General features: G+C 61.2%; 116 protein-coding genes, 2 tRNA genes and 1 pseudogene (1 of these 119 only partly in view). 62 read left to right on the plus strand and 57 right to left on the minus strand.

What is annotated here, in order from left to right; genetic code table 11:
- The 6 genes from bglX to ACZ51H_RS09165 form a co-directional block, all read right to left on the minus strand.
- Positions 1 to 988, minus strand: partial view of a beta-glucosidase BglX gene (gene bglX, locus ACZ51H_RS09140; RefSeq protein WP_464801640.1) — the 5' portion only. Its footprint begins 1,277 nt before the window's first position; only the first 988 of its 2,265 coding nucleotides appear in the window; its start codon is at positions 986 to 988; its stop codon lies beyond the left edge, outside the window.
- A 70-nt stretch (positions 989 to 1,058) separates the two neighbouring features.
- Complete coding sequence (locus ACZ51H_RS09145; protein ID WP_464771299.1) at positions 1,059 to 1,379, minus strand: DMT family transporter; 321 nt, start codon at positions 1,377 to 1,379, stop codon at positions 1,059 to 1,061.
- An 83-nt stretch (positions 1,380 to 1,462) separates the two neighbouring features.
- A tRNA-Tyr gene (locus ACZ51H_RS09150) sits at positions 1,463 to 1,546 on the minus strand.
- Between the two features lie 150 nt (positions 1,547 to 1,696).
- Entirely contained in the window at positions 1,697 to 1,966 is a 270-nt protein-coding gene (locus ACZ51H_RS09155; protein ID WP_464801641.1) for a hypothetical protein, read from the minus strand.
- Positions 1,967 to 1,981: 15 nt separating this feature from the next.
- Complete coding sequence (locus tag ACZ51H_RS09160; protein ID WP_464801642.1) at positions 1,982 to 2,290, minus strand: zinc ribbon domain-containing protein; 309 nt, start codon at positions 2,288 to 2,290, stop codon at positions 1,982 to 1,984.
- A gap of 27 nt (positions 2,291 to 2,317) precedes the next feature.
- Positions 2,318 to 3,316 (minus strand): hypothetical protein, encoded by a 999-nt coding sequence (locus tag ACZ51H_RS09165; RefSeq protein WP_464801643.1) that lies wholly within the window; start codon positions 3,314 to 3,316, stop codon positions 2,318 to 2,320.
- 190 nt (positions 3,317 to 3,506) lie between these two features.
- Here ACZ51H_RS09165 and ACZ51H_RS09170 point away from each other — a divergent pair, with 190 nt between their 5' ends.
- Positions 3,507 to 4,085, plus strand: coding sequence for a recombinase family protein (locus ACZ51H_RS09170; protein WP_464801644.1), 579 nt, complete (start codon positions 3,507 to 3,509; stop codon positions 4,083 to 4,085).
- A 357-nt stretch (positions 4,086 to 4,442) separates the two neighbouring features.
- On the opposite strand, the gene ACZ51H_RS09175 is transcribed toward ACZ51H_RS09170, so the two are convergent.
- Both ACZ51H_RS09175 and ACZ51H_RS09180 read right to left on the minus strand, forming a co-directional pair.
- On the minus strand, positions 4,443 to 5,906 hold the full coding sequence (locus tag ACZ51H_RS09175) for a GmrSD restriction endonuclease domain-containing protein (RefSeq protein WP_464801645.1): 1,464 nt from the start codon (positions 5,904 to 5,906) through the stop codon (positions 4,443 to 4,445).
- A gap of 586 nt (positions 5,907 to 6,492) precedes the next feature.
- Complete coding sequence (locus ACZ51H_RS09180) at positions 6,493 to 6,828, minus strand: hypothetical protein (RefSeq protein ID WP_464801646.1); 336 nt, start codon at positions 6,826 to 6,828, stop codon at positions 6,493 to 6,495.
- Positions 6,829 to 7,226: 398 nt separating this feature from the next.
- On the opposite strand from ACZ51H_RS09180, the gene ACZ51H_RS09185 reads away from it, so the two are divergent.
- On the plus strand, positions 7,227 to 8,060 hold the full coding sequence (locus ACZ51H_RS09185) for an SHOCT domain-containing protein (protein WP_464801647.1): 834 nt from the start codon (positions 7,227 to 7,229) through the stop codon (positions 8,058 to 8,060).
- 122 nt (positions 8,061 to 8,182) lie between these two features.
- On the opposite strand, the gene ACZ51H_RS09190 is transcribed toward ACZ51H_RS09185, so the two are convergent.
- Together ACZ51H_RS09190 and ACZ51H_RS09195 are read right to left on the minus strand one after the other, a co-directional pair.
- Entirely contained in the window at positions 8,183 to 9,922 is a 1,740-nt protein-coding gene (locus ACZ51H_RS09190; protein ID WP_464801648.1) for a hypothetical protein, read from the minus strand.
- Positions 9,923 to 10,322: 400 nt separating this feature from the next.
- Positions 10,323 to 10,571: a hypothetical protein gene (locus ACZ51H_RS09195; protein WP_464801649.1), complete on the minus strand. Its 249-nt coding sequence runs from the start codon at positions 10,569 to 10,571 to the stop codon at positions 10,323 to 10,325.
- A gap of 482 nt (positions 10,572 to 11,053) precedes the next feature.
- Here ACZ51H_RS09195 and ACZ51H_RS09200 point away from each other — a divergent pair, with 482 nt between their 5' ends.
- The gene (locus ACZ51H_RS09200; protein ID WP_464801650.1) at positions 11,054 to 12,193 is read left to right on the plus strand and encodes a tyrosine-type recombinase/integrase; all 1,140 of its coding nucleotides are present in this window, start codon (positions 11,054 to 11,056) and stop codon (positions 12,191 to 12,193) included.
- 70 nt (positions 12,194 to 12,263) lie between these two features.
- Here ACZ51H_RS09200 and ACZ51H_RS09205 read toward each other — a convergent pair.
- A tRNA-Tyr gene (locus tag ACZ51H_RS09205) sits at positions 12,264 to 12,350 on the minus strand.
- A 107-nt stretch (positions 12,351 to 12,457) separates the two neighbouring features.
- Between ACZ51H_RS09205 and rlmB the strand changes: the two genes are divergently transcribed.
- Positions 12,458 to 13,198: a 23S rRNA (guanosine(2251)-2'-O)-methyltransferase RlmB gene (rlmB, locus tag ACZ51H_RS09210; protein WP_464801651.1), complete on the plus strand. Its 741-nt coding sequence runs from the start codon at positions 12,458 to 12,460 to the stop codon at positions 13,196 to 13,198.
- 51 nt (positions 13,199 to 13,249) lie between these two features.
- Complete coding sequence (locus tag ACZ51H_RS09215; RefSeq protein WP_464801652.1) at positions 13,250 to 13,984, plus strand: hypothetical protein; 735 nt, start codon at positions 13,250 to 13,252, stop codon at positions 13,982 to 13,984.
- Positions 13,985 to 14,005: 21 nt separating this feature from the next.
- Here the strand turns inward: ACZ51H_RS09215 and ACZ51H_RS09220 are convergent, their stop codons facing one another.
- Positions 14,006 to 14,323: a 2Fe-2S iron-sulfur cluster-binding protein gene (locus ACZ51H_RS09220; protein ID WP_449474120.1), complete on the minus strand. Its 318-nt coding sequence runs from the start codon at positions 14,321 to 14,323 to the stop codon at positions 14,006 to 14,008.
- Between the two features lie 78 nt (positions 14,324 to 14,401).
- Between ACZ51H_RS09220 and ACZ51H_RS09225 the strand changes: the two genes are divergently transcribed.
- The 3 genes from ACZ51H_RS09225 (at position 14,402) to ACZ51H_RS09235 (ending at position 15,761) form a co-directional block, all read left to right on the plus strand.
- On the plus strand, positions 14,402 to 15,019 hold the full coding sequence (locus tag ACZ51H_RS09225; RefSeq protein WP_464801653.1) for a DNA-3-methyladenine glycosylase family protein: 618 nt from the start codon (positions 14,402 to 14,404) through the stop codon (positions 15,017 to 15,019).
- 4 nt (positions 15,020 to 15,023) lie between these two features.
- On the plus strand, positions 15,024 to 15,254 hold the full coding sequence (locus ACZ51H_RS09230) for a DUF2188 domain-containing protein (RefSeq protein ID WP_460986765.1): 231 nt from the start codon (positions 15,024 to 15,026) through the stop codon (positions 15,252 to 15,254).
- Positions 15,255 to 15,323: 69 nt separating this feature from the next.
- Positions 15,324 to 15,761: a response regulator gene (locus tag ACZ51H_RS09235; protein WP_464801654.1), complete on the plus strand. Its 438-nt coding sequence runs from the start codon at positions 15,324 to 15,326 to the stop codon at positions 15,759 to 15,761.
- Here the strand turns inward: ACZ51H_RS09235 and ACZ51H_RS09240 are convergent.
- Positions 15,706 to 17,229, minus strand: a complete 1,524-nt coding sequence (locus ACZ51H_RS09240) for a PAS domain-containing protein (protein WP_464801655.1) — start codon at positions 17,227 to 17,229, stop codon at positions 15,706 to 15,708. The two genes, ACZ51H_RS09235 and ACZ51H_RS09240, sit on opposite strands and share 56 nt — an antisense overlap.
- Complete coding sequence (murA, locus tag ACZ51H_RS09245) at positions 17,222 to 18,505, minus strand: UDP-N-acetylglucosamine 1-carboxyvinyltransferase (protein WP_464801656.1); 1,284 nt, start codon at positions 18,503 to 18,505, stop codon at positions 17,222 to 17,224. Before murA ends, ACZ51H_RS09240 begins: the two co-directional genes overlap by 8 nt.
- Positions 18,506 to 18,717: 212 nt before the next feature.
- Between murA and ACZ51H_RS09250 the strand changes: the two genes are divergently transcribed.
- On the plus strand, positions 18,718 to 19,452 hold the full coding sequence (locus ACZ51H_RS09250; protein WP_449474130.1) for a Crp/Fnr family transcriptional regulator: 735 nt from the start codon (positions 18,718 to 18,720) through the stop codon (positions 19,450 to 19,452).
- Between the two features lie 15 nt (positions 19,453 to 19,467).
- On the opposite strand, the gene ACZ51H_RS09255 is transcribed toward ACZ51H_RS09250, so the two are convergent.
- Positions 19,468 to 20,034 carry an HNH endonuclease gene (locus ACZ51H_RS09255; RefSeq protein ID WP_449474132.1) on the minus strand — a complete coding sequence of 189 codons (567 nt, stop codon included), beginning with the start codon at positions 20,032 to 20,034 and terminating at the stop codon, positions 19,468 to 19,470.
- A 96-nt stretch (positions 20,035 to 20,130) separates the two neighbouring features.
- On the opposite strand from ACZ51H_RS09255, the gene gluQRS reads away from it, so the two are divergent.
- From gluQRS to ACZ51H_RS09270, 3 genes are read left to right on the plus strand one after another with little or no spacing between them, the layout of a single operon-like run.
- On the plus strand, positions 20,131 to 21,039 hold the full coding sequence (gluQRS, locus tag ACZ51H_RS09260; protein WP_464801657.1) for a tRNA glutamyl-Q(34) synthetase GluQRS: 909 nt from the start codon (positions 20,131 to 20,133) through the stop codon (positions 21,037 to 21,039).
- A 9-nt stretch (positions 21,040 to 21,048) separates the two neighbouring features.
- Positions 21,049 to 21,282: a twin transmembrane helix small protein gene (locus ACZ51H_RS09265; RefSeq protein WP_464801658.1), complete on the plus strand. Its 234-nt coding sequence runs from the start codon at positions 21,049 to 21,051 to the stop codon at positions 21,280 to 21,282.
- 7 nt (positions 21,283 to 21,289) lie between these two features.
- On the plus strand, positions 21,290 to 21,859 hold the full coding sequence (locus ACZ51H_RS09270) for a cob(I)yrinic acid a,c-diamide adenosyltransferase (RefSeq protein ID WP_464801659.1): 570 nt from the start codon (positions 21,290 to 21,292) through the stop codon (positions 21,857 to 21,859).
- A 26-nt stretch (positions 21,860 to 21,885) separates the two neighbouring features.
- Here ACZ51H_RS09270 and ACZ51H_RS09275 read toward each other — a convergent pair whose 3' ends face one another.
- Positions 21,886 to 22,938: a DUF1176 domain-containing protein gene (locus ACZ51H_RS09275; RefSeq protein WP_464801660.1), complete on the minus strand. Its 1,053-nt coding sequence runs from the start codon at positions 22,936 to 22,938 to the stop codon at positions 21,886 to 21,888.
- A gap of 138 nt (positions 22,939 to 23,076) precedes the next feature.
- Positions 23,077 to 24,894, minus strand: coding sequence for a translational GTPase TypA (gene typA, locus ACZ51H_RS09280; protein ID WP_449474141.1), 1,818 nt, complete (start codon positions 24,892 to 24,894; stop codon positions 23,077 to 23,079).
- Between the two features lie 191 nt (positions 24,895 to 25,085).
- On the opposite strand from typA, the gene ACZ51H_RS09285 reads away from it, so the two are divergent.
- From ACZ51H_RS09285 to ACZ51H_RS09295, 3 genes are read left to right on the plus strand one after another with little or no spacing between them, the layout of a single operon-like run.
- Complete coding sequence (locus ACZ51H_RS09285) at positions 25,086 to 26,300, plus strand: toxic anion resistance protein (protein WP_464801661.1); 1,215 nt, start codon at positions 25,086 to 25,088, stop codon at positions 26,298 to 26,300.
- A gap of 4 nt (positions 26,301 to 26,304) precedes the next feature.
- Positions 26,305 to 27,015, plus strand: coding sequence for a hypothetical protein (locus tag ACZ51H_RS09290; protein ID WP_464801662.1), 711 nt, complete (start codon positions 26,305 to 26,307; stop codon positions 27,013 to 27,015).
- An 18-nt stretch (positions 27,016 to 27,033) separates the two neighbouring features.
- The gene (locus ACZ51H_RS09295; protein ID WP_449474146.1) at positions 27,034 to 27,189 is read left to right on the plus strand and encodes a hypothetical protein; all 156 of its coding nucleotides are present in this window, start codon (positions 27,034 to 27,036) and stop codon (positions 27,187 to 27,189) included.
- A gap of 3 nt (positions 27,190 to 27,192) precedes the next feature.
- On the opposite strand, the gene ACZ51H_RS09300 is transcribed toward ACZ51H_RS09295, so the two are convergent.
- From ACZ51H_RS09300 to prfB, 3 genes are all read right to left on the minus strand, one after another.
- Positions 27,193 to 27,504: a PilZ domain-containing protein gene (locus ACZ51H_RS09300; RefSeq protein WP_449474147.1), complete on the minus strand. Its 312-nt coding sequence runs from the start codon at positions 27,502 to 27,504 to the stop codon at positions 27,193 to 27,195.
- Positions 27,505 to 27,604: 100 nt separating this feature from the next.
- On the minus strand, positions 27,605 to 28,339 hold the full coding sequence (locus ACZ51H_RS09305; protein WP_464771311.1) for a class I SAM-dependent methyltransferase: 735 nt from the start codon (positions 28,337 to 28,339) through the stop codon (positions 27,605 to 27,607).
- Positions 28,339 to 29,466: a peptide chain release factor 2 gene (prfB, locus tag ACZ51H_RS09310; RefSeq protein WP_196224571.1), complete on the minus strand. Its 1,128-nt coding sequence runs from the start codon at positions 29,464 to 29,466 to the stop codon at positions 28,339 to 28,341. Before prfB ends, ACZ51H_RS09305 begins: the two co-directional genes overlap by 1 nt.
- A gap of 215 nt (positions 29,467 to 29,681) precedes the next feature.
- On the opposite strand from prfB, the gene ACZ51H_RS09315 reads away from it, so the two are divergent.
- Positions 29,682 to 30,191: a hypothetical protein gene (locus ACZ51H_RS09315; protein WP_460986782.1), complete on the plus strand. Its 510-nt coding sequence runs from the start codon at positions 29,682 to 29,684 to the stop codon at positions 30,189 to 30,191.
- 21 nt (positions 30,192 to 30,212) lie between these two features.
- Here ACZ51H_RS09315 and ACZ51H_RS09320 read toward each other — a convergent pair whose 3' ends face one another.
- Positions 30,213 to 32,750 carry a penicillin-binding protein 1A gene (locus ACZ51H_RS09320; RefSeq protein WP_464801663.1) on the minus strand — a complete coding sequence of 846 codons (2,538 nt, stop codon included), beginning with the start codon at positions 32,748 to 32,750 and terminating at the stop codon, positions 30,213 to 30,215.
- Between the two features lie 66 nt (positions 32,751 to 32,816).
- Positions 32,817 to 33,653 (minus strand): annotated as a pseudogene (locus ACZ51H_RS09325) (N-acetylmuramoyl-L-alanine amidase family protein); the annotation flags it as partial.
- A 575-nt stretch (positions 33,654 to 34,228) separates the two neighbouring features.
- Between ACZ51H_RS09325 and ACZ51H_RS09330 the strand changes: the two are divergent.
- From ACZ51H_RS09330 to yihA, 8 genes are all read left to right on the plus strand, one after another.
- Positions 34,229 to 36,844 carry an Rne/Rng family ribonuclease gene (locus tag ACZ51H_RS09330; protein ID WP_464801664.1) on the plus strand — a complete coding sequence of 872 codons (2,616 nt, stop codon included), beginning with the start codon at positions 34,229 to 34,231 and terminating at the stop codon, positions 36,842 to 36,844.
- A 144-nt stretch (positions 36,845 to 36,988) separates the two neighbouring features.
- Entirely contained in the window at positions 36,989 to 38,338 is a 1,350-nt protein-coding gene (locus tag ACZ51H_RS09335; protein ID WP_464802877.1) for a M48 family metalloprotease, read from the plus strand.
- A complete protein-coding gene (locus ACZ51H_RS09340; RefSeq protein ID WP_464801665.1) occupies positions 38,335 to 39,105 on the plus strand; it encodes a DsbA family protein in 771 nt (256 codons plus the stop codon). Before ACZ51H_RS09335 ends, ACZ51H_RS09340 begins: the two co-directional genes overlap by 4 nt.
- A 288-nt stretch (positions 39,106 to 39,393) precedes the next feature.
- A complete protein-coding gene (gene rpmH, locus ACZ51H_RS09345) occupies positions 39,394 to 39,528 on the plus strand; it encodes a 50S ribosomal protein L34 (RefSeq protein WP_013848777.1) in 135 nt (44 codons plus the stop codon).
- Positions 39,529 to 39,560: 32 nt separating this feature from the next.
- Positions 39,561 to 39,941, plus strand: coding sequence for a ribonuclease P protein component (gene rnpA, locus ACZ51H_RS09350; protein ID WP_464802878.1), 381 nt, complete (start codon positions 39,561 to 39,563; stop codon positions 39,939 to 39,941).
- A 2-nt stretch (positions 39,942 to 39,943) separates the two neighbouring features.
- Positions 39,944 to 40,156: a membrane protein insertion efficiency factor YidD gene (gene yidD / locus ACZ51H_RS09355; RefSeq protein ID WP_066526720.1), complete on the plus strand. Its 213-nt coding sequence runs from the start codon at positions 39,944 to 39,946 to the stop codon at positions 40,154 to 40,156.
- Positions 40,157 to 40,192: 36 nt separating this feature from the next.
- Positions 40,193 to 41,893 (plus strand): membrane protein insertase YidC, encoded by a 1,701-nt coding sequence (yidC, locus tag ACZ51H_RS09360; protein ID WP_449474161.1) that lies wholly within the window; start codon positions 40,193 to 40,195, stop codon positions 41,891 to 41,893.
- Between the two features lie 13 nt (positions 41,894 to 41,906).
- Positions 41,907 to 42,554: a ribosome biogenesis GTP-binding protein YihA/YsxC gene (yihA, locus tag ACZ51H_RS09365; RefSeq protein WP_464801666.1), complete on the plus strand. Its 648-nt coding sequence runs from the start codon at positions 41,907 to 41,909 to the stop codon at positions 42,552 to 42,554.
- A gap of 89 nt (positions 42,555 to 42,643) precedes the next feature.
- Here the strand turns inward: yihA and ACZ51H_RS09370 are convergent, their stop codons facing one another.
- Positions 42,644 to 43,201 (minus strand): 2'-5' RNA ligase family protein, encoded by a 558-nt coding sequence (locus ACZ51H_RS09370; RefSeq protein ID WP_464801667.1) that lies wholly within the window; start codon positions 43,199 to 43,201, stop codon positions 42,644 to 42,646.
- A 115-nt stretch (positions 43,202 to 43,316) separates the two neighbouring features.
- Here ACZ51H_RS09370 and ACZ51H_RS09375 point away from each other — a divergent pair, with 115 nt between their 5' ends.
- The 4 genes from ACZ51H_RS09375 (at position 43,317) to ACZ51H_RS09390 (ending at position 46,482) form a co-directional block, all read left to right on the plus strand.
- A complete protein-coding gene (locus ACZ51H_RS09375; protein WP_464801668.1) occupies positions 43,317 to 43,751 on the plus strand; it encodes a pyridoxamine 5'-phosphate oxidase family protein in 435 nt (144 codons plus the stop codon).
- The gene (locus tag ACZ51H_RS09380) at positions 43,729 to 44,187 is read left to right on the plus strand and encodes a DoxX family protein (RefSeq protein WP_464801669.1); all 459 of its coding nucleotides are present in this window, start codon (positions 43,729 to 43,731) and stop codon (positions 44,185 to 44,187) included. The genes ACZ51H_RS09375 and ACZ51H_RS09380 overlap by 23 nt, the downstream gene beginning before the upstream one ends.
- 64 nt (positions 44,188 to 44,251) lie before the next feature.
- Entirely contained in the window at positions 44,252 to 46,300 is a 2,049-nt protein-coding gene (locus ACZ51H_RS09385; RefSeq protein WP_464801670.1) for a carbon starvation CstA family protein, read from the plus strand.
- Between the two features lie 26 nt (positions 46,301 to 46,326).
- Positions 46,327 to 46,482 (plus strand): YbdD/YjiX family protein, encoded by a 156-nt coding sequence (locus ACZ51H_RS09390; protein WP_464801671.1) that lies wholly within the window; start codon positions 46,327 to 46,329, stop codon positions 46,480 to 46,482.
- 9 nt (positions 46,483 to 46,491) lie between these two features.
- On the opposite strand, the gene ACZ51H_RS09395 is transcribed toward ACZ51H_RS09390, so the two are convergent.
- Entirely contained in the window at positions 46,492 to 47,409 is a 918-nt protein-coding gene (locus ACZ51H_RS09395) for an XdhC family protein (RefSeq protein WP_464801672.1), read from the minus strand.
- 51 nt (positions 47,410 to 47,460) lie between these two features.
- Positions 47,461 to 48,132, minus strand: coding sequence for a S24 family peptidase (locus ACZ51H_RS09400; RefSeq protein WP_196224583.1), 672 nt, complete (start codon positions 48,130 to 48,132; stop codon positions 47,461 to 47,463).
- 115 nt (positions 48,133 to 48,247) lie between these two features.
- Here ACZ51H_RS09400 and ACZ51H_RS09405 point away from each other — a divergent pair, with 115 nt between their 5' ends.
- A complete protein-coding gene (locus tag ACZ51H_RS09405; RefSeq protein WP_097092364.1) occupies positions 48,248 to 48,433 on the plus strand; it encodes a hypothetical protein in 186 nt (61 codons plus the stop codon).
- Complete coding sequence (locus ACZ51H_RS09410; RefSeq protein WP_464801673.1) at positions 48,430 to 48,801, plus strand: hypothetical protein; 372 nt, start codon at positions 48,430 to 48,432, stop codon at positions 48,799 to 48,801. Before ACZ51H_RS09405 ends, ACZ51H_RS09410 begins: the two co-directional genes overlap by 4 nt.
- 10 nt (positions 48,802 to 48,811) lie before the next feature.
- Here the strand turns inward: ACZ51H_RS09410 and ACZ51H_RS09415 are convergent, their stop codons facing one another.
- Together ACZ51H_RS09415 and ACZ51H_RS09420 are read right to left on the minus strand one after the other, a co-directional pair.
- Positions 48,812 to 49,669 (minus strand): hypothetical protein, encoded by an 858-nt coding sequence (locus ACZ51H_RS09415; protein ID WP_464801674.1) that lies wholly within the window; start codon positions 49,667 to 49,669, stop codon positions 48,812 to 48,814.
- Between the two features lie 8 nt (positions 49,670 to 49,677).
- On the minus strand, positions 49,678 to 50,907 hold the full coding sequence (locus tag ACZ51H_RS09420; protein WP_464801675.1) for a TIGR04063 family PEP-CTERM/XrtA system glycosyltransferase: 1,230 nt from the start codon (positions 50,905 to 50,907) through the stop codon (positions 49,678 to 49,680).
- A 200-nt stretch (positions 50,908 to 51,107) separates the two neighbouring features.
- On the opposite strand from ACZ51H_RS09420, the gene ACZ51H_RS09425 reads away from it, so the two are divergent.
- The 5 genes from ACZ51H_RS09425 (at position 51,108) to ACZ51H_RS09445 (ending at position 55,943) form a co-directional block, all read left to right on the plus strand.
- Positions 51,108 to 52,475 carry a putative O-glycosylation ligase, exosortase A system-associated gene (locus tag ACZ51H_RS09425; RefSeq protein ID WP_464801676.1) on the plus strand — a complete coding sequence of 456 codons (1,368 nt, stop codon included), beginning with the start codon at positions 51,108 to 51,110 and terminating at the stop codon, positions 52,473 to 52,475.
- Positions 52,475 to 53,194: a hypothetical protein gene (locus tag ACZ51H_RS09430; RefSeq protein ID WP_464801677.1), complete on the plus strand. Its 720-nt coding sequence runs from the start codon at positions 52,475 to 52,477 to the stop codon at positions 53,192 to 53,194. Before ACZ51H_RS09425 ends, ACZ51H_RS09430 begins: the two co-directional genes overlap by 1 nt.
- 68 nt (positions 53,195 to 53,262) lie before the next feature.
- Positions 53,263 to 54,267: a DNA topoisomerase IB gene (locus ACZ51H_RS09435; RefSeq protein WP_464771325.1), complete on the plus strand. Its 1,005-nt coding sequence runs from the start codon at positions 53,263 to 53,265 to the stop codon at positions 54,265 to 54,267.
- A gap of 25 nt (positions 54,268 to 54,292) precedes the next feature.
- The gene (locus ACZ51H_RS09440; protein ID WP_464801678.1) at positions 54,293 to 55,456 is read left to right on the plus strand and encodes a mechanosensitive ion channel family protein; all 1,164 of its coding nucleotides are present in this window, start codon (positions 54,293 to 54,295) and stop codon (positions 55,454 to 55,456) included.
- A gap of 88 nt (positions 55,457 to 55,544) precedes the next feature.
- Complete coding sequence (locus ACZ51H_RS09445) at positions 55,545 to 55,943, plus strand: hypothetical protein (RefSeq protein WP_464801679.1); 399 nt, start codon at positions 55,545 to 55,547, stop codon at positions 55,941 to 55,943.
- On the opposite strand, the gene dgcA is transcribed toward ACZ51H_RS09445, so the two are convergent.
- On the minus strand, positions 55,937 to 56,914 hold the full coding sequence (gene dgcA, locus ACZ51H_RS09450; RefSeq protein ID WP_464801680.1) for an N-acetyl-D-Glu racemase DgcA: 978 nt from the start codon (positions 56,912 to 56,914) through the stop codon (positions 55,937 to 55,939). The genes ACZ51H_RS09445 and dgcA overlap by 7 nt on opposite strands.
- A 103-nt stretch (positions 56,915 to 57,017) precedes the next feature.
- Between dgcA and ACZ51H_RS09455 the strand changes: the two genes are divergently transcribed.
- Positions 57,018 to 58,304, plus strand: coding sequence for a class I SAM-dependent methyltransferase (locus tag ACZ51H_RS09455; RefSeq protein ID WP_464801681.1), 1,287 nt, complete (start codon positions 57,018 to 57,020; stop codon positions 58,302 to 58,304).
- 56 nt (positions 58,305 to 58,360) lie between these two features.
- The gene (locus ACZ51H_RS09460; protein ID WP_464801682.1) at positions 58,361 to 60,148 is read left to right on the plus strand and encodes an ABC transporter transmembrane domain-containing protein; all 1,788 of its coding nucleotides are present in this window, start codon (positions 58,361 to 58,363) and stop codon (positions 60,146 to 60,148) included.
- A gap of 24 nt (positions 60,149 to 60,172) precedes the next feature.
- Here the strand turns inward: ACZ51H_RS09460 and ACZ51H_RS09465 are convergent, their stop codons facing one another.
- The 5 genes from ACZ51H_RS09465 to ACZ51H_RS09485 all read right to left on the minus strand — a co-directional run bounded on the left by ACZ51H_RS09465 (position 60,173) and on the right by ACZ51H_RS09485 (position 63,208).
- Positions 60,173 to 60,490 carry a PilZ domain-containing protein gene (locus tag ACZ51H_RS09465; protein WP_464771331.1) on the minus strand — a complete coding sequence of 106 codons (318 nt, stop codon included), beginning with the start codon at positions 60,488 to 60,490 and terminating at the stop codon, positions 60,173 to 60,175.
- Between the two features lie 186 nt (positions 60,491 to 60,676).
- Positions 60,677 to 61,099 carry an ExbD/TolR family protein gene (locus ACZ51H_RS09470; protein WP_196224597.1) on the minus strand — a complete coding sequence of 141 codons (423 nt, stop codon included), beginning with the start codon at positions 61,097 to 61,099 and terminating at the stop codon, positions 60,677 to 60,679.
- A gap of 20 nt (positions 61,100 to 61,119) precedes the next feature.
- The gene (locus ACZ51H_RS09475) at positions 61,120 to 61,608 is read right to left on the minus strand and encodes an ExbD/TolR family protein (protein WP_449474193.1); all 489 of its coding nucleotides are present in this window, start codon (positions 61,606 to 61,608) and stop codon (positions 61,120 to 61,122) included.
- A 113-nt stretch (positions 61,609 to 61,721) separates the two neighbouring features.
- Positions 61,722 to 62,480 (minus strand): MotA/TolQ/ExbB proton channel family protein, encoded by a 759-nt coding sequence (locus ACZ51H_RS09480; RefSeq protein WP_449474194.1) that lies wholly within the window; start codon positions 62,478 to 62,480, stop codon positions 61,722 to 61,724.
- Between the two features lie 71 nt (positions 62,481 to 62,551).
- Positions 62,552 to 63,208, minus strand: coding sequence for an energy transducer TonB (locus tag ACZ51H_RS09485; protein WP_460986806.1), 657 nt, complete (start codon positions 63,206 to 63,208; stop codon positions 62,552 to 62,554).
- A gap of 267 nt (positions 63,209 to 63,475) precedes the next feature.
- On the opposite strand from ACZ51H_RS09485, the gene ACZ51H_RS09490 reads away from it, so the two are divergent.
- A complete protein-coding gene (locus tag ACZ51H_RS09490; RefSeq protein WP_464801683.1) occupies positions 63,476 to 64,315 on the plus strand; it encodes a hypothetical protein in 840 nt (279 codons plus the stop codon).
- A gap of 96 nt (positions 64,316 to 64,411) precedes the next feature.
- Entirely contained in the window at positions 64,412 to 65,716 is a 1,305-nt protein-coding gene (locus tag ACZ51H_RS09495; protein ID WP_464801684.1) for a homoserine dehydrogenase, read from the plus strand.
- Positions 65,717 to 65,728: 12 nt separating this feature from the next.
- Here the strand turns inward: ACZ51H_RS09495 and ACZ51H_RS09500 are convergent, their stop codons facing one another.
- Positions 65,729 to 66,040: a hypothetical protein gene (locus ACZ51H_RS09500; RefSeq protein ID WP_464801685.1), complete on the minus strand. Its 312-nt coding sequence runs from the start codon at positions 66,038 to 66,040 to the stop codon at positions 65,729 to 65,731.
- A 154-nt stretch (positions 66,041 to 66,194) separates the two neighbouring features.
- On the opposite strand from ACZ51H_RS09500, the gene glpX reads away from it, so the two are divergent.
- The gene (gene glpX / locus ACZ51H_RS09505; RefSeq protein ID WP_460986810.1) at positions 66,195 to 67,178 is read left to right on the plus strand and encodes a class II fructose-bisphosphatase; all 984 of its coding nucleotides are present in this window, start codon (positions 66,195 to 66,197) and stop codon (positions 67,176 to 67,178) included.
- Positions 67,179 to 67,249: 71 nt separating this feature from the next.
- Here glpX and ACZ51H_RS09510 read toward each other — a convergent pair whose 3' ends face one another.
- From ACZ51H_RS09510 to ACZ51H_RS09530, 5 genes are all read right to left on the minus strand, one after another.
- Positions 67,250 to 67,627 carry a MerC domain-containing protein gene (locus ACZ51H_RS09510; protein ID WP_460986811.1) on the minus strand — a complete coding sequence of 126 codons (378 nt, stop codon included), beginning with the start codon at positions 67,625 to 67,627 and terminating at the stop codon, positions 67,250 to 67,252.
- A gap of 99 nt (positions 67,628 to 67,726) precedes the next feature.
- Positions 67,727 to 69,508: a sensor domain-containing diguanylate cyclase gene (locus ACZ51H_RS09515; protein WP_464801686.1), complete on the minus strand. Its 1,782-nt coding sequence runs from the start codon at positions 69,506 to 69,508 to the stop codon at positions 67,727 to 67,729.
- Between the two features lie 117 nt (positions 69,509 to 69,625).
- Complete coding sequence (gene clpS, locus ACZ51H_RS09520; protein WP_464801687.1) at positions 69,626 to 69,994, minus strand: ATP-dependent Clp protease adapter ClpS; 369 nt, start codon at positions 69,992 to 69,994, stop codon at positions 69,626 to 69,628.
- A 145-nt stretch (positions 69,995 to 70,139) separates the two neighbouring features.
- A complete protein-coding gene (locus tag ACZ51H_RS09525) occupies positions 70,140 to 70,982 on the minus strand; it encodes a phasin family protein (protein WP_464801688.1) in 843 nt (280 codons plus the stop codon).
- 140 nt (positions 70,983 to 71,122) lie between these two features.
- Positions 71,123 to 72,865 (minus strand): PHA/PHB synthase family protein, encoded by a 1,743-nt coding sequence (locus ACZ51H_RS09530; RefSeq protein WP_464802879.1) that lies wholly within the window; start codon positions 72,863 to 72,865, stop codon positions 71,123 to 71,125.
- Positions 72,866 to 73,006: 141 nt separating this feature from the next.
- Between ACZ51H_RS09530 and ACZ51H_RS09535 the strand changes: the two genes are divergently transcribed.
- The 3 genes from ACZ51H_RS09535 to ACZ51H_RS09545 are packed head-to-tail and all read left to right on the plus strand — an operon-like array spanning position 73,007 to position 75,265.
- Entirely contained in the window at positions 73,007 to 74,215 is a 1,209-nt protein-coding gene (locus tag ACZ51H_RS09535) for an LL-diaminopimelate aminotransferase (protein WP_449474211.1), read from the plus strand.
- 25 nt (positions 74,216 to 74,240) lie between these two features.
- A complete protein-coding gene (locus ACZ51H_RS09540) occupies positions 74,241 to 74,732 on the plus strand; it encodes a DUF2721 domain-containing protein (protein WP_449474213.1) in 492 nt (163 codons plus the stop codon).
- The gene (locus ACZ51H_RS09545) at positions 74,729 to 75,265 is read left to right on the plus strand and encodes a (2Fe-2S)-binding protein (RefSeq protein WP_460986814.1); all 537 of its coding nucleotides are present in this window, start codon (positions 74,729 to 74,731) and stop codon (positions 75,263 to 75,265) included. Before ACZ51H_RS09540 ends, ACZ51H_RS09545 begins: the two co-directional genes overlap by 4 nt.
- Positions 75,266 to 75,277: 12 nt before the next feature.
- Here ACZ51H_RS09545 and ACZ51H_RS09550 read toward each other — a convergent pair whose 3' ends face one another.
- The 3 genes from ACZ51H_RS09550 to ACZ51H_RS09560 form a co-directional block, all read right to left on the minus strand.
- Positions 75,278 to 76,087: a DODA-type extradiol aromatic ring-opening family dioxygenase gene (locus ACZ51H_RS09550; RefSeq protein ID WP_464801689.1), complete on the minus strand. Its 810-nt coding sequence runs from the start codon at positions 76,085 to 76,087 to the stop codon at positions 75,278 to 75,280.
- Positions 76,088 to 76,155: 68 nt separating this feature from the next.
- A complete protein-coding gene (locus ACZ51H_RS09555; RefSeq protein ID WP_464801690.1) occupies positions 76,156 to 78,726 on the minus strand; it encodes an HWE histidine kinase domain-containing protein in 2,571 nt (856 codons plus the stop codon).
- Complete coding sequence (locus tag ACZ51H_RS09560; protein ID WP_464801691.1) at positions 78,719 to 79,204, minus strand: biliverdin-producing heme oxygenase; 486 nt, start codon at positions 79,202 to 79,204, stop codon at positions 78,719 to 78,721. The genes ACZ51H_RS09555 and ACZ51H_RS09560 overlap by 8 nt, the downstream gene beginning before the upstream one ends.
- Positions 79,205 to 79,530: 326 nt before the next feature.
- Here ACZ51H_RS09560 and ACZ51H_RS09565 point away from each other — a divergent pair, with 326 nt between their 5' ends.
- From ACZ51H_RS09565 to ACZ51H_RS09575, 3 genes are all read left to right on the plus strand, one after another.
- Positions 79,531 to 80,364: an RcnB family protein gene (locus ACZ51H_RS09565; RefSeq protein WP_464801692.1), complete on the plus strand. Its 834-nt coding sequence runs from the start codon at positions 79,531 to 79,533 to the stop codon at positions 80,362 to 80,364.
- Between the two features lie 98 nt (positions 80,365 to 80,462).
- The gene (locus tag ACZ51H_RS09570) at positions 80,463 to 81,140 is read left to right on the plus strand and encodes a 2OG-Fe(II) oxygenase (protein WP_464801693.1); all 678 of its coding nucleotides are present in this window, start codon (positions 80,463 to 80,465) and stop codon (positions 81,138 to 81,140) included.
- Between the two features lie 185 nt (positions 81,141 to 81,325).
- A complete protein-coding gene (locus ACZ51H_RS09575; protein ID WP_464801694.1) occupies positions 81,326 to 81,799 on the plus strand; it encodes an RcnB family protein in 474 nt (157 codons plus the stop codon).
- A 241-nt stretch (positions 81,800 to 82,040) separates the two neighbouring features.
- Here the strand turns inward: ACZ51H_RS09575 and ACZ51H_RS09580 are convergent, their stop codons facing one another.
- Complete coding sequence (locus ACZ51H_RS09580; RefSeq protein WP_460986820.1) at positions 82,041 to 83,618, minus strand: lysine--tRNA ligase; 1,578 nt, start codon at positions 83,616 to 83,618, stop codon at positions 82,041 to 82,043.
- A 176-nt stretch (positions 83,619 to 83,794) separates the two neighbouring features.
- Here ACZ51H_RS09580 and ACZ51H_RS09585 point away from each other — a divergent pair, with 176 nt between their 5' ends.
- Complete coding sequence (locus tag ACZ51H_RS09585; RefSeq protein WP_464801695.1) at positions 83,795 to 86,545, plus strand: ATP-dependent DNA helicase; 2,751 nt, start codon at positions 83,795 to 83,797, stop codon at positions 86,543 to 86,545.
- The gene (locus ACZ51H_RS09590; protein WP_464801696.1) at positions 86,542 to 87,084 is read left to right on the plus strand and encodes a SixA phosphatase family protein; all 543 of its coding nucleotides are present in this window, start codon (positions 86,542 to 86,544) and stop codon (positions 87,082 to 87,084) included. Before ACZ51H_RS09585 ends, ACZ51H_RS09590 begins: the two co-directional genes overlap by 4 nt.
- A gap of 202 nt (positions 87,085 to 87,286) precedes the next feature.
- On the opposite strand, the gene ACZ51H_RS09595 is transcribed toward ACZ51H_RS09590, so the two are convergent.
- The 5 genes from ACZ51H_RS09595 to rpmF all read right to left on the minus strand — a co-directional run bounded on the left by ACZ51H_RS09595 (position 87,287) and on the right by rpmF (position 90,388).
- Complete coding sequence (locus ACZ51H_RS09595) at positions 87,287 to 87,649, minus strand: MerR family transcriptional regulator (protein WP_449474232.1); 363 nt, start codon at positions 87,647 to 87,649, stop codon at positions 87,287 to 87,289.
- Between the two features lie 81 nt (positions 87,650 to 87,730).
- Positions 87,731 to 88,027 (minus strand): integration host factor subunit alpha, encoded by a 297-nt coding sequence (gene ihfA, locus ACZ51H_RS09600; protein WP_449474233.1) that lies wholly within the window; start codon positions 88,025 to 88,027, stop codon positions 87,731 to 87,733.
- Between the two features lie 125 nt (positions 88,028 to 88,152).
- Positions 88,153 to 89,121, minus strand: coding sequence for a beta-ketoacyl-ACP synthase III (locus ACZ51H_RS09605; RefSeq protein WP_449474235.1), 969 nt, complete (start codon positions 89,119 to 89,121; stop codon positions 88,153 to 88,155).
- Complete coding sequence (gene plsX, locus ACZ51H_RS09610; RefSeq protein WP_449474679.1) at positions 89,118 to 90,143, minus strand: phosphate acyltransferase PlsX; 1,026 nt, start codon at positions 90,141 to 90,143, stop codon at positions 89,118 to 89,120. The genes ACZ51H_RS09605 and plsX overlap by 4 nt, the downstream gene beginning before the upstream one ends.
- 65 nt (positions 90,144 to 90,208) lie before the next feature.
- The gene (rpmF, locus tag ACZ51H_RS09615; RefSeq protein WP_081570365.1) at positions 90,209 to 90,388 is read right to left on the minus strand and encodes a 50S ribosomal protein L32; all 180 of its coding nucleotides are present in this window, start codon (positions 90,386 to 90,388) and stop codon (positions 90,209 to 90,211) included.
- A gap of 210 nt (positions 90,389 to 90,598) precedes the next feature.
- On the opposite strand from rpmF, the gene ACZ51H_RS09620 reads away from it, so the two are divergent.
- Positions 90,599 to 91,027: an MAPEG family protein gene (locus ACZ51H_RS09620; protein WP_464801697.1), complete on the plus strand. Its 429-nt coding sequence runs from the start codon at positions 90,599 to 90,601 to the stop codon at positions 91,025 to 91,027.
- A gap of 3 nt (positions 91,028 to 91,030) precedes the next feature.
- On the opposite strand, the gene ACZ51H_RS09625 is transcribed toward ACZ51H_RS09620, so the two are convergent.
- Genes ACZ51H_RS09625 through ACZ51H_RS09640 form a run of 4 tightly spaced genes read right to left on the minus strand, consistent with a single transcriptional unit; the run spans position 91,031 to position 92,945 of the window.
- A complete protein-coding gene (locus ACZ51H_RS09625) occupies positions 91,031 to 91,687 on the minus strand; it encodes an MBL fold metallo-hydrolase (RefSeq protein ID WP_464771350.1) in 657 nt (218 codons plus the stop codon).
- Between the two features lie 38 nt (positions 91,688 to 91,725).
- Entirely contained in the window at positions 91,726 to 92,151 is a 426-nt protein-coding gene (locus ACZ51H_RS09630) for an RrF2 family transcriptional regulator (RefSeq protein WP_196224625.1), read from the minus strand.
- A gap of 51 nt (positions 92,152 to 92,202) precedes the next feature.
- The gene (locus ACZ51H_RS09635; protein ID WP_196224626.1) at positions 92,203 to 92,559 is read right to left on the minus strand and encodes an ArsC family reductase; all 357 of its coding nucleotides are present in this window, start codon (positions 92,557 to 92,559) and stop codon (positions 92,203 to 92,205) included.
- A gap of 5 nt (positions 92,560 to 92,564) precedes the next feature.
- Positions 92,565 to 92,945 carry a RidA family protein gene (locus ACZ51H_RS09640; protein ID WP_464801698.1) on the minus strand — a complete coding sequence of 127 codons (381 nt, stop codon included), beginning with the start codon at positions 92,943 to 92,945 and terminating at the stop codon, positions 92,565 to 92,567.
- A 137-nt stretch (positions 92,946 to 93,082) separates the two neighbouring features.
- On the opposite strand from ACZ51H_RS09640, the gene ACZ51H_RS09645 reads away from it, so the two are divergent.
- Positions 93,083 to 93,400, plus strand: coding sequence for a hypothetical protein (locus ACZ51H_RS09645; RefSeq protein ID WP_464801699.1), 318 nt, complete (start codon positions 93,083 to 93,085; stop codon positions 93,398 to 93,400).
- Between the two features lie 311 nt (positions 93,401 to 93,711).
- Complete coding sequence (locus tag ACZ51H_RS09650; protein ID WP_464801700.1) at positions 93,712 to 94,152, plus strand: thermonuclease family protein; 441 nt, start codon at positions 93,712 to 93,714, stop codon at positions 94,150 to 94,152.
- Here the strand turns inward: ACZ51H_RS09650 and ACZ51H_RS09655 are convergent.
- The 3 genes from ACZ51H_RS09655 to ACZ51H_RS09665 form a co-directional block, all read right to left on the minus strand.
- Positions 94,149 to 94,724, minus strand: a complete 576-nt coding sequence (locus tag ACZ51H_RS09655) for a glycine zipper 2TM domain-containing protein (RefSeq protein ID WP_464771353.1) — start codon at positions 94,722 to 94,724, stop codon at positions 94,149 to 94,151. The genes ACZ51H_RS09650 and ACZ51H_RS09655 overlap by 4 nt on opposite strands.
- 257 nt (positions 94,725 to 94,981) lie before the next feature.
- Complete coding sequence (locus tag ACZ51H_RS09660; RefSeq protein WP_464771354.1) at positions 94,982 to 96,055, minus strand: hypothetical protein; 1,074 nt, start codon at positions 96,053 to 96,055, stop codon at positions 94,982 to 94,984.
- Positions 96,056 to 96,074: 19 nt separating this feature from the next.
- Entirely contained in the window at positions 96,075 to 97,130 is a 1,056-nt protein-coding gene (locus ACZ51H_RS09665; RefSeq protein WP_449474249.1) for a ribonucleotide-diphosphate reductase subunit beta, read from the minus strand.
- Between the two features lie 89 nt (positions 97,131 to 97,219).
- On the opposite strand from ACZ51H_RS09665, the gene ACZ51H_RS09670 reads away from it, so the two are divergent.
- Positions 97,220 to 97,474, plus strand: coding sequence for a DUF2171 domain-containing protein (locus ACZ51H_RS09670; RefSeq protein WP_449474680.1), 255 nt, complete (start codon positions 97,220 to 97,222; stop codon positions 97,472 to 97,474).
- Positions 97,475 to 97,541: 67 nt separating this feature from the next.
- Here ACZ51H_RS09670 and ACZ51H_RS09675 read toward each other — a convergent pair whose 3' ends face one another.
- Positions 97,542 to 99,473, minus strand: coding sequence for a ribonucleoside-diphosphate reductase subunit alpha (locus ACZ51H_RS09675; RefSeq protein WP_464801701.1), 1,932 nt, complete (start codon positions 99,471 to 99,473; stop codon positions 97,542 to 97,544).
- A 549-nt stretch (positions 99,474 to 100,022) separates the two neighbouring features.
- On the opposite strand from ACZ51H_RS09675, the gene ACZ51H_RS09680 reads away from it, so the two are divergent.
- From ACZ51H_RS09680 to ACZ51H_RS09695, 4 genes are all read left to right on the plus strand, one after another.
- Positions 100,023 to 100,667: a glutathione S-transferase family protein gene (locus ACZ51H_RS09680; protein WP_464801702.1), complete on the plus strand. Its 645-nt coding sequence runs from the start codon at positions 100,023 to 100,025 to the stop codon at positions 100,665 to 100,667.
- A 100-nt stretch (positions 100,668 to 100,767) separates the two neighbouring features.
- Positions 100,768 to 102,288: a fumarate hydratase gene (locus tag ACZ51H_RS09685; protein ID WP_464801703.1), complete on the plus strand. Its 1,521-nt coding sequence runs from the start codon at positions 100,768 to 100,770 to the stop codon at positions 102,286 to 102,288.
- A 124-nt stretch (positions 102,289 to 102,412) separates the two neighbouring features.
- Positions 102,413 to 102,769, plus strand: a complete 357-nt coding sequence (locus tag ACZ51H_RS09690) for an endonuclease domain-containing protein (RefSeq protein ID WP_464801704.1) — start codon at positions 102,413 to 102,415, stop codon at positions 102,767 to 102,769.
- Entirely contained in the window at positions 102,766 to 103,683 is a 918-nt protein-coding gene (locus ACZ51H_RS09695) for a DMT family transporter (RefSeq protein WP_464801705.1), read from the plus strand. The genes ACZ51H_RS09690 and ACZ51H_RS09695 overlap by 4 nt, the downstream gene beginning before the upstream one ends.
- Before the next feature lie 204 nt (positions 103,684 to 103,887).
- Here the strand turns inward: ACZ51H_RS09695 and ACZ51H_RS09700 are convergent, their stop codons facing one another.
- Positions 103,888 to 104,397, minus strand: coding sequence for an outer membrane protein (locus tag ACZ51H_RS09700; RefSeq protein ID WP_464793779.1), 510 nt, complete (start codon positions 104,395 to 104,397; stop codon positions 103,888 to 103,890).
- A 414-nt stretch (positions 104,398 to 104,811) separates the two neighbouring features.
- Between ACZ51H_RS09700 and ACZ51H_RS09705 the strand changes: the two genes are divergently transcribed.
- The 6 genes from ACZ51H_RS09705 to ACZ51H_RS09730 all read left to right on the plus strand — a co-directional run bounded on the left by ACZ51H_RS09705 (position 104,812) and on the right by ACZ51H_RS09730 (position 109,498).
- A complete protein-coding gene (locus ACZ51H_RS09705) occupies positions 104,812 to 105,540 on the plus strand; it encodes a cytochrome b/b6 domain-containing protein (RefSeq protein ID WP_464801706.1) in 729 nt (242 codons plus the stop codon).
- Positions 105,537 to 106,289: a molybdopterin-binding protein gene (locus tag ACZ51H_RS09710; protein WP_460986836.1), complete on the plus strand. Its 753-nt coding sequence runs from the start codon at positions 105,537 to 105,539 to the stop codon at positions 106,287 to 106,289. The genes ACZ51H_RS09705 and ACZ51H_RS09710 overlap by 4 nt, the downstream gene beginning before the upstream one ends.
- Before the next feature lie 32 nt (positions 106,290 to 106,321).
- Complete coding sequence (locus tag ACZ51H_RS09715) at positions 106,322 to 107,563, plus strand: class I SAM-dependent methyltransferase (protein ID WP_464801707.1); 1,242 nt, start codon at positions 106,322 to 106,324, stop codon at positions 107,561 to 107,563.
- Between the two features lie 119 nt (positions 107,564 to 107,682).
- Positions 107,683 to 107,982: a hypothetical protein gene (locus ACZ51H_RS09720; RefSeq protein ID WP_464771363.1), complete on the plus strand. Its 300-nt coding sequence runs from the start codon at positions 107,683 to 107,685 to the stop codon at positions 107,980 to 107,982.
- Between the two features lie 235 nt (positions 107,983 to 108,217).
- Positions 108,218 to 108,640 (plus strand): DUF350 domain-containing protein, encoded by a 423-nt coding sequence (locus ACZ51H_RS09725; RefSeq protein WP_449474264.1) that lies wholly within the window; start codon positions 108,218 to 108,220, stop codon positions 108,638 to 108,640.
- Between the two features lie 3 nt (positions 108,641 to 108,643).
- Entirely contained in the window at positions 108,644 to 109,498 is an 855-nt protein-coding gene (locus tag ACZ51H_RS09730) for a S1 family peptidase (protein WP_460986839.1), read from the plus strand.
- Positions 109,499 to 109,507: the final 9 nt, after the last annotated feature.

Genomic DNA, 109,507 nt, shown 5'->3' on the forward strand with positions numbered 1-109,507 from the left:
GGCCGCTCTGCATCGACATGTCGACACCGGCCAGCACGGCAAGGCGGGTGGCGTCCCGCTCATCCTCCGCAAAGCCATGGGCGATCAGCTCCTCGTCCGCCGTATAATCGGAGAAGACGAAACCCCGGAACTTCATCTCGCCGCGCAGCAGGTCGGTCAGCAGTTCGCGGTCGGCTGTGGCGGGGACGCCGTTGATCTCGCTGAATGCCGCCATGGTGGTGAGCGCGCCTGCCGCAAAGGCAGAGCCGAAGGGCGGCAGGTGCGTTTCTCGCAATGTTTCGTCGGAAATATCGACGCTGCCATATTCAAGGCCCGCCGCGACCGCGCCATAGGCGGCGAAATGCTTCGGGCAGGCGAGAAGCGAGTCCTCCCGCCGCAGATCGCGCCCCTGGAACCCCCTGACGCGGGCGGCGGCGAACAGCCTGCCGAGATAGACATCCTCCCCCGCCCCTTCGACCACCCGACCCCAGCGCTGGTCGCGCGCGACATCGACCATGGGCGCGAAGGTCAGATGCAGCCCGGCCGCGCTTGCCTCCTGCGCCATGGCGCGGGCCGTGCGTTCGGCGAGCGTGGGATCGAAGCTCGCGGCCTCCGCCAATGGCACGGGGAAGATGGTCTTCAGCCCATGGATCACGTCGCCCGCCAGCAGCAAAGGGATGCCAAGGCGGCTTTCCTTGACGGCAATCTCCTGCGCGCGGCGGGCGCCTGCCACGCCGATGCCGTTGAACAGGCAGCCTACCCGGCCCTTGCGCACCTCTTCCGCCAGCCGCTTTTCATCCTGGATGCCGACTTGCGGATTGGGCGGATTATAGGGCCGGAAGCTGTCGGTGAGGCAGGTCATCTGCCCCGCCTTTTCCTCCACGGTCATGCGGGCGATCAGCGCATCTACGCGTTCCACTTCGGACGCGGCGAACGCCCGGCGCGCAAAGGGGAAAGCGAAGGAGCCGGACATGGCGGCAGCCAGAAAGGCGCGACGGTCGATGGTCATTGGGCGACAGCGTAACGGATGAACCCTGCCGGGCCAACGCCCTGCTCCGCCATATGTTGCGGCGGCGCGGTCAGGCGGGCGCGAACAGCTTCGTGCCGACGACGCCGATGACGATCAGCGCCATGAAACCGGCCTGCACGGGGGCAATGCGGTCGCCGAACAGGATCATGCCGCCGATGATGACGCCAACAGCGCCAAGGCCGGTCCAGATCGCATAGGCGGTCCCGGCGGGAATGCCCTTCATCGCGAGCGCCAGCAGGCCCATATTGAGGAAGCTCAAGGCGATAGGCACGGATGAAGCCTGCCAGCTGCCGACAGTCGCCGCCCATTTCAGGCTGAGCGCCCAGCAAATTTCAGTGAATATAGCAATGCCAAGCACAAGCCACGCCATGACGAGCGGTCCTTTTTCAGGCGGGCTCGGATGGAAAGGCGCGCGGGCCGGAAACCCGAAAGAGGCGGCGCGCCCGCAAAAGGTGGTGGACAGGGCTGGATTCGAACCAGCGTACGGGAAACCCGGGCAGATTTACAGTCTCGCACATAACTTTTCCGGTTGATGCCGGATGATGCTCTATATTACTATTTATCAGGTGCTTACGGCAATTTATCCAAGTGCGCCTTGCCGTAAGATGCCTGCTTTTTCCGGCTGTTTCCTTGCACGATTACACAGGATTTACACACGCTGGCGCTAGCCAGACGTGTGTAATGTGCCTACATTTCGGGAACCCCTGCAACGGTACAGTCAGACTTTTCCGTTGCCTTCCAAGTCGCGTAATTCGGCTGATCTTCCGCCTGCAAGTACGCCGCCGCTACCATTCCAGCCTGGACACATTTGTCCATTGGTGAACCGGACTGGCTTGCGATATGATATTGGTTCACCGCATCAGTGGCGACCTTATCTTCAATTTTCTGCATCTGTGCATCCGCAAGTTGGTCGCAACCGCTGAGGATCATCAAAACTGAAATAGCTGCTAACCGCATTTAAGCCCCCCTGTATCAATTAAACGACTCCGGCATATTATCCGTTGGCCGCTGCTGTCGATTGTTCAACTCGGCTCCGCAATAACGGCACACAGAAGCTTCTTGCTTTATCATCTCGGCGCATCTTGGGCATTTTTTCTGCCCCTGTGCTAATGCCTCGCGCTCTTGATGTTTTACATCGGGCTTTATGATTAAGACATGCACAATGGCGACTATGAAAATAAGCGTTCCATAAAGCCACCAAGGAAAGAAGTCCCTTCCTTTGCTTTTCGCGATCATGCCAACGAGGACGCCAAGGATCGCTGCAAAAAATAAAAATTCCATAATACCCCCCTGAAACGACGAAGATGCTTACTTATTGTCGCCAAACTCTATCGCAACAATCGAAGCCGTAGCCTTGCCCTCAACCCACTCATTCGGAACTTTCTTAGCAGCGTAAAACTTATCCGACTCCTGCTGCCAGATGTAATTGGGACGAAGGGGTTTATTATCGTCACTAAAGCCACTCTCAGTTACCCAAACAGGATTATATTCTTCTTCTGCAATAGCAGTACCATTTTTGTCCTGAAACACCACGCGGACGGTGACTCTGTAGAGAGTTCGGTTTCCTTTATTCTTAACTTTGAATTCAACACCGGGAACGCGGCCGTCAAGAAGGCTGTCGTAATACTTCGCACGAAGGTCATATATGTTCAGATGTTGGGCAATGTATGCGGCTTCATCGGCTGACTTGGCTTCCGCTTTGGCATCGTTTCCTTCAGAGGAGAAAGGAGAGCCTAGCGACGTTGTTTCGTCTTTTGCTTCGTTTGCTTCTGCATTCTGGACAATAAACGTCTGATATATCTCGTACGCAGGTGCGAGTAAGAGTAGTGCGACGGACGCACCCGCTATGGCCCGATCTTTTCCGTCGGTCATCGAAAGCAACGGCTCTGATTTTTCTTTTCGGTGCTGCACTCCTGCATAAACCATCGCAATTGCAGAGGCACCCAAGACGAGCCAGCCCCATTGAAGCTGGACAGAATTCATTGCGGCCTCCGCTATACCCGCGAAGGGGTTGTCCTTAAGTTCAGTCAACTTGCTTCGCATGGAAGATATGTTCCATTGGAGCATAGAGATCTTGTAGATCAGCATCGCTGCGATAGCGAGGCCAGGAAAAATCACCTTGTCGAGATCAGACCTTAAAGCCAGCACAATTCCTATAATGGCGAGGGCTAGAATAGAGAGCGCAAACCAGTTGGTCCCGCCACCAAATAGATTAACTGTGCCTACTATTGGAAACGTTGCAATGGGCAAAAATAGCCCAACTGCGACAGATGCACTCCCGACTAGTGCGATATTACGGTTTGTCATTCCCCTGTTATCCCCAAAGTGGTGAACTCGCTATGGTTCGCATAGGGCGGAATGCATGACAAGGCGAAGTCGGCTGTATTATATTCGTCCGTTTCCGATACATTAATCCAGACTGTATCGAAAAATAGAGTCCACATATCTAAAATACACTTCTAATATCGTTACACCGATTCGATACAGGAAGTGACGAATGAGCCGCACCTTTGCCTATTGCCGGGTTTCTACCGATGACCAGACAACCGAAAATCAGGCTAGGGAAATTGAAGCGGCAGGCTTTGCCGTCGATCCGAAGCGCATCATGTCCGAAACTGTTTCCGGCTCTGTCGCCGCTATGGAGCGCAAGGGCTTTGCCAAGCTAATGGATCGCCTTGAAGCGGGCGACATATTGATAGTGACCAAGCTGGACCGTCTAGGCAGAAATGCCATGGACCTTCGCTCTACGGTTGAACGGCTGGCGGCAGGAGGCGTTCGGGTTCATTGTCTTGCCCTTGGTGGCGTGGACCTCACCAGCGCGGCGGGCAAGATGACCATGGGCGTTATCGCCGCCGTTGCCGAATTTGAACGCGACCTATTGATAGAGCGGACCCAAGCGGGGTTGCAGCGGGCTAAGGCACAGGGGAAAGCCCTTGGACGCCCACAAGCCCTTACCGACGCCCAACAGCGCGACGTTATAGAGAAGCGCCGGGTAGGCATTTCCCTTGGTGCGCTGGCAAAAGAATATGCCGTCAGCCGCGCCGCGATCCAGCGGGTAGAGAAGCGGACTGTGTAAACCGGGAAGAACCAGGGGTGGAAAGAGCCCCGTCGTACAAAAGCCGAAGTCATAGACTTTAGTACAATGCCAGCTATGAACTGGATTCCGTCACGGCTTCCCCGCCATCGAATGCTCACTCCATTTTTGGATAGCTGCATGTCCGCTAACAACCAATTTCGGTCGATAGCCGGCAATTCTGATGGTCCTCAGAGACGTCGTTAAAACGGCGCATAGGCAAGCGCACAGTTGCCCTCCTAAACCGTTAATTTCTCCGCAAAGGCAACAAGTCGGGCCATCCTGGCCTTTATGAAGCTGTCATAATCGTCGTTAAACTCCCCCGCTGCGCAGAAGGCGGACGCGAGAGTCTCCTCGACGTTATGCTCTGCCCCCCCCCAAATCTTGCAGATACACAGAGGGCCGCTTCCTACCAATATTTCTATTCTCTGCAGCACTGAGAAAGCAGAAGTTTGCAAGCATGTTAATTGAGGGCTCGTCATACCCATTTTCACGTAAAAATGCTCGCGGGTAAGTATGATGAAATTCAGATCGATTATAGCTTTGCAATACTCGATCAAGATCAATTTCCTTGCCTGACAGCAGGCTTTTTGGCGAGTTATTAGATAGTAGCAACACAAAGGTCTTTGTCGCAGCAGCACCCACTCGAAAAGAACTTCGGAAGAATACTTCGTCAACTTTCACGTCAATTTCACCGAAGGTGTTCGGCTGGCTATTTTTCAGCAGCTCTGCCTGTTGAATATCGTGGATAGTTGTCTTGCGTGTTTGGCTGGAATATCGGGCAGAAAAGCAAGTTCTCCAGAACCACCGTTTCAAACGATTATAAGTCGCTGCGTTATATACAACATCTTTACCTTCGGGTTCGGCGAAGAAGACTGCTAGCGGGACAAGCATCGCCGGGTAGGGTAGCAGTTTTAGGTGGACAACCTTCAACTGGGTCCTGAGAAAGTCGATCGCGCCACGGATGCCCTGTTCGACTCGAGGAAATTGTGCACGGACGTCTGATCCATTCAAGTTCAGTAGCGTCTCAGGGCCTGGCTCACCTGCCAGAATTCCTGCAACGCAACTTAAGATTAGATCGGAGTCGTCACCAACCCCTGCAAAGCCGAAGTCTGACAAATCATCCCGAAGGTCACGAAATTTGTCCAATAGATCAAAATCTTCGCTCCAAGTCCATGCCGACAGAAGTTGCAGTGTATCGAGAGCAACGCCCAGATGATTAATTCTTTCAAAAACAATTGCAACTATCGATCGGTCTTCACTTTTCAGTACCTGAACAGGTATGGTAATCTCTTTGAACTTCTCTTGGAGTTTATCGATAGTCGCAATTCTTGTCTTATCTAAATGCTCAGTATTGGCGCGGTAGCCAACGGAATCAAACAGGACGCGCATGGGGAAATACCGATGACGTTCGGCCTCCTCGACTTTTTCCAGTGCGACAAAGACGCTGTCTTGAGGATTGTTGCCCGCATCTAGGTCGAAGTAGATGTCCATCCAGTCAGGATTGCTTTCAGGCTGCAATTCAGTCTGAAACACCGTAAAGATGGATGTCAGGCGTTGTTGTCCGTCCAACACATAGTCGATTGGATACTCTGCCTCGGGATCAGGCAACGTAAATGTTCCCAAGCTACGTTCAGCAGCTAGTTGCTGCTTAGTACGCCAAAAGAGAAGAGAGCCAAAGGGATATCCCTTATAAATACTGTCTAAAAGATGCGCTACTCTGTCCATCTCCCAGACAAAGCCACGTTGAAAAGCGGGTATCCTAATCTCTCCGCTGGTAACAGAATCTAGTATCTTACGGATAGAGTAAGACTGATAATCCATTAAAAACCTCTTGAGATTGGGATTTGCTTTTCACGGCGACGCCAGCGTAGTCGACGCAACCCTAATATGTAAGTATCAGGATATCTACACTTTTCCTGTCCGTTTCAGTTTGGTCGGCTGGGTCGGCGTGGGGCGATCCCAGATGTCGACTATTGACATACTCTGAGCACAGAGGCGCCGTTCCGCTAACGGCCTTTCCAGACCAACGCATCACTACATCATATGATGCCCGGCGGAAGGAATGCGCAGAATAGGAAGGCAGCTAACCAAGTCGCAATATAAATTACCCTTGCCTTCATATCGATCGTAACGGATGGAAGCTTGCCACGATCGATCATTGGAAGCGGGACCATTATCGCTCCAAAACAACCGCTTAGGATGGGCAGAAGGCCAGTAGACCTGCCCTGTCGATTTAAAATGCCTCTAGAAGCTCCTGAGAGGCCCGTCAGGCGTCAATCGAGGGCTCAAAGGTTACCCTACCTCTCGGCAATCTACATACCTCTACGGGCCTTAAAATCGACGATTAGCAAATATTTGATGACCATCCAGAAATGAAGCTAGAACTATTAAAAAGTATTTCTCTTATTTAGTGCATCATTTCTTCTAAATATGGAAACAAAGGCATTGGCTTTGGATTAGGTAATTCAACAACATTAGCATCATAAACACCGATGGTTACCCATTCAACGCGCCAGTCAACTAGAGCGGCGCCGCTTTCAAATCTGACAATGCCCGCGCCATCGCGCACAACGTCAAAGCGGCAGCGGAGGGCATCGTCATAATGCCCGATGAGCAAGGTTCCATCGGACAGGCCCACAAGGAAACGGTCATCATCCTCATAGGGCACCGATAGGACGGTCTCTATGTCGCCGCTGATCCGAACCCGAACACTGTTCGGAATTGGTTCGATCCGAACGCCCATGAGAATCACCTTTCCTAGTTAAGAACAAAGAGAGAACATTCTCATAGGAAAGGATTCGGGCGATGGTCAATATCGATGCTTCATTTCTCATGGGCGTGGCGGCAATCCTCACCAGCCTCGCCGCACTGGTAAAGGCATTTCGCCTCCGGAACAGATAGAAGAACAAATAGGGGATTTACGCCAACAGCTTGGTTTGTCATGACGAACACGCAGCTTTGCCAATTCGGAGCTGTGGGGCGTCGTAACCCCAAGAAGAGTCAGCCGGTCGAGTTTTCTCGGCCGGGTGGCATGCGCGTATGTCCAACCCGCGAGGGTAAAGGTGCATGCGCCTGTCGGACTCCTTCAGGTTACGAACACCCGGCTTCCGCCGGGCAGTGCCTCCATGATGAACAGGGGGCATGATGAAAGTTCGACATTCACTTTACGCCGCCATAGCGCTGCTGACCTTGGCGTCGGTAGCACAGGCGCAAGCTGCCCCCTGTGGGGAAAAGCCGAAATGTGACCCGGTCGAAGGAGTCTGGGCGCAACGCCTTCAAGATGCGTGGGGAAGCCCAGCGACTACGGCGGATCAGCGACTAAAGATGAGGCAATTCATAGAGGCAAATACCACAAGTGGCACTGTGAATTGGGAGAAATCAGCTTCTGATTATTTCTCATGGCGCAGCGGAGTCAAATATGATCCGGTGAAGGCTTTAAATCCAAAGGCCGCACAAGAGACTGAAGAAAATAAATACCGAAATATGCGAATTGTCTCTGAACAGAACATTAAAAGAAATTTGGTCGATCCTTCATCTGCGACATTCGAATGGCCTTACGGTTTCATCTTCGGCACTTGGAAACCTGATTTCTTCTCTAAGAAAATCTCCGGTCAGTTAACGTGCGGTTATGTCAACTCAAGAAATCGCATGGGTGGCTTCGCCGGTAAAAGCTTCTTCGTTGTCGTTATAGATGGCGGGAATGTCGTCTACTCCGATATTGATGATGGACAAGGCCTGGTCAACTTGCTGTGTCAGAAGACAGCTAATTCGTCTCTTCCACCCGCTCAAAAGGGCATGAGAGACGAAGATTTCGCTGTTGGGTCACCCGCCCTGCCCAATTCAAGTGCCGAAAAAGCGGAACAAGCTACTTCTCCATCGGAACGCCTAAAGCGATTAGAAGGGATGTTTTCGGCTGGGATCATCAGCAAACAGGAATATGAAGATCGGCGGAAGGCGATCATTTCTTCCTTATGACGAATGGGCGGCGCGAAGGCCACCTCATTTCACCGTCAGCACCGGCCTTACCCCAACATGCTTAAAGAACATGTCGGATAGTATTTGTTCTGCCTTCGCTTGATGGCGTCGGTAATGCTTCTTCATTTTTGAACAAATTCATTCCTGCCACACTCTATGCCCTCCTCCATCAACCGCTTCTTCATCGCAGGCCGTTGCAGGTGTCGGCTTAGAGCGGATGCATCAAGGCCCAGTGCATTCCGGACTGATTTCTTTGTTACAGAAGTTATGCCGGTCGATAGCTGCCGAAGAATTTCGTCAACCAACTCCGCCGCCTGCTTCGTCAGCCTCAGCCCTTTGGGAATTGGCTCCCATGGAACGATTGAACAGCCGGGGAAGGCTTCTTCCAGAATTACCTCATTCATCGCCATGGCTGGCGCGATAATAAAAACCTCACCGTCGCCACACTTGCCATCAGGACCGGGGTTGCGGATGTTTGAACGCATGACGGCCTGTAGTAGGTGGTCCTGGATTTCAGAGCGCCTTACAGCGCCAATGCCATCCTCTGGGGCGGTGCCAGCCGACAACCCCGTATAGGCCCTGTAGAGGGCTCTGTACGCGCTTCCCGGGTACAGCAGGGGGCCGATGACCATCACGCGCTTTATGCGCCGGTAATCATTGGTGGCTTTGTGGATGCCCCAATGAATAAATTGGACCCGACGCTTTCCACCTGTAACCTTATCTCTAATTAGTTTTTCGAGAATATAGCCCCGCCGCGCATCATCCTTCGGAATGATGACCAGCCATTCTTCATCGTCTTCGTTGATCTTGGCGGCAGCAGCCTCAACAATCTCTAATCGGCTGGCGGGATTAACCAACTCTGTTTTACCGGAAGCCCTCTTCCACCAGTTGATCGTCAGATTACAATAATCATGCTGGTAGGCAGGCAGGCGACGCCAATCTGTCCGATGCGCTTCATACAGCCGGTAGCTTTCTTTCAGCCGTCCTGATCCATCTAGAATAAAGATTGGACCAAGATCGGCGGGCAACTCCCGGCTATATCCCATCAAGGTCTTGCCGCGTGTCCGATCCTCACCAATTTCTAATTCCCGTCCTCTAAGGCAGGCAAGATTAGCCAGAATGCCGATGCGCGTGTCATTGACCCCGAACATCGCCTCCGCCGCCTTCTTGTTAGGGAAGATCAAGCCAGCCGGGATCATGAGTTTATCACCGACGCAAGCTGTTGCCGATGAAGGGATATGGCTTTCCAAGGCCTCTGCTAATTTCTCATGATGTAGCCGCAGCTGACTGTACAGGCCGCTAATATCATCAAGGCGGATGCTGATGGCTTCCACCAAGGCCATGCCTTCATCCCACACCCGGAGATATCGAGGCGCACCCTTATAATGGAATTGTTCTGCTTTTTCAAAGCTGTCTCCAGCGTGATGCCGGATCATTTCATGGGTAGTTAGAAGCACCATGGCTTCATCCGCCCTGTCAAAGCCAAGCCCTTTTCCGTTCAAGAGCCAATCGGATGTTTGAATGGCGTAATGAGCCTCATCAAGACCGGAGATTGTTATAAACGTTTCAATTTCTGCTTTTGTAGCAAAGCAAAGGAGAACCCCTACATCCCGCTTAATCGAGCGGGATAACCACCGCTGGACAACTTCCGCAAGGAGAGTGGTTTTCCCACTACCAGGATCAATTGATGATAGATAAAACTTTCTATCAACCTTCATTAAAAGAGCTTTGTTTAGATCCCTCTTTAAGCCGTTTAGAACATTATCCCTGTCATTAACAATGACTTTCCCGGGACAAGAGAAAGATATAGAAGGTGAATGATATTCTTCTTTAGTTAGATCAATTAAATTTTCTGTTCTCATAATAAAAAATAAGCTTTTCTGAATATAAAAGTGAAATTAACATTTTTCTATATAATCCTTATAGGTAATTGTTAACTTGATTGCTGAGGGTGGACTGAATAATTCCGGGGAGACCCTTCGTCAATCCCCGAGAAAAAATTTCATTTTTCCATTCCATTTCAAAGATTTATCTCAAAACTATTCCCGGAACTAAAACGAAGTTTATTTAAGTTTATTCAAATATTTATTTATTCATCAAGAAGTGATGCCGGAAAATACTATGTAAACTAACGATCTACTCCTTTCTTTGTATAAAGCCCCTGATGTGAGCGGGGATAGGAATGGATGCGGGGATTTGTTGGGGAATGATCCCGGCCTTGGCGCCAAAACTTCTTGCCGAGACGGGGATACACCGCCTCCATCAAAATATCCCCAGACTATCGAAGTCATCGACTGGCGGAAGCTGAGTTGGCAGTGGAGGGCGTTGGCTACGCCTTGCATAATAATGCACCGCTTTCTTCACCCGCGCCGCTTTGAAGATTTCGGGCCAATCTTCCTTCATCTGATCGCGATATGGGGGCTTTAGCCAATCTATGCCTTGCGATTCATATCCCTGAATTAGCCTGCGAACATCCTCTAACGAGTTCCCATATCTGTCCAGATAGGCCATGCCCTATTCTCCACCTTCCGGAGCTACGCCTACTTTGCTGCGTACATAGCTCCGTAGGTCGGCAACATAATAAAAGCATTGCCCGCCAAGCTTGTGGCCCCGGGGGCCATGTCCGGCGCGCTTCCATTCCGCCATGGTCTTGCTGGTAACACCAAGATAGCGTCCAGCGTCGGTTCTGTTCAATCTGCCCTCCGCTCCAGCGGCGGCGGCTTCGTAAGATATTCTCGGCACCATACTGCTCCTTTTCGAAATATGGAGCGCGCCGCTACTCAGAATCGGCATCTTGGGTCAATAGATATCTGCGGCGTTTGAACCAAAATACGGAAAAATGCGACGAATTGTTGTAGATGTAATTGTTGTTTAATTGATATATATAAGATTGTAGGCTGTTTGTTATTCTACATATACATCATATACTCTACAGTAACCTTTGCTTGACTCCATGGCGCTAGGATTGCACTTCCGGCACAAAGGAGTGAATCATGAGCAACAAAGTGCCGCTGAACCGCAAGTCCATCCGCGTCCTTCGCCAAGGCGAGAAGATCACAGAAAAAGGGATCACCGCCGAGAAGCTAAGCGACGGGGCTGAGGGCGATGTGCGCTACTCGATCAACATCATGGTGGACCGCAGGCGTGTCCATAAGGTCGTCGGCAAAGCCAGTGAGGGCGTCACCCTAACTCAAGCGCAGGAGGCTATCGAGTTACTGCGCACGAGGGCTAGGGAAGACCGGCTGGACCTGCCTAAGGGCAGGAAGATCGCCATGCCGTTCAAGGAAGCTGCTGACAGCTACATCAAACGCCTTGTAGAAGGCGGCGGCAAAGACATCGCGAACAAACGCCGCCATATGGAGCAGCGGCTTATTCCGCATTTCAAAGCGCATCGCTGCGACAGCATCGGCAGCCATGAAGTATCATCATATGCCCACGGTCGCGTTCTGGAAGGCGCTAAGCAAGCGACGGTGAACCGGGAGCTTTCAACCCTGTCACACTTCTTCAACCGCGCCGCTGAATGGGGATGGATCAAAATGGATGATCGCCCTCGCATCGTTAAGGGCAATGAACCAAGGAAGCCGATTGCCGTCCTCACCAAGGCACAATCCATGAAACTTATGAATGCGGCTAAAGCCGATATCGATGAGCGACTCTACTTGTTCGTCGCTTTCGGTTTGAACGCAGCAATGCGACACAGCGAAATTGTTTCCACGCGCTACGATCAAATCGACTTTCAGAATAATCGCATATTCATCCCCCAAGCCAAGGGCGGGGCGCGTGAACAGCCTATCACAGCATCTCTAGCCGCCCTTTTAAGCGAACGTCGAAAGATCGAAGCAGATAAAAATGGATGGATTTTTCCATCTATCAACAAATCCAAATATCCGAATCGGAAAAACATGGATGCTGGATTTAAGCGGGCGGTTGTCGCGGCGGGCCTCTCCCCGTCGAAGGTGACGCCGCACGTCATGCGTCACACTGCAATTACCAGACTGGTGCAAGCAAATGTCGATCTTCCAACGATTCAGAAAATCAGCGCGCATAAAACGCTATCTATGGTGCTGCGCTACACCCACCTTCACGCCAATCATATCGACCGGGCACTAAGCGCCATCGATACGGGCCAATAGCGATTACACAGGATTTACACAGACACAAAGTGGCGGAGTTTCCTCTAAACGCCTAAGCCTTTGAAAAGGCTGGTGGACAGGGCTGGATTCGAACCAGCGTACGGGAAACCCGGGCAGATTTACAGTCTGCTGCCTTTAACCACTCGGCCACCTGTCCAGTGCCCTTACGCGGCAAGCAAAAACTGCCTTTTACCGCGCTGGAGGCGCGCTCAATGGCGAATGGAGGCTTGCCTGTCAATGGTGGTATGTGAAAAGAGCGCTTCCATGAAAAAAGGACATCGCAGCGCAAAGCCCAAGGGCAACTTCCCCCGCTTCTACGGGCGACATGCCGTCATCGCGGCTCTCGCCAATCCGAACCGGGTGGTCCGGAAAATATGGGGCACGCGCGACGCGCTCAATGCGCTGGACCTGCCGCCAGTGCTGCCCATCGTCTATGCCGATGTGGCGGACCTTGGCCGCATGGTGCCGTCCGATGCTCCCCATCAGGGCATCGTCGCGGAGGTTGAGCCGCTGGATGACGTATGGCTTGGCGACGCGCTGGAAGCGGGTCAGGACGACAAGCGGCCCGTTCTCGTACTCGACCAAGTGACCGATCCGCATAATGTGGGCGCGATCCTTCGATCGGCGGCGGCGTTCGATGCGCTGTGCATCGTGACGCAGGACAGGCACGCGCCGCCTGAATCGGGCGTGCTCGCCCGCTCCGCATCCGGCGCGCTGGAAATCGTGCCATGGGTGCGCGTGGTGAACCTCGCCCGCGCATTAGATGAGATTGCCGAGGCGGGCTATTGGCGCATCGGACTGGATGGCGAAGCGAACACGGTGCTGAGCGAAGCGATCGGCGAATCGCGTGTCGCGCTGGTACTGGGCGCCGAAGGTGAAGGGCTGCGCCACAACAGCATGGCCCATTGCGATATTTTGGCTAAACTGCCGATCAGCCCGCGCATGGAGAGCCTGAACGTCTCCAACGCGGCTGCGATCGCCCTGTACGCCGCCGCGAGCCGGTAACGGGGCACAAGGCGCGCCGCCTTCCATCGGCGCAGGGGAACGGGGGACGATATGGCTGTTATTCTTCGCGCCGCCAGCGCATTGGCCTGCTGCCTGATGCTGGGCGCTTGCCTGGTGACTCCGGGCAAGTTCGAATCCACCCTAGACATCCGCGCCGATCGGCAGTTCAGCTTCACCTATAGGGGCGAGATAATCTCGTCCGACATGAAGGGGCTCGGCGCTCCCGGCAATGACCCTGTGGGCGATGGTTCGCCAGAGAAGAAGGACAGCGCTCTTCACAAGACCGCGATGCAGAAGGGCCATGAAGAAGGATTTGGCGGTGGCAGCGCTGCCGGTGACGAGGCGCAAATGCAGGCAATGGCTGCCGCGCTTTCCAAGGAGAAGGGCTTTCGCTCCGCTCGTTATATGGGCAACCACCGGTTCGAGATCGACTATGCGATCAGCGGACGGCTGACCCACAGTTTCCTCTTCCCCTTCAACAGCGACGCGGAAATCGTCCTGCCGTTCGTCGCGATCGAGCTGCGCGGCGACGATCGGGTGCGGGTGAAGGCGCCCGGCTATTCCAACGGGTTCGACAAGAGCCGTGAGCCGATGGGGCAAAGCGGTTCTGGAGAGGACGCGTCAAAGGCGCTCGACGGCCACTTCACGCTGACTACCAACGCGGAAATCGTCAGTCAGAATCAGGAGGAGGGCGCGCAAAGCACCGCGGAGGGCAAGCGGATCGTCTGGCGGATCACCCCGCTGACGAGCGAGGCGCCCATGGCGACGCTGCGCGTCAGCCGGTAACGGGCGCCCCGATCGGGAGGATCAGTCTTCCGGCGCGATGGTGACGCGCAGGCCGTCCAGATCGTCGTTCATCACCAGCTGGCACGACAGGCGGCTGCTCTCATTGCGATGATCGGAGCTGTCAAGCAGGTCGTTTTCGTCTTCGCTCAGCGCAGGCAGCTTTTCGGCGAAGGCGGGATCGACATAGACATGGCAGGTAGCGCAGGAGCAGCAACCGCCGCACAGCGCCAGAAGCTCGTCAAAGCCGTTGTCACGGATGACTTCCATCACGGACAGGCCGCTGTCGCCCTCGACAGCCTGCTCTTCACCCGCACGGTTGACCACTATCAGTTTAGGCATGTACCTCGATCCCAAAATTTTCCACCGCCGCTCATAGGCGGGGGCGCCGATAAATCAAGAGCCGGAAACAAGCAGAGCATGGTCACCACCCCGGAACAGCTGCGCGAAAGCCTGGATGCGATCGCCGTCCTCGAACCCGGCTTTGCCGCCGCATTGGCGCGGGTCGGCTATCCCCTGCCGCGCGTGCGGGAGCCTGGATACGAGACACTGCTGCGCACCATCGTCGGTCAGCAAGTGAGCGTCGCCTCGGCCGCCGCCGTCTGGCGCAAGCTGGAGGCGGAGCTGGGCGAAGGATGCGCGCCCGGCCAGTTGCTCTCCCGCGATTTCGATGCGTTGCGCGCCTGCGGCCTGTCCCGTCAGAAGCAGGGTTATGCGCGTAGCCTCGCCGAACTGGTCACCAGCGGGCAGGTCGACCTTCACGCCCTGCCCCAGGATGACGAGGAGGCGATCACCCTTCTCACGCAGATCAAGGGCATTGGCCGATGGTCAGCCGAAATCTATCTGCTGTTCGCCGAAGGGCGGCCCGACGTCTGGCCTGCGGGCGACCTCGCCGTACAGATCGAGGTGGGCCGCATCCTTGGGCTTCCCGAACGGCCCAGCGAGCGCGAGACGCGAGCGCTTGCCGAACGGTGGCGGCCCCATAGGGGCGCTGCCGCGATCATGGCCTGGCATCATTATAATACGGAGGTACTCTAAACCCATGTCCCTGCCCCATGCACGCTACATCGTCCTGGAACATGAGGGCGTCTGGAAGATCAATCTCGACAACCGCTATTATGGCCCCTTCGCCACCCGCGAAGCTGCTGTCGAGAACGCGACCGAGACGGCGCGCAAGGCCGGGGATGGTGGCTACCCCGCGAGCGTCCTGCTGATGCAGGGAACCAAGTTCGATACGCTCTGGACCAACCAGGAAGACGCTGCGTCTTCCTGACTTTTTTCGATCGTTGCGGAACCAGATGGCGGACTGGACATTATCGGCTCCAGTTTCGCGGGCAGAGGCATGAATAAGAAGGTTCTAATCGTCGAAGACGAAATTTTCGTCGCACTGGAGATCGAGCAGATCGTGGAGGACGCGGGTTTCGCGGTCAGCGCCATTGCCGCCGACCGTGAAAGCGCCCTTATGGCCGCTAATGACTGCGATATCGCTTTGGTGGATCTGAACCTGCGCGACGGGCCTACCGGGCCGGGCATCGGCATGGAGCTTGCCGCCCGATATGGCGTCCGGGTAATCTATGTGACCGCCAATCCCGCGCAGATCGGTGTCGCGGCCGAAGCCGCGCTAGGCGTCATAACCAAGCCCTTCCGCCCGCACAGCATCGCCGAGACGCTTCGCCTCGCAGCGTGTGAACAAAGGGACTTGGAGACAGCCGATATTTACGGCTTCACGCCATTTCAGTCAAAGCCCGGCTCATGGAACGGGATGGAATCCACAGGCTGATCACCAGTCCTTCAGGCCGCCAGTCACGTTGCATTCGTCCGCCCAATTGCCGCTCGGCACTTAGCGCCATGAGGCGGCTGCCGAAGCCTTCATGGCTCGACGGCTTTACTGGTGGCCCGCCTTCTTCCTGCCATTCGATGCAGATGTCCGCGTCCTCGTACCGGACATCGATATGGACACGCCCCGAAGGCACGGAAAGTGCACCATATTTGGCTGCATTGGTCGCCAGCTCATGGAAAAGCAGCGCGAGCGGCGTGGCCGAGCGGTCATCGATCGCGGGATCTTCGCCGGAAAACACGATGCGGCTTTCCCCTGCATCGGTATAGGGCGCGAAGATTTGCTCCAATATGCCGCGCAGGCGACCTTGCCGCAGATATTCGTCACCCTCAGCGCTGTGCGGACGAATGAAGTCATGCGCGCGGCCAAGCGCCATGATCCGGTCGCGCAGATCATCTGCCACCGGGCGGATCGCCGGGTCTTCACGCGCCGATAGCCCAATCAGACCCGTGATCACCGAAAAGATATTCTTGATCCGGTGCGACAGTTCGTGCGCGATGATCTCGCGCTCTTCCATCATGAGCTTCTGCTCGTGAATTTCCGTGCAGGTGCCGATCCACCGGGTGATGCGGCCTTCATCGTCGCGGATGGGCAGAGCGCGGCCCAGCGTCCAGCGATATTCGCCGCTGTGATGGAGCAACCGATATTCTATCTCATAAGGGTCACCGGTTTTCAGCGAATGGCGCCAGCACTGCCACGCGCGTTCGCGGTCGTCCGGGTGAAAGTTGCCGTTCCAGCCGTCGCCATCCGTCGAATGTTCGGCCGCGCCGGTATATTCGTACCAGCGCGCGTTATAATAATCATGATAGCCGTCGGGCAGCGTGGACCAGACCATTTGCGGCATGGTGTCGGCCAATGTGCGGAACAGCCGGTCGCTTTCCGCCACCGCCTCGGCATCCTTGACCTGCTGGGCAATGATATCCTGGTCGCGACGGCGGCCCTCCAATTCCATCATCACCTGGCGCGCGAGCAGGGAAAGGCCCTGACGTTGAAGCGATGTAAGGTCGTCGCGCGGCTTGTCATCGATGATGCAAAGCGCGCCCAGCGGCACACCTTCGCCATTGAGCAACGGCGCCCCGGCATAGAAACGGATATGCGGCGGGCCGGTCACCAGGGCATTTGTGGCAAAGCGTGGATCGGCGCTGGCGTCCCGCACGACGAAGATCGCCCCATCCTGCATGGCATGCGCGCAAAAGGAGAGATCGCGCGGCGTTTCTTCCGCATCCAGCCCGGTGCGCGCCAAAAAGCGCTGGCGTTCGTCCTCGACAATGCTGACCAGAGCGATCGGCGCTTCGCAAAGCGCGGAGGCGAATTCGGTTATCTGGTCCAGCGTGCGAAAACCGCCGGCATCCAGATCATAGCGTGCCAGTACGGCCGCGCGATCCGTCTCCAGCCCCCTGCCGTCAGCCATCGCTGACCCGTTCGATATCCGCGCCCACGGCCGACAGTTTTTCCTCCAGCCGCTCATAGCCCCGGTCGAGATGGTAGACGCGGTTGACCTGCGTCTCCCCTTCGGCGGCAAGCCCGGCCAGGATAAGGCTCATCGAGGCGCGCAGGTCGGTCGCCATCACGGGCGCGCCCACCAGACGGTCGACGCCCCGCACGACTGCGGTGCGGCCATTGACCCCGATGTCCGCCCCCATGCGCGCCAATTCGGGCACGTGCATGTAGCGGTTTTCGAAGATGGTTTCGGTCAGCACGGATGCGCCATCGGCCTTCGTCAGCATGGCCATGAACTGCGCCTGCATGTCCGTCGGGAATGCCGGGAAAGGCGCGGTGGACAATGTCAGCGGTTTCAGCTTGCCATCCGCCGTTACCCTGATCCCGTCCTTCAGCTCATCCACCTGCACACTCGCTTCGCGAAGGGCCGCAAGGATTGCATGCATGTCATCGGCGCAGGCACCCGCCAGTTCGAGCGAGCCGCCGGTGATCGCCGCCGCGCATGCGTAGCTGCCTGCCTCGATCCGGTCGGGCATGACGCTGTAGGTTGCGCCATGCAGACGGTCCCGGCCGTGGATGATCAGCTTGTCGGTGCCAACGCCCTCGATATCCGCGCCCATCGCGATGAGCAATTTGCACAGATCGACAATCTCCGGCTCACGCGCGGCATTTTCCAGAATGCAGGTGCCCTTTGCGAGAACGGCGGCCATCAGGGCATTTTCCGTCGCGCCCACGGACACGACGGGGAATGTGTAGATGCCGCCGGGCAGCCCGCCATCGGGAGCAGAGGCGCGCACATAGCCCGCGTTGATCTCAATCACCGCGCCAAACGCCTCCAGCGCCTTCAGGTGCAGGTCGATCGGCCGGTTGCCGATGGCGCAGCCGCCGGGCAGCGAAACCCGCGCTTCCCCTGCGCGCGCGAGCAAGGGGCCGAGCACCAGGATCGACGCCCGCATCTTGCGCACGATGTCGTAAGGCGCTTCGGTCGATGTGACCCGGCCCGCGCGCAGCGTCATGACACGGCCGAAATCCTCCGGCCGCGCGCCTTCGATCATGGTCGATACGCCTAGCTGGTTCAGCAGGTGACCAAAGCTGTCGACGTCGGCCAGGCGCGGCAGGTTACGCAACGTGACCGGCTCATCCGTGAGCAGCGCGCAAGGCAGCAGGGTCAGCGCGGCGTTCTTGGCGCCGGAGATGGGAAGGCGGCCGCTGAGCTTTTTGCCGCCGCGTATTTGAATGCGGTCCATCGACTGGGTTCTTAACGCTAAATGCGTCTGGCGCAAGGCGCGAGCGATCATTGCGGTTAACGCTACCGTGCTTCCCGGGATACGCTCGCGAAACATTTACACTTTCGGGTCGCTGAAATTGATCGAGTTTAGTGCGCGGCCCGCAAATGCAGCCAAAAGGCGAAAGGGGCGTTTTGCCACCGTAACGACAAACTTGATTAAAGGTGCTGTGGGTGGCGACAGGTTGTTTCGCGGACAGGCTCGCAAAGCACGTGCCCTTGTCCGACGAGGAGAGGAACGCGCTGACCAGACTGGAGGAAAATCCGCGCAAGGTAAAGCGCGGGGCCATGATCCAGCGCGTCAATGATACCGTGACGGAATTGTTCGTGCTGCGCGAGGGGCGGGTGATGAGCTTCGTCATCCTGCCCGATGGCAGCCGCCAGATTCTGCGCGTCTATTTCCCTGGCGATTTCATCGGTTCCGCCAGCACGATCTACAACAAGGCGCCCGAATCGCTCGTCGCGCTGTCCGACGCCATTGTCTGCCCGTTCGACAAGCACGCCTTGCGCCGGTTGCTGGAGGAATATCCCAGGGTCGCGGCGCTGCTATTCCTGCTGTCCAGTTCGGAAAAGGTCGCCCTCACCGATCGGCTCGCCTCGCTGGGCCGCACATCGGCCAAGGCGCGCGTGGCATCCTTCCTGCTCGACATTTTCGACCGGCTGCGCGTCACGGATGACGGCGTTACTGACAGTTTCGACCTGAAGCTGACGCAGGAGGAGATCGGCGACGCGATCGGGCTGACGTCCGTCCATGTGAACCGCATGGTGCGGCAGATGGAGCAGGAAGGACTAATCAGCCGGGCGAACGGCCGCATCACCCTGCTGAACATGGCGAGGCTGGAAGAAATTGGCCATTACACCAATCGGCACAAGGATATGGATCTGGACTGGATTCCCGCCCTTAGCTGACGGGCTGGGCGAGCGTCAGGCCAGCAGTTCGACATCCCAGTACAGCCAGTCGCGCCAGCTTTCATGCAGATAGTTGGGCGGAAAGGCGCGGCCATGTTCCTGTAACTGCCAGCTTGTGGGCCGGATCGGCGTGACGTGCAGCCGCATGCCCGCTTCCTTCGGCGTGCGCCCGCCCTTCCGCAGATTGCAGGGGGAGCATGCCGTGGCCACATTCTCCCATGTCGTCCGCCCACCCGCGCGGCGGGGGACGACATGATCGAAGGTCAGATCACTGGGCGATCCGCAATATTGGCAGGTGAAACGGTCACGCAGGAACAGGTTGAACCGAGTGAAGGCCGGATGTTCCGACGGCTTCACATATTGTTTGAGCGCGATGACCGACGGGATCTTCATCTGCAAGCTGGGGCTGTGCACTTCCCGCTCATAGCTGGCGACGATGTCCACCCGTTCCAAAAAAACCGCCTTGATAGCGGTTTGCCAGGGCCAAAGGCTGAGCGGATAATAGCTTAACGGCGTATAGTCCGCGTTCAGGACCAGCGCCGGACAGTTTTCCGGATGTCGTATCAGGTCGGGATGGTACATAAGAACCCTCGAAACCCCATTTGTCAGGTTTCTGATTGATCAGGAACGTGACGGCAACATGACAGCATTAACCACCCCGACCCGTCAAGGGCCTGTATGATCCAATCCCTGCCGCCACAGCATGTGGTAACCCGCTTCGCCCCGAGCCCTACCGGCAGGCTGCATATCGGCCATGGCTGGTCGGCATTGCTGGCCATGGATTTTGCCCGCGCCAATGGGGGCTCGTTTCACCTTCGCATCGAGGATATCGACGGCACCCGCAGCCGTCCTGAGCATGTCGCGGGCATAGTGGAGGACCTCAACTGGTTGGGGGTGGCCTGGGATGGCGAGATCGTCTTTCAGTCCGACCGGCTCGATCATTATGAAGCCGCGCTGGAAAGATTGCGGCAGATGGGCCTTCTCTACCCCTGTTTTTGCACCCGCGCCGACATAGCGGCCAGCACGAGCGCGCCGCACGGGCCAGAGGGACCGGTTTATCCGGGCACCTGTCGCGCATTGCCTCCGTTCGAGCAGGAGCGGCGGATCGGGGCGGGCGAACCCCATGCATGGCGATTGGATATGGCGAAGGCGGTTGCGGCCGCAGGGGAACTGCACTGGAAGTCTGTCCCCCTCCCCACCTCCGCGCTGCCCCTTCGGGAACAAATGATAGAAGCGAAGCCCCAGACCGCAGGCGATGTAGTCCTCGCGCGCAAGGATGCACCAGCAAGCTATCACCTTTCCTGCACCGTCGATGATGCCGCGATGGGCGTGACCCATGTGCTGCGCGGGGAAGACCTGTTTGCCGCCACGCATGTGCATCGGCTGCTTCAGGCGTTGCTCGACCTGCCATCGCCCATCTATTGTCACCATCCCCTGCTCGTCGGCGCGGATGGCAAGCGCCTTGCCAAGCGTGATGGCTCGATCGCCCTTGCGGACCTGCGCGCGCAAGGCGTCGATCCCGCCACCCTCGCCGCCGATCTGCGCGCGGCGCGCTTTCCGGTTGGCATTTCCCTGGCAAAGTCATAGATTCAGCCCATGAATACCGTTCTTGTCATCGCCCTCATCCTTGCCATGGCCGCGACGCTCTTTGCGTTGATCCGGGGCATCATCGCCTTTCTTCAGACGACGAAGGAGCAACTGAACGCGCCGGACGACACGCCCAGCCCTTCCAGCCTCAAGCAGAACAAGATGATGATGAACCGTATCCTGTTTCAGGCGGCGGCCGTCATCATCGTTGCGATCCTGCTGCTGATGAAGGGCAACGGCTGATCCGCCGATGGTGAAGCTGAACAAGATCTACACCCGCACTGGCGATGCGGGCACGACCGGCCTTGTGGACGGATCGCGCCTGCCCAAACATGCCCCGCGCATGCAGGCAGTAGGCGATGTCGATGAAGCGAACAGCGCGATCGGCCTTGCCATCCTTGCCATTGGCGAACGGCCTGAAGCGGGCTGGCTGACGACGGTCCAGAATGATCTGTTCGATCTGGGCGCTGACCTGGCGACGCCCGTGCCGGATGGACAGGACGAACCCTGGGCGCTGCGGATCATCGCCACGCAGGTCAAACGGCTGGAAGACCAGATCGACGCCATGAACGCCGATTTGCAACCGCTGGACAGCTTCATCCTGCCCGGCGGATCGCCCGCCGCAGCCGCCGTCCATCTCGCCCGCGCCATCACGCGCCGGGCCGAACGCAGCGCTACGGCAGCGGCTACGGAAGTTGCGCTCAATCCTCAGGCGCTCGCCTATCTCAATCGGCTGTCCGACCTGCTCTTCGTCCTTGCCCGTCGCCTGAATGGCAATGGGGCGGACGACATCAAATGGGTTCCCGGCGCCTCGCGTTAAGGCGGCGGGTCAAAGGCGCCGCAGTCCTATTGCACGACCTTAGCCGACCAGGTGGTGATCCAGTGCCACGCGCCACGGCATTCGCCCATGGCGCTGGCGGATACCAGCCGGAACCTGACGCCGTCCCAGACATAGCTTTCGCTGCTGCCGCAATCGCCCAGCCCCCGGCCCTTGGCATAGCTTTCCAGCGACGCGCTTTCGGGCGTCCAGGATGCGTTGACCAGCATGGGCTTGGCCGCATTCTCGCTCCACCCGGGTTGATAGTCGAAGGACGCGTAGCGGAAGCTGCGCCGTCCCGGAATGCCGGTCGCAATCACGGGAACCGCCGAAAAATTATAAGCGCCCGCGCCGCAAGGAACCAGCACCAGCGTCTCGGTTCGGGAAAGGCGGTAAAGCTCCGGCGGGGATGCATCGCGCATCTCGTCGGCACAAGCGGTGAACTTGCCGAGCGCCGCCAGTTCCTCACGCCACAGCGTCACCGGCGTAGCACCCGCCGGGATAAGCGCCCGGCGTATCGTAACCATCGGCGGCGCGGCACGCACGGCGCTGGCGGCCAGCGGACCTGTGGCGACCAGCGCCGCCATCGTGCCCGCGCGCCCCTGCCTTGCATCCATATAGCGCATGGCGGCGGCAGCACCGGCCAGTGAGGGACGCGCGATCAGCGTGCCAGCCGACCGCAGTTCCAGCTTTGACCCCCGCGCCATGGCGATGGCAAGCGCCGACGCCTGCGGTCCTTGCAGCCGGGCTTCCCCATCCCTGCTGACCGTCGTCGCGATTTTCCGGCCATCGACCAGGAAACTGACGTCTTCCTGTCCCTTTGCGTCGCGGCTTATCGAGATTTCCGGCTCGGACGCGCCACCGGCATCCCGCTGAATGCTCAGCATGACCGGCTTGTCCGGCCAGTCGGCGCCTTCCGGCAACAGGGACACGGCTTCGCACCGGCTGCGATTGTCGCAACCGATGGTCCAGTCCTTGTAAGTTTCCAAAGTGCCGGGCCGAGGCGTCTGAGCCGAAAGCGGCGCCGATGCGATGAACGCGGACAGCATAGCTGCCAGCGCGATTAAGCGTGTGTCCCCCATGGGTTAAGTATAACTTAATTCATAGGCTGACGGTAGTAGCTTCCTTCGCGCCGCCCGATCCGCCTCTGGCCAACCGCCAGTGTCAGGCCCAACCCAATAATGAAAAAGGCCGGTGCCCTTCGACACCGGCCTCTTCGATCAAGCCGCCTTGGCGCGCGACATGCGCTTGCGCTCGTTCGGATCGAGGTAGCGCTTGCGCAGGCGGATATTCTTGGGCGTCACTTCGACCATTTCATCATCGTCGATGTAGGCGATCGCCTGTTCCAGCGTCATCTTCTTGGGCGGGGTCAGGCGGACGGCGTCATCCTTGCCGCTGGCGCGGAAGTTGGTGAGCGCCTTCGACTTCATCGGATTGACTTCAAGGTCTTCGGGCTTGGCATTCTCACCGATCACCATGCCTTCGTAGAGCGCTTCGCCCACGCCCACGAACAGGATGCCGCGTTCTTCCAGCGGACCCAGCGCATAGGCATTGGCTTCGCCCGCACCGTTCGAGATGAGGACGCCATTCTTGCGGCCTTCGATCTTGCCCTTGTGGGGGCCATATTTCTCGAACAGGCGGTTCATGATGCCGGTGCCGCGCGTGTCGGACAGGAATTCGCCATGATAGCCGATCAGGCCGCGCGAGGGTGCGGAGAAGGTGATGCGGGTCTTGCCGCCGCCCGAGGGGCGCATGTCGGTCATCTCGGCCTTGCGGATGTTCATCTTGTCCACGACCGTACCGGAAAATTCATCGTCCACGTCGATGACGACGGTTTCATAAGGCTCGGTCTTGTTGCCATTTTCGTCTTCGCCGAACAGCACGCGCGGACGCGAGATGCCGAGTTCAAAGCCTTCGCGGCGCATGGTTTCGATGAGGACGCCCAGCTGCAATTCGCCACGGCCAGCGACTTCGAAGCTGTCCTTGTCGTCCGATTCCGTCACCTTGATTGCGACGTTCGATTCCGCTTCGCGGGCCAGACGGTCGCGGATCATGCGGCTCGTCACCTTGCTGCCTTCACGGCCCGCCATCGGCGAATCGTTGACGGCAAAGCGCATCGACAGGGTCGGCGGATCGATCGGCTGCGCCTGGATCGGCTCGCTGACCGAGGTATCGCAGATGGTGTTGGCTACGGTCGCGACAGTGAGGCCCGCGAGGCTGATGATGTCACCCGCCTTGGCTTCGTCGACCGGTACGCGGTCGAGGCCCTGGAACGACATGATCTTCGACGCGCGACCGGTTTCGATGACCTTGCCGTCCATGTCGAGCGCGTGGATCGCCTGGTTCACCTTGACCGTGCCGGACTGGACGCGGCCAGTAAGGATACGGCCGAGGAAGTTGTCGCGGTCGAGCAGCGTCACGAGGAAGCTGAACGGTGCGTCCTGCTCCAGCGACGGCGGCGGCACATGGTCGACGATCTTCTGGAACAACGGCTCCAGAGTGCCTTCCCGGCGCTGCGGGTCTTCGCTGGCATAACCGTTGCGGCCCGAAGCGTAGAGGACGGGAAAGTCGAGCTGTTCGTCATTGGCTTCGAGCGTCACGAACAGGTCGAACACTTCGTCCAGCACTTCCTGGATGCGCTCATCGGGACGATCAACCTTGTTGACGACGACGATGGGACGCAGGCCCAGCGCCAGCGCCTTGCCGGTCACGAACTTGGTCTGCGGCATCGCGCCTTCCGACGAATCGACCAGCAGGATGACGCCGTCGACCATGGAGAGGATGCGCTCCACCTCGCCGCCGAAGTCGGCGTGGCCGGGGGTGTCGACGATGTTGATGCGGGTGCCGTTCCATTCGACCGAGGTCGGCTTCGCCAGAATGGTGATGCCGCGTTCTTTTTCGAGGTCGTTCGAATCCATCGCGCGCTCTTCGACGCGCTGATTGTCGCGGAAGGTGCCGGACTGGCGGAATAGCTGGTCGACGAGTGTCGTCTTGCCATGGTCAACGTGCGCGATGATCGCGATATTACGCAGGGACATGCATGTGCCTTTGGGATTTTGGTTTTCCCGGCCGGCACCACGCCTGACCAGATGTATCGCGCGCGCCCCTACAGGAAATGACGCGTTGCGGCAAGGGCGAGGGCCGCATTTGCATCGGCCGGAACGCAAGACCATATTCCACATTGAAGCACCACTGTTATAGTTACATATAACAGCTTGAAGGAGACGTTATGGCCAGCACCGCGCCCACCACGGCGACCGCCGACACGCTCAACCTGACGGCGCCCGATCCGGTGCCGCCCGTGGCGCCTGAAAAGGCGGCGGGCCTCGTTCCGATCGATGAGGACAAGCGGTCCAAGCTGGACGAGAAGGTCGATGCCTTTATCGACGACCTTGTCGCGCAGGACGCCAATTCCCCTGAATTCGGACAGCGGGTGGACCAGCTGACCAATATGGGCCGCAAGGAAATCGCCGAGGCGGCGGGCCATTCCAACCGCTTCCTCGACCGCCCCGTGCGCGCAATGGACAGCGACAATAAGGTGGGCGCGGACCTTGCCCAGTTGCGCCGCACGGTCGAGGATCTCGACCCCGGCAAGCGCGGCAGCCTGCTCGCGCCCAAGAAGCTGTTCGGCATCATCCCCTTCGGCAACAAGCTGCGCGACTATTTCGACGGCTATAAGAGCGCGCAGGGCCACATCAATTCGATCCTCGGCTCCCTGGCGAGCGGCAAGGACGTGCTGATCAAGGACAATGCCGCCATCGATGTCGAGCGGCAGAATATGTGGGCAACCATGGGCCGTCTGGAGCAGATGATCCACATCTCCAAGACGCTCGACGCGCGGCTGGAGGCGAAAGCGCTGGAACTCGACGCCGCTGATCCGGCCAAGGCCAAGGCGATCCGGGAAAGCGCGCTTTTCTACATCCGCCAGCGCACGCAGGATCTGCTGACGCAGATGGCCGTTACCGTGCAGGGCTATCTCGCGCTCGACCTCGTCAAGAAGAACAATGTCGAACTGGTGAAGGGCGTCGATCGCGCCAGCACCACCACCGTCGCCGCGCTGCGCACCGCCGTCACCGTGGCGCAGGCGCTGGCGGGCCAGAAGCTGGTGCTGGAACAGATCACCGCGCTTAATACGACCACCGCGAACATGATCGATTCGACCGGCGAGATGCTGAAGAACCAGACCGCGCAGATTCATGAGCAGGCGGCATCCAGCACGATCCCGATCGCAACGCTGCAACGCGCTTTCCAGAATATCTACGACACGATGGATAATATCGACACGTTCAAGGCCAAGGCGCTGGAGAATATGAAGACGACCGTAAACACGCTGACGAACGAGGTGGAAAAGTCGAAAGGCTATATCGCGCGCGCAGAAGGTCAGGCGCAGGCCGCGCAACAGGCGCGCGCCGACAATCCGCTGCTGAGCGCGATCGAGGCATAGAGAAGTGAGCAGGTCCGACCGGGTCCTTGCCGACGCGGAGGCAGTGCTTCACCGTCACGGCGAACGCGGGCGCAGCCTTTCGGCACGGGCGCGGCAGAGGCGCGGCGCTGCCCTGATGCGGAAAGCGAAATGGGCCTTCTGGTCAGTGCTTGCCATCCTCATCGGCAGCATGGTCGCGGGCTTCTTCATCCCGCTTGGCACGACCGGCGTCATGATCGCGCTTGGCGTCATGGTCGCGGCGCTGCTGCTGATCGCCCTCCTTCCCTCCGAACCGCGCGTCCGGACGCAGGCGCTTGCAGCCGCCCCCATTTCCGCCCTGCCGCTCCAGACCGAAATCTGGCTCAACAATCAGCGCAAGGCCCTCCCCGCCCCCGCCGTCGCTCTGGCGGACAGCATCGGCGTCAAGCTGGAAACGCTCGCCCCCCAGCTTGAGCGCCTCACCGATCAGGAACCCGCCGCGCAGGAAATCCGCAAGCTGCTGTCCGACCATCTGCCCGAACTGGTCACGGGCTATGAATCCATTCCCGTCCCCCTGCGCCGTCAGGAACGCAACGGCCGCATTCCGGAGCAGCAACTGGTCGAGGGTTTGAACGTCATCGACACCGAACTCGCGCGGATCAGCGAGACGCTCGCCAGCGGCGACATCGACAAGCTGGCGGTGCAGAACCGCTTCCTGGAGCTCAAATATCAGGAAGCAAAGGAACTCGGCCACTAGGCCAGCGGTCCTTCTGTCATGATCCACCTGACGCTGATCATCGTCGATTTTCTGACTGGCCTGCTCGCCGCCGGTGCGTGGGCGCTCGCCTCCGCGGGGGGCGTCATCGCCGCGCTGCTGGGCGGCGGATTGGTCAGCGCATCCCTGTTCCGAAGATGGCGCAAGCGGGGCTAAGCGTCAGCTGCCCCGAATAAGGGTGTCGATCGCCTCATCGGCCAGGAGCTGGCTGAACTGAATGCCGAAGCGCTTGCCCCGCGCCCACATGACCCGGCCGCTTGTTTCCACGCCGATCGCCTTTATCGCCACATAACTTCCCGTAGCAGGCGGCGTTTCGCAGTGCGCCAACGCTCCCGATGTGGACAGGTCGAGGAAATGACCGCGCATCTCCGCATTGCCGACGCATAGAGTGACAGGGCCGAACATCTTGTGTCGTGCAGTGTGCCGCCGCTGTTCGGCATTACCCGTCAGGAATTTGCTTTGGTCAATCATACCGAGCTTCCCCCCCGGCCACTCAATCACAAAAAGGTCAAGGCCATCCACAGAATCATGGTTAACTCGCCATTAGCTACCTTTTCCCCTAGGGAAACCGCTAATTTGTATCAGCTGTGCTTTTGATCGCACAGGGCACGATGCTTTGGGGCGACGGCCGGGCCACGATTCTGCGAAAGCGGGCAAAATAGCCTCCCGCCGTGGGCTTGGGCACCAGTTCCTCCAGCCGAAAACCAACCGATGCGAGTTCACAGATCAGCAGGCGCGGCGGCGTGCCATGCTGTCCGGTCGGGCGATCCGCATCGACGACGATCAGCTCGCCATCCTTCTTGAGCGCGGGGCTGAGGTTCCACAGGAAGGCATAGGGCTCCGCAATCTCATGATACATATGGACCATGAGGATGCGGTCGAAGCTGTTTTCGGGCAGCTTGGGGTCTTCCGGCGCGCCGAGTTTTACGCTGACATTGCGCCAATCCTCGCGCGTGATGCGGCGGGACAGCGCCTCGATCACTTCGGGCATGATATCTTCGGCCAGCACGCGACCCTTGGCACCCACCCGGTTGGCCAGCCGAACGGTATAATAGCCCTCGCCCGCCCCAATGTCTGCCACGGTCATGCCCGGCCGGATGCCCGCGCGGTCCATGATATCGTCGGCTTCGTTGACGCGGTCGCGCGCTTCTTCGCTGGACCAGCGGGTCGAGACGATGGGCGCGACCGGCCGGTCGGCTCGCGGAAAATCACGCGCGGCGGCGGGCCGGTCATCCTGCTTGGCGGATGACAACAGGCCGCAGCCCGCCAGCAGGAACAATGATCCCGCCAGCGCCGCCCGCATCATCAGTCGACATCCTCCACATCGACCTTCTCGCCCGTCACCTTCTGCGACAGGGCAGCCGCCATGAACGGGTCGAGCGCGCCGTCCAGCACGTCGTCGGGAGAGGTTGAGGTAACGCCGGTGCGCAGGTCCTTCACCAGCTGATAGGGCTGAAGCACATAGGAGCGGATCTGGTGGCCCCAGCCGATCTCGGTCTTCGCCTGATATTCGCCCGAAGCCGCCGCCTCGCGCTTCTGCAATTCGGCCTCGTACAACCGGGCCTTCAGCATGTTCATGGCCGTCGCGCGGTTCTTGTGCTGCGACCGGTCATTCTGCGATGCGACGATGATGCCCGAGGGAATGTGGGTGATGCGGACGGCGGAGTCGGTGGTGTTGACGTGCTGCCCGCCCGCGCCAGACGCGCGATAGGTATCGATCTTGAGGTCGCCTTCATTGACCTCAATCTCGATATTGTCGTCGATCACCGGATAGACCCACACAGACGAGAAACTGGTGTGCCGCCGCGCCGAGCTATCATAGGGGCTTATGCGCACCAGCCGGTGCACGCCGCTTTCGGTCTTGGCATAGCCATAGGCGTTCTCGCCCTTGAACAGGAACGTCGCGGACTTGATGCCCGCCTGATCACCCGCCTGATAGTCGACCAGTTCCACCTTATAGCCACGCCGTTCCGCCCAGCGGCGGTACATGCGGGACAGCATTTCCGCCCAGTCCTGGCTTTCCGTGCCACCCGCGCCCGCATGGATTTCAAGGTAAGTGTCGCTGGCATCGGCCTCACCGGCGAGCAGCGCCTTGATCTTGTCCTCGTCCGCGCGGTCGGCCAGCGCCTTCAGGGACGCGACGCCCTCATTGACCATGTCCTCATCGCCCTCGGCCTCGGCCATTTCGATGAGTTCGGCGGTGTCGGTCTTTTCGCTGTCGATCGCCCGGGTCGCGCCGATCGCGGCTTCCAGCCGCGTGCGTTCGCGCATGACTTCCTGCGCCATCTTCTGATTGTCCCACAACGTCGGGTCCTCGACGCGAGCGTTCAACTCGTCGAGACGGCGCAGCGCGCGATCCCAGTCGAGGAAGCGGCGCAGCAGGTCCAGCGCGGCGTCGATACGGTCGATATATTGCTGCGCTTCGGCGCGCATGGGAACTCTCCAGACAATTCGGGGCGCTCCCCGGCATCGGGCAGGAAACGCACTAAACGCCTGCCCCTATCCGAGGGCAGCGGATTTGGGAAGGTTCAATCCTCCAAGCCATGTCCGCGCAGTCTCCCAACAGGCCAGGCAAACCTTGTCCCTCCAGAGGCTATGCCATACACCTCGACCACGCCCAAAAGAGGCGCAAGGAGAGGAACGACATCTTGGCTGAACGACAATCTACCCATCCCGCACCGGCGCAGGCGGTGCTCGTGATACTCGCGCTCGTACCGATCATCGGGATTTTCTACGCCATCGGATCCGCCTTGGGCGTGGCGAGCTTCCTTTTCTTCGGTTTCATATTCGTGCTTTATTGGGCTGGCATCAAAGGCATGAATCCTGCGGAGTTCGCACCCGCGCTGTGCGGTTCTCTTGGCGGATTGGGCCTGGCATTTCTGCTGCACAGCCTGCCAACTGTTCTGGGCATGGCCGGAATGGCCATCGGATTGGTTGGCGTGGTCGTCGCGATCTACCTACTCATTCGCGGCCAGGCCAGCCTGATCGTCAACAATGCCTTCATGCTGCTGCTGACGCTCGGCAACCCCATGATATTTGAAAAGGACGCGGATTTCTCCGCTGCGGCAGTCGCCATCGTGACAGCGGCAGCCTATGTCGGGGGGCTCGCATTTCTGATGAAACGCTTCTCCGGCGGGTTGCGCGCAAAGGCGCAATAACGGGCCAGCAAAGGCGGGAGGTTAGTAAATCCCGCCTTGATCCTGCAGGAAGTCGCTGTCGGTCCGCTGCCGCGTCTGCGACCCCGCCTCGCGCCGGGCGGCGGCCTGTTCCTGAGCGGCCACCTCTTCCTTGCGGATCGATCGGCGCGGCTCGGTTTCTGGCTTGAACGCTTCCCAGATCACGGCGGGCTTGGGCTCGTCGGTGGGCCATACGCCATAGACGCGCTTGCCCGACCGGCGGTCGATCGTGACCATGCGGATACCGGCGGGGGCGACGAAGGGCGTCTTGGGCATCGTTTCCAGCACCGGAGACATGGCCGCCTTCCAGATCGGCGCGGCAATGCGGCCACCCTGCGCCCAGCCGCCCAGGCTGCGCGGCTGGTCATAGCCCATATAGACGCCCGCGACGATGTCGGGCGACCCGCCGACGAACCACACATTGGTCGGCCCGTTGGTCGTACCCGTCTTGCCGAACAGTGGCCGTTTCAGGTCGGCAAGGACCGTCGCGGTGCCGCGCTGGATCACGCCTTCGGCGATATGCACCACCTGATAGGCGGTCATCGGGTTCATCACCTGCCGCCCTTCAAAGCCGAAGCGTGGCATGGGTTTTCCATCCCAGTTCGCCATGTTGCAGCCGTCGCAGGCGCGCCAGCGCAGCGGCCAGATCACCTTGCCGCGCCGGTCCTGCACATAGTCCATCACCTTGGGCGAAAGCTGGCGGCCCTGATTGGCGAGCATCGCATAGGCGTTCACCATCCGCTCGACCGTGGTTTCGCCCGCGCCCAGAGCGAAGGAGAGATAGGGCTGATAATCGCCGATCCCCATCGCCTTGATCGTGCGGACGACACGATCCATGCCGGTCTGGCTGGCGGCGCGCACCGTCATCAGGTTGCGCGACTGCTCCACGCCCCAGCGCATCGTCTGCGGCCCGGCGCTGCCGCCGGAAAAGTTGCGGAAGCATTTCTGGCCAAGGCCCGCGCCCTGATAAACGCATAGCGGCCCATCGACGATGATGGAGGCTGGCGTCATCCCACCGTCGAGCGCGGCGGCATAGACGAACGGCTTGATGGTCGAACCGGGCTGACGCATCGCCTGCGTCGCGCGATTATAGGAGGACAAGCGACTGTCGAAGCCGCCCTGCATCGCCAGGACGCGCCCGGAATGGACCTGTTCGGCCATCATCCCGCCGGACACTTCGGGCACGTTGCGCAGCGCCCAGCTCGATCCGTTGCGGGCTACCGCGATCAGGTCTCCCGCCTTCATGCCGTTGAATGCGGGGCCGCCCACGCGCCGATAAGGCATCTGCGCGGCGCTGGCGGGCAGCGTTCCGGTCGATCCGTCGGAAAAGCCTAGTTCGGCGCCCGAAGAATTGCGGTCGATAACCGCCGCTATGCGCCAGTCGGCATAATCGATCCCGATATAGCTTGCCGCCAGTTCGCGCTTCCATCCACGGGCCATGTCGATCTTGCCCAACGGGCCGGACCAGCCCTTGCCCGCGTCGAAACGGATCAGGCCGTTGCGCAATGCCGTCGCGACGCCTTCCTGCAACTTGGGATCATAGGGACTACGCACCCAGAGGCCGCCTGCATAGACGCTGTTAGGGCCGTCCTCCGCCTTTTCACCAAACCGTTCGATAAGCCGCCGGCGGACCTCTTCCATATAATAGCCGCCCGCGCGCGCGTCGAAGCTAGAGCCATGCGGTGGGACCGTGCCGAGCGGTTGTGCCTGCGCTTCGTTCAATTGCGCCTGACTGATCCAGCCATTCTTGTACATTTCGCCCAGCGCCCAGTTGCGCCGGTCGAGCGCGCGCTCGTGGCCGGTCGGGCTTTCGGGGCGGTAATTTGCCGGCCCCTTGGGCAGGATGGCGAGATACGCCATCTCGTGCAGCTTCAGGTCGCCCACATCCTTATCGAAATAGGCGCGCGCCGCCGCCTGCACGCCATAGGCGTTCCGGCCGAGGAATATCTGATTGAAATAGAGTTCGAGGATCTGCTGCTTGGTCAGTACGCCTTCCATGCGATAGGCGAGGATCATTTCCTTCACCTTGCGCGTGGGGGAATATTCATCGCCAATCAGCAGGTTCTTGGCGACCTGCTGGGTGATGGTCGACCCACCCTTGGCGCGCTGGCCGGATCCGATCTTCGTCACATAGTCGAACACGGCGCCGAAGAAGCCGGGAATATCAACGCCATGATGTTCGAAGAAAGTCTTGTCCTCCGCCGCCAGATAAGCGCGGATCAGCAGAGGGGGATAGTCGCTATATTGCAGCTGGACGCGGCGCTCGCGCGCATAGCTGTGCACCGGCTGGCCATCGATGTCGCGCACGATCGTGGGCAGCGGCGGCTCATATTCCAGCAGCGTTCCGGCGTCGGGCAGGCCGCGCGCGAAGATGATCCAGAACAGCAGATAGGCGAGGAAAAGTCCGCCGAGCGCGATCGCCGCCCAGCGGAACCAGCGCCGCTGCCAAAGCGGGGAAAGCCTTTCCCGGAACGCGCGTCCACCCCCGCGCAAACGGTCGGCAAAGGACAAGTTGGCGGTGTGGGGACGGGCCTCTTCCATGACGAGAGGAGGCTCTAAGGTCAAAATGCGGCCAGCGCCAGTGCGGATCGTCGGGCCGCGCCCCGGTCAGCCGCCGCCAAGGGGCAGCTTGCGGGCGAAATATATCTCGACGGCCTTGGCAACGCCCTTCGCGATGCGGCTGCGCCCTTCGGGTGAGGCCAGGAAGGCGGCATCCTCGGCATTGCTGAGATAGCCGGTCTCGAACAGGACCGATGGCGTGTCCGGCGCCTTCAAAACCATGAGTGAAGCATAGCGGTGGAACGTAGTGCGGAAGGTCAGGAACGGCGCCCCCTCCCGCTGAAGAAGGCGGGCGAAATTCGCTGATTCCTTCATTGTTTCGCGCTGAGTAAGGTCGATCAGGATAGACGACACCTGGTCAGTCTGCCCGCCCAGATTGACGCCGTTCAGAACGTCCGCCCTGTTCTCCCGCGCCGCCAGCCGCGCCGCTTCCCGATCCGATGCCACTTCCGACAGGGTATAGACCGTCGCGCCGCGCGCCTCATGATTGTCCGCCGAATCGGCATGAACGGAAATGAAGAGGTCCGCGTTCATCTTCCGCGCGATGCCATAGCGTTCCTGCAGGACCAGAAAGCGGTCGTCATCCCTTGTCAGCGCGACGCGAAGTCTGCCCGACTTCACCAGCTGATCCCGGATCGCCTGCGCGATCGCGAGCGTCAGATCCTTTTCGCGCTCGCCGGTTTCGGCGTTGATCGCGCCGGGATCATGACCGCCATGCCCCGCATCGATGACGATCAGCGGGCGTGACGCGTCGGCTGATCCTTCCACCCGTGGCAGCGAGAGGCCCCGCGCCACCGGCGGGATCGGTACGGTGATGCTGTGCAGCCGCTTGGCCGGACGCGGCGCCATGGAAGCTGGCTTATCGAAGCTGATGCGCTCCGTCCCCTGAGGACCGGCCAGAAAAGCAGTTGCCAGGGCAAGGGCGTGCAGCATGGCGCGCTTGTGCCCCGCACCGCCCCATGCCGTCCAGCCCCATTTCTGCGGCGGCCATTCGACCCTGCGTTTACCTTTGCTTCACCATGTTGGGCGATTAAACGCAGGAATGGCAGCATTCGTCCTGGAACAAACAATTTTGCGGGGGACGTTGCTAGGCTGGCCTTAGGCTGCTACCCATTCACATTCCTGAAAGAAACGCCCACATTAGGCCCGTTTCTTCATCAGGAACTTTCACGGCAGCATCGGCGAGCGCCAAGGCGCTTGAGACCCGATGCGACGAACAGGTTGACGCTGCATGAGGCATGATTTCCATTCCACGCTGAGCCCGATAGCGGGCGATGCGGCGTGGATGGAGCGGACCGGCGATTTGCCCGGCCCTGCCGATGCAGCAGAAGCGCAGTTTTTCCTGTCAAACCGGACGATAGCAACACCCGCGCCGCTGGCGGCGCGACTGCATTCGTCCCTTCACTATCGCGTGGCAGCCCGGCCCAGTGCCGCTGGCCGCCTTCGCCGGAGAATAATAAATGACAATGCGTATGCTGATCGATGCGCGCCACCGGGAAGAGACCCGGGTCGCGGTCGTCAAAGGTAACCGGATCGAGGAGTTTGATTTCGAATCGGCGGAGCACAAGCAGCTCAAAGGTAATATCTACCTCGCCAAGGTTACCCGTGTAGAACCCTCGCTTCAGGCGGCGTTCGTCGATTATGGCGGCAACCGCCACGGCTTCCTGGCGTTCAGCGAAATCCATCCCGACTATTACCAGATCCCCCGCGAAGACCGCGAGGCGTTGCTGCGTGAGGAACGCGAGCATGCCGAGGAAGAGGCCGCTTTGCGCGCCGATTTCGAGGATGACGATGATCATCATGGCGACGATGGGCTGGAATTGGTCGAAGCCACGCATCATGAAGAGGATGAGGGCGAGGCCGCCGAGAGCAGCGAAGGCCCCGCAAAGGGCGGCCGCCGCAAGCGCGGTGGCGACGAAGCCGCTGACGAACTGCGCCGCAAGCGCATGGCTCTGCGTCGTCGCTACAAGATTCAGGACGTCATCAAGCGCCGTCAGGTGCTGCTGGTGCAGGTCGTAAAGGAAGAGCGCGGCAACAAGGGCGCGGCTCTGACCACCTATCTGTCGCTGGCCGGTCGCTATTGCGTGCTGATGCCGAACACGTCGCATGGTGGCGGGATTTCGCGCAAGATCAGCAACGCCGCCGACCGCAAGCGGCTGAAGACGATCGTCGCGGAGATGAACCTGCCCTCCACCATGGGCTGCATCGTCCGCACCGCCGGGCTTCAGCGCACGAAGCCGGAGATCAAGCGCGACTTCGACTATCTCGCTCGCCTGTGGGACGAGATTCGCGAAAAGACGCTGAAGTCGGAAGCGCCCGCGCTGATCCACAATGACAGCGACCTCATCAAGCGCGCGATCCGCGATATCTACAACAAGGATATCGAAGAGGTCATCGTCGAGGGCGAATATGGCTATAAGGCCGCCAAGGACTTCATGAAGCTGCTGATGCCCAGCCATGCGCGCCGGGTGCAGCAATATGCCGACGCGGTTTCGCTGTTCCAGCGCGCGGGCGTCGAGGATCAGCTGGCCGCGATGTATAATCCGGTCGTGCAGCTGAAATCGGGCGGCTATCTTGTCATCAACCCGACCGAGGCGCTGGTGTCGATCGACATCAACTCGGGCCGTTCGACCCGCGAGCATGGCATCGAGCAGACCGCCGTCGCCACGAACCTGGAGGCAGCGCGCGAAATCGCTCGCCAGTTGCGCCTGCGCGACATGGCAGGTCTGGTCGTCATCGACTTTATCGACATGGAGATGAACTCCAACATCCGTAAGGTCGAGAAGGCGATGAAGGAGGCGCTGAAGGACGACCGCGCTCGTATTCAGGTCGGCCGCATCTCCGGCTTCGGCCTGATGGAAATGAGCCGCCAGCGCCTGCGCACCGGCGTGCTGGAGGCATCGACCCGTCAGTGCCCGCATTGCGAAGGCACCGGCCTTGTTCGCACGGCATCGTCGGCGGGCCTTAGCGCGCTGCGCATGCTGGAAGAGGAAGCGGCGCGTGGTCGCGGCAACCTCGTCACCCTGCGCGCGAGCCAGGAAGCGGCCTTCTATGTCCTCAACAACAAGCGCCGCGAACTGGACGAGATCGAGCAGCGCTATGGCGTGACGATCGCCATCCTGCCGGATGGCGAGGTCGAAGGCGCGCGCATGTCGGTCGAAGCCAGCGGCCCGCGTCCGGAACGGGTGGTGAGCTATGCTCCGATCGTCGAGGAAGAGGATGACCTCGATATCGTCGAGGAGCTGGAAGAAGAGGAAATCGAGGAAGTCGAGGCCGCTGAGCGCGAAGAGCGCGGCGACCGGGGCGAGGACCGCGAAGGTGGCCGCCGCCGCCGTCGTCGCCGCCGTCGCCGTGGCGGCCAGCGTGATGAGCATCACGCCGAAGGTGAAGCGGAAGCTGCCGCTGGTGCCGACGACGAAACTGGCGAAGAAGCCGAATCGGCTGACGAAGAAACGGAAGGACAGCCTGTCGAGGCCCATGGCGAAGGCGAAGAGGCCAGTCGCCGTCGTGGCCGTCGCGGTCGCCGTGGCGGACGCCGTCGTCGCGAGGGCGAAGCGGTTGCTGATGACGCTGTCGGCGAAGCCGTAGAAGCTTCCGAGCCCGCCGCTGTCGAGCCTGTCGCCGAGACGGTAGCAGAAGCAGCGCCCGAAGCGCCTGTGGAGGAAGAGGCGCCAAAGACGCGTCGTCGCCCCCGTGCTCGCAAGGCAAAGGAAGCCGTAGAAGCGCCCGTGGAGACCCCCGAGGCTCCGGTCGAAGCGGCAGCCGAGGAAGCACCCGCCAAGCCCAAGCGCACTCGGCGCAAGAAGGCAGAAGCTGCTCCCGAAGCCCCTGCCGAACCGGTCGTAAGCGTGGAACCGGAAGCCGAGGCACCCGCCAAGCCCAAGCGCACTCGGCGCAAGAAGGTTGAGGCCATTGCCCAGGACGCGGCGGAGGCTCCCGCGATCGCAGGAGCCGTGGCACCGGAAGCTGGCGCAACAGCGGGTGAGAGCGCGGTCTCGACGGCTGATGGCGAAGAGACGAACGACGACGAGAGCGCACCGCGCCGTGGATGGTGGCAGCGCACCTTCGGTCAGTAAGGACGTCCGCCCGATGAGCAACGCCGCCGCCTTGCCGGTTTTCCGGAAAGGTGGCGGCGTTCTCGCTTCAGGCGGAGTTCATGGCGATGCTGGCAGGCGCGCGGACATGCTGCGTTCTTCCCTGCTCCATGGTGATCGGCCATGATGCGCCGCTGGCTGCGCGCCGCCGCGATTGCTGCTGCGTCGCTGGCATTCATCGTCCAGCCCGCGCTGGCGCAACAGATTCTGCGCGACGCCGAAACCGAAGCTTTCATGGCGGACATGTCGGGGCCGCTCGTCAGCGCGGCGGGGATGGAACCGCGCAATGTCCAGGTGCTGGTTCTCAACGATCCGGAAATCAACGCCTTCGTCGCGGGCGGACAATATGTCTGGGTTCATAGCGGTCTGATCGCCGCAGCCGACAATGTGAGCCAGCTGCAAGGGGTCGTCGCGCACGAGCTCGGCCATATCGAGGGCGGCCATATCATCCGGTCATCGGAAGGCATGAAGGCCGCGACCGGCATCACCCTGCTCAGCCTGGTCCTGGGCGCCGCTGCGATTGCGGCAGGCGGCGCGGAAGCGGGCATGGGCATTTTGGGCATGGGACAGCAGGCGGCGATGGGCAAATATCTCGCCTTTTCGCGCGCGCAGGAAAGCTCGGCCGACCTTGCCGGTGCGCGCTATTTGAGCAAGGCGGGCTTATCGGGCAAGGGCAGCCTGGAATTCTTCAAGAAGTTACAGAACCAGGAATATCGTCTCGCGATCCCGCAGGAGGATAGCTACGGCCGCACGCATCCGCTGTCCGGCGAACGCATCAATGTTCTGCGGGAAGTGTATACGGTCGATCCCGCTTGGGACAAACCGATCGATCCGAAGCTGGAAGCCCGGTTCGAACGCATCAAGGCCAAGCTGGTCGGCTTCGTTTCCGAACCCACGCAAACGCTGATCAAATATCCCGAGAGCGATCAGTCTCTCCCCGCGCATTATGCGCGCGCCTACGCCTGGCATAAAAGCGCCTATCCCGACAAGGCAATCGCCGAGGTCAACGCCCTTCTGACAGCGCAGCCGCATGACCCTTATTTCCTGGAACTCAAGGGTCAGGTGATGCTGGAAAGCGGCAAGCCCGCCGACGCCATCCCGCCGCTGCGCGAAGCCGTGAAACTGACGCAGCAGCCTTTGATCGCCACCATGCTGGGCCATGCGCTGATCGCGACGGAGGATGACAAGAACTTCGCCGAAGCCGAACAGGTGCTGCGTAATGCTGTGGCGCGCGACCGGGAAAATCCGTTCGCCTGGTATCAGCTTGGGGTCGTCTATGAACGGCGGGGTGACACGCCCCGCGCGGCGCTGGCAACGGCAGAACGCTATGCCCTGATGGGCGACGACCAGATGGCGCTGCGCAGCGCGGACGCGGCCATGCAGGGATTGAAGCCCGGCACGGTTGACTATCTGCGAGCGCAAGATATCGCCATGGTCTCCCGCGCAGCCGTCGAGCAGAAGCGAAAGAAGAAATGACCGAAACCTCTCGACCCGGCATTCGCGCCGCCCTTTCCAACAGGACCATCCAGATGACGATTGGCGCCCTCGCCTTCATCGCCGCCACGGCCGCTGGCGCGGCTCTAGGCATGCAGAGTAGCGGCAGCGTCGCCGCCGGAGACAAGGCTGCGATCGAGAAGATCGTGCGCGACTATATTCTGGAGCATCCCGAGATCATTCCCGAGGCGGTCGAACGGCTGCAGGCGAAACGCGTGTCGGACAGCATCGGCGAAAGCCGCAAGGCGATCGAAACACCCTATGCGGGCGCGTGGGAAGGCGCGGCCAACGGGGATGTCACGGTGGTCGAATTCTTCGATTACGCATGCGGCTATTGCCGCGCGTCCCTGCCCGACCTCGCCAAGCTGGTGGGCGAGGACAAGGGGGTGAAGGTCGTCTATCGTGAATTGCCGATCCTGTCCGACGAGAGCGCCGATGCGGCCAAGGTGTCGCTGCTGGCGGCGGAAAAGGGCCAGTATATGCCTTTCCATCGGGCGCTGTATGCGAGCGGGAAGGTCACGCGAGACACCATATTGGGCGCCGCCGCCAAGGTCGGCATAGACGGAAAGGCTGCGGAGGCGGCCATGGCCAACAGCAAATATGATGGTGAAATCCAGGCGAACATCGCGCTGGCGCAAAAGCTGCGCGCCACGGGCACGCCGACCTTTGTGGTGGGTGATCAGGTGTTGAATGGTGCGGTGGGGTATGACGCGCTCAAGCAGGCGGTCGCGGCGGTACGGGCGAAGTAAGGGCCACCACTCCCTCTCCCCTTCAGGGGTCGGCCAGAGGCACGTGACTCTGGCCGAGGTGTCGAGCGTAGCGAAGGCGGGAGAGGGGAACGCACAGCACATCCGTTGCTCCCCTCTCCCTAGCCCTCTCCCCTGAAGGGGAGAGGGAACATGTTGAGCATATCCCCCCTCCTCCGCCATTGACTCGTCCCCCGCTTTTGCCTATCGGACGCCCCCTGACATGCGGTCGCCCATTGGCGGCCCTTTTTTGTCACGCCCGATTTTGACGTTTTGCTTGAGGAATGAACGATGAAGCGCACCTATCAGCCGAGCAATCTGGTTCGGAAGCGCCGTCACGGTTTCCGCGCTCGCATGGCGACCCCCGGCGGCCGCAATGTGATCCGCGCCCGCCGTTCGCGGGGCCGCAAGAGCCTGAGCGCCTGAACGACGCGCCGCCGGATCGCGCGCCAGCCATGATGAGGCGGCGCGCTGATTTTCTGGCGGCGAATCGTGGGCGGCGCGCGCCGATGCCGGGCTTTGTCCTGCTGGTGCGCGAACGTGGCGATGGCGATCCGGCGATGCGTATCGGCATCACGGTTACGAAAAAGATTGGCGGCGCTGTCATCCGCAACCGGATGAAGCGCCGTTTTCGCGTCTTGGCGCGGGATTTGTTGCCTATCCAAGGAGTCGCGGGCGCGGACCATGTGCTGATCGGCCGTTCCGAAGGTATCGAGCGCGACTTTGCGTTGCTCCGGTCGGAACTGGAAAAGGCTCTGGGCAAGGTGATGAGCCGCCCTGCTGGCACCCATCGAGGGCCTCCGCGAAAGAAACCTTCCCGCGAACAGGGCGCTCAGTAGCAATGATCGCTCGTCTGCTTATCCTGATTGCGCGCTTCTGGCAGCTTGGCCCTTCGCGCATATTGCCCCCCAGCTGCCGTTATGCACCGTCCTGTTCGCAATATGCCATAGAAGCCATCCGCAAATATGGTGCGGTGAAGGGTAGCTGGCTCGCCACGAAGCGGCTAATGCGATGCCATCCTTGGGGCGGTTCGGGCTACGACCCGGTCCCCTGATACGAATTTTCACAAGACACGGCGGAGCCGACAAGCGTGGACGACAAGAAGAATATTGTTCTGGCGGTGCTACTGACCGCAGCGATCCTGTTCGGCTGGCCCTATATTGCCAAGCATTTCTTCCCTGCCGCGAACCCGCCCGCGACGAAGATCGAAGGCGGCAAGACCACGCCGGTGGCGCAGGGATCAAGCCCGGTAGCCAGCAGTCCGTCGGCGACTCGCGATCGCGCCCTGGTCTTGAAGGAAAGCCCGCGCGTCGCGATCCGTACGCCCAAGCTGACCGGCTCCATCAACCTGAAGGGCGCGCGCATCGACGATATCGTGCTGCCCACCTATGGCGAAACGATCGCGAAAAATTCGCCCGCGATCCGGCTCTACAGCCCTTCGGGCACGAGCGACGCCTTTTTCGCTGGCTTCGGCTGGCAAGGCGAAGGGTTGAAGGCGCCTGACGCGAACACCGTCTGGTCGGCCGACGCGAAGGAACTGACCCCGACCAACCCCGTGACCCTGCGGTGGGACAATGGTGCGGGCCAGGCCTTCGAAATCCGCCTGTCGGTGGATGATAATTACATGATCACCGCGCAGCAGAAGGTCGTGAACAGCGGCACTGGCGTGGTCGGGGTGAAGCCTTATGGTTACATCAACCGCACCGGCATCCCCAAGGACCCGGACACCTGGACCATCCATGTCGGCCCGATGGGCGTGTTCAACGGCGCTGCCAACTATGATGTGAACTACAAAGACCTGAACAAGGGTCCTTCCAGCCAGAGCTTCCAGTCCACAGGCGGCTGGCTGGGCTTCACCGACAAATATTGGCTGTCGGCACTGGTCCCCGACCAGAAGGCAGCATTTGAGGGTCAGTTCCGTAAGGGTGCCGGCACGCAATATCAGGCCGACTACAGCCTGGCTCCGACCATGCTGGCGCCGGGCAAGGCCGTCACCCAGACGGTGCGCCTGTTCGTGGGCGCGAAGGAAGTGAAGACGCTCGAAGCCTATCAGGATGCGGGCATTCCGCTGTTCGACCGGGCTATCGACTGGGGCTGGTTCTACTGGTTCGAGAAGCCGATCTTCGCGCTGCTGCACTGGCTGTTCGAACATATCGGCAATTTCGGCGTCGCGATCATCTGCCTGACCTTCGTGGTCCGCGCGCTGATGTTCCCCGTGGCCCAGCGCCAGTTCGCCAGCATGGCGGCGATGCGGGCGGTCCAGCCCAAGATGAAGGCGCTGCAGGAGAAATATAAGGACGACAAGCCCAAGCTGCAGCAGGAGATGATGGAGCTGTACAAGCGCGAGAAGGTCAATCCGCTCGCAGGCTGTCTGCCCATCTTCATCCAGATCCCAATCTTCTTCGCGCTGTACAAGGTGTTGCAGCTGACGATCGAAATGCGTCATCAGCCCTTCGTGCTGTGGATCAAGGATCTGTCCGCGCCCGATCCGCTGCATATTCTCAACCTGTTCGGCCTGCTGCCCTTCACCCCGCCGTCCTTCTTGGCGATCGGCGTGCTGGCGCTGCTGCTGGGCATTTCGATGTGGCTGCAGTTCAAGCTGAATCCGGCTCAGATGGACCCGATGCAGCAGCAGATCTTCTCAATCATGCCGTGGATGATGATGTTCATCATGGCGCCGTTTGCTGCGGGCCTGCTGGTCTACTGGATCACCAACAATTGCCTGTCGATGCTGCAGCAGTGGTGGCTCTACAAGCGCCACCCCGTGCTGAACGCGGCTCCGGCGAAATAAGGCGGATATCCAAGTGAACGAGCAGGAACAGGCAGAGTTGATCGAGGAAGCGCGCAAGGTGTTCGCCGGGCCGATCACCTTTCTCAAGTCAGCGCCGGATTTGAAGTTCCTGCCCGACATGTCGGTCAATGAAGTGGCGTTCGCGGGCCGATCGAACGTCGGCAAATCGTCCCTGCTGAACGCACTGACGGGCCGCAACGGGCTTGCCCGCACGTCGAACACGCCGGGACGGACGCAGGAACTGAACTTTTTCGATGTCGGTGACCCGTTGCGCTTTCGCCTCGTCGATATGCCTGGCTATGGCTATGCGCGCGCGCCCAAGGATATGGTGCGCCAGTGGCGTTTCCTGGTGAACGACTATCTGCGCGGGCGGGCGAAGCTGAAGCGCGCACTCGTCCTGATCGACAGTCGGCATGGCATCAAGGATGTCGATAATGAGATTTTCGACATGCTGGACGCGGCGGCCGTCAGTTATCGCATCGTCCTGACCAAAGCGGACAAGGTAAAGGCCAGCCATCTCGCCGAAGTGATACAGGCGACCGGCGATGCCGTCCGGAAACGGCCCGCTGCCCATCCCGAGATTATTCCGACCTCAAGCGAAAAGGGCATGGGCATAGCGGAACTTCGGGCGGCCGTTCTGGCGAGCGTGAGTGAAGGGTGACAAGTCTTTGTTAAAACGGGGCAGTTGACCCTGCCCTCCCTCCGCTGAAGCTTTAAGCTATCCCATTCACCAAACAGCCAAGGCCGGGATCAGAACAGTTCATATTGCCCGTCTCCTTTAAGCGTCCAGGTGCCAAGAATATCGTGCCGGGTGCGGCCCACATGGCTGCAAACCAGGACAAACTGGTCGAGCGACCACAGGAAGCCGTCGATACTTTGCTGCGCCGGAGGGCCATCCCTGTAGAATAGCGTCTGGTGCGGGCTGAAGGTCCAGCCGGGGCGCAAGGCCACGCCTGCCCCCCGCATCGCGTCGATGATCGACTTCTGTAATTGATTGAGCAGCGGCAGGGATCGCGAAGGGCGTAGGGCAGCCGAGCGATTGCTGAAGCTAAGTCGGTCGAGCCTCATGTCAAAAGGTTCGGCTTCGACCGTAGTCCCTGCCCGCAGCAATGCCTTGATCACCGCATAGGGATATTCGATATAATCGGCCGTCACGGCCAGCGTGACATGCTGATGCTCCGGCCGGATGCGGCGCTCCCCGCCGCCCAGTGTCTCTGCCAAATGATCGGTCTGGCGCGCGATGATGGTGGACGGCTTCAGCGCGAAAAAGAGACGATATTTGGTGTCGGCGCGCATGTCATGGCGCATGGCTGATCCTTTCGAGTCGATATGTTCACTATATGTTCCTATTGCGTTGATAGCGAGTCCTGGGAGCCGATCCGCCATTCGGACGTTGGGCATGGTCTTAACCAAGGAGTGTCCGATGGCTCAGCTCACGCTGCCGCTGCTGGCGAAGAAGATGAAGGATATCGACTTCGCCATGCTTTCCACTCGCGCTGAAGGTGGCCAGATCGCCGCACGGCCGATGAGCAACAATCGCGACGTCGATTATGATGGCGACAGCTATTATTTCACCACCGACGACACCGTCATGGTCCACGATATCGAGCGGGACCCGAAGGTTGGCTTGGCCTTTCAGGGTTCGGCCGGGTTGTTGAAGCAGCGACCGCTATTCGTGGCGATAGAAGGACGCGCCGATCTTGTCCGTGACAAGGCGGCGTTCAAGGCGCATTGGAACAGCGACCTTGACCGCTGGTTCGACGAAGGCATCGACACGCCGGGGCTCGTGATGATCAAGGTCAGCGCGGAACGGGCGCATTATTGGGATGGAGAAGATGAAGGGGAGGTCCAGCTCTGATCTTGACGGATGGGCGGGCAAGCGAGATCGCGTCAGGACGGCGTCACGCTGGATATTGTCCTTATTTTATCTGATCGCGGGCGTGGCCCATCTGACCCGGCCCGGCGGCTTCATAGCCATCACGCCATATTGGGTGCCCCACCCCGCTGACATCATCGCGCTGACGGGTGTGGCGGAAATAGCGGGCGCTGCGGGATTGCATATCCCTAGACTGCGTAAGGCCGCCGGGATCGGCCTCGCCCTTTATGCGCTGTGCGTATGGCCAGCCAATCTGAATCATGCGCTCAACGATATTCCATTGAGCGGCGTGCATTTGAGCTGGTGGTATCACGGCCCGCGCCTGCTGTTGCAGCCGGTGATCATATGGTGGGCTTTATGGGCCAGCATGGCGATCGAATGGCCGTTCGGGCGGAAGCATGACGTCCCATATCAATGATTGTCTTTGAAATGGGCGGCCCTACTGTGGCGGCCGCCTTCCACGAACAAAGATAGAGAGAGCGATGACCCGGCACATCCCCTGGATCCTGACGGCCATAGTCGGGGCGATCGCTCTGTCAGTGGTTGCGATATCCCGGGGCGAGGCGGTCAATGCGCTCTGGATCGTCGTGGCGGCGGTCAGCAGCTTCCTGGTCGCCTATCGCTATTACGCGCTCTACATTGCGCAGCATGTGATGCGGCTCGATCCTGCACGGCCCACGCCCGCGCTAAGGCGAGCGGACGGGCTTGATTATGTCGCGACCGACCGGGTGGTCCTGTTCGGCCATCATTTCGCGGCGATCGCGGGTGCTGGGCCTCTGGTGGGGCCAGTCCTTGCCGCGCAGATGGGGTATCTGCCCGGCACCATCTGGATCATCGCTGGCGTGGTGCTGGCGGGCGCGGTGCAGGATTTCATGGTCCTGTTCATTTCCATGCGCCGCGATGGCAAGTCGCTCGGCGAGCTTATCCGCATGGAAATGGGGCAGGCCGCTGGGACGATCGCCCTGTTCGGCGCCTTCATGATCATGGTGATCATCCTGGCCGTGCTGGCGCTGATCGTGGTGAAGGCGCTGGCGGAAAGCCCATGGGGCATGTTCACCGTTGCCGCCACGGTGCCGCTCGCCCTGCTGATGGGCGCCTATACGCGCTGGATAAGGCCGGGGCGGATTGGCGAGGTGTCGCTGATCGGCCTCATCGGCCTGCTGGCGGCGATCATATATGGGCAGTCCATCGCGCAATCGCCGCTATGGGGGCCGGTCTTCACCTTCACGCCGATGCAATTGTGCTGGATCCTGATCGGCTATGGCGCGGTCGCATCGGTGCTGCCGGTCTGGCTGCTGCTGGCGCCGCGCGACTATCTGTCGACCTTTCTCAAGATCGGCGCGATCGCCGCGCTTGCCATCGGCATCGTCATCATGGCGCCGCCGCTCAAAATGCATGCCGTGACGCAGTTCGTGAACGGCAATGGCCCGGTCTGGTCGGGCGGGCTCTTCCCCTTCCTGTTCATTACCATCGCTTGTGGCGCGGTGTCGGGATTTCACGCCCTGATCGCCAGCGGCACGACACCCAAGCTGATCGCGAGCGAGAGTGACGCGCCGCTGATCGGCTATGGCGCAATGCTGATGGAGGCATTCGTCGCGATCATGGCGCTGGTGGGTGCGTCGATCCTCGATCCCGGCATTTATTTCACGATGAACAGCCCGGCGGCGGTGATTGGCACCGACGCGAGCAGCGCGGCCGCCGCCGTCACGGCAATGGGCTTCCCTATTACCCCTGACCTTATCGCGCAGACCGCCCGAGATGTGGGCGAACATACGATCATTTCGCGCACAGGCGGCGCGCCAACGCTGGCCGTAGCCATGGCGGAAATCTTTTCCCATGTGATCGGCGGGCCTGCGATGAAGGCCTTCTGGTATCATTTCGCCATATTGTTCGAGGCGCTGTTCATCCTGACGGCGGTTGACGCGGGCACGCGCGCGGGCCGTTTCATGCTGCAGGACCTGATCGGGCTGGCCGTGCCGCGCTTCAAGGATTCAGCGGGTATCGTGCCGGGGCTGGTGGCCACCGCGCTGACGGTTTCGGCCTGGGGCTTCTTCCTTTATCAGGGCGTCACGGACCCGCTGGGCGGCGTGAACACGCTATGGCCAGTGTTTGGCATCTCCAACCAGATGCTGGCGGCGATCGCGCTGATGCTGGCGACGGCGGTATTGTTCCGGATGAAGCGGAACCGCTATGCTTGGGTGACGATGATCCCGACCGCCTGGCTGCTGGTCTGCACATTGTCGGCCGGACTGCTGAAGCTGTTTTCAGCCGACGCAAAAGTCGGCTTCCTGGCGCATGCGGCGAAATTTTCGGCAGCGGCGAATGAGGGCAAGTTGCTCAGCCCCGCCAAGTCGATGGCGGAAATGCAGCAGATCATCTTCAACGACCGGGTGGACGCCGGACTGGTCGCCATTTTCCTGATGGTGGTGCTTTCGCTGCTGTTCTTCACCGTCCGCACCTGCCTTGCCGCACGGCGGGCCGATGCGCCGACGGTGCGCGAAATCCCCGCTTCTCTGGTGCCAGCGGAATGATCGGCTTGTTCGACAGGATGCGCCGGATGGCGATGATGATGGTCGGCGTCCCCGATTATGAGGGCTATGCCCAGCATATGCACATGCATCATCCCGGCGAGCCGATCATGACGCCTACCGAGTTTTTCCGCGATCGGCAGGAGGCGCGCTATGGCGGGAAGAATGGCGGCAAATGCTGTTGAGGGCAGCGGTCAACTGCGCGCGTTGAAGCCTGCGATCATGCCCGCTGCGATGGACAGGGCGATCTCAGCCGCGCCCACCGCGCCGATGTCGAGCCCCGCCGGGCCATCGATTTGCTTAAGTTGCTCCGCAGAAAAGCCCCTTGCCGATAGGCGCTCCAACCGCGCGGCATGGCTCTTTCGCGATCCCAGCGCCGCCACATAGCCGGTCGGCGCGCGCAGGGCAGTGGCGAGAGCGGGATCGTCGATCTTGATATCATGGCTGAGCGTCACGACCGCCGTCGCTTCACCGGGGCGGCGCGCCGCGATCGCCTCGTCGGGCCAGCGATCGTCCAGCTCGACGCCGGGAAAACGCTCCTCTGTCAGGAAGCGGCCGCGCGGATCGATCACCACGGGTCTGACGCCCATGGCCTGGGCAAGCGCGCATAAGGACTGGGCGATCTGCACCGCGCCTACGATCAGTAGTTGGCGCGGTGGATCGTAGCGGTTCTGGAACTGCCCCTCGATCACTGCCTCGCGAGTGATGCCTGTGCCAAAGTCGGTGGAAAGGATGAGGGACCGCCCCTCATCGCGGGCATCAGCAATCCGGTCAAACAGCGCAGGCGCGAAGCTCCCCTCCTCCACCGGTTGGACCAGCACGCTGATCTCGCCTCCGCAGGGAAGGCCCACGGACCAGGCGTCATCATCGGCAACGCCATAGCGTTCGAGATGCGCCGGGCGGCCCGCAATGACCTCCTCCGCCCGTTGCAGGACGTCGGCCTCAACACAGCCCCCCGAAATGCTGCCTTCGAAGCGGCCGTCGCGATGGACGATCATATGGCTGCCGCGCGGCCGGGGGGCCGATCCCCATGTCGATACGACCGTTGCCAACGCCATGGGCGCGCCACGCCACTCGATCGCCTTGCGTATCACCGCGTCATTGTCGTTCAATCCCGGCCTCCTTGCCCATCGCACATAAGAGACCGCCAACGTCTCGCCAAGCTAGACGAGCCGCCGCCCGGTCCATACGACCCGGCCAACGATCGCCACCAGCGATGGGTCGATGTCCACCCAGTCGGGATAATGAACATTGTCGCTGCGCACACTGAACAGCCCTCTGCGTGGCCCCATCGCGATACGCTTCACCATCAGCACGCCGTCCAGTCGCAGCACATATACCCCATCGCGAAGCCGCATCGCGTCATCATCATGGTCGACCATGATCTCGTCACCATCATTGAGCGTCGGCGCCATCGATTCGCCATCCACCCGGATGATGGATACTCTTTGAGGCTTCACGCCCAGATGGCGCAACCAGTTCGCGTCGAAAGCCATGACGCCCGCCGCCCGCTCATCCTCGTCAAGCGAACCGGGTCCGGCCGACGCGCCAAGCGACAGGCGCGGCACAGGCACCACTGCGGGCAGAGGCCGCGATTTCCTTTCCACCGGGGCTTGGCGCCCCGGCCCACCCAGCAGGTCTTCGGCAACGCCAAAATAGCGCGCCAGCACACGCCGGTCTTCCTCATCCAGCTTGCGAGGCGTGCCGCGCTTGATGAACTGCTGAACATAGGCCGGGTTACGCTTCAGCAGACGAGACAGGTCGGCATAATTCTCCCCCCTCTCGGCAATCAGCCGTTCCAGCACCACGCGCGGATCTTCTCCATTACCGACCATGATTCATCCATAATGATAGGATTTTTCCTAGACAAGTAGGAAATAGGGGGAGAAATAGGAAAACGCTTAGAGATTCGCAGGGGGCGAATCGCATCGAAGAGGGAGATTGAACCGCATGCTGATTCGCGCCGTAGAAAAGTTCCTGCGGGATAACGGCATTCCGGCGACACGCTTTGGCCGTGAAAGCGTTCGCGATCCCCGTCTGGTGTTCGACCTGCGTCAAGGTCGCGAACCGGGGGAACGGATCAAGAGACGTATAGAACATTTCATGAACACATATCGCAGGAGCGCGGGTCAATGACAAGTCTGGATCATCTCCGCCAAGGCCGGAAACTGGTCGAAAATGAAGGAAGGCGCCTGAGCGGACAGGACCCCCTGCCTCGGTTGCTCGCCCAATTGATCGAGCGTGCACGCGAACCCGCGAGCATCGAACGCGCCATCAGCCGTCCCTGGGCCAGCGCATTGTTCCAAGGGAGGCGGCACGTCATCACCCTGCGGATAAAGGGACAGGACGCCAAAGATCGGCGAGCCCGGTTTGCCGAGGGGCTGGAGGAAGCCGAATGGACGCTGCCCAGACATTTCGTCGCCGACATCATAATTGATGGCGGCAGATCGGAGGCGGATGACGAATGGGTCGAACTGTCGGCGCTCACCATCGAAGATTGGTGAGCGGGAGAACTCAGCGCGTCCGATCCGCCATGGCCCTCAATGTGCCAAGCGCCGCGCGCAGCGCCTGATCGACGTCATCCTCTACCCGATCCCGCACCGGGACTCGCTGTTCGGTTGGCATGTCAGCGATGACACCGTCGGCGGCAGCAGTCCTGGCGCCACGGACACGATCAGTGAGGCCTTTCTCGAACCGCGCGGTGAGTTCAGCCAGCGAAGGCAGGCTGGGAGTAGACGGGATGTCGTTGGACAGATCAGCGGAGGCGGAATCGGAGGCAATGACGCTCACCGCTTCAAACGCGGCCTCTGCCGCTGCATCAATGTCTAAGGTTTCTTCCGGCGTCGGCGCACCGGGCAGGATTAGGGCCGCCGCTTCGGGTTGAGCCGATTCGAACTGTTCACCGCGCGAGGGGCCAATGCGGGGGAAAATCTCCAAGCCGCCAAAGTCGCGGCTCGCAAAGATGGGAGCACGCGCCGGGGCGTCGGGATGCGCGTCGGCGCGGCGCATCAGCGGACGCGATATTCTGGAGGCTCCCGAGGTCCGGCCGCGAGACAGCCAGTTCAGCTTCGGCAATGCAAAACCCATTTCACTCACTCCTGTAACGCTGCAAGAGCGTCGATCCTTTTTCATCGGCATGGGCGCCGCGTTGAAACTTACGAAGCCCATCGCCATCAGCGCGCCGAAGCCTGCAACAAGCAGGCGCGCTTTCAACCCCAATGGCGGCGCGGCGGCGGGCAAGGCTTCGCTTAGCCCGCTCGACGCGACGATTGTCTCGACCAGTCCCACGGGCATCGCCAACAGGATCAGCGCGACCGCCAGCCCTGCCAGCACGGCCGGGGTCATCGCCCTATGAAGTCGAACCGCTGCCATGTTTCCGTTCAGGCGGCGGCGCGAACGCGCGCGATCCGCTGCGCCAGCAACCGCTCATAGACAGGCCCATAACGCAGAATATTTGACGACCAGTTACGCTCCCGCTCGACAAAGGCGCGGGCCGTTGCCCGCCGATCGTCCCAGAAACCACGATCAGCGAACATCTCTGCCAAAGCGGCCGCAATCGCCGCCGGATCGCCGGGCGCGAACAGCGTGCCGGTCACCCCATGCTCAATCAACTCGCGATGACCGCCGACATTAGAGGCAGCCACCAGCCGCCCCTGCGCCATCGCCTCCAGCGGTTTGAGCGGGGTCACAAGGTCGGTGAGCCGCATCGCCTTGCGCGGATAAGCGAGGACATCGACTTGCGCATAATAATCCTCGACCTCATCATGAGGGACGCGCCCTACGAAAACGATATGGTCGGCGAAGGGCGAGGCCGTCGCCTGGTCGCGCAGTGCCTGTTCGCGCGGACCGCCGCCTACCAGCAGCAGCTTGACCTTGGGCCGCGCGCGCACCAGCCGGGGCATCGCGGCGATGAGGTCATCCAGACCTTCATAATCGTAGAAGCTGCCGATGAAGCCGACCACATCGGCGCCCTCAAGCCCCAGCCTTGCGGTAAGCGCCGGATCGCGCGGCACCGGTGTTCCGAATTGCTCCATATCCACGCCGTTGGGCGAAACGATGATCTTGGCCGGATCGATCCCGCGCGCAACCAGATCGTCACGCAGCCCTTCGCAGATGACCGCGACGGCATCGGCCGCGCGCACCGCATGGGTTTCCAGTTGCCGGGTCAGCCAATAGCGCGGGCTGCCTTCGGTGCCGGTGCCGTTTCCGACCGCTGCATCCTCCCAGAAGGCGCGGATTTCGTAGATCATCGGAATGTCGTGCCGCTTGGCCGCGCGTTGAGCCGCCATGGCGTTCAGCACGGGCGAGTGGGCATGGATTACGTCCGGCCGCCACCGAGCGATCAGCGAATCGATCGCGTCCGCATGCGCCGCGATGTCTCGCCATTCGCGCAGCAACGGATTGCCGGTTGCCGGTGTGCCCGGCGTGCGATGAAAATGAAGGCCGTCCACGACCTCTTCTGCTGGGCCTTTGGCGCCGTGACGCAATCCGGTGATTCCCCGCACATCCCAGCCCTGCGCCATTTGCGCTCGCAGGATCGCACGCGTGCGGAAGGTGTAGCCGCTATGCATCGGCAGGCTGTGATCGAGCACATGGAGTATCCGAGTCATGACGCTTCTTGTGCCGGAAAAGGTTTAACGGCCCGTCAACTCTGCCGCGCTAGGGAAAGGCCGTGGCCATGGAAGAACCCTTCGCGCGATGATTGACGCCCTTTCCCTGCTGATCAGCCATGGCGTGATCATGCTGGCGGCGTGGCGGCTGTTGTCGCGCCCCGACCTTGATGACGAATCACAGGTGGAGCAATCGCGCGATGCGTGATCTCTTCTTCCTCGCCTTCCTTGGCGCCTTCTTCCTGCTGGGGCTGCGGCGTCCATTCCTGCTAGTCGCCGTCTACGCCTATATCGACATCGTCTCGCCGCAGCGGCTGTCCTATTTCCTGCTGAACCGCATCCCGATTTCCGCCATCGCCTTTGCTCTGGCGGTGGGCGCATGGCTGCTGGTGGACAAGAAGACGGACTGCCGCTTTTCCATGCGGCAATTGCTGCTGCTGATCTTGCTGGCCTGGTGCGGCTATACGACCGCGACGGCCGACTTCCCGCTTAACGCGCATACCAAGTGGGAATGGGTGTGGAAGGCGATGATCTTCGCGATCTTCCTGCCGCTCACCCTGCGCACCCGGCTGCGGCTGGAGGCGCTGGCGCTGTTCATGGTTCTGTGCGCGAGTACGATCATCATCAATGGCGGGATGAAGACGGCGCTGTCGGGCGGGGGCTATGGCGTCCTCAACCTGATGGTCGATAATAATAGCGGCCTGTACGAAGGCAGCATCATCAGCTGCGTCGCCATCTCGCTGATCCCGCTCATCCTTTGGCTGGCGAAACACGGCACCATCTTTCCGCCGGACTGGCGGGTGCGAACCTTCGCCTATGCGCTGTGCTTCGCCTGCCTGTTGATGCCGATCGGCACCGAAGCCCGCACGGGCCTCGTCTGCATTGTCATCCTTGCTGGCATGATGCTGATGCGGTCGAAGCGGCGGTTCGTCTATGGCCCATTGCTGGCTGTGGCCGCGCTTGCCGCCATCCCCTTCTTGCCCGCCAGCTTCACCCAGCGCATGTCCACCATAGAGAATCATCAGGGCGACGAAAGCGCTTCCACCCGCCTCGCCGTTTGGAAATGGACGCTGGACTATGTGAGAGAGCATCCCGGCGGCGGCGGCTTCGACAATTACCTTCAGAACAGCTTCACCTATTTCATGCAGGAACGAGTGACCGACAGCGGCGGGTCGCGCATGGAGCGGCGGCTCGTTACTGACAAGGGCCGCGCCTACCACAGCGCTTATTTCGAGATGCTGGGCGAGCAGGGCTATTTCGGCTTCGCGCTGTGGCTGCTGATCCACTTCATCTGCTTCATCCGCACCGAATCGATCCGCCGACGTTATCGGGGCCGCGATGGTCCGGGCGAGGCATGGGTCGCGCCCTTCGCGCTGGCGCTTCAGCAGGGCCATGTCATCTACATGATCGGTTCGCTGTTCGTCGGCATCGCTTACCAACCCTTCATCTTCATGATGCTATCGCTGCAAATCGGCCTCGACACCTATCTCACGCGCAAGCAGCGGGAAGGTACGCGAGCCCCGGCCATTCCGTTCCGGCCCTCAAAGCCGATCACAGGGGGAGTATGATGAGCGGAGAACTCCGCATTCTGGGCATCGCCCATGGCTTGTTGCTCGGACTGGTGCTGGCGTCGCCCATGATCGGCAGGGAATTCCTGCCATGGGGCGTGGAAGCGCTGTTCATTATCGCGGCTTTCCAACTGCGCCTTGCGGACCGGCGATGGGAAACCCGCGCGGGCCTGCGCGGCTGGGTCAGCCATATTCGCATGGCGCCCGAACGCCTCGTTCCCTGGGCTGCCACGGCAGTGGTGGCGGTCATCGCCGGGCCAGAGCAGGCGGCACTTGCCGGATCGATCTTGGCAGCGGTGCTGATGGCGGAGCTGCTGCTTTATCCTGCCGGAGCCTATCTGCTTGGCCGTCTGCCCCGTGCCGGGATCGCGCTCCTCATCCTTCTGCTGCTCATCGGCTGCGGCCTTGCGGGGCAGGGTCAGCCCGCCCGGCTCGCCATGGCTTTCGCGCTAGGTGTAAGCGGCTGCATATTCTGGATGCGCGGGCCGGATGGCGAAGCACGGTCCACCATCATCGCCGCAGCCACAGCCCTGGGCTTCTTCGCGATCGCTCTGCTGCTGCCCGATATGGCGATGATCGCCATGCCCGCCGCGATATTGGCAGCGACCCTGACCCTCGCACATCTATCGGTCATCCGCCGCCATCCTGAGCATTGGCGCTTGCGCAGCAGCGGAGCGCTTCGTTGGCGCTTGACCGGCTCACAGCCCGGCCGATCCTGACCCCACGCGTCGAGGCCGGGGAACGCAAGCGCGGTAAGGCGGGTTAATGGCTCTTGAGAAGGAGCCAAATGCCGCAACGCCTCGTCCACGCCAATGACAGCCTGCCGGGAATAGCGCGCCGCCCATTGAAACGGGGATGGGCCTATTTCCTTGCCGATGGCACGCGGATCACCGACCGGGACGAGATCGACAGGCTTAACGCCATCGGCATGCCGCCCGCCTATCGGGATTGCTGGTTCTGCCCGCTACCGCATGGCCATATACAGGCGACCGGCTATGACGACAGGGGCCGCAAGCAATATCGCTATCATCCGGAGTTCCGCGCCGCGCGAGAGGCGGAGAAATACGGCGGCTGCGCCTTGTTCGGCCGCGCGCTGCCCCGCCTGCGCGCGCGCATAGAGGCTGACCTGTCAATCCGCGGCCTGCGCAAGGAAAGGACCCTGGCCGCAGTCGTGCGCCTGCTCGACCTTGCCAAGGTGCGCGTGGGCAACGAACAATATGCCACAGCGAACAAGAGCTTCGGCGCCACGACGCTGCGCCGCCGCCATGTCGACCTTAGCGGGCAGAAGCTGCGGTTGCGCTATCGTGCCAAGTCGGGGCGCGAACATGACCTGACGATCAGCGACCGGCGGCTGCTCCGCTTTGTGCGCGCGATGCAGGACCTGCCGGGGCAGCATCTGTTCCAATATCTGGACGAGGAAGGGATCGCCCGGCCGATCACTTCCGGAGACGTGAACGCCTATATAGCGGAAGCCATGCGGCATGACTTCACCGCCAAGCATTTCCGCACATGGGGCGCATCGGCCGTCGCCTTCGAGGCTTTAGCCTCCGGCCCTGTATCGCTCGCGCAGATGGTCGCGCCAGTGGCCGAAGCCCTCGGCAACACCCCCGCCATCAGCCGTAAAAGCTATATTCATCCAGCGCTGATCGAATTGTGCAAGTCGGGACAGGATGAATGGCGGGCAGGGCTTCGCTTGCCGCGCAGTACGCGCTATCTCACCCGCTACGAACGCGGACTGATCGCCTTTCTGGAAGAATGCGGGGCAAGCTCCTCTCTTCCTCTGGCGGCCTGACCGCTTAGATTTTTCAGGGATCCCCATGGCTGCAAAGAATGACCCGGCCTTCACGGTTCGCGCTCCCAACCTTTCGGAAATGTGGCACGCCACGACGAACTGGTTTGCCATTCACTCTTTGCAGATAGTGATCGCCGTCGGGATCGGCGTCGCCATCTATCTCGCCCTCGCCGCGTTGCGGCAATTCGGGAAGCGGTTCAGGGGCAAGCCGGGCAGCACGCTTGGCGTTTCCAACGTCGTTGGCCGTGCCATCGCCCGGACCACCCACTTCTTCATGGCCTTGGTCGCCGCGCGGCTGGTGGTCAGCTACGCCAATCCGCCTCTGATGGTGATGAAGACGGTGGCCTTCCTCTTCACCATCGCCGCCGTTTTCCAGGCGGCCATCTGGGCGCGCGAGATCATCCTGGGCCTCGTTGAACGCAAGACCGTTGGCGAAGACGCTCATGGCGAAACCTTGGCCAACGCCATGGGGTTGATCCGCGTCCTCGTGACCTTCGGCCTGTTCGCCATCGCCTTGGTGGTCGTACTCGACAATCTGGGCGTCAACGTGACGGGTCTGGTCGCGGGCCTTGGCATCGGCGGCATCGCCATCGGCCTCGCGGCGCAGGGCATCTTCTCCGACCTGTTCGCTGCCCTGTCGATCATCTTCGACAAGCCCTTCCGCCGGGGCGAAGTCATCACCTATGACCAGACGACCGCACGGGTCGAACGCATCGGCCTCAAGAGCACACGCCTGCGCGCCATGACGGGCGAGAAGAAGGTCATCTCCAACGCCAACCTCCTGCAAAAGGAGATTACCAGCCTTCAAACGCTGGAGCAGCGTCGGGTGACCTTTGCCATCGGGATCATCTACCAGACGCCAGATGAAAAGGCCGATGCCATCCCTGCCCTGCTTGAGAAGATCGTAACGGACGAAGGCATGCATTTCGTCAATGCCGGGTTGGTGCGCTTTGGCGCGAGCTCGCTGGATTACGAACTCAACTTCGATGTGCCCTACCCCGACACGCATGATTATTTTCAATCGCGCCATCGCATCGGCCTTGCGATTTGGAAGCGGTTCAAGGCGGAAGGCATTGAATTTGCCTATCCCACCCAGACGAGTTTTACCGCAGCGCCGGACGGGCGGACGATCATGCCCTATCCCGATCCCATCCACATCGACCATGGGGGGGCTGCGCGGCTCACCTGAGCGGGTTTTCGATTCGCTTCACCTTCCCCTTGCTTGCATCGGCCCTGTCAGCCGGTCAGGCAGCAGCATCGCTGATTGGGGATTGAAGATGATTTCACGCGCCAAACTCGCCGCCGCTGCACTGGTAAGCTCCCTCGCCATCGCTCCTGCAGCGCATGCCGAAGGGCTTGGGGCGGAAGTCAATTACGGCCGGGCGAATGGTCATTGGGGCACCGAAATCGGCGCTGGCTATGCACTGGACGTGGCGGGTTTCAGCCTGACCCCCGGTGCGGGCGTCTACCTGCGCGATGGCGAGGCAAAGCTGTATGGCCGGGTCGAGGCGACCTACAGCCTGCCAGCCTTTGCGACGATCGGCGCGGGCATTCGGTTCAGCGGTGACAACAGCCGACCCTATGCCACCATCGCGATGCCGATCGTCCCGAAGCTGCGCGTGAAAGGCAATGTCGGTCCCAAATATTATGCCGTGGGCCTGACGCTAGGTTACTGACCCGTGCCCCAAAGCGTGCCCGGCTGCAGCATGCCGTCCCGCAAGGCGAGGGCGCCATCCCTGTCCTTGGCCAGCAGCAGGGCACCGTCCAGGTCTACCCAGTCGGCGCCCTGCGCGACCAACGCCGCAGGGGCAATCCCGAGCGACGTGCCGAGCATGCAACCAACCATGATGCGGAAGCCCCGCTCCCTTGCGGCACGGGCAAGAGCCAGCGCCTCGGTCAACCCGCCCGCCTTGTCCAGCTTGATATTGACCGCGTCAAAGTCCCCCAGTCGATCAAGGTCGGCGCGAGTGTGGCAGCTTTCGTCCGCGCAGAGTGGGAGCGGCGCCTTGACGCCCACCAGCCTGTCCTCACGCCCGTGAAAAACCGGCTGCTCCACCATTTCCACGCCGAGTTCGGCGAGAGCGCACGCTTCCGCCGCGATATCGAGATCGTGCCAGCTTTCATTGGCATCGACGATCAGCCGCGCACCGGGCGCCCCGACGCGAACCGCCGCGATCCGTTCCCTGTCCCCCTCACCCGTCAGCTTGCATTTCAACAGGGCAAAGCCCCTGGCCGCCGCGGTACGGGCGTCGGCTTCCATCTGGTCGGGATCATTCAGGCTGATGGTGAAGGCGGTGGGCAGCGGTGCGGGGGGTTGAACGCCTGCCAGTTGCCAAACGGGATTGCCCGCCTGCCTGGCCTCCAGGTCCCACAACGCACAGTCAAGCGCGTTGCGCGCCGCGCCTCGGGGCATCGCTTCCAGCAGTGCCTCGCGATCCAGCGGCCCCTGATAGGCGTTGATGGCGGCGGCACAGCCTTCGGCGGTTTCTCCCTCATAATAGATCGGCGTGCCTTCGCCCCTGCCCACATGTACGCCATCGCTCACGGTACAGACCACGACGTCCACAGAGGTTTTGGCGCCCCGGCTGATGATGAAGGCGCCCGCTACCGGCCAGCGTTCGATAGTGGCGGAAATTATACGTGTCATCGACGTTTCCTGAGCGGCAAGTTAAGGAGCGGACACAGGCTCTATGCGAAAATCGCGGGCCGCCGCATAGTCCCGCCAAATCTAAAGTAAGGATGGGTGCATCGTGACTTCCCGCGAATTGACCGGCTTTCTTTCCCTGGCCGAACAGGAGGACGGTGCGACACAACGCCGGATGTCCGATCTGGCATGGCGCATCGGTTTTGGGGCGATCAGTTGGCCGTGGCTGCTCGCCAGCCTTTCGGGTGGGCGCAAAGCCGACAAACGCGCTCTGATGGATGAGTTGAACCTGCCCCATGATGCGCTTCCCCATCTTGGCAGCTGGAAGGCGGATGTCGGTTTCCTGCGCCATATCGTGCGGGAGATTGCGCGCTTGCGGCCTGCGCAGGTCGTGGAACTGGGCGCTGGCGCTTCCACATTGGTTGCGGCCAAGGCCTTGGCGATGCATGGCGGAGGCCGCCTGACCAGCTTTGACCAGCATGGCGGCTTTGTCGATGCTACCCGCAACTGGCTCTGCGATCATGGTCTGCAAGCCGACCTGCGCCATGCGCCGCTGGCATCGGAGAGCGGCGATTGGCCGGGGCGCTGGTATGCGCTGGACGATCTGCCTGAGCGCATCGACCTCCTGATCATCGACGGGCCGCCATGGTCGGTCCATCCACTGGTACGGGGCGCAGCGGACAGCCTGTTTGCACGGCTGTCGCCCAACGCCGTTGTCTTGCTGGATGACGCGGCGAGGCCGGGCGAACGAATCGTGGCGCAACGCTGGCGTCAGCGCTGGCCGCACATCGATTTCCGCCTGATGCATGACGGCACCAAGGGCACGCTGGTTGGGCGCACGCGTGACATGTCGATCCCGGTCGCCAACGATAATGAAAGCGGGCGCGGCTGGCAGCATTTGCGCCGGACAGCCGCGATCGCAGCCCTGCTGGCGACTGGCTGGATCGCGAGAGGTGCGTTGGGCGAGTTTCCGCAGGCGGCGCAGGCCAGTCCCTTCCTCGACGAAGCAGCGGCGTCGCACCGCGCCGGGCTGTTACGGCAAAATATGGCGTCTCAGGTGGAAAGCGCGACCCTCAACAGCGAGGAAATACGCCGTTCGACCGGGATCATTTTGCCATCTTTTCCCCGCAGCTGGCGCGTTACCGACGTTCAGCTCTTTCCGACGCCGGACAGTCCGGCCATAGCCATCTCGATCGTGACACCCGCAGGCGAACAACTCTCCTTCTTTGCGGACAAAGCCGAAACGCCTGCAGAAGGACATCCCCTGATCGCCCGGCGCGCAACCGATATCATCGCCTATTGGGAAGCTGGCGACATGGCCTACGCCCTGACCGGGCGCACGGCCGCCCGCCGCATCATGACGCTGGCGGCGGAGATTACACCTTCCAGCTGACGCGGCGCCGCTGATCCTCGTTGAGGCTTGCGCTGGGGGCTGCTAAGCGCGCGACCATGCAAGATGCGGAAAAGCCCATGCCGCGCGGCGGCGCGCGTTCGTCCCTTGGCAGCCTCGCCATGTTGTGGCGCTTCGCCACACGCTATCCCGGACGGATCGCCGCCGCGCTCGCCGCGCTCATCGTCTCATCCGCCGCGACACTCGCCATCCCCAGCGGCTTCCGCCTGGTCATCGACCGCGGATTCATGGGCGGCGGCGATATCAGCCGGTGGTTTCAGTATCTGGCTTTGATCGTGCTGATCCTTTCCCTGGCAACGGCGGCACGCTTCTACTTTGTGTCCTGGCTTGGGGAACGGGTGGTGGCCGATATCCGATCGGCGACGCAGGCCAATCTGCTGCGCTTGGAACCCCGCTTTTTCGAAGAGAACCGGCCATCTGAAATCGCGTCGCGGATGACGGCGGACACCGCTATCATTGACCAGATCGTCGGCTCGACTGTGTCTGTCGCCCTGCGCAATCTGGTCACAGGGGTGGGTGGCCTCATCTACCTCTTCGCGCTCGCGCCCAAGCTCGCGGGCCTTCTGGTGCTTGGCATCCCCATCATTCTGGTCGTGATGATCAGCCTCGGCCGCCGCGTACGGCTTCTCTCCCGCGCCAGTCAGGACAGGCTGGCCGCCGTAGGCAGCGTAACGTCCGAAGTGCTGGGCGCCATGAAGATCGTTCAGGCTTTCGGGCAGGAGGCGCGGGAATCCGCGCGCTTCGACACCACGGTGGAAGCAGGATTTGCGACGGCCCGGCGCCGTATCCTCCTCCGCGCGGCGATGACAGCGGTTGTCATCGCTCTGGTCTTTGGATCGATCACTGCGGTGATGTGGCAAGGCGCCCTGGATGTCGCGGCGGGCAGGCTTTCGGGCGGCAGTATCGCGGCGTTTGTTCTCACCGGCGGCCTGGTTGCGGGCGCATTTGGCGCGCTGTCGGAAACCTGGGGCGACCTGCTCCGGGGTGCTGGCGCGGCGAGCCGCTTGCATGAGCTTATGACGGCAAAGCCCGAAATCGTCGCTCCTGCTTTGCCCAAACCGATTCCCCAACTTCCACAAGGCGCGAACCTCCAGTTCGATGGTGTGCATTTCAGCTATCCCACGCGACCGGGCGATGCCGCGCTGCACGGCATCTCGATCGATATTGCGGCGGGTGAAACAGTGGCAGTCGTCGGGCCGTCAGGTGCAGGCAAATCCACGCTGATACAGCTCGCGCTACGCTTCTATGATCCTGAGACCGGGGCTATCCGGCTGAATGGCGTCGATCTGAAGGATGCCGACCCGGCAACGGTTCGGAATATGATGGCGATGGTTCCGCAAGACAGCGTTATCTTTGCTGCATCGGCGCGGGACAATCTGCGCTTTGGCCGCTGGGACGCGTCGGACGAGGAGATTTGGGGAGCAGCGCGTGCGGCCAATGCAGAGACGTTTCTGCGCGCCCTTCCCGAGGGGCTGGATACATTTTTGGGCGAAGGTGGAGCGCGGCTTTCCGGAGGACAAAGGCAGCGCCTTTCGATCGCGCGCGCCCTGCTCCGCGATGCGCCAATCCTGTTGCTGGACGAGGCTACCTCTGCTCTGGACGCGGAATCGGAGCGGCTGGTCCAGGACGCACTGGCGCGCCTGATGCAGGGGCGAACGACAATCGTCATCGCTCACCGGCTGGCAACGGTTCGCGCCGCTGACCGGATCATCGTACTCGATAATGGTCGCGTGGTGGAACAGGGCAATCATGCCGCACTGATGACCGAAAAGGGTCTGTACGCGCGTCTGGCGACCCTTCAGTTTCAGGATGCACCAGCGGCCTGAGGCAGATCGGCCTTCAAAGCTATATTATCCGCTGATCCGGACAATATGATCAAGGATGGCGGGATGCAGGGGCCGTTCGAACCGGCAACCTGCTTCATGGCCCCGTGTCCAGAGAACTTGAGCGCGTCGTCCTTCGAATCCAGGCAGCATGACCCAAAGGGAATCACCTGCGGCCAGCTTCATGAAGCTCTGCAGGAGGAAGCCATGAACTGACAAGTCGGCGACACTGCTCTTGAACCAGTTCTCGCTTGGCCGCCTCACTTTGACGGGCACCTGAACATAGCGCCGGTCAGTCTGGCGACCGCGCTTTTGGTTCAGGTCCATGTGCAATTCAGCGCCCATGATCAGATGCATTCCTTTGGGTGGAACTTCTCACATTAGGGTTAAGAAACCGTTGAGGCAGGGACCAAAAAAAGGGCCACCGAAGCGACCCTTTAGATAACCAAAAGCTGATTGCGTCACCCCAGCCCGCGCCCGGAAACGGGAAGTCGAACATTCCCGGCCAGACGGCGGCGGCGTAGCCAGCTCTTAGAAGTTTCCATATTGTTCATTGCCCACGAAGCCGAGCTTCGTGACGCCAGCGCGCTTGATCTCGGCCAGAACCTGATCAACGACGACATAGCGGGTCGCAGCATCGGGCTGGAACTGCAATTCGGGTTCAACCGGCAACCGCAGCGACTGCTGCAGATACTGACGCAGGGTCAGAAGGTCGATGGCCGAACCGTTCCAGGTGATGATTCCGCCAGCATCAATCGCAACCTTGTTCTTGACAGGGTCGATGACGCTGTCGGTCGGTGGCGCGTTCTGCGGTAGGTCGATCTTGACCGCGTGGGTCTGGATCGGGATCGTGATGATGAACATGATGAGGAGAACGAGCATGACGTCGATCAACGGCGTCGTGTTCATGTCCATCATCGGCTCGCCATCATCTTTTCCGGCGCTCATTGCCATGGGGCGATACTCCTAAAAACTTAGAGCCGCTGCACCGTCGAACCCGGTTCGGGTTCGGAGATGAAGCCGACCTTCGGGAAACCGGCGCGCTGCATCGTGTAGATGGTGCCACCGATGCACCGATAGGGGGTATTGATGTCCCCACGAATGTGTACTTCGGGCAGATCCTCAGGCGTCATGTTTTCAACGCCACCCGCCTTCTTGATGTCCGCTTCAAGCTTCGCGACCGCGCGGTCGAGCAGTTCGTTTGAAGACACCCTGGTCAGGTTCCAATAGACCGCACAGCTGCCGTCTTTGGCCTGCGTGATCGATAGCGACACATTCTCCGGCTTCGTCGTCGTCGGCTCGAATGCGACCTTGGGGAGCTGTAGCTGAACCGTCTGGACGACGACCGGAATCGCGATGAGGAAGATGATGAGCAACACCAGCATGACGTCGACGAGCGGCGTCGTGTTGATGTCGGACATCGGCTTGTCTTCACCGCCGTCGGAGCCAACACTCATTGCCATTGATAATTTCCTAACATGCGTGTCGATGGCGCCCCGTTATTCGGGACCCATGGCCGGTGGGGAAGCAGCGGTCGCAGCCGTCCACTAACCCCCACACCGGCTCCTTGACCCAATCAGGCCTTGGTCGGAGCAGCAGCCGTCTTGGCGGCAGGCGCAGCCGGGGCAGTCGCGAACGAAGGCTTAACAGCGCCGTTCGACACCAGGTGAGCCAGCAGATCGACGGTGAAGCCATTCAGCTGTTCGGCGATCGACTTGTTGCGACGCTGCAGGAAGTTGTAGGCAAGCACGGCGGGAACGGCCACGGCCAGACCCAGCGCGGTCATGATCAGAGCTTCACCGACCGGACCGGCAACGGCGTCGATCGAGGCCTGACCGGCAGCGCCGATCTTGATGAGTGCGCGATAGATGCCGATAACCGTACCGAACAGACCGATGAACGGCGAAGTCGCACCGACGGTCGCGAGGAACGCCAGACCACCGCCCAGCTTCGAGTTGATCGAGGCTTCCGAACGGGCAAGCGAACCGTGCAGCCAGTCATGGGCTTCGACAGGATCGGTCAGCTTGGTGTGTTCTTCCTGAGCCTTGATGCCGTCATCGACGATCTGCTTGTAGGCCGAGTTCTTTTCGAGCTTGGCCGAACCTTCCTTGAGGGTCGGGGCGCGCCAGAAGGTTGCACGAACCTTCTTGCCCTGATTGAGGACCTTCTGCTGTTCGATCAGCTTGGTGAAGAGGATGTAGAATGTGCCCACCGACATGGCGCAAAGGATGAGGAACACGGTCCAGGCGATGGTGCCGCCCTGCTGCAGGGCCTCCATCAAGCCGTAAGGGTTCTCCGATTTCGGCGCGGCCGCGGCTGCGAGATACATCAACATTTTCAAGACTTCCCTCTCAAAAGGATCAATAGAAGGGGAAGGCGGCAGCGGCGCCAGCCTTCCCGTTACAATTATTCAGGCAGTCGCCAGGTGATGCGACCATTATAGGTATCCGACATCGGGCCACCCCCGGCTGCCGTGGCCGGTTTGAACTTCGCGCGGCGCGGCAGGAGACGGCAGGTCGCCTCATCGAGATCGGAATGACCGGTCGAAGAGGTGATGGTGCAGCTCGTGACGCGACCGTCAGGGCCGATCTCGAGCCGAAAACCCGCTGTACCCGAACGCTCCTCACGCTGCGCGCGGCTCGGATAGTCCGCATCGCTAAGCCAGCTGCCGGGCGAACTGCGCGGCGTTGCACGCGAAGCAGGCACTGCAGGTGGCGGCGGCGGTGGTGGCGGTGGAGCAGCAACCGGAACCGGGTTGAAAACCGGCGGCGGCGTACGCACCGTGGCAATGGCCGGCGCGGGGGCTGGCGTCTGGACGATCGGCGGAGGCGCGACCACTGGCGGCGGCTCGACCGGCTGGTCTGGCGGCGGCGGCGGCGGCTCCTCATCCGGTGGCGGCGGTTCCTCCTTCACGTCGATCACGTTCAGCTGTTCCGCCGCCTTTTTGACATATTTCATGCCAAGGCCGGTAACAAAGGCATAACCCAGAACAGCGTGAATCAGGGCGACGATGACGATCGAGATCGTACGACTCGATCCTTGCGAGTGGTCAGCATAGGCCATTCGGCAACGACACTCCTTAACTCAACTTACCATTGTTATAAGCAAACAAGCCAAAAATGGCCCTAGTTGACCAGGTCGTCCCTGGCCACCTTTGGCCCCCTTCCGCGCATTTGCTACCGCGCAAACTCCTATCGCGGCGCATCGTGGCACGCAAACGCTTTATCGACAGGATAATTTCCGATTAGCATTTTAATACAGAATGACTTGCCTGTGACAACATTGTCACGGATGACTTTAGGCAGGACGAACATGCAAAGAAAATCCTCCATGACCTTCAAAACCGCCGCCGCAACATGCCTCATTTTCGCCGCATCTCCGCTGGTTTCAGCGGCCCAGACGAGTGATGGCACAAAGTCCGCCACCCTTTCCTATGCCGATTTCGCGGATTTGGCAGACGCGGCTCCGCTGGTAGCCATAGCACGCCTCAGCAGCATAATTGCACTACCCGAAAAAACGGTCCAAAATGTCCCGCCCGGTCAAAAACGGGTCTTTGTGGAGGCCGAAGTCACATCACTGATTCGCGGCGAAGGGGGAATCAGTCCACGCGTCCGCTATCTTTATGATGCGCCGTTGAATGGCCGAGGAAAGCTTCCCAAGCTGAAGAAAACGCAGGTCATCCTGTTTGCTCGTCCAGGAGGACGGCCGGGAGAAATCCAGTTGGTGGCGGGCGACGCTCAAATTCCTGCCACGACTGCGGCGATCGAGCAGGTGAAGGCCATTCTGTCTGAACTGGTAGCTCCCAACGCACCGCCTCGCATCATCGGCCCTGGCGACGCCTTCCACGTGGCAGGCACGGTCGCGGGTGAAGGCGAGACACAGATTTTCCTGCGAACGGCCACGGGGGATCCGGTATCCCTTTCCATCCTGCGCCGCCCAGGGCAGCAACCGAAATGGGCCGTTGCCCTGGGCGAAATCGTCGATGAAGCGGCGCGGCCGCCTGCACCCGGAAGCCTTCTCTGGTATCGCCTGGCTTGCAGCCTGCCGCCCGCCCTGCCGGGCTCTTCGGTTCGCGCGCTGGCTCCTGTCGATGCGGAGGCGGCTCGGATCGATTATGCCTTTGTCATCCAGTCACTCGGCAATTGCGGCCGCAGCCGTTCCGCGCGTTGACGCCCCCTCACGCGCCGCCCTTGTCCTTTTTCTTGGACAGCGGCGCGTTGGCGGCTATCAGCGCGGCATTATATCAGCCTGAGGACAGCCACTATCATGACCAATCTTCACCGCCATGCCCCGCTGCGCGTCGCGCTTGTCGGCCTTGGCACGGTGGGCGGTGGCGTGATCCGGCTGTTGCAGACAAATGCAGACCTGATCGCGCGTCGCGCGGGCTGCCCGATCCAGATCGTCGCCATTTCCGCGCGTGACCGCACCAAGGACCGGGGCGTGGACCTGTCGCCCTATGAATGGGTGGACGACATGACCACCCTGCCCGGCCGCGACGATATAGATGTCGTGGTGGAGTTGATCGGGGGCGCCGACGGCCCGGCGCTCACCCTCGCCCGGCAGTGTCTTTCGGCGGGTAAGCCGTTCGTCACGGCCAACAAGGCCATGCTGGCCCATCACGGCCTTGACCTTGCCACGCTGGCGGAGAAAGCCGGCATTGCCCTCAAATATGAAGCGGCCGTTGCCGGGGGCATCCCGGTCATCAAGGGCCTGCGCGAAGGCGCCGCCGCCAATGAGATCAGCCGCGTCTATGGCATCCTCAATGGCACCTGCAACTACATCCTGACCACGATGGAGAAGGAAGGGCGCGGTTTCGACGATGTGCTGAAGGAAGCGCAGGAACTGGGCTATGCCGAAGCGGACCCGAGCATCGACATCGACGGTGTCGATGCCGCGCACAAGCTGACCATTCTTGCCAGCCTCTCTTTCGGCACGGAACTGGACTTTGGCAGCGTCGCGGTAACGGGCATCCGCCACGTCATCGCCGCCGACATCGCCGAAGCAGCGGCCATGGGTTATCGCATTCGCCTGGTCGGGATGGCCGAAAATGGACAGGGCGGGTTATTCCAGCGCGTTCACCCCATGCTCGTCCCCCTCGATCATCCGCTTGCCCATGTCGACGGTTCACTCAACGCCGTCGTGGCCGAAGGCAATTTCGTCGGCCGCCTCTTCTTCCAGGGCCGGGGCGCAGGCGATGGTCCTACAGCATCGGCCGTGGTCGCAGATCTGATCGACGTCGCGCGCGATGAATATGGCGATGCCCTGGCGATGCCGGTCTCGGCATTGGCGCGGCAACCGGCAGCGGACGCAGGCGCGCGGATTGGCCGCAGCTATCTACGCTTCAAGGTACAGGACCGCCCCGGCGTCCTTGCCGAGATCGCCGCGGCGACGCGCGACGCCGGTGTGTCGATCGAAAGCATGATCCAGCGCGGCGCAAGCCACGATGACAGCGTGCTGATGGCGATCGTCACCCATGCGGGGGAAGAGCGGTGCGTCCTCGATACGTTGCGGCGGCTCGCAGGATCGGACAGCCTGCTCCAGGCCCCGATGGTCATGCATATTCTCGACTGAAAAGGGCTGCCGTTAACGGGCCGCGAAGCTGCGCATCAAAGTCTCGCGCAAAGGTTCGCCAAGTTTGAACAGGCGCAGACGGGCTTGCTTGGGGCAACCCATGTTTCCGATGATCCGGCACGGCCGCGCATCAAAGCGATAGGCGCTCATCTTGTTGTCCGCGCGTCTAGTGCTGCCTTCCAACGGCAGGCGGCCCGAAGCAGGCCGACCGGACATGCACAGCGTCGCCACCGCCTGGCACGGGGCTGCCTTAGCCGAGATAGGTTGAGGAGGATGAGCCGCTGACTGAACGAGGCTGGCAGCAAGCAGCGCGGCGATCATCATTTCGACCCCTTGTCATTGTTGGCATTTTAACGCCACAGACGACCTTCCGTTGCATTGGCGCCGCGAAAAGCAGGCTGAGTCCGGGTGGATGGCTCGACAAGGCGGGGATGACCTCCTATCGCGCTGATCACAAAGAGACAGCAGAGGGATTATCATGGTGCAGGCTAGCTCAGTTCTCGATCGCGTCCTGGTGCTTGAGATGGTGCGTGTCACCGAAGCGGCCGCCATCGCCGCCTCGAAGCTGATTGGACGCGGCGACGAAAAAGCGGCTGACGCTGCCGCTGTCGAAGCGATGCGCATGGCATTCAACGACCTCTACATGGACGGCACCGTCGTCATCGGCGAAGGCGAACGCGACGAAGCACCGATGCTCTACATCGGTGAGAAGGTCGGCAACGCCATCGGATCAGGCCCGAAGATCGACATCGCTCTCGATCCGCTGGAAGGGACGACGATCACGGCTAAGGCCGGTCCCAACGCGCTCGCGGTTCTCGCCATTTCGGAAGAAGGCGGCTTGCTGAACGCGCCCGACGTTTACATGGAAAAGCTGGCGGTGGGTCCGGGCTATCCGGACGGCATCATCGACCTCAACAGGCCGGTGAAAGAGAATGTCGAAGCGGTCGCGAAGGCAAAGGGCGTTCATCCTCATGAGCTCATCGTCTGCGTTCTTGACCGGCCCCGGCATGAAAAGCTGATCGCGGAACTGCGCGCAATCGGATGCGGCATCATGCTGATCCCCGACGGCGACGTCGCCGGTGTGATCGCGACCACCAATCCGGAAACGAATATCGATATCTATATGGGTTCGGGCGGCGCGCCTGAAGGCGTGCTGGCGTGCGCGGCACTTCGCTGCGTGGGCGGTCAGTTCAAGGGTAAGCTGCTGTTCCGCAATGACGATGAACGGGCGCGCGCGTTCAAGTGGGGCATCACCGACCTCGACAAGGTTTATGACCTCAAGGAGCTGGCAAAGGGCGACTGCATCTTTGCGGCGACCGGCGTTACCGACGGCTCCCTGCTAGCAGGTGTCAAGCGGCTGCCCGGCGGCAAGCTGACCACCGATAGCGTCGTGATGCGCGCCAGCACCGGGACGGTTCGCTGGGTCAAGGGCGATCATCATCTGGACCGGAAGCATTCCTGACCGGAATATAAGCCGATAACGAAAAAAGGGGGCGACAAGCCCCCTTTTCTATGCGTTCCGGTCAGGCTGCCTTATCGTCCAGCCCGGTGATTGAGATCATGCCCCAGGGCCAGCGTCACCACGCCAAACAAGGTGTAAGCACTTTCCTGCCATCCATGATCAAGGGTCATGGCACCCGCCATGATGCCCAGACCCAGCGAGCCGACAGCCGCGGGCATCATGAAGCCATGTTCCATGGCCCCATGCCCAAGCGCCACCGCCCCCAGCAGGATAGCGAGCACAAGCCCAACCTCATGGAAGAGAGGATTCTCAAAAACCCCGCCAGCCGACGCAAGAACGCCGAGCAGGACCGCCGTGCCGATGCAATGCGCGACGCACATGCCCGACACCGCAATCGCGATGCGATCGATGCGGCCATTTGACAGGCGAGAGCGGATGCTGGTTGGCATGGTGGCCAGTACATAGGCCAGACAAGATGAAGTTACAACATATCATCTGACATATTCGCGCAGATCAACGATGCATTTTCTCGAAGCCGGGCAGGAGGTTCAGGCGGCAAGCCGCAAGCAGTTGCGCCCGCTATTCTTGGCGCGGTAAAGCGCCTTGTCCGCAGCGTCGAGCAAATCAACCCTGCTGGCCCGCCCGTCAAGTTCGACAAGTCCCGCGCTGAAGGTAATGGCGATCGATTCGCTGCCGACGGCGCTGATGCGCTGCGCGGACACCATGTTCCGTAATCGTTCGCAAACCATGCTCGCGCGCTGGATATCGGTGCCCGTCAGAAGGATCGCAAACTCCTCTCCGCCAAGCCTTCCGATACTGTCCCCGCCGCGCAAGCCAGGACGCAGGCGCTCGACGAAGCTGGAGAGCACCTTGTCCCCTACCCCGTGGCCGTAGCGATCATTGACCGATTTGAAATGATCTATGTCGATCATCAGCAGACAGGCATTGGCGCCTCGCGCCACCCGCTTGATTTCCTGGTCGAGTTTTTCGATGAAGGCCCAGCGGCTGTCGGCGCCGGTCAGCGTATCCACGGCCGCGACGCGCTGCAGCGCCCTCTGCCGCGCCTTGTGCCGCGACATGTCCCTGATCGTGCTGATCACCCCGGTAGGAAGGCCCTGTTCGTCCAGCACGGCACGCGTGACCATCTCGCACCAATCGACCCCTTCGGTGAAAGCTGCCGGGCGGAACTCTACTGTCTGCACGTCGCCCGGCCGTGCCAGAGCGCGCTGATGAGCCCCGTGAACCTCCGCGCGATCCTTGGGATCGACCATGATGTCCGCCGAACGGCCCACGAGCACCGCGGGCGCGCAGCCGATCTGCTCGGCCGCTGAAGGCGAAGCATATTGGATGATGCCATCAACGCTGACGTTCAACACCAGGTCGCCGCTATGTTCGGCTATGGCCCGATATCGGGCCTCGCTCGACTGCAACATCTGGAACAGGCGTCGGCGACCGTTCAGTTCGGCTGCAAGCGGCATGGACAATAGAAAACTGAAAGCCAGGAAGAACTGGAACAGCTGTGTCCGTTCACCGACGCTACTCGCCACTAAGTTCAGCGGCCCGTAGCCCGTCATCGTCGCCGCCCCGCCGATCAGAGCGAGTAGCACGACGGCGGCAGCTGTTCCTAATGAGCCGATCCGGAACGCGATGGCGACCAACGGCAAGAATAGCAGGAACAGCATCGGATAATGTGCAAGGTAGAATATATGGACGACCATGGCCGCGAAGAGGGCCAGAAGAGCCAAAGCCTCCAGCTTCTGCCTGCCGGATGTCTCCCGAGCCCAGGCGCGAACCTGTCCCTGCAACAGCATCGTCAGGATCGGCGTGCAGACCAGGCCGCCCAGCACATGGCCGCTATACCATTGCAGCCATGAAGCGCCGAAGGACACAGGCGTAAGGGTCGAGGCGACAAGCGCCGCAGCCGTGCCAGCGATGATATTCGCAGGGATGCAAAGTGCCAGGATGAAGACGAGAAGGGAGCGCTTCGACCCGTCACTCAGGTGGACGGGAATGAACCGACGGCACAGGATCGCGACGATCAGCGATTCGGCGACATTGATAAACGCCATGGGCAGCGCTGCCCATGGCCCCATGCCAAACAGCGTCGTCGATATGATGCTGGCAATACCGCAAGCCACGATTACGCGCGGCCAATAACTGGTTTCCGATGTCTGCAATTCCGCCATCAGCAACGCGTTGGCGGCCCATACAAAAGCGAGTCCCCCTTCGAACCGCGAGCATAGCATCGCGAGCGTCGCCATCAGGAAATAGGCAATGCCAGCAACCAGCGGCGTCAGTCTGGAAGAAGGAGAACGGAGAATGGCAGGCATGACGCCCTCTGCCTAAGCAACCATCCTTAATATATAATAACCATGAGGGGGCGCCGGACGACGACAAAAGCATGACTTTCATCATCTTACAGTTTGGGCAGACGTGCTGTCGGCAGTTCAGGCCTTTTCCAGCGTACATTGAAGCGGATGCTGGTTCTGCCGGGCGAAGTCCATCACCTGGTTCACCTTTGTCTCCGCCACTTCATAGCTGAAAATGCCGCAAACCCCGACGCCGCGTTGGTGCACGTGAAGCATCACGCGCGTGGCTTCTTCCATGTCCATGCGGAAAAACTGCTGAAGGACATGCACGACGAATTCCATCGGCGTGTAGTCGTCGTTCAGCATCAATACCTTGTAGAGAGACGGCTTCTTGGTGCGGGCGCGGGTGCGCGTCGCGATGCCGACATTGGGACCGCCAGGGCCTTCACCCTGATAATCCTGGTCCCGGCCCGCCATCTTCTCCCGATATCTGCTAATGCTGCTCATGACGGGTGAGGATATGGCGATTCCAGCCCTTAAGGCAAGGGGCGCAGATTGCAGGTCATCGCGCAAGGGATGGTGGTAACCAAGAATAGCGGCTCTCACCCCGGGGATGAGAGCCGCTTCATTCTTTCAAGCCATTTACCGCCGATCAGGCGGCGAGCGACTTTACCTTGTCCGTGACAACGGTAACGCGTGCGGTCAGCGGCTGGGCGACTTCGCCAGCCAGCTTGATCAGCGCTTCGCTGCTCTTCGCGGCTTCCTTGGTCAGCTCGTCAAAGCTGCTCGAGAAAAGCTGGCTCTGCAGCTGGAAGAATTCGGTCGGCGTCTTGACCGTCGAGAAGCTCTTGAGCGAGGCAGTCGCCTTCTCGAAGTTCTTGCGGCTGTAATCGACAGCTTCCTGGCCCAGGGTCTCAATGCCCTTGGCAGCGATCTTGCCCGATTCGACCAGCGCTTCGACATTGCCCTTGGCGATGTCGCTCAGCTCTTCGATGGCCTTGGTCGACTTTTCGACGCCAGCCTTGGCCTTCTCGTTCAGACCGGCATAGGCCGTCTCGAACTTGGCCTTGGTCTCTTCAGCGAACTTCTTTCCAGTTTCGATCACGTCGTTCATCATCTTGGTTCCTTCTGTGGCAGGCAGCATGGTGGGCTCTACCGGCCCGGCCTCGGACGAAAGGCTCTTGGTTTCTTCAGCTTCGATAGCGACCTCTTCGACCAGCGGCGCTGGTGCATGAGGGGCCGGATCAATTTCTGGCGGAGCAGCCGGTTCGGGCGCCGCATCGACCGCCGTGGTGGCGGCGACGATCGCGACCGGGTCAGGCTTTGCGGCTTTAACCGCCGCCTTCTTGACCGCCACGGCCTTCCGCGCTGGCGCAACCTTTGGGCTGACGCTCACCGCTTCTTCCGCGGCCTTCAATGCTTCAGCCGCCGACAATGTAGAGCCGGGCGTCTTGGCCACTGCCTTGCGGCGAGCAGGCTTTGGAGTGACTGGCATAAAAGGTTCTCCGTTGCTGCAGTGCACAATATATAATTCAAAGCGCAAACGCAAGAATTTTTGTGCAGTGCAGCAAAACAAGATTGGCGGAGAAATCGGTCCTTGTTTTACCAGTCTGAAATCAGCGTGTTTTGTGAGGCTTAGCGCTCCCTCACATAACGGCCAGGCGCATCCTCTATGGCCTTCAGGGAACCGGCGCCCGGCACCCGACCACCGTCTTTGGCAGAGACCGTCGAATCGCCATGAGAGCGAATCCATTCGATCCAGTCCGGCCACCAGCTTCCCTTCGTCTCCTTCGCGTTCGCCACGAAGTCGGCAAGGCTGGCAGGCAGTTCATCGCAGGACCAATATTGATACTTCCCCGCCGCCGGAGGATTGACCACGCCCGCGATATGGCCCGATCCAGCCAGCAGGAACCGGATAGGCCCAGCGAAGTGGTATGTGATCTTCCACACGCTTTCGGGAGGAGCGATATGATCTTCCCGTCCCGCCTGAACATAGGCGGGCGTTTTGACCTTGCTCAGATCAAGCGGCGTTCCGTCGATGGTCAGCGCCCCCGGCACCACCAACTGGTTGTCGCGATAAAGCTGCGTCAGGTAATTTTTGTGCCAGCACGCGGGAAGATTGGTGGTGTCGCCATTCCAATATAGCAGGTCGAACGGCGGATAATCCTGCCCCAGCAGGTAATTATTGACCACATAGTTCCAGATCAGGTCGCGGCCGCGCAGCAGGTTGAACGTCGCGGCCATATAGCGCCCATCCAGGAAGCCCCCGGTCGAAAGCTGGTCAACCAGTTTCATCTGCTCATCGTCGACGAACAGGCCAAGATCCCCCGCCTCGCTGAAGTCCACCTGCGCCGTGAAGAAGGTCGCGCTTGCCACCTTGTCCGCTTCGCCACGTTCGGCAAGATAGGCCAGGGTCGCGGCGAGGGTGGTACCAGCCACGCAATAGCCGATCGTATGGACGCTCGGCACGCCGAGCAGTTCGCGCACGGTGTCGATCGCGTCGACCTGGCCCCGGACGATATAATCGTCCCACAGCAGGTCCTTCATCGACGCATCGGCCGATTTCCACGACAGCAGGAAGACGCTCATCCCCTGGTCGGTCGCCCATTTGACGAAGCTTTTTTCCGGTGACAGGTCGAGTATGTAGAAGCGGTTGATCCACGCCGGAAAGATGACGAGGGGCGTTTCCAGCACCTTGTCCGTGGTCGGTGCGTAGTGGATCAGCTGGTAAAGCGGCGTTTCCTTGATCACCTTGCCGGGAGTGGTCGCGATGTTCCGGCCAAGCTCAAAGACGGTGCCGTCCGTCTGGGTCAGCTGACCTTTTTCCATGTCCGCCAGCATGTGCTGGAGGCCCTTGACCAGATTTTCGCCCCCGCTCTGCAGGGTCTTTTCCATGACGAGGGGGTTGGTCAGCGGAAAGTTGCTGGGCGCCACCGCGTCCAGCATGCCGCTGGTAGCGAAGCGCAGCTTTGCCTTTTGCTTGGGATCGACCCCATCCACCGCATCCGTCAATTTCAGCAGATAGTCCGACATCAGCAGATAGCTTTGCCGGATCAGGTCGTAAAAGGGATGCTTTGCCCAGGCAGGGTCAGAAAAGCGGCGATCCTTGCGCGCGGCAGGGCTTTCGGGAGGCGGAGCGTCCGGCTGGTCGCGAAGCATGCCGCCTGAGTCAAGAAACCGCTGCCACAGGGCCAGACCTTCATTGGCAAAGCCTGTCTGAATGCGCGCCACCGCATCTGGATCGAACGGCATCGTCCTTCCCGTGGCTCCGGCAGCCTGCTCCAGAATGAGCTGCTGCGCCCGGCCGACGACTTGCGTCCATTGCTGCATCTGTTCCAGCGTAGGCAGATGAGGCTCGTTGAGGTTCTGCGCTTCCATGGCCACCTTCCTCCTCCTGGCATCCTTTATGTCCGCCGCTTTCGCTGGCGTGAGCCAATCTGGCGGGCTATAGCCAGAGCGCATCGCGCGAAAGTGCGTGCAGCACTATTCCCCATGGAGACCTTTCAGGAAAGCCCTATAATGTCCGAAGAATTTTACCGCATGAAGCGTCTGCCGCCCTATGTCATCGCAGAAGTCAACGCGATGCGGGCCGCCGCGCGAGCCGCGGGTGAGGACATTATTGACCTCGGCATGGGCAATCCTGATTTGCCGCCACCCGACCACGTCATCGCCAAGCTGTGCGAAGTCGCGCAAAAGCCGAGCGCCCACGGCTATTCCCAGTCGATGGGCATCCCCGGACTGCGCAAGGCGCAGGCCAATTATTATGGCCGCCGCTTCGGCGTAGACCTCGATCCGGAGACCGAGGTCGTCGTGACCATGGGGTCGAAGGAAGGGCTTGCCAGCCTCGCGACCGCGATCACCGCGCCGGGCGACGTCGTTCTGGCGCCCAACCCCAGCTATCCGATTCACATGTTCGGCTTCATCATCGCGGGCGCGACCATTCGCTCAGTCCCGACGACGCCGGATGAAAATTACTGGAAGTCGCTGGAACGCGCGATGGCTTTCACCGTGCCGCGCCCCTCCATTCTGGTCGTCGGCTACCCCAGCAATCCTACGGCCGAAACGGTCGATCTTGCCTTTTATGAGCGGCTGGTCGCCTGGGCGAAGGAGAATAACGTCTGGGTCCTGTCCGACCTTGCCTATTCCGAACTATATTATGACGGCAACCCGACGCCTTCCATCCTGCAGGTTCCGGGCGCCAAGGATGTCGCGGTCGAATTCACCTCGCTCAGCAAGACCTATTCGATGGCTGGCTGGCGCATCGGCTTCGCGGTCGGCAACCGCCAACTGATCGCGGCGCTCAAGCGGGTGAAGTCCTATCTCGACTATGGCGCTTTCACGCCGATCCAGGCCGCGGCCTGCGCGGCGCTGAACGGGCCGCAAGACATTGTTCAGAAGAATCGCGAACTCTATCACAAGCGTCGCGATGTAATGGTCGAGGCGTTTGGCCGCGCTGGCTGGGAAATTCCGGCGCCCAAGGCGTCGATGTTCGCCTGGGCTCCACTGCCCCCCGCGCTCAAGGATATGGGCAGCCTGGAATTTTCCAAGCAGCTCCTGACCCATGCCAAGGTCGCGGTAGCTCCCGGCGTCGGTTATGGTGAGGATGGCGAAGGTTTCGTCCGCATCGCCATGGTGGAAAATGAGCAGCGGCTGCGGCAGGCGGCGCGCAACATCAAGCAGTATCTGAAATCCATGGGTATCAACACGCCCGCCAAGGGCGCGGCCTGACGGAAGCGGCGCCGGGTTAAAGGGCGTGGCACTTCACTCGACAATCCCCCTGCCCCAGGTTTCGCAGGTCGCGCAGACGATCCAGCTTGCTTTGGCGCCGGTGTTCCTGCTCGCGGGCATCGGCGCCTTCCTAAACGTCTGTGCGGGGCGCCTTGCCCGGATTATCGACCGCGCCAGGCTGGTCGAAGGCAAAATACTCACGTCGCGCGGTAAGGAACATGACCGCATGGTGGGCGAGATCCGCGTGCTGGACCGGCGCATGAACGTGGTCAACGTCGCGATCTTCCTTTCGGTGGCATCCGCATGCGCGGTCTGCCTGGTCGTCATCCTGCTGTTTGCGGGCAACCTGTTCGGTGCGCATCTTGGCACGCTCATTGCCATCCTGTTCAGTCTGGCGATGCTGCTTCAGGCGGGCGGTTTTGCAACCTTCATTCAGGAAATCCGCCTGGCATCGCGCACCATCCGCATCCGCAACGAAGTCCTCTATCACCAGGCGGAGGGGGAAGAGGAGGCATGACCAAATTCACGGTCAACGACCGCCCGGTCCAATATCGGATGGACCCCGACACGCCGCTTCTCTGGGCGCTGCGCGACGCATCCAACCTGACCGGCACCAAATATGGTTGTGGAACGGGCGATTGCGGGGCCTGCACGGTCGATATCGACGGGCAGGCGGTGCGCTCATGCCAGGTCAGCATTAGGGAGACCGAAGGACGCTTCGTCACCACGATAGAAGCGCTTTCCCCCGATCGCGGCCACCCGCTGCAACAGGTCTTCGCGGCCGACAACGTGTCGCAGTGCGGCTATTGCATCCCCGGTATCCTTATGGCGGCGTCGGTTCTGCTGAAGCGTAACAACGATCCGAGTGACGAGGATATAGACGCCGCCATCACCAACATATGCCGGTGTGGCATCTACCCCCGCCTGCGCGGCGCCATCAAGCGCGCCGGAAAGGTCATGCGCGGCGAGGAACAGGTAGAGGCGGCCCCGCCCCCCGGCGTATCGCCCGAAGAGGCCGCCCGCGCCGTCCCGGCGCTCCGGCGGCCCTAGTCCCGCCGCCGCCTAGCCGAACCGATAGGCCGATACCGGCCATCCCCTCACGGCGTCGTCATAATCAACCTGCGCGACATCATCGCCGCCCGCGCCCAGCGCCACCATCAGCGGCAGCAGATGCTCTTCACGAGGATGGGCGAAGCGCGCCTCCGGCAGCGTCTCCCACGCGGCAATACGTGCCGATCGCCGCTGGGGGTCCGGGTCCGTTACCGCGTCAGTCAAAGCCTCGTGCCACAATAGCGATGGTGTTCGCGCCTGCGAATCGTGGACCCGCATATTGTGGAAACTCATCCCCGACCCGATGATCACGACCCCTTCATCCCGCAACGGCTCAAGCGCGCGGCCTGCGGCGATATGCGCCTGTGGGTCGAGGTCTTTTCTCAGCGAGAGTTGCACGACGGGAATGTCGGCCTGCGGCCGCGCGACCTTCATCGGAATGAAGATGCCGTGGTCCCAGCCGCGTCCATGCTCTTCCGCCACGGGGAAGCCAGCGTCGCGCAGCAGTTGGGCGGCGCGGTCGGCAACGGCGGGCGCTCCCGGCGCATCCCATTTCAGGGAATAAGCGTGGGGTGGGAAATTATAATAGTCGAACAGAAGGTCCGGACGATCCCCCTTGTGCACGGTAAGGACCGGCTCCTCCCAATGCGCCGACACGATCAACATCGCGCGCGGACGTTCGGGCAGGCTCTCGACCAGTTGCGTCAGATAATCCTGCATCGTCTGCCACATGGGGTCGCTGTAGGGGCGGTCGGGATCTGCGGGGTTCATGAAGAAGCAAGGACCACCACCGTGCGGAATATAAAGGCTGGGCTGTTTCATGACCGTTAGATCGCGCGCTGCCCCTGGCCATGCAAGTGCGCGGCGTGAAACAGTGCGTTTCGTAGCCCCTAAGCTTCACCAGCCTCGATAATGGGAGCGATGGCCTGCGCCAGCGTGGCGCCTGAATAGGGCTTCTTCAACAAGGTGATCCCGCTGAACCGCTCGGGCAGGTCCAGGCCATCGCCATAGCCCGTCGCGAACAGAAAGCTGATGCCATTTTCCGCGAGCATGTCGGCGATCGGCAAGCTGGTTTCATTGCCCAGATTGAAATCCAGGACGGCAAAATCGATGGCGTGCAGATCGATGGCTTCACGCGCTCGCCCGACGCTGGCGGCGGTGATGACTTCCGCGCCCAGATCGCGCAACGCATCCTCGCCATCCATCGCGATGATCATATTGTCCTCGACCAGAAGGACATTGCGCCCTTTTAGCAAGCCGGGAGCAGGAGCGGGCGCGGGCTTCGATCTTTCCCCAACGGTGACATCCGGCAGAACCGACACGATATGCTGGGACGGGATGCAGAAATGCGCCTCCAGCCCGGAAAGGCGGTAGGTAATCTCCGCCTTGCCATCCAGATCATAAGGGATCGACCGTTCGATGACGGTGGAACCGAAACCCCGGCGAGTCGGGGCGACGACGGCCGGGCCACCGCTTTCATTCCAGTCGAGCAGCAAGCTGCCTTCCGGATCGACACGCCAGTCGATCGCAACCGTGCCACCATCCGACAGCGCGCCATATTTGGCGGCGTTGGTCAGCAACTCATGAATGACCAGCGCCAGCACGGTAAAGGCCGACGGCGTCAGCAGTACATTGGGGCCGGTCTGTTTGACCCGGTCGCGCCGCTCGCCCAGATAAGCCCCTGCCTCCACCTCGATCAGGTCCTGCAACCGTGCCGGTGCCCAGCGGTCAGCCGTGATCTGGTCATGAGCGCGGGCCAGCGCATGCACACGGCTTTCCAACGTGTCGATAAACTCGTCCACCGAACGGGCATTGTCGCGCGTCTGGGACAAAAGCCCACGGATCAGCGATAATATATTGCGGACCCGATGGTTCAGCTCGGCAATCAGCAGTTCCTGCTTTTCATGCGCCTTCTGCCGTTCCTCGTTGGCGGAGTCGGAAAGGCGCAGCACCACTTCCAGCAGAGCCGTCCGCAATGCCTCCGCGACGCGCAATTCTGCCGGGGTGAAAGGCACCGACGTGCCCTTCACCAGTTGCGACCATTCCTCGAAACTCTTGCGCGGGGTCAGGCGCGGCCCATTCGGCCCATATTCGATATGCTTTTCCTGATTGCCCGCCCAGCGCACCGAACGCATCTGCTCCACGCGGAACAGCACGACATAGTCGCGCGGTCGCCGTGACAGCGGAATGGCGAGCAGGCCCGCCGCGCGATCGGCATAGGCTTCCGCTTCGGGCATCACCCGGCAGAGGCAGTCGGTCGCGAACACTTGGCTTGCCGCCGTCCGATTGAGCATCGAGACGATCGCTGCAAAGGCGGACCTGTCCGGCGTCAAACCGGCCAGCGTCACGTCCCCGTCAATATACACGCCGACGCCATCCGCGGGCACGGTGTCGAAGATGACGTCACCCAGCCAACGGGCATTGGACAGCAGATCATGATCCTGGGCAACAGCGGACATAAGGCGATCGGCGACTTGCCGCGCCTTCCCCTCATAATCCGCCGTCTCCGCCCGCTCGCGGCTTTCCAGCATCATGGAGAAAATCTGTCCGAACAGCTCAGCAGCGCTCCGCTGCGCGAAGGTCGGCAGGCGCGGGCCATAATGGTGGCAGGCGAACAAGCCCCACAAGCGCCCCTCGACAATGATCGAGATGGAGAGCGAAGCCCCTACGCCCATATTGCCGAGATATTCGATGTGGATCGGGGAAACCGCGCGCAGCAGGCACAAGGACATGTCGAGCGCCGCGCCGGTGGGATCAAGCACCGGGATCACCGGAACCGGCTCTGCCCGCACGTCCGCGATGACGCGGAAGATGTTGCGCAGGTACAGCGCCCGGGCCTGCGTCGGGATGTCCGAAGCGGGGTAATGCAGCCCGAAAAAGCTGTCGATGCCAGGCCGCAACGCTTCGGCCACGACTTCGCCGTCGCCGCCATCGGCGAAGCGGTAAACCATGACGCGGTCGAATCCGGTCAAGGCCCTAACCTGCCTCGCTCCATCGCGCAGAAAGGCGGCCATGCTGTCCGTTTGAGCGAGCCGCGCGACCATGGATCGCACCATGCTGGTCGCCTCGATCTCATCCGCGAAAGCCGGTTCGGCCTCGATCACCACCAGAGAGCCCGAAAAATGAACGGCGATGTCAAAGGGCTGCACGCCCTCGATCAGCACCAGCGAAAACATCCGCTCGACCGCGTCGGGGCCACGCAGCAGCGTGATGCGGTTCCGCAGCGAATGAATGGCATCATCCCGGAACAGCCCGCTGATCGGCTTGCCCAGCATCTGCTCAGGCGCCAGCCCGATGAACTGTTCACAATTTGCCGAGACGCGGGAAACCAGCCAGTCGGCGGTCAGCGCAACCAGAAAGCCGAAAGGCTGTATTGTGCCCGGCACATGGATCGGTTCGCGATCGCAATTGCTGATGTCGACGGCGAAGTCGGCCATCTCCTGTCCATCGCGTTCAGCCATGACTGCTCACCCGTTCCGCCGCGGCACCTGCCGCGAACAGAGCGAAGGCGGCTTGCGCTCCCTGTATCGCGTTGTCGATCCAATCCTGGCCACCGCCATCCGCCGCCTTGTCCAGCGCTTGCTGAAAGGCGATCCAGCTTCCTTGGCCGTAGACAGACTTGAGATAGGCCCTGGGCAACCCGGCAGGCACGCGCCGCTCCAGCATGGCGCCACCCAGCCGCGAACCTTCCAGGGCGTAGAGCGCACCCCACCGAAACCCTTCGCCCGCATGCGCCGTTGTTTCTAGTGGCTCCGGCAGCGTTTCGCCCAATGATGCAAGGTCTTCCATCAACTGGGGCAAGCGCGGAGAATCGGGCATCGCCAACTGTTCCAGCGGCATCAGCGCGCGTGCATGCGCTTTCAGAAAGGCTCCATATTCCGCACGGGAATCCAGCGAAAAGCCGGAAAAAAGATCATCCACCCGCTGATGGTTTTCCATCGTCGCTTTTCTTAAGGCCTGTCGAATTCGGCCGACGTTGGACGTTCTCTTCACTCGTCGTTCCTAAAGGCTGACACCGAGGCGCGCACTGATCTGGATCAGTTTTTGAGCCTGACGGCGGTGGTTGGTCGATTTTCTACCGAAATAATCGATTTGTGTACGCCAGGTCCCAATGACCATCTATACTTGGGAGATTCTTTCAAATCGCTGACGAACGAGTTCAGCGTCGCGACATGGCGGCAGACATAAAAGGGAAATCATGCGGGGCATGGCGCCCCTTTTGGAAAGAAAAGACCATGTTGAGGAAAATGATGTTGGCGGGGCTGATGACCGCCACCGTTCTGGGTGGCGTCGCCCCTGCCTATGCGCAACGCGGGCAGGATGGAGGGCGCGATCGCGGCGGTGAGCAGTCTGGCCGGAACGAAGGCCGGGCACCCCGTGGCGGCGGGCAGGATGGCGATCGCGGAAACGTCCGCGTGCGTGACCAGGCTTCCACGCAGCGTTGGCAAGAACGCGTAAATGATCGCGCGCGGGTACAGACCGTTCCGGCACAGCCCAATCGACAGTGGCGTGCTGCGGAATCACGCGCTGACGTTCCTCGCGATGCGCGGCGCAACGATACGCGCGTCCGGGAACGGGCCGTTGGCGATCGTCCGCAGTGGCGGGATGACCGCCGGGACAACAACCAGGCGGGCTGGCGCGGCAGTCGCGACGACGGGCGACAGGACCGGCGTGATGATCGTCGGGATGGACGCCCAGAAGGGCGCCTCGACAGCGGCAACAACTGGCGCGGCAGCCTGGCGGGCAATCGCCGGTTCGATGATCGCACCCGCTGGAACGGCCAGCGTCGTTGGGACAATGACTGGCGGCAGGACCGCCGCTATGACTGGCGCAGCTATCGCTCACGCTACAGCGACCGCTACCGGATGGGCCGCTATTATGCGCCGCGCGGATGGAGCTATGGCTACAGAAGCTTTTCGACAGGCATCTTCCTGAACAGCTTGCTGTTCGCGAACAACTATTGGATCAACGATCCATGGTCCTATCGCCTGCCGCCTGCCTACGGCACGCTGCGTTGGGTGCGCTATTATGACGATGCCCTGCTGGTCGATATCCGGGACGGCTATGTCGTAGACGTGATCCACGATTTCTTCTGGTAAGCGGAGGATCATATCCGCTGATTTCATCTGGGCCTGGCGCCATGTGCGTCAGGCCCTTTTCATTTGCACCGACGGGACGACGGCGGCAGGAAGCGGGCATGACGGACGTGATTGATGATGGCGGCATCGCTTCGGCCACTCGGGCGAAGATCGGCGATGCGGTGCGCGCAAAGCTGGACCGCAACCCCTTGGTCAGCCGGATCGACGCCGCGAACCTTGAAATCTACGGCCGCCATGACTTCCTCAGCGCCGAGGAATGCGAAGGCTTGCGCGCGCTGATCGACGCCGACGCCCAGCCCTCCACGCTGTTTTCCGGCAGCGCGAATGCCGATTACCGCACCAGCCACAGCTGCAACCTTAGCCCCTGGCACCCGCTGGTGGATGGCATCAGCCGCCGGATTTGCGCGCTCACCGGGTTACCGCCCGAAAATGGCGAAACCTTGCAGGGTCAGCGCTATGCGGTTGGTCAGGAATATAAGGCGCATTGCGATTATTTCCCGGTCACCGCCAATTATTGGCCCGCGATGATGAAAAAGGGCGGGCAGCGCAGCTGGACGGCGATGATCTATCTGTCGCCGGTTGGAGCCGGCGGGGAGACGCATTTTCCCCACTGCGAGTTCATGGTGCCTCCCGTTGAGGGGATGATCCTCATCTGGAACAACCTGAAGGCCGATGGTTCGCCCAATCCGATGAGCCTGCATGCCGCCCGGCCCGTGCAAAATGGCGTTAAATATGTCGTGACCAAATGGTTTCGGGAGCGGCGCTGGGTACACTGACCGCAAGCGCGCCTGTTCATAGCTGTGATACAAGTTGCGACATAAATGACTGATTCCTGACAGAACTGTTTCGTGCAGGTTCAGCGGCCGGAATGCATAACCCCATTGTTGGTGACGGAACCGGCCCAGGGGATGAAAGTTTGATCCCAGCCGGTTCAGGCCGCCAAGCTGATGGGAGAAAATATATGCGTAAGTTGATCATCCTCGGCCTTATCGCAGCAACCGCGATGCCAAGCGCGGTCATGGCCCAGTCACGCGGAGAAGTGCGCGACAGTGCGCGGGATCTCCGGCAGGAGCAGCGCGAACTGCGCGACGCGCAACGCCATGGCTCGCGCCATGATGTACGCGAACAGCGCCGTGACGTCCGCGACGCCCGGCAGGAACTGCGCGAAGATTGGCGCGACTATCGCCGTTCGCACCGTGACGTCTATCGCGGCGGCAACTGGCGCGCGCCCTTCCGCTACAATCGCTGGGAAGTCGGGTCTCGGCTACGCCCGGGCTTCTATAATTCCCGCTATTATATCAGCGATCCCTATCGCTATCGCCTGCCCCGGCCCGCGAACCGTAACCTGCGCTGGGTAAGGCATTATAACGACGTGCTGCTGGTCAACGTTCGCAGCGGGCGCGTGATGCAAGTCCATCGCAGCTTCTTCTGGTAACGCAGAACTAACGACAATGGGCGGCTCCGGACTTCGGTTCGGAGCCGTTCGCTATCTATTTCGGCACAGCACAGCGGTCGCAGACACGATCTCGATAATCACGAGAATTTTTGGAAATCCCCTTGGCCGCGCCGCCCGTCTCCGAGCAGGCGCGGCCGATGGCACGCACAGGGCGCACCATCAGTCCGAAAGGGGGTGGACCGGAATAGGAACGCTTAGGGTCGGCTAATGTTCCCCTGCGTCAACCCAGCGCCTCCGCGATCAGGCGGCGGCTGTTTGCCACGCCATAAAGGGCGATGAAGCTGCCCATGCGCGGCCCCTGATCGGCGCCCAGCAATGTCTGATACAGCGCCTTGAACCAGTCCCGCAGTTCCGCAAAGCCAAAGGCCTCGTCCTTGCCGATCGCATAAACGATATTCTGGATATCTTCGGCGGTGGCGTCATCGCCCAGCGCCGCCAATTCCGCGTCCAGCCTGCGCAGCGCCTCGGCTTCATTGGCCTCCGGCGCGCGACGCTTCAGCGTGGGCGCCACGAAGTCGCGATGATAGGCCAGCGCATGCCCGATCAGTGCGTCCAGTTCAGGGTAGGTCTGCGCGCTCGCTTCAGGGACATAATTTTGCAGATATCCCCACACCTGTTCCCGGCTGGCGTCGCCCATGACGCCGACCAGATTGAGCAACAGGCCGAAGGTCACCGGCAGCTTGCCGTCGGGCAGCTTTCCATCATGGATATGATGCACCGGATTGCCGAGTTGCTGCTCGACCTGCTGGTTGGGATAGTTGACCCGGAACTGCCAATATTCGTCCACCGCGCGCGGGATCACGCCCATGTGCAACTGCTTGGCCTTCTTGGGCTCACGATAGGCGTAAAAGGCCAGGCTTTCCTGCGGCCCGTAGGTCAGCCACTGTTCAAGGCTCAGGCCATTGCCCTTGGACTTGGAGATTTTCTCCCCCTTCTCGTCCAGGAACATCTCATAGTTGAAGCCTTCGGGCGGGCGGGCGCCCAGCGCGCGGCAGATCTTGGACGACTGGGTCACCGAATCGATCAGATCCTTGCCCGCCATCTCATAATCGACGCCCAGCGCGACCCAGCGCATCGCCCAGTCGACCTTCCATTGCAGTTTCGCGCCGCCGGACAGGATCGACTGCTCGATCATCTCGCCCTCATCCTCGAACCGGACGAGCCCGGCGTCGGCGTCCAGCACCTCGATCGGCACCTGAAGGACGATGCCGCTCTTCGGGCTGATCGGCAGCACAGGCGAATAGGTCGCCTGCCGTTCCTTGCGCAGGGTCGGCAGCATAATGTCCATGATGTCCTGATAGTGACGCAGGACATTCTTGAGCGCGTCGTCGAACGCGCCGGACTTGTACCGATCGGTCGCGGACACGAATTCATAATCGAAACCGAAGCGGTCCAGAAATTCGCGCAGCATGGCGTTATTGTGGTGCGCGAAGCTTTCGAACTTCTCGAACGGATCAGGCACCTGCGTCAGCGGCTTGCCGAGATGTTCCGCCAGCATCGCCTGGTTCGGCACGTTGTCGGGCACCTTGCGCAGCCCGTCCATATCGTCGCTGAACGCGATCAGCCGCGTGGGTATGTCGGATAGCGCATGATAGGCGTTGCGCACCATCGTCGTGCGCAACACTTCGTTGAAGGTGCCGATATGCGGCAGGCCGGACGGGCCATAGCCGGTTTCGAACAGGATATGGCCTTTGTCAGGAGCGCCGCTCTGATAGCGCTTCAGCAGCTTGCGCGCTTCTTCATAGGGCCAGGCCTTGGACGCCAGAGCGGCGGTGCGGAGGATATCGGACACGGTCATGATGCACATGCCCCTAGCCTTGGAAGGCCGGAAATGGAACGTCTTTCCGTACAGCGGCGGACGCGGCTTTGCCCCGCGCGCCTTTTCCTTGCGGCCAACCGGATTTGGCCGCCGCGCAAGCTGAGTTGAGCCTTTTTCCGGTTTCCCTTTTGTTCCCGGTCGCCTAAGCGATTGGAGTGATCGACCCCACTGCCCTGCCCGCCCTTCATGCCAGCCATGGTGGGATCTGGTTGCGCGAGGGTGAAGACACCCGGGCGGTTGCAAAGGGAGCGGCCATCGCCTGCGCCGCAGAGACACCCACTTTGCTGCTCAATGCGCCGCTGACGGGGCAACGGCTCGGCTATCCTGAACTTAACGGCCTAGACCTGCTGGAGCTTTGGGCTTTCGTCCACCCGGCCCGCTTCCTTGTTCCCACGCCCAAGGGCCTTGCCGAAGCGCTCGGCCTGGAACGGCCGAGCAGTGAAGCGGACATTCCGCAGCTGCTGCAAGCCGCCACCGCCGCGCTGCTGGACATGCTCGGATCGCCTTCATGGACCGAGCGGGAAGGCGGCTGGACTTCCGCCCAAACGCTGCACCGCCTCCGCTGGCCATGGGCGCCGCTGATCGCGCCCCGGATAAGCCGACCGTCCGAAGCGGAACGCTGGCTTTTCTCCCGCCTGCCCGAATGGGAGGAAACACCGCCGCGTCCAGCCCCGCGCACCATCTCCCTCGACGAAGAGGCGGTGTTGGCGCGGTTGGCGCATCTGACCGGTAGCGAGGCGGAAGCCCGGCCGGGGCAGCGCGCTTATGCGGCGGCAGCCGTGGAAAGCTTCCGCCCGCGACAACATCGGGATCAACCCAACATGCTGCTGGCGGAGGCTGGCACCGGGATCGGCAAGACATTGGGCTACCTCGCCCCGGCCTCGCTTTGGGCATCGCAGGCGCAAGGCACGGTGTGGATATCGACCTATACCAAAGCGCTCCAACGGCAGCTTGACCGCGAAAGCCTGCGCCTCTTCCCCGATCCGGCAACGGCAGCGCGGCGGATCGTCGTACGCAAGGGGCGCGAAAATTACCTCTGCCTGCTGAACCTGGAAGATGCATTGCAGGGCGGTTTTTCCGGCCGCGCGGCGATCCTGGCCCAACTCGTCGCGCGCTGGGCGGCGTTCAGCAAAGACGGCGACATGGTCGGCGGCGACCTGCCGGGCTGGCTGCCGACATTGTTCCGCCGCAATGGATCGACAGCGCTGACCGACCGGCGGGGCGAATGCATCTACGCAGGCTGCCCGCATTATCGAAAATGCTTCATCGAACGCTCGGCGCGCGCCTCGGCCGACGCGGACATCGTCATCGCCAATCACGCCCTCGTCATGATCAACGCCGCGCGTGGGCGGGAAACAGGCCAACGGCCCCAGCGCATCATCTTCGATGAGGGCCATCACCTTTTCGACGCGGCCGACTCCACCTTTTCCGTCGCCTTGTCCGGGCAGGAAGCCATCGAGCTGCGCCGCTGGGTCATGGGGCCTGAAGGCAATTCGCGCGGTCGGCGGCGCGGTCTTGCCGCCCGCCTGTCGGATCTGGCCAGCTATGACGAGGAAGGCGGCCAGGCGATCCGCGCGGCGGCGGACGCCGCGCGCGCGCTGCCAGCCGATGAGTGGCTGAAACGCATCGTCGCGGGAGAGCCGTTCGGACCACTTGAACAGCTGCTCGCCGCGGTGCGTGGCACCGTCTATGCCCGCGCCGCCGACGTTGGGGAAGCGGACGCAGGCTATGGACTGGAAACGGAAGTGGCCGAACCTGATGGCCCGCTGGTCGAAGCCGCGCAGGAGGCGGCGCTCGCGCTCGACGCTTTGCTGCGGCCGCTCAACCGGCTCGGCAAACGGCTGGAGGCAGTCATCGAGGATGCGCCCGATTGGCTCGACGGCGCAGCCCGCGCACGGATCGAAGGCGCGATTGCCTCGCTCGGCTGGCGATGCGACCTCATCGCCGCTTGGCTCGCGCTGCTGGCCCGGATCGCCGGCCCGGCTGATGCGGATTTCGTCGACTGGATGACGGTCGATCGCATCGAAGGCCGGGAATTCGACATCGGCATCCATCGCCACTGGCTGGACCCTACCCGGCCCCTGGCTGAAACCGTGCTGAAACCTGCACAGGGCGTGCTTATAACCTCCGCGACACTCAAGGGCGGCGGCGATTGGGACAATGCGGAAAGCCGCAGCGGGGCGAGCCATCTCCCGCACGGTGCCCAACGGTTCGAAGCGGCAAGCCCGTTCGACTATCCCGGCCGCGCGGAGGTGCTGGTGGTCACGGACATCAAGCGCGGCGACATTGCCGCACTGTCGGGTGCCTATGGACGGCTTATCGAAGCGGCGGGCGGCGGCACGCTCGGCCTGTTCACGGCGATACGGCGGCTGCGCGCTGTCCATGCCCGCATCGCCGATCGTCTGGCACGGGCGGGCCTGCCGCTCTACGCCCAGCATGTCGATCCGATGGACACCGGCACGCTGATCGACATTTTCCGGGACGATCCACGCGCCTCGCTGCTTGGCACCGACGCCTTGCGCGATGGGGTCGATGTGCCCGGCCATTCGCTGCGGCTCGTCGTGATGGAGGGCGTTCCCTGGTCGAAGCCTACAGTGCTGCACGCCGCCCGCCGTCTCGCCGGAGGGGGCGCCTCCTACGACGATCGGCTGATCCGCGCCCGGTTGGCCCAAGCCTTTGGCCGCCTCATCCGCCGCGCCGAGGATCGCGGCAGCTTCGTCATATTGTCGGCCGCGATGCCCAGTCGCCTGCTCAGCGCCTTTCCGCCGGGCACCCCCATTCGCCGCGTCACCCTTGACGAAGCGATCATTGCGGTCAGCGCCCATTCCCACGCTGGCCTTGGCGACGGCATGCCGCTAGGGCAACGAGGACACGAATCCGGCATTCCCGACCTGGAGCAAAGATGAAGCGGTTGACCCTGTTGCGCCACGCCAAGTCCGACTGGGACGATCCGGTAGAGCGGGATTTCGACCGGCCACTGAACCGACGCGGGGAAAAGGCGGCGCTGCTGATCGGTCAATATGCCCGCAACCGGAAAATGCAGTTCGACTTTCTCGTCGCCTCTCCCGCCGTCCGGGTCGTGCAGACGCTCGATACGTTCCTTGAAGGCTATGGCCAACCGCTCGATCCTCATTGGGATCGCCGCATATATCTGGCGTCCGTGGCAACGCTACTGGATGTGCTGCGCGATCTGCCGGACACTGCAAGCAACGTGATCCTGGCAGGACATAATCCCGGCTTCGAAGAACTGATCCTGGAACTGGTGCCGGACAATGACACCAGCCCGCTACGCGGGGATGTGGAAGTCAAGTTTCCGACGGCCAGCATCGCGGTTCTGGATCTGGATATTGATGCCTGGGCGGACGTCGCACCGAACGCGGGAACGCTGATGAGCTTCACCCGCCCGCGTGATCTGGATCCGGCGCTAGGCCCGGAATCGCGTTAAATCAACTGTTCTAAGTCACCAAGGTCGCTGCTGGCGCAGAGTGAGTTCAACCCGGACCACCCACCTCCGTTCGGGCTGAGCTTGTCGAAGCCCTCTTCTTTTTGAGGGGCAGTAAAGCCCTTCGACAAGCTTGGGGCGAACCGGTTTAAAGGGCGGCACTAAGTTAGAGCACGAAGCGCTAAGTAAACACGAGGCGCTGAACTTACTCCCCAATAGCCTTCGACAAGGCCGCCCGGATCGCCTGAAGCCGATCCAGCAAATCCGCACCCCCCTCAGGCTTGACCGAAACAGCAGGAGCCGGAACAGCGACGGGTTTCGCCACGGCTATCCCATCGGCAAGCGCCTTTTGCGCGCCCCGCACCGTGAAGCCCTCTTCGTTCAACAACTGATTGATGCGCCTGACCAGCGCCACATCCGCTGGCCTGTAATAGCGGCGATTACCCGACCGCTGGAGAGGACGCAGTTGGGGAAAACGCGTTTCCCAGTAACGCAGAATATGCTGCGGAAGCCCCAGTTCCCCGGACAGCTCGCTAATCGTCAGGAACGCACCCTCTGCCTTTTCCATGGGTCCGATGTTGCACCTATCAGGGCGCAAAGGTCAACCATGCGCGGGATTAACTGGCAGCTGTCCTTAGGGCCTAACCTATCAGGATGCGGCAACGCGGTCCCGCATGGTCTGGCTGGCGCGGAAGGTCAACACGCGGCGCGGTTCGATGGGCACCTCAACCCCTGTCTTGGGATTACGGCCCATGCGCTGGGTCTTGTCGCGCAGAACGAAGGTGCCAAAGCTCGATATCTTCACATTTTCCCCGCGTTCCAGTGCGGAGGTCATATGTTCCAATATGGACTCGATAAGCGCGGCGGCCTCGGATCGTGAAAGGCCAATATGACGATTGACGCTTTCCGCCAGATCTGCGCGTGTCAGGGTGCCATTGCCAGTCATCGAACGTCCCCACCTTCATTCGCCGGGTCAATGCCGACGACAATGGTAAATTGTGCGATAAGCTGAGTGATTCGGCAAGATGACTCGCCGAAGAAAGTCAAAGAATTCCGGGTAGATGCCTTGGCTTAGACCCGAAGGACGCAAGCGCCCCAGGTAAAGCCCCCGCCCATCGCCTCCAGCACGAGCAGGTCGCCGGACTTAATCCGGCCGTCACGCATGGCCAGATCAAGCGCCAATGGCACCGAAGCGGCGGAAGTATTGGCGTGGCGATCCACCGTCATGACGACCCGATCGGGCGACAGCTTCAGCTTCCGCGCGGTGGCATCCAGAATGCGCGCATTCGCCTGATGAGGGATCAGCCAGTCAATCTGGTCCGTGCCGAGGCCTGCTATTTCCATGACCTCGGTCAGTACCGAGGCAAGGTTGACGACCGCATGGCGGAAGACTTCCTGCCCCTTCATGCGCAGCTTGCCGACCGTCTTCGTCGTCGAAGGCCCGCCATCGACATAGAGAAGCTGGTTGTGCCGACCGTCAGCATGCAGCTTTGAGGCCAATATGCCGCGCGCGCCGTCTGCGCTTTCCTCCGCGCCCAGTACGATCGCCCCCGCGCCGTCCCCGAACAGGACGCAGGTCGTCCGATCTTCCCAGTCGAGAATGCGGCTGAACGTCTCCGACCCGATCACCAACGCCTTTTGCGCGGCGCCAGACTGGATCATGCTGTCCGCCACCGTCACCGCGTAGAGGAAGCCCGAGCACACAGCCGCGACGTCGAACGCCACGCAATCATTGATTCCGAGCGCTGCCTGCACAATGGTCGCGCTGGCGGGAAAGGTCTGGTCCGGCGTGGCCGTCGCCAGAATGATGAGGTCGATATCCTGCGCCGCCAGACCCGCCGCATCCAGTGCCGCGCAAGCAGCATCGGTCGCAAGGCTTGCGGTTGTTTCGCCCTCGCCCGCGATGTGGCGATTGCGGATGCCGGTGCGCTCGACGATCCATTCGTCGCTCGTGTCCACGGTCTCCGCTAGTTCAGCATTGCTGACAGCGCGAACCGGGAGAGCCGACCCCGTACCCAGAAGAACGGACCTGCGAATCACTTTGCGGCGAGCTCCTGTTTGGACGCCACGGCCGAAAGCGCGCTAACACCCGCCATGTCGGCGGCGATACGCCGCGTAATATCTTCTTCCAACAGCCGCGCAGCAACATGGACGGCATTGGCGACGCCCTTGTCATTGGCGTTGCCATGACTTTTCACCACAACACCGTTCAGGCCCAGAAACACCGCACCATTATGGTTGTTGGGGTCCAGATGATGTTTGAGCAGGTGCATGGCGGGCTTGGAAATCAGGAATCCGATCTTGGACCGGATAGAACTGGTAAAGGCCGTCCGCAGCAGGTCGGTGACGAAACGGGCCGTGCCCTCCGCCGTCTTCAGCGCCACATTGCCGGAAAAACCGTCGCTGACGATCACATCAGCCTCACCACGTCCTATCTTGTCACCTTCGGTAAAGCCATCGAACGACAGAGGCAGGCTCGTCGCAGCGCGAAGAATCGCGGCAGCGTCACGGATTTCTTCCGTGCCCTTCATGTCTTCCGTGCCGATGTTCATGATGCGAACGCGCGGGCGCTCAAGATCGAAAGCGATGCGCGCATAGGCCGCGCCCATCACCGCAAACTGCACCAGGTTGCGGGCGTCGCACTCTGTATTGGCGCCCAGGTCCAGCATGACCACGTCATTGTCGCCGAGCGTAGGCAGCAAAGCCGCCAGAGCGGGCCGATCAATCCCCGGCATGGTACGCAGCGCCAGCTTGGCCATCGCCATCAACGCGCCGGTATTACCCGACGAGACCGCAGCGCCCGCCTCGCCAGCCTTCACCGCAGCGATCGCCATGCTCATGGAGCTGGCCTTCTTGCGGATGGCGGCGCTGGGCTTGTCCCCCGCAGACACGACATCGCTGGCGTGCACCACTTCGGAAGCGGCACGCAGATTCGGATGATTGTCGAGCGCGGCCTTGATCCGCGCCTCGTCTCCGAAAAGGGTGAAGCGTAGCCCTTCGTGGCGGTGACGGGCGAGCGCTACACCCGCCATCATCACGCGCACACCTTCATCCCCGCCCATCGCGTCGATTGCGATTCGCGGTTGGCTGGACACTTCAGGACACCTTTGCAGGAGGGAGTGTGTCGTCAGGCCCCGACGGCAACGACTTCGCGGCCGTTATAGTGGCCGCAGGCGTCGCACAGATTATGCGGGCGCTTGAGTTCACCGCAGTTCGAGCATTCCTGGAACGCTTCAACGCGCAGCGCGTCGTGGCTGCGACGCATGCCGCGACGGGACGGGGAAGTTTTCCTCTTGGGGACAGCCATGTCGGCACCTTATTCCATAATTAGATCTGGTTAAGCGACTGGCCGAAATCCGATGAATATCGACGCCACAGGCGCCGCAGACCCATGCGGCCCGGGTGATCGCGAAGCCCTGCGCCTATAGCGTTTTTTGGCAGGGGCGCAAGTCCTTCCTTGCCCCGAAACGATGGCCGCCTATTGTACCGCCAACGTAAGGATAGGGAGAGACATGCGATGCTGTTGCCGATCACGCTGACCTTGGCCGCGGCCTGCGCGCTTCTCAACCTATGGCTCGCATTTCGCTGCGCCCGGATTCGCGTCGGCAGCAAGGTATTGCATGGCGATGGCGGCGATCCGCTGCTCGCCCGGCGGATAAGGGCACATGCGAACTTTATCGAATATACGCCGATCATCCTCATCCTCTTCGCCCTTATCGAGCTGGCCATAGGATCGCCGCTGTGGCTGTGGATAGGCGCGCTGACCTATGTCATAGCGCGCGCATCGCACGGAATCGGCATGGACGCCGACCGCCCCACCGCCTGGCGGGCAGGCGGCGCGATGCTCACCTGGGTGGTGACGGCGGCGCTGGCAATGGCGGCGCTATATGTCGCCTATCACGCGACCCGCGCGGTGCCTGCACCACCAGCCATGGCCGCGCGCTAGCCGTTAGCCGAGGACCGCGTCACCAACGAAAGGATTGGTGCGGCGCTCATGGGCGAAATCGCTCATCGGGCCGTGGCCGGGGACAAAGGCAGTGTCGCCGCCCAGAGGCCAAAGCTTGCCCGTGATGGCGTCGATCAGCTGCTGGTGATTGCCCATCGGGAAATCCGTGCGGCCGATCGATCCCTGGAACAGCACGTCGCCGACGATCGCCAGCTTGCTGGGCGCGTGATGGAACACGACATGGCCGGGCGTGTGGCCGGGGCAATGATAGACGTCCAGCACCAGATCGCCGACCGTCACCTGATCGCCGTCGGCCAGCCAGCGGTCAGGCTCGAAGATCTTTCCGTTCACGCCGTAATTGCGGCCGTCCTCTTCCAGACGGCTGATCCAGAAGCGATCCGCCTCATGCGGCCCTTCGATCGGAACGCCGAGTTCCTTGGCCAACGTGCCCGCCTCGCCGCAATGGTCGATATGGCCGTGCGTCACCAATATTTTTTCGATCGTCACGCCCTGCTGCTCCGCAGCGGCCTTCAGCCGCGGGAGGTCCCCACCCGGATCGACAAAAGCACCACGGTTGGTGGCCGTGCACCAGAAGAGCGTGCAATTCTGCTGCAAGGGAGTGACGGGAATCAGGGCGGCTTTTAGCGGAGGCGTGGTCATGGCGGAGATGTGGCGAAGGCGGGCGTGGGGCGCAAGAGCTAGCCCGCGTCTTCCATCGCCAGCGGTTCAGCAAGGCTTATCCCGTCCAGCACCTTCGCTGTCTCGTCCCGCACGCGCAGCATCACGCGGTGCAGCCTGCATTCCGATTCGGGGAGGCAGTTGGTGCAGGTCTCATGCGCGAATCGGCTGGCGCAGGGCGTCAGAGCCAGCGATCCACGGGTCAGCCGCACGATGTCGCCATAGCTGATGTCGACCGGAGCCAGCGCGAGCCAATAGCCCCCGTCCCGCCCCCGCTGCGTCGCCACCAGCCCTTCGCGCGACAGTTCCGACAGGATGACCGTCAGGAACTTCGCCGGAATATTCTGCCGCGTCGCAATCTCGTTCAGCGGCACGGGGCCTTGGCGGTAGCGGTCGGCAAGATGCTGGAGAGCGCGGATGGCGTAACGGGTCTTCTGCGAAAGCATATTCCCGTTATTCGCCCCCGCGCCTCATTTGACAAGCCGCCGCGCAGCCAGTCAGGCCTTCACCTTGCTCAACGCTTCTTCATAGGTCGTAGCCTTGAAGCCAACGACGGTCCGCCCGCCAACATCCAGGATCGGCCGCTTGATCATCGACGGGTTGGTGCTCATCAGCAGGATCGCCTTTTCCGCGTCGATATGCGCCTTGTCGCCTGCGTCCAGCGCCTTGAAGGTCGTGCCGGAACGGTTGAGGATGGTTTCCCACCCATGTTCCATCACCCACTCTTCCAGCTTGCCCTTGTCCACGCCCGACACCTTATAGTCGTGGAAGCTGTAGGAGACCCGCTCATTGTCCAGGAAATTGCGCGCCTTCTTGATGGTGTCGCAATTTTTGATGCCATACATGGTAATCATGGGGGTCAGCCTTTGAACGCGGTGACTTCGATCTCGATCTTCATCTCCGGCTTGATAAGGCCGACGACGACGCAGCTTGCGGCCGGACGAATCTCACCGAACACGGGCGCGGTCGCCTTGCCCAGTTCATCCCAATAGGCCGGGTCAGTGATATAATAGGTCACGCGCACGACGTCGGCGAAGGAAAAGCCTGCTTCTTCCAGCGCCTTGCCGATGACCTTCAGCGCGTTGACGCCCTGATCGACGACGCTTTCGGGCATCGTCTTGGTTTCGGGATCAGTCCCGGTCGTGCCGGCGACGAAGCACCAGTCGCCCTGAACCACGGCGCGCGAATAGCCGACCTGCGCCTCGAAAGGCGAACCCGAGGAGATGAGTTTGCGGGACATGGGATTTCCTTCGAAGGGGTAGCGATGAAAGGGATCGGGCGGCTCTTGCCCCCTGCCGTCTCCCCTGTCCAGCGCCTTTTGGACAGCCATGGAACGGGCGCCCTGGTTGATCGGTTGGGCAGGCAAGGAGACATGCCATGGACCAGCCAAAGGATCAGTCGGACAAGGACCGATTTCCCGACGATATCGAGGAAAATGACGAGCAGAGAGACCGGGGATCGCAGGCGCAGGATGTCGCCGACGACGCCCGCGCGCGCAGCACCGACCTGGCGGAGGACAGCGAACGGGGCGGAACCCCAAACCCCGCGCAGATCATCCCCGAAGACACGCCCGACCTGGTCGAGCGGATGGAGGAAATGAACCGTTCCGGACGGATCGACAATGACGCCTTCGCAGGCGAACCGCAGATGGACGATGAGGAAGACTATCTCGGCAACACCGAGGACGAGGAATAGCGCCGACGCGGGATAAGGCGAGCGCTCCCCTTCACGCGCCTTCCGGCCGTCGGTCGATAGAGCGTCGCGCCCTAAATCGGTACTGCCCGTGTTACCGTTCGCCCTGAGCCTGTCGAAGGGTCCTTCTTCTTTTTTATAAAGAAGAGGGCTTCGACATCCGAATGAGGCAAGTGACTCGTTCGGACAGCCCGAACGGAATTGAGTGATCCAGATAAAGATCACGAAGCCCTAAAGGCCCAAAGCCGCCATAACGGAGGGTAAACGGATCAGCTTCGCCGCGCACCGCCAGCAACGCAGCCTAGGCTGGCGGGATGATCCACCTGTGCAAGTTGCTCCCTCCCCTCATCACCCTCCACCTCCTGCTGATCGGATCAGCGGAGCCTGTCCGGGCGGAAAATCCTTCGACACGCTTCGGCCTGTGCCACGGCATGGGCGGGCCGGATTGCGTGGTCGATGGAGATACTTTCTGGATGGAGGGGACCAAAATCCGGATCGCCGACATCGACACGCCGGAAACCCACGGGCCGCGTTGCAGTGGCGAGGGCGCGCTGGGCATGCGGGCAACGCAGCGGCTGCTGGCGCTGCTCAATGCGGGCGCCTTTTCACTCTTGCCGGTAGAGCGGGAACGGGATCGCTATGGGCGGACCCTGCGCATCGTGACGCGGCAGGGCCGGTCGATCGGCGCATTGCTGGTCGCCGAAGGTCTGGCGCGCCCCTGGACCGGAGCGCGCCAGCCATGGTGCCGTAGTTAGCGGCAGCTGATACCGCCGCGGTCGATCTCGCGGCCGAGCAGAGCGCCCGCACCCGCGCCGATCAGCACGCCAGCAGTGTTCGAATAGCCGCGATCCAGCTGCCCGCCGAGCAACCCGCCCAGCGCCGCGCCAACGATCAGGCCCGTCGTGCCGTCCGAACGGCGGCAATAATAGCGATCATCATAGCCGCGATAGATCCGCGTCCCGCGCGTCACGCGGATCGGCTCATAGCCGCTGCGATAATAGCGATCGGGCCGATATCGACTGCCATAGCGGCGATCCGGGCGGTTCCAGTCATAGCTATAAACGACCCCACCGGGACGTTTCCAATGACCCTTGTGACGGCCATTGTCGTGGCGGCGATCATCGCGCCAGTCGCGGCGGGCTTCCCGCACATCCCTGCGATAATCACGGCGCGCGTCCTGGACATCCTCGCGATACTCTCGGCGGGCTTCGCGCCTGTCTTCGCGGTTTTCCCGCCAATCACGGGATTGCGCAAGAGCGGGCACGCTGCCCAGCGCCATCGCGCCCAGCGAAAGCGCCGAAAGCGCGGCTTTCAGGCTGATCTTCATGGGTCTACTCCTTGCCAGTTTATCAGGCTGAAGGTCTAAACACATGATCGCCGATGGACGTTGCATGAACGGAACAAAACCTGCCGTTCACCCCCGCGCAAGGTACGCGTCAGGGTGACAAAGGTGACACGACAGGGCCGCGGAAAAGCGCGGTTTTCGGCGAAATTTCCTACAGGGTGAAAGAGCCGCTGGAGGATGTAGCGGGGTGAGAGTGTATAGGACAGCGGAATAGAAATATTACTCCGGTCGGCCACGAGTTAAGCCGAGCCGACGTTTCCAATCCTTGGTATTAGTTGCAGACTCGGAACGCCTTCAGAGTGGCCTCCCTCGCCCTTAGCATACCCTGTGTCTTGAGGAGAAAAAATGCATGCCGCAGCATGACTTAATACAATGTCTGAGCTTGCCGCATCCGATGTAGCTTCGGCGAGGGCAGTAAACGTAGCTAAGGCATTCTGCCTATGTCGGTTCACAACCTCATTGTGCTTGTGAGACATGAAATTCCTAGCAGAGAGGAACAGCATGTAAGCTATAACGGCGAATATCAAAACTTTACTGATAATTAGCTGGCCACCACGATAACCGTCTAAGTTATCAAGGCCGGGGACACGGTGGAAAAACAACGATGCTACAGCGTAAAACGCTAAGCCGATGGAGAGCCAAACAGTCCGTTTGAACCAAGTATCTGACAAATCCTTGTGACTATCTGCTTCACTTTTGAAGTGTATTGCTTGTTTGCTTACCCCCTGCTCCGCAGCGATGGCCCGCACTTCCGTTAGTATAGAATCGGCGGCCGACTTCTGTTCTGATAGATCGCTCATCAACCTTTCCGCTTGATCGCGCGCTGACTGAGACGCTGCTCTCGCCTCTCTTTCAAGACGAGAGAAATCTTGAGACCGAGCAGTTGCAAAAGAAATCAAAAGAAACAGCTGGTCAAATATAGACTGATACCGGCTTGTCACTTGGTTCACCAAGTTCATTTTGGCGTCCATAGGAGCAGGCTGAGCGGACTCAAGGTCGAATTTCAGGCACTGATCCAATAAGTTGTAAAAAGCATTAGCTTCATCCCTTATAATTGTCTTTTGACGCTCAGGAAAGAAATGAAGCTGTGAGAGGGATATCATTTTGAAGAGATCAATTACTTTGTTCGCTGGATCAACAACCTCTTTAAAAGCAAACTTGCTACCAAGGTCATTTTCTCGGACCAAGGAAGAAACTTCAAAATCTTGGACGCGCTTCAACGCAAGCTGAGTTTCATTCAGCTCTTCCACAATGGGGCTCGGGCTGTCGTTTGCAGCTTTTACTCGCGTGTGGCGCTGCGCTGGACTCGTCATTTAATCACCCTCAGCTAATTTACTCCGCAGCGATCCCGGCGGCCTTGAACATATCCGGATCGCTCACCTCATCGGCATTGGCCGCATCGCCAGCCTTGAGCTGCTTCCGGCGATCAAAGGCATCCCAAACCTCGTTCCACTGGCCGCGCGTCGCGCCCTTCGAATATTCGGTCGCGCGGGTTTCGAAGAAGTTGGCGTGCTCCACCCCGTTCAGCAGCGGAGTAAGCCACGGCAGCGGGTGTTCGTCGATCATGTAGATGGGCTTGAGGCCCAACTGCCCCAGGCGCCAGTCGGCGATGTAGCGGACATATTTCTTGATGTCCTTGGGCGTCATGCCAGGCACAGGCCCCATTTCGAAGACGAGGTCGATGAACGCGTCCTCGATCCGCACCGTCTTCTGGCACATGTCCATGATGTCGTCCTTGACCGACGGCGTCAGGCAGTCGCGTTCCTTGGTGAAGGCGTGGAACAGCTTGATGATGCCTTCGCAGTGCAGCGTCTCGTCGCGCACCGACCAGGTGACGATCTGGCCCATGCCCTTCATCTTGTTGAAGCGCGGGAAGTTCATCAGCATGGCGAAGGAAGCGAAGAGCTGGAGCCCTTCGGTAAAGCCGCCGAACATGGCCAGCGTCTTGGCGATATCCTCGTCCGTATCGACGCCGAACTGGCTCAGATAGTCATGCTTATCCTTCATCTCTTTATACTGCATGAACGCCGAATATTCGGTTTCAGGCATGCCGATCGTGTCGAGCAGATGGCTGTAGGCGGCGATGTGGACCGTTTCCATGTTGCTGAACGCGGTCAGCATCATCTTCACTTCGGTCGGCTTGAACACGCGGCCATATTTCTCGTGGTAGCAATCCTGCACTTCCACGTCGGCCTGAGTGAAGAAGCGGAAGATCTGGGTCAGCAGGTTGCGTTCGTGATCGGACAGCTTCTGCGCCCAATCGCGGCAATCCTCGCCCAGCGGCACTTCCTCGGGCAGCCAGTGCAGCTGCTGCTGGCGCTTCCAGAACTCATAGGCCCAGGGATATTCGAAAGGCTTGTAGACCTTGCTGGCTTGAAGAAGGGGCATTGGGTCGGCTCCGCGAATTAATGGACAAGCGCAACCTGCGCGGGCGCGGGACGTTCAGTCCCTGTCATTCCCGGCACAGGAGCAATATGATGGTTGATCTTACCAGCATCAAGGAACATGCTGAGGTTATCGGCGCTGATGGCGTCCATGTCGGCACTGTCGATCACGTCGATGGCGATCGTATCAAGCTGATCAAGGCGGATAGCGGCCAGGGAAGTCACTCCGGGCATCATCATTATATCAGCCAGGGACTGATCGCCGGGGTTGATGAGGATGGCACTGTGCGGCTGTCTGCGACCGGTGCCAACGCCGTCCTCTTTGAAGAAGAACAGGACGAGGGGTAAGGCCTCCGGGGCTGATTGTGTGGGCGCGGTCAGTGTTGCCACCGCCGCGCCCATCCCCCCCATTAGCTCATTGGCACGCAAGACATTCGTCATAGTCTGTGCTTCCCCCAGCCAACTCGAATTTCGGTGCGTCGATCGTGTTGTCGGCTTCCACCCCGCCCGCGAAGCCCGCGCGCTGCACCGACTTTGACCGCAGGTAGTAAAGCGACTTGATGCCCAGTTCCCAGGCACGGAAGTGGAGCATCATCAGGTCCCACTTTTCCACGTCCGCCGGAATGAACAGGTTGAGCGACTGCGCCTGATCGATGAAGGGCGTCCGATCGGCCGCGAGCTCAAGCAGCCAGCGCTGGTCGATTTCGAAGCTGGTCTTGAACGTGTCCTTTTCTTCCTGGCTCAAGAAATCGAGATGCTGGACCGACCCGCCACGTTCGAGGATCGTGTTCCAGACGTTGGTCGAATCCTTCGATTTGTCGCGCAGGATCTTTTCCAGATAGGGGTTCTTCACCACGAAGCTGCCGGACAGCGTCTTGTGCGTGTAGATGTTCGCCGGGATCGGTTCGATACAGGCCGAAGTGCCGCCGCAAATGATGCTGATCGACGCGGTGGGCGCGATCGCCATCTTGCAGCTGAACCGTTCCATGACGCCCATGTCGGCGGCGTCGGGGCACGGCCCACGCTCGACCGCGAGCTGCATCGAGGCGTCGTTCACCTTCTCGCTGATATGCTTGAAGATGCGCAGGTTCCAGCTCTTGGCCATCGCCCCTTCGAAAGGAAGGCCACGGGCCTGGAGGAAGGAGTGGAACCCCATCACCCCCAGGCCCACTGACCGTTCACGTCCCGCCGAATATTTCGCCCGCGCCATTTCGTCCGGCGCACGGTCGATATAATCCTGCAGCACATTGTCGAGGAAGCGCATGACGTCCTCAACAAAGACGGGGTCCTTGTTCCATTCGTCCCAGGTTTCCAGATTCAGGGACGAAAGGCAGCAGACCGCCGTCCGGTCATTGCCGAGATGGTCGCGACCCGTCGGCAGTGTGATTTCTGAACAAAGATTGGAAGTCGAAACTTTCAGGCCGAGATCGCGATGATGCTTGGGCATCATGCTGTTCACGGTGTCGGAGAAGACGATATAGGGCTCGCCAGTCGCCAGGCGGGTTTCCACCAGCTTCTGGAACAGGCTGCGCGCATCGACCGTGCCACGGACGGAGCCGTCCTTGGGCGATTTGAGCGAGAACTCAGCGCCGGTGCGCACCGCTTCCATGAACTCGTCGGTCAGCAGCACGCCGTGGTGGAGGTTCAATGCCTTGCGGTTGAAGTCGCCGCTGGGCTTGCGGATTTCCAGAAACTCCTCGATCTCCGGATGAGAGACGTCGAGATAGCAGGCGGCAGACCCGCGGCGCAGACTGCCCTGGCTGATTGCGAGGGTGAGCGAGTCCATCACGCGGACGAAGGGGATGATGCCGCTGGTCTTGCCATTGAGACCGACCGGCTCGCCAATGCCGCGCACGCTGCCCCAATAGGTGCCGATGCCGCCGCCGCGCGAGGCCAGCCACACATTCTCGTTCCAGGTGTTGACGATGCCTTCCAGGCTGTCGTCCACGCTGTTCAGATAGCAGCTGATCGGCAAGCCGCGGCCGGTGCCGCCGTTCGACAGCACGGGCGTCGCGGGCATGAACCAGAGGCGCGAGATATAATCATAGACGCGCTGGGCGTGGTCCTGATCATCGGCATAGGCCGCCGCGACGCGGGCGAACAGGTCCTGATAATTTTCGCCGGGCAGCAGATAGCGGTCCTTCAGCGTGTCCTTGCCAAACTCCGTCAGCAGCGCATCGCGGCTTTCGTCCGTGACCACGTCGAACCGGCGCGCCTGGATGGACGATGAAGAACGCACGGCTTCCTTGGCTGGCACAGCCTTCTTTTCCGCCACTGCTTCCACCACTTCGTCGATTACCGTCGCCACGTCACTTGCACCTGTCTGTTCGCTGTCACGAAAATCCATTCCGAGCCCCCGAATGTTCCTGTTTCGTTCGATTCGGTCAAGCCTCATCTTGTAAGGCCGCCCGGAACGGCAGCGGGGTGCGCCAGCAGCGGATCGCATGAGACAAAACGCCTCTCGCCCGGAAAACGATCCGGCCGGTGCAATCACAATCTGTTGGGTAACCCCCGTTAACCCGATACAAGGGATAGTGCCACAGCTTGATCTGCTTGCAAGAGGGTAAATGACGGTATGAAGACTCCGGGCGGCGGAGGAGATGCTATCTGCATGGCATGGCGGTCATCCTGCATTGCAGCGACGCGCCGACTTCCCACGGTCCTGCAAAAGGCAAGGGAAACAATTTGAGAACGAAAATAATTTTCGCTTAGGCCCGAAATTGCCGGGATCAGGTCAGTACCCCTGCCCTGTTCCGCTAAGGATGGTGGTTCATCCACAACTTATCCACAAGCTGATGTGGATCAACTGTGGATGAGGAGCCGTCGAGAAACCGCCCGGAAACCATGGTAAGAGGCACGATCTTACCCCCCCGGACCATGCAAAGAGGCAGAGCCGATGATTCTCTATTATCACCCCCTTTCCTCCTATTGCTGGAAGGTGCTGATCGCCCTTTACGAGAATGACACATCGTTCGAACGGGCGATGATGGAGGACCCCGGCGTGGCGGAGGCTTGGCTCGCGCTTTGGCCGTTGGGCAAGTTCCCGGTGCTGCGCGACGAGGCGCGGGACCAGACGGTCGCCGAGGCGAGCATCATCATCGAATATCTGGGGCAGCAGTGCCCCGGCCCCTTCCGCCCGATCCCCGCCGATCCCGCCCAGGCACTGGAGGTGCGGCTGATGGACCGGCTGTTCGACAATTATGTGATGACGCCGATGCAGAAGATCGTGGCCGACCGGCTGCGGCCCGACGATGCGTGCGATGCTCATGGCGTGGGCGAAGCGCGCATCCTGCTGGGCAAGGCCTATGCGATGCTGGAAGATCGGATCGGCGCGCGGCAATGGGCGGCGGGGGACGACTTCACACTGGCGGACTGCGCCGCTGCCCCCGCCCTTTTCTATGCCGACAAGGTGGAACCGATGCGCGGCGGCTTTCCGGCGCTCGCCGCTTATCTCGACCGGCTGGAGGCGCGGCCGAGCTTTGCCCGCGTGTTGGAGGAGAAGGAGCCCTGGTGGCACATGTTCCCCTATGCCAACGGATAGCTGACGCGGCATATCTGGACTCTGGCCGCAATCCCTATTAGCCGCGCCTGCGAAGACCCGCCGTGCAGGGCCGGGCGCTAATTAGGGACATGCAGGCAAGATGACCGTCATCAAGACCGCCGATCTGATCGAGAGCGTCGCCGACGCGCTCCAGTTCATCAGCTATTACCACCCGATGGATTATATCCGCGCGCTCGGCAAAGCCTATGAGGCCGAAGCCAATCCCGCGGCGAAGGACGCCATTGCCCAGATCCTGACCAACAGCCGCATGTGCGCCGAAGGGCATCGCCCGATCTGCCAGGACACCGGCATCGTCAATGTCTTCATCAAATGGGGCATGGATTGCCGGTTCGACGATAATAGCCGTTCGATGCAGGGCGTCGTCGATGACGGCGTGCGCAAGGCTTATCTCAACCCCGGAAACCGCCTGCGCGCCTCGATCCTGCGCGATCCGGCTTTCTCGCGTCAGAATACCAAGGACAACACGCCCTGCGTGCTCAATGTCGAAATGGTGCCGGGCAACAAGGTGACCGTTGATGTCGCAGCCAAGGGCGGCGGCTCTGAGAACAAGACCAAGTTCAAGATGATGAACCCCAGCGATTCGATCGTCGATTGGGTGCTGGAGATGATCCCGCAAATGGGCGCTGGCTGGTGCCCGCCCGGCATGCTGGGCATCGGCATCGGCGGCACCGCGGAAAAGGCGGTTGCGCTGGCCAAGGAATCGCTGATGGAGCCCATCGACATGGGCGAACTGAAAGCGCGCGGTCCGCAGAACGACATCGAAAAGCTGCGGATCGAGATTTTCGACAAGGTGAACGCGCTGGGCATCGGCGCGCAGGGCCTGGGCGGGCTTTCCACCATCCTCGACGTCAAGATCTACGACTATCCCTGCCATGCGGCGGGCAAGCCGGTCGCGATGATCCCCAACTGCGCCGCCACCCGCCACGCGCATTTCACGCTCGATGGCTCTGGCCCCGCCTATCTGGAAGCGCCCAAGCTTTCCGAATGGCCGCAGGTCGACTGGAAACCCAGCAAGGAAGCGATCCGCGTCGATCTCGACAATCTGACGCCGGAAGTCGTGCAGAGCTGGAAGCATGGCGACCGCCTGCTGCTGAACGGCAAGATGCTGACCGGCCGCGATGCCGCGCACAAGCGGATCGCCGACATGCTGGCCGCAGGCGAACAGCTGCCGGTCGATTTCAAGGGCCGCGTCATCTATTATGTCGGCCCGGTCGATCCGGTGCGCGATGAGGTAGTCGGCCCGGCCGGTCCCACGACCGCGACGCGCATGGACAAGTTCATGGACATGATGCTGGAACAGGGCCTCGCCGCCTGCGTCGGCAAGGCGGAGCGCGGCCCGGCGGCGACCGATTCCATCGCCAAGCATAAGAGCGCCTATCTGATGGCGGTCGGCGGCGCGGCCTATCTCGTCGCCCGCGCGATCAAGGGCGCGAAGGTCGTGGGCTTTGAAGACCTGGGCATGGAAGCGATCTACGAATTCGACGTGCAGGACATGCCCGTCACCGTCGCCGTCGATAGCGAAGGCCAAAACGTCCACCGCCTCGCCCCGCTGGTGTGGCAGGAGAAGATCAAGAAGGAAGGCCTTCTCGAAGGGGCATGACCTTTACATCCTCCCCATCGAAAGATGGGGAGGGGGACCACTCGCATAGCGAGTGGTGGAGGGGAAATGCGCGATGCCGCCGCGAAGGAAAACGGTCGACAATGCGCGCGGGCTCCGGCGAGAGATGTCGCCACCAGAAGTCGCGCTGTGGCAATGGCTGCGGCAACGGCCAAGCGGATTGAAGTTCCGCCGCCAACATCCGGTTGGGCCTTATGTGCTGGATTTCTACTGTGCTTCAGCCCGCTTGGCGGTTGAGATTGATGGAAGCGGGCATGATCACATCGAGCGGGTCACGCATGATGAGCGGCGCGACATTTGGCTGCGGGCGCAGGGGTTCAGGGTCCTGAGGATCAAAGCAATCGATGTTCTTACCGATCTGGATAGCGTGATGCGGCATATCCTGAACAACTGCCGCGCGCTTCCCCTCCACCATCCTGTGGATGGCCCCCCTCCCCATCTCATGATGGGGAGGATTAAGTGATCACCTCGCCAATCTGGCTCCCAGCCACCCTGTTCGCGGGTGCTATGCAGGCGTGGCGCACGGCGGTGCAGCGGCGGGTAAGCCATAGCCTGTCGATCAACGCGGCTGGGCTGGTCCGCTATCTTTACGGCCTGCCCTTCGCGCTGTTGCTGCTGACCGGATATGTTCTGATAGGCAACGCGCCCCTGCCTCACCCCGACCCGTCCTTCCTATTGTTCTGCATCGGCGGCGGCCTTGCGCAAATCATCGCCACCAACCTGTTGATCATGGCCTTCGCCCACCGCAATTTCGTGGTTGGCACCGCTTATTCCAAGACGGAAGCGGTGCAGGGCGCGGCGCTGTCCTTCCTGTTGATGGGTGAGCGGCTCAGCCCACTCGCCTGGGCGGGCATCGGCTGCGGCGTTGTCGGAGTCATGCTGCTGTCGACCGGCGGCAAGCGCATGGGGCCAGCCGATTTCCTCAAGGCGCTCGGTCAGCCCGCCGCGCTGACCGGCATCGCGTCGGGCTTCTTCTTCGCGCTCACCGCCATCGGCATCAGGCGCGCGACGCAGGAAGTCGGCGGCAGCGACCCGATCCTGGCCGCCCTCGTCGTACTGGTGGCCACCGTGTCACTCCAGACGCTGATGCAGGGCGGTTATCTGCTGCTGCGCGAACCGGCGGAGATGCGGAAAGTCTTCGCGAGCTGGCGTATTTCAGGGCAGGTCGGCTTGCTCTCGGCCCTGGGATCGGCCTGCTGGTTCACCGGATTTGCGACCGCCCCCGTCGCGCTGGTCCGCATCGTAGGTCAGATAGAGGTCGCCTTCACCCTGGGCTTTGGTCACTTCTACCTTGGAGAGCGGATGACCCGCGGCGAGGTGATGGGCCTGTTGCTGGTCGGAAGCGGCGTGGTGCTGGCTCTGGCCGGTTCGCTATAGCTTCGTGGGGATGGAGGGCAGCAGCCCGGCACCCACGCAAGACTTCGCTCGATCACCATAGCATCGCTTACCGCTTCGCCCCCATACGAGGCTGCTCGCAATTCACGGCGTCAGCTTCGCGAAGCTACCTGCGAAGCCAAAGCCGACAAACAAAAAGGGCGGCCCCGATGGGACCGCCCTCCTGTGTTTCAGATCCCGAAAGGATTAGAAACGGAAGCCGATGCCGACAACGCCAGCGTCACGGCCGCCAATGCCAGCTTCATACTCGGTGCGCTGATATTCAGCCGAGATGTAGGTGTTGCCGGTGATGGCATATTCCAGGCCGCCACCGAAGCGGACGCCTTCGAATGCCGCGCCGCCGACACCAGTGGTTTCAATGCGAGTGCTGGCATAGCCAACCTTGCCGAACGCCAGGACCTGCGGGGTCAGGACGTAGCCCAGACGCACCGAAGCGGCGAGATCGCGGCTCAGGTCCGTACCCGGAACGTCGGTGGTGGTGTCGCCCAAGGTCACTTCCGGACCAAAGGTGATCGACGGGGTCAGGGCGATGTCGTAGCCAGCGCTCACGCCATAGCTTACGCCTTCTTCGTCGCCGAAGCTGTCATAGCCAACGGTCACGCCAGCGCGGGGGCCGGTGAAGGGAGCAGCGTCCTGCGCGAAAGCGGGAGCCGAGAAAGCGGCAGCAGCAACAGCTGCGAAAATCACAGTCTTCATAATGTCCTCATGCGGTAAGACGTGCATTATCCAGGAAGCGGATCGCACTCTTGATATATAACAGGCATGGTATCGAAGCATTTCAGCTTCGAGCGTCGCTATGAAGTGACCCCTTTACTCCATCCCTGCTTGCCCCGATCTTGCGTCGTAAGCGAGGGCGCATATGGCTGTCTTTGATCAATGTTGCAATATCGATATGAAGATTGTCGATCGATGATGCTATTTCGCAACAGTCATCTTTTCTTCACTATCTTATTCCCCCATTTTCCGCCACAGCGTGATCTTGAGGCAAGGCCGAGCGCTCCTATCCACAGAGAATGTGGCCAGAAGATGAACCGGCACCTCATTTCGGATACGTTCTGATCGCTACAGCAGCTTTTGACGCGACTGATGCAAAAGGGTAACAGCAGGACGATGGACAGCGGTCCTACCCCCTCAGACGACAAGCCGCCGCCGGTACTGCGCCACCGCTGGCCGGTGCGGCTGTGGCACTGGATCAATGCCGGACTGCTCTACATCCTCTTCACCAGCGGCCTTGGCATCTTCAATGCCCATCCGCGCCTCTATTGGGGCCATTACGGTGCGAATTTCGATCAGCCGTGGCTGAAGCTGGAGCGCTTTGGTCAGTGGATCACCCTGCCCGCCCATTATGATCTGGCGATGTCGCGGCACTGGCATCTCGCGGCAGCGCCCGTCTTCGCCTTCGCCCTGCTTGCCTATATGCTGTGGGCGCTGTTGGGCCGCCATATCGCGCGCGACCTCGCCTTCCGGAAGGGCGAGCTTGCCCCACGCCATGTCTGGCGGGACATTGTCGATCATGCGCGCCTGCGCTTCCCTACGGGCCAGGCAGCGCTGCGCTATAATGTCCTGCAAAAGGCGAGCTATATCGCGGTCATCTTCGTCGCCCTGCCGCTCATCATTCTCACCGGCCTCACCATGTCGCCGGGCATGAACGCCGCCTGGCCGTGGCTGGTCGATCTGTTCGGCGGGCGGCAATCGGCGCGGTCGATCCACTTCATCACCGCCTTCGCGCTGGTCGCCTTCTTCCTCGTCCATATAACGATGGTGATGCTGGCAGGCCCGGCGAACGAGCTGCGATCGATGATCACCGGCCGCTACCGCTTACCGGAAGAGCGGCCATGAGCCTGATCCTCAATCGCCGCACGCTGATGCTCGGCGCGGCGGCCACGCTGTCGGGATGCGACCGGCTGGGGCGCAACGAACATGTGCGGGACGCGCTATTCTCTGCCGAGAATTTCCACAAATGGGCGCAGCGCAACCTGATGGCGCGCGACGCGCTGGCGCGGGAGTTCAGGCCTGACCAGATTTCTCCCTTCTTCCGGCCCAACGGAACCGCCAATCCCGACACGCCCGAATATCGCGCCCTGTGGCGGACGGGCTTTGCCGATTGGCGGCTAAAGGTCACGGGATTGGTCGGCCGCCCTCTTTCGCTATCCCTTGCCCAGTTGCACAACCTTCCGCATCGCGAGCAGATCACGCGCCATGACTGTGTCGAAGGATGGAGCGCGATCGGCAAATGGCGCGGCGTGCCCCTCGGCCTTGTCCTGGACGCCGCCCGAATGAGCGACCGCGCGCGCTATCTCGTCTTCAAATGCGCTGACTTCATGGGCGACGGGCGGCCCTATTATGAAAGCATCGACATATTCGACGCGTTTCACCCGCAAACCATCCTCGCCTTCGCGCTCAACGACCAGCCGCTGAGGGTAGCCAATGGCGCGCCGCTGCGACTGCGCGTCGAGCGGCAGCTGGGCTATAAGCAGGCCAAATATTTGATGGAGATTAAGGCGGTCAGCACCCTCTCCGGCATCGGCGACGGCAAAGGGGGCTATTGGGAAGATCGCGCCAATTATGATTGGTATGCAGGCATTTGACGGGCGCTGCATGACCTGACAATTTGCCGCCCATGAAATTATTCGATCGCGTCATCAAGCGGCTTGTCACACGGGGACAGCTGACCATCATCTATCACGACGGCAGGAAGGTGACGGCGGGTACGCCCGATCCGGCCTTCCCCTCGCTCGCGCTGAAGTTCCGCGACGCGCGCGTGCCCTTCGACATCATCAAGGACCCGCGCCTTGGCATGGCGGAGGCCTATATTGACGGGCGCGTCACAATCGAAGGCGGCGGGATCATGGAACTGATCTCGCTGATCCGCGCCAACAACAGTTGGGAAAGCGGGAAGTCGATCAGCGACAAGGGGCGGCTGAAACGCGGGTTCAAATCGATCCGCCAGACGCTCTGGCGCGCCAATCACCGCGCCCGGTCAAAAGCGAACGTCGCCCATCATTATGATCTGTCCGGCGCCCTCTACGCCCTCTTCCTCGATCGCGACCGCCAATATAGCTGCGCCTATTTTCCCGACGCGGACAATGATGCGGGGATCAGCCTGGAACAGGCGCAAGAGGACAAGAAAGCGCATATCGCGGCCAAGCTGCATCTGAAGCCCGGCATGAAGGTGCTGGACATCGGCTGCGGATGGGGTGGCATGGCTCTATATCTGCACCGCACCTGCGGCGTCGATGTGACCGGCATCACCCTGTCGGAGGAGCAATTGAAGGTCGCGCGGCAGCGGGCGGAGGAGGCCGGCGTCGCTGACCATGTCCGTTTCGAGCTTATCGATTATCGCGATATAGAGGGGCCGTTCGACCGGATCGTGTCGGTCGGCATGTTCGAACATGTCGGCACGGCCCATTACCGCACCTTCTTCGACAAGTGCCGCGATCTTCTGACGCCCGATGGCGTGATGCTGATCCATACGATCGGCCGCGTCGATGGGCCGGGCATCACCGACGCCTTCACCCAGAAATATATCTTCCCCGGCGGCTACATTCCCGCCCTGTCCGAAATGATCCAGGGCAGTGAGGGCACGCGGCTGATGGTGACGGATGTCGAAGTGCTGCGGCTGCATTATGGCCTGACCATTCGCCAATGGTATGCCCGCGCGATGGCGCGCCGGGCGGATATCATCGCGCTTTATGACGAACGCTTCTTCCGCCTGTGGACCTTCTATCTGGCGGGCGCGGCGACGGTGTTCGAACATGGCAGCATGGTGAACTACCAGGTTCAATATACGCGCAATCGCCGATCCCTGCCGATCACGCGCGACTATATGGTGTCTGCCGAGGACGAACTGCGCGGCAAATAACCCCCCTGAACGCTGGCTGACAGCGCCGTTCCCGGACGGTTCAGTCAACCCAGTGCATCTTCTCATCCGTAGCCCCACTGAACGCCATGCGTCCGGGGGTGCTAGTGAGGAGAGAGGAAATGAACATCTTCGTGAAGGGCGCGACCGCGCTAGGATTGGCGATTACCGCGCTGGGCGCGACTGCCGCGCCCGCCCAGGCGCAATATCGCGGCGGCTATTATGGCTATGGCGACCGCGACTGGCGTGATGGGCGCCATGACCGCGATTGGGACCGTCGCGACGACCGCCGCTGGCACAACGACCGCCGCTACTGGCGCGATGGACGGCGGAGCCATTATCGCTATCGCCAGCGCTGCTGGACCGAATGGCGCTATGACTATTATCGCGACCGGGACGTCCGGGTGCGTATCTGCCGCTGAGGCATAGCTGTCTGACTTGGAGCATCGTGCCTCTAATCTGAATCACCCAACCCCGTTCGGGCTGAGCTTGTCGAAGCCCTTTACTTCCTAAAAAGAAGTAGAACCCTTCGACAGGCTCAGGGCGAACGGAAATAGGAGGCAGTGCCGATAAACGCACGAAGCTCCGGGCACAGAAACACTTCCGCAACCCGATCCCTGATTGAAGCGGGGATCAGGTTGCGGCATCCTTGGTCGCATGAGCGATCCCATGCCCGTCATCCAGAGCCTGCTGTCCGGGCTCCCCATCTTCCTGCTGCACCTCGCCTCCGCAACGCTGGCCTGGCTCGCGGCACTGGCGCTTTATATGTGGATTACGCCGCACGACGAATTCGCCCTGATCCGCGCCGGGAATGAGGCGGCGGCGATATCCCTTGGCGGCGCCGCGATCGGGCTGACCATTCCTCTGGCGCTGTGCCTCGCCGGGTCGGTCAATGTCTGGGACGTGATCATCTGGGGCAGCGTCACGCTGATCCTGCAACTCATTGCCTTCCGCTTCGTGGATTTCCTGCTCGGCTCCCTGTCGGCACGGATCGAGGCGAATGAGCGGTCGGCCGCCGTCTTCCTTGCCATGATGAAAGTCGCGATCGCCTGCCTGACGGCGGCGGCCGTGGCGGGCTAAGCCATGGCGCGGCGGAGCGTCGGCTGCCTGCCGCTGATGCTGGGCGTCATATTGACGATCGCCTGGATCGGCGAGGTGACGCAGCCGACGCCGCTACGGGTCGAAAGCTTCGATCCCCGATCGCCCCGGCGCCCGATGCCGCAATGGAGCGACGAAGCCTTCGTGATCGAGGATCGGGCGGCCGCGCCATCCGACAGCATGGGCACTGCCTTTGCCGTCGATCGCGACGGGGCCTGGCTGACCGCCGAGCATGTCACCCATGACTGCTCCCGCATCGGGCTGGAGGACGGTGGCGTCGCGCGCGCCGTATCCCGCATCGTGGAGAGCCGGGAAGCCGACGCCGCGCTGGTCCGCGACGGCCTGCCCAGTGATCACGCGCTGCCATTGTCGGATCGCGTGCCCGCACCCGGATCGCTCGGTTTCCACATGGGCTTCCCTGCCGGGCACGCGGCGCTTGTCGTATCAGAACTAATCGGCGCGGCCAGCGCCCGGCGCGGACGGACGGAGGAAACCCAACCGGTGCTCGCCTGGGCAGAGGTCGCGCGCCTGCCCGAAAGCGACGACACATTGTCCGGGATCAGCGGCGGCCCCGTCTTTGCCGAAGATGGCCATGTCATCGGCGTCAACAGCGCGGCGACCGACCGGCGCGGCCGCATTCTGACCACCGCGCCCGACGCCATGATCCGGCTGGTGCACGCCAGCCGTGCCGTCAATGACCAGCCGGTCGCCTATCCCTTCGCGGGGCTGGCCGATGCCGAGACGCGCTTTGCCTCCTGGCTGGAACAGGGGGTGATCCGGCGCATCTTCTGCGACGTGGACGAAGCGCCCCGGTTGACGGCGGCGCGGCCAAAAGGCTAGGCGGCGCGA

This window comes from Sphingobium sp. TomMM15 (assembly GCF_055397045.1).

Coding starts and splice junctions, on each gene's coding strand:
- ACZ51H_RS09170 (WP_464801644.1), top strand. CDS start 3,507: ATGAGCCGCACCTTTGCCTATTGCCGGGTTTCTACCGATGACCAGACA.
- ACZ51H_RS09320 (WP_464801663.1), bottom strand. CDS start 32,750: ATGGAAGAGGCCCGTCCCCACACCGCCAACTTGTCCTTTGCCGACCGT.
- ACZ51H_RS09575 (WP_464801694.1), top strand. CDS start 81,326: ATGCGTAAGTTGATCATCCTCGGCCTTATCGCAGCAACCGCGATGCCA.
- yidD (WP_066526720.1), top strand. CDS start 39,944: ATGATCGCTCGTCTGCTTATCCTGATTGCGCGCTTCTGGCAGCTTGGC.
- ACZ51H_RS09285 (WP_464801661.1), top strand. CDS start 25,086: ATGGCCAGCACCGCGCCCACCACGGCGACCGCCGACACGCTCAACCTG.
- ACZ51H_RS09175 (WP_464801645.1), bottom strand. CDS start 5,906: ATGGATTATCAGTCTTACTCTATCCGTAAGATACTAGATTCTGTTACC.
- ACZ51H_RS09370 (WP_464801667.1), bottom strand. CDS start 43,201: ATGCGCCATGACATGCGCGCCGACACCAAATATCGTCTCTTTTTCGCG.
- gluQRS (WP_464801657.1), top strand. CDS start 20,131: ATGATCCAATCCCTGCCGCCACAGCATGTGGTAACCCGCTTCGCCCCG.
- ACZ51H_RS09710 (WP_460986836.1), top strand. CDS start 105,537: ATGAGCCTGATCCTCAATCGCCGCACGCTGATGCTCGGCGCGGCGGCC.
- ACZ51H_RS09375 (WP_464801668.1), top strand. CDS start 43,317: ATGGCTCAGCTCACGCTGCCGCTGCTGGCGAAGAAGATGAAGGATATC.
- ACZ51H_RS09405 (WP_097092364.1), top strand. CDS start 48,248: ATGCTGATTCGCGCCGTAGAAAAGTTCCTGCGGGATAACGGCATTCCG.
- ACZ51H_RS09190 (WP_464801648.1), bottom strand. CDS start 9,922: ATGAGAACAGAAAATTTAATTGATCTAACTAAAGAAGAATATCATTCA.
- ACZ51H_RS09550 (WP_464801689.1), bottom strand. CDS start 76,087: ATGAAACAGCCCAGCCTTTATATTCCGCACGGTGGTGGTCCTTGCTTC.
- plsX (WP_449474679.1), bottom strand. CDS start 90,143: ATGGGCGGGGATGAAGGTGTGCGCGTGATGATGGCGGGTGTAGCGCTC.
- ACZ51H_RS09545 (WP_460986814.1), top strand. CDS start 74,729: ATGACCAAATTCACGGTCAACGACCGCCCGGTCCAATATCGGATGGAC.
- ACZ51H_RS09555 (WP_464801690.1), bottom strand. CDS start 78,726: ATGGCTGAACGCGATGGACAGGAGATGGCCGACTTCGCCGTCGACATC.
- ACZ51H_RS09155 (WP_464801641.1), bottom strand. CDS start 1,966: ATGCGGTTAGCAGCTATTTCAGTTTTGATGATCCTCAGCGGTTGCGAC.
- ACZ51H_RS09400 (WP_196224583.1), bottom strand. CDS start 48,132: ATGGTCGGTAATGGAGAAGATCCGCGCGTGGTGCTGGAACGGCTGATT.
- ACZ51H_RS09675 (WP_464801701.1), bottom strand. CDS start 99,473: ATGGATTTTCGTGACAGCGAACAGACAGGTGCAAGTGACGTGGCGACG.
- ACZ51H_RS09225 (WP_464801653.1), top strand. CDS start 14,402: ATGGTCACCACCCCGGAACAGCTGCGCGAAAGCCTGGATGCGATCGCC.
- ACZ51H_RS09460 (WP_464801682.1), top strand. CDS start 58,361: ATGCAAGATGCGGAAAAGCCCATGCCGCGCGGCGGCGCGCGTTCGTCC.
- ACZ51H_RS09530 (WP_464802879.1), bottom strand. CDS start 72,865: ATGGAAGCGCAGAACCTCAACGAGCCTCATCTGCCTACGCTGGAACAG.
- ACZ51H_RS09645 (WP_464801699.1), top strand. CDS start 93,083: ATGGACCAGCCAAAGGATCAGTCGGACAAGGACCGATTTCCCGACGAT.
- ACZ51H_RS09535 (WP_449474211.1), top strand. CDS start 73,007: ATGTCCGAAGAATTTTACCGCATGAAGCGTCTGCCGCCCTATGTCATC.
- ACZ51H_RS09415 (WP_464801674.1), bottom strand. CDS start 49,669: ATGGCAGCGGTTCGACTTCATAGGGCGATGACCCCGGCCGTGCTGGCA.
- ACZ51H_RS09625 (WP_464771350.1), bottom strand. CDS start 91,687: ATGACCACGCCTCCGCTAAAAGCCGCCCTGATTCCCGTCACTCCCTTG.
- ACZ51H_RS09665 (WP_449474249.1), bottom strand. CDS start 97,130: ATGCCCCTTCTTCAAGCCAGCAAGGTCTACAAGCCTTTCGAATATCCC.
- ACZ51H_RS09295 (WP_449474146.1), top strand. CDS start 27,034: ATGATCCACCTGACGCTGATCATCGTCGATTTTCTGACTGGCCTGCTC.
- ACZ51H_RS09715 (WP_464801707.1), top strand. CDS start 106,322: ATGAAATTATTCGATCGCGTCATCAAGCGGCTTGTCACACGGGGACAG.
- ACZ51H_RS09655 (WP_464771353.1), bottom strand. CDS start 94,724: ATGAAGATCAGCCTGAAAGCCGCGCTTTCGGCGCTTTCGCTGGGCGCG.
- ACZ51H_RS09595 (WP_449474232.1), bottom strand. CDS start 87,649: ATGGAAAAGGCAGAGGGTGCGTTCCTGACGATTAGCGAGCTGTCCGGG.
- ACZ51H_RS09470 (WP_196224597.1), bottom strand. CDS start 61,099: ATGGCAATGAGCGCCGGAAAAGATGATGGCGAGCCGATGATGGACATG.
- ACZ51H_RS09495 (WP_464801684.1), top strand. CDS start 64,412: ATGACCAATCTTCACCGCCATGCCCCGCTGCGCGTCGCGCTTGTCGGC.
- ACZ51H_RS09700 (WP_464793779.1), bottom strand. CDS start 104,397: ATGAAGACTGTGATTTTCGCAGCTGTTGCTGCTGCCGCTTTCTCGGCT.
- ACZ51H_RS09335 (WP_464802877.1), top strand. CDS start 36,989: ATGCGCCGCTGGCTGCGCGCCGCCGCGATTGCTGCTGCGTCGCTGGCA.
- ACZ51H_RS09265 (WP_464801658.1), top strand. CDS start 21,049: ATGAATACCGTTCTTGTCATCGCCCTCATCCTTGCCATGGCCGCGACG.
- ACZ51H_RS09410 (WP_464801673.1), top strand. CDS start 48,430: ATGACAAGTCTGGATCATCTCCGCCAAGGCCGGAAACTGGTCGAAAAT.
- ACZ51H_RS09510 (WP_460986811.1), bottom strand. CDS start 67,627: ATGCCAACCAGCATCCGCTCTCGCCTGTCAAATGGCCGCATCGATCGC.
- ACZ51H_RS09480 (WP_449474194.1), bottom strand. CDS start 62,480: ATGTTGATGTATCTCGCAGCCGCGGCCGCGCCGAAATCGGAGAACCCT.
- ACZ51H_RS09185 (WP_464801647.1), top strand. CDS start 7,227: ATGATGAAAGTTCGACATTCACTTTACGCCGCCATAGCGCTGCTGACC.
- ACZ51H_RS09620 (WP_464801697.1), top strand. CDS start 90,599: ATGCTGTTGCCGATCACGCTGACCTTGGCCGCGGCCTGCGCGCTTCTC.
- ACZ51H_RS09240 (WP_464801655.1), bottom strand. CDS start 17,229: ATGGCTGACGGCAGGGGGCTGGAGACGGATCGCGCGGCCGTACTGGCA.
- prfB (WP_196224571.1), bottom strand. CDS start 29,466: ATGCGCGCCGAAGCGCAGCAATATATCGACCGTATCGACGCCGCGCTG.
- ACZ51H_RS09380 (WP_464801669.1), top strand. CDS start 43,729: ATGAAGGGGAGGTCCAGCTCTGATCTTGACGGATGGGCGGGCAAGCGA.
- ACZ51H_RS09650 (WP_464801700.1), top strand. CDS start 93,712: ATGATCCACCTGTGCAAGTTGCTCCCTCCCCTCATCACCCTCCACCTC.
- ACZ51H_RS09465 (WP_464771331.1), bottom strand. CDS start 60,490: ATGGGCGCTGAATTGCACATGGACCTGAACCAAAAGCGCGGTCGCCAG.
- ACZ51H_RS09490 (WP_464801683.1), top strand. CDS start 63,476: ATGACCTTCAAAACCGCCGCCGCAACATGCCTCATTTTCGCCGCATCT.
- ACZ51H_RS09385 (WP_464801670.1), top strand. CDS start 44,252: ATGACCCGGCACATCCCCTGGATCCTGACGGCCATAGTCGGGGCGATC.
- ACZ51H_RS09430 (WP_464801677.1), top strand. CDS start 52,475: ATGAGCGGAGAACTCCGCATTCTGGGCATCGCCCATGGCTTGTTGCTC.
- ACZ51H_RS09640 (WP_464801698.1), bottom strand. CDS start 92,945: ATGTCCCGCAAACTCATCTCCTCGGGTTCGCCTTTCGAGGCGCAGGTC.
- ACZ51H_RS09200 (WP_464801650.1), top strand. CDS start 11,054: ATGAGCAACAAAGTGCCGCTGAACCGCAAGTCCATCCGCGTCCTTCGC.
- rpmH (WP_013848777.1), top strand. CDS start 39,394: ATGAAGCGCACCTATCAGCCGAGCAATCTGGTTCGGAAGCGCCGTCAC.
- ACZ51H_RS09275 (WP_464801660.1), bottom strand. CDS start 22,938: ATGGGGGACACACGCTTAATCGCGCTGGCAGCTATGCTGTCCGCGTTC.
- ACZ51H_RS09270 (WP_464801659.1), top strand. CDS start 21,290: ATGGTGAAGCTGAACAAGATCTACACCCGCACTGGCGATGCGGGCACG.
- ACZ51H_RS09220 (WP_449474120.1), bottom strand. CDS start 14,323: ATGCCTAAACTGATAGTGGTCAACCGTGCGGGTGAAGAGCAGGCTGTC.
- ACZ51H_RS09230 (WP_460986765.1), top strand. CDS start 15,024: ATGTCCCTGCCCCATGCACGCTACATCGTCCTGGAACATGAGGGCGTC.
- ACZ51H_RS09690 (WP_464801704.1), top strand. CDS start 102,413: ATGTCGCCACCAGAAGTCGCGCTGTGGCAATGGCTGCGGCAACGGCCA.
- ACZ51H_RS09180 (WP_464801646.1), bottom strand. CDS start 6,828: ATGGGCGTTCGGATCGAACCAATTCCGAACAGTGTTCGGGTTCGGATC.
- ACZ51H_RS09445 (WP_464801679.1), top strand. CDS start 55,545: ATGATTTCACGCGCCAAACTCGCCGCCGCTGCACTGGTAAGCTCCCTC.
- ACZ51H_RS09215 (WP_464801652.1), top strand. CDS start 13,250: ATGGCTGTTATTCTTCGCGCCGCCAGCGCATTGGCCTGCTGCCTGATG.
- ACZ51H_RS09330 (WP_464801664.1), top strand. CDS start 34,229: ATGACAATGCGTATGCTGATCGATGCGCGCCACCGGGAAGAGACCCGG.
- ACZ51H_RS09305 (WP_464771311.1), bottom strand. CDS start 28,339: ATGATGCGGGCGGCGCTGGCGGGATCATTGTTCCTGCTGGCGGGCTGC.
- ACZ51H_RS09235 (WP_464801654.1), top strand. CDS start 15,324: ATGAATAAGAAGGTTCTAATCGTCGAAGACGAAATTTTCGTCGCACTG.
- ACZ51H_RS09705 (WP_464801706.1), top strand. CDS start 104,812: ATGGACAGCGGTCCTACCCCCTCAGACGACAAGCCGCCGCCGGTACTG.
- ACZ51H_RS09580 (WP_460986820.1), bottom strand. CDS start 83,618: ATGACCGTGTCCGATATCCTCCGCACCGCCGCTCTGGCGTCCAAGGCC.
- ACZ51H_RS09300 (WP_449474147.1), bottom strand. CDS start 27,504: ATGATTGACCAAAGCAAATTCCTGACGGGTAATGCCGAACAGCGGCGG.
- ACZ51H_RS09165 (WP_464801643.1), bottom strand. CDS start 3,316: ATGACAAACCGTAATATCGCACTAGTCGGGAGTGCATCTGTCGCAGTT.
- ACZ51H_RS09475 (WP_449474193.1), bottom strand. CDS start 61,608: ATGGCAATGAGTGTTGGCTCCGACGGCGGTGAAGACAAGCCGATGTCC.
- ACZ51H_RS09425 (WP_464801676.1), top strand. CDS start 51,108: ATGCGTGATCTCTTCTTCCTCGCCTTCCTTGGCGCCTTCTTCCTGCTG.
- murA (WP_464801656.1), bottom strand. CDS start 18,505: ATGGACCGCATTCAAATACGCGGCGGCAAAAAGCTCAGCGGCCGCCTT.
- ACZ51H_RS09145 (WP_464771299.1), bottom strand. CDS start 1,379: ATGGCGTGGCTTGTGCTTGGCATTGCTATATTCACTGAAATTTGCTGG.
- ACZ51H_RS09730 (WP_460986839.1), top strand. CDS start 108,644: ATGGCGCGGCGGAGCGTCGGCTGCCTGCCGCTGATGCTGGGCGTCATA.
- ACZ51H_RS09670 (WP_449474680.1), top strand. CDS start 97,220: ATGGTTGATCTTACCAGCATCAAGGAACATGCTGAGGTTATCGGCGCT.
- typA (WP_449474141.1), bottom strand. CDS start 24,894: ATGTCCCTGCGTAATATCGCGATCATCGCGCACGTTGACCATGGCAAG.
- ACZ51H_RS09560 (WP_464801691.1), bottom strand. CDS start 79,204: ATGGAAAACCATCAGCGGGTGGATGATCTTTTTTCCGGCTTTTCGCTG.
- ACZ51H_RS09440 (WP_464801678.1), top strand. CDS start 54,293: ATGGCTGCAAAGAATGACCCGGCCTTCACGGTTCGCGCTCCCAACCTT.
- ACZ51H_RS09725 (WP_449474264.1), top strand. CDS start 108,218: ATGAGCGATCCCATGCCCGTCATCCAGAGCCTGCTGTCCGGGCTCCCC.
- ACZ51H_RS09525 (WP_464801688.1), bottom strand. CDS start 70,982: ATGCCAGTCACTCCAAAGCCTGCTCGCCGCAAGGCAGTGGCCAAGACG.
- ACZ51H_RS09420 (WP_464801675.1), bottom strand. CDS start 50,907: ATGACTCGGATACTCCATGTGCTCGATCACAGCCTGCCGATGCATAGC.
- ACZ51H_RS09630 (WP_196224625.1), bottom strand. CDS start 92,151: ATGCTTTCGCAGAAGACCCGTTACGCCATCCGCGCTCTCCAGCATCTT.
- ACZ51H_RS09565 (WP_464801692.1), top strand. CDS start 79,531: ATGACCGCCACCGTTCTGGGTGGCGTCGCCCCTGCCTATGCGCAACGC.
- rnpA (WP_464802878.1), top strand. CDS start 39,561: ATGAGGCGGCGCGCTGATTTTCTGGCGGCGAATCGTGGGCGGCGCGCG.
- ACZ51H_RS09340 (WP_464801665.1), top strand. CDS start 38,335: ATGACCGAAACCTCTCGACCCGGCATTCGCGCCGCCCTTTCCAACAGG.
- ACZ51H_RS09435 (WP_464771325.1), top strand. CDS start 53,263: ATGCCGCAACGCCTCGTCCACGCCAATGACAGCCTGCCGGGAATAGCG.
- ACZ51H_RS09685 (WP_464801703.1), top strand. CDS start 100,768: ATGACCGTCATCAAGACCGCCGATCTGATCGAGAGCGTCGCCGACGCG.
- glpX (WP_460986810.1), top strand. CDS start 66,195: ATGGTGCAGGCTAGCTCAGTTCTCGATCGCGTCCTGGTGCTTGAGATG.
- ACZ51H_RS09570 (WP_464801693.1), top strand. CDS start 80,463: ATGACGGACGTGATTGATGATGGCGGCATCGCTTCGGCCACTCGGGCG.
- ACZ51H_RS09485 (WP_460986806.1), bottom strand. CDS start 63,208: ATGGCCTATGCTGACCACTCGCAAGGATCGAGTCGTACGATCTCGATC.
- ACZ51H_RS09195 (WP_464801649.1), bottom strand. CDS start 10,571: ATGGCCTATCTGGACAGATATGGGAACTCGTTAGAGGATGTTCGCAGG.
- ACZ51H_RS09500 (WP_464801685.1), bottom strand. CDS start 66,040: ATGATGATCGCCGCGCTGCTTGCTGCCAGCCTCGTTCAGTCAGCGGCT.
- ACZ51H_RS09255 (WP_449474132.1), bottom strand. CDS start 20,034: ATGTACCATCCCGACCTGATACGACATCCGGAAAACTGTCCGGCGCTG.
- clpS (WP_464801687.1), bottom strand. CDS start 69,994: ATGAGCAGCATTAGCAGATATCGGGAGAAGATGGCGGGCCGGGACCAG.
- ACZ51H_RS09660 (WP_464771354.1), bottom strand. CDS start 96,055: ATGACGAGTCCAGCGCAGCGCCACACGCGAGTAAAAGCTGCAAACGAC.
- rlmB (WP_464801651.1), top strand. CDS start 12,458: ATGAAAAAAGGACATCGCAGCGCAAAGCCCAAGGGCAACTTCCCCCGC.
- ihfA (WP_449474233.1), bottom strand. CDS start 88,027: ATGACTGGCAATGGCACCCTGACACGCGCAGATCTGGCGGAAAGCGTC.
- ACZ51H_RS09390 (WP_464801671.1), top strand. CDS start 46,327: ATGGCGATGATGATGGTCGGCGTCCCCGATTATGAGGGCTATGCCCAG.
- ACZ51H_RS09680 (WP_464801702.1), top strand. CDS start 100,023: ATGATTCTCTATTATCACCCCCTTTCCTCCTATTGCTGGAAGGTGCTG.
- ACZ51H_RS09160 (WP_464801642.1), bottom strand. CDS start 2,290: ATGGAATTTTTATTTTTTGCAGCGATCCTTGGCGTCCTCGTTGGCATG.
- ACZ51H_RS09590 (WP_464801696.1), top strand. CDS start 86,542: ATGAAGCGGTTGACCCTGTTGCGCCACGCCAAGTCCGACTGGGACGAT.
- ACZ51H_RS09720 (WP_464771363.1), top strand. CDS start 107,683: ATGAACATCTTCGTGAAGGGCGCGACCGCGCTAGGATTGGCGATTACC.
- dgcA (WP_464801680.1), bottom strand. CDS start 56,914: ATGACACGTATAATTTCCGCCACTATCGAACGCTGGCCGGTAGCGGGC.
- ACZ51H_RS09635 (WP_196224626.1), bottom strand. CDS start 92,559: ATGATTACCATGTATGGCATCAAAAATTGCGACACCATCAAGAAGGCG.
- rpmF (WP_081570365.1), bottom strand. CDS start 90,388: ATGGCTGTCCCCAAGAGGAAAACTTCCCCGTCCCGTCGCGGCATGCGT.
- ACZ51H_RS09515 (WP_464801686.1), bottom strand. CDS start 69,508: ATGCCTGCCATTCTCCGTTCTCCTTCTTCCAGACTGACGCCGCTGGTT.